The organism is Pseudocitrobacter faecalis (genome assembly GCF_965231525.1).
GTDB classification, from domain to species: Bacteria; Pseudomonadota; Gammaproteobacteria; order Enterobacterales; family Enterobacteriaceae; genus Pseudocitrobacter; species Pseudocitrobacter faecalis.
Genome location: NZ_CBDDNJ010000002.1, coordinates 2,068,405 through 2,183,747, shown reverse-complemented (window position 1 = coordinate 2,183,747; position 115,343 = coordinate 2,068,405). Strand labels below are relative to the sequence as shown.

98 protein-coding genes, 1 tRNA gene and 2 pseudogenes (1 of these 101 running past the window's edge) are annotated in these 115,343 nt (G+C 53.6%); 61 read left to right on the top strand and 40 right to left on the bottom strand.

Going from position 1 to position 115,343, the window contains the following annotated elements:
* Positions 1-129 precede the first annotated feature (129 nt).
* The 3 genes from ACOXYR_RS11040 to ACOXYR_RS11030 are packed head-to-tail and all read left to right on the top strand — an operon-like array spanning position 130 to position 3,291.
* Complete coding sequence (locus tag ACOXYR_RS11040) at positions 130-2,769, top strand: YdbH family protein (protein ID WP_421355161.1); 2,640 nt, start codon at positions 130-132, stop codon at positions 2,767-2,769.
* Complete coding sequence (locus ACOXYR_RS11035; RefSeq protein ID WP_108474135.1) at positions 2,769-2,960, top strand: YnbE family lipoprotein; 192 nt, start codon at positions 2,769-2,771, stop codon at positions 2,958-2,960. The genes ACOXYR_RS11040 and ACOXYR_RS11035 overlap by 1 nt, the downstream gene beginning before the upstream one ends.
* Before the next feature lie 10 nt (positions 2,961-2,970).
* The gene (locus ACOXYR_RS11030; protein ID WP_373300309.1) at positions 2,971-3,291 is read left to right on the top strand and encodes a YdbL family probable chaperone protein; all 321 of its coding nucleotides are present in this window, start codon (positions 2,971-2,973) and stop codon (positions 3,289-3,291) included.
* Here the strand turns inward: ACOXYR_RS11030 and feaR are convergent, their stop codons facing one another.
* Entirely contained in the window at positions 3,292-4,197 is a 906-nt protein-coding gene (feaR, locus tag ACOXYR_RS11025) for a transcriptional regulator FeaR (RefSeq protein WP_421355160.1), read from the bottom strand.
* A gap of 235 nt (positions 4,198-4,432) precedes the next feature.
* Here feaR and ACOXYR_RS11020 point away from each other — a divergent pair, with 235 nt between their 5' ends.
* Positions 4,433-5,932, top strand: a complete 1,500-nt coding sequence (locus tag ACOXYR_RS11020) for an aldehyde dehydrogenase family protein (RefSeq protein ID WP_421355159.1) — start codon at positions 4,433-4,435, stop codon at positions 5,930-5,932.
* Positions 5,933-6,128: 196 nt separating this feature from the next.
* Here the strand turns inward: ACOXYR_RS11020 and tynA are convergent, their stop codons facing one another.
* Together tynA and paaZ are read right to left on the bottom strand one after the other, a co-directional pair.
* The gene (gene tynA / locus ACOXYR_RS11015; protein ID WP_421355158.1) at positions 6,129-8,399 is read right to left on the bottom strand and encodes a primary-amine oxidase; all 2,271 of its coding nucleotides are present in this window, start codon (positions 8,397-8,399) and stop codon (positions 6,129-6,131) included.
* Positions 8,400-8,686: 287 nt separating this feature from the next.
* Positions 8,687-10,726 carry a phenylacetic acid degradation bifunctional protein PaaZ gene (gene paaZ, locus ACOXYR_RS11010; protein WP_421355157.1) on the bottom strand — a complete coding sequence of 680 codons (2,040 nt, stop codon included), beginning with the start codon at positions 10,724-10,726 and terminating at the stop codon, positions 8,687-8,689.
* A gap of 285 nt (positions 10,727-11,011) precedes the next feature.
* Between paaZ and paaA the strand changes: the two genes are divergently transcribed.
* The 15 genes and pseudogenes from paaA (at position 11,012) to ACOXYR_RS10935 (ending at position 29,801) form a co-directional block, all read left to right on the top strand.
* Positions 11,012-11,941 carry a 1,2-phenylacetyl-CoA epoxidase subunit PaaA gene (paaA, locus tag ACOXYR_RS11005; RefSeq protein ID WP_421355156.1) on the top strand — a complete coding sequence of 310 codons (930 nt, stop codon included), beginning with the start codon at positions 11,012-11,014 and terminating at the stop codon, positions 11,939-11,941.
* A gap of 11 nt (positions 11,942-11,952) precedes the next feature.
* On the top strand, positions 11,953-12,240 hold the full coding sequence (gene paaB, locus ACOXYR_RS11000) for a 1,2-phenylacetyl-CoA epoxidase subunit PaaB (RefSeq protein ID WP_015964556.1): 288 nt from the start codon (positions 11,953-11,955) through the stop codon (positions 12,238-12,240).
* Between the two features lie 8 nt (positions 12,241-12,248).
* Positions 12,249-13,004: a 1,2-phenylacetyl-CoA epoxidase subunit PaaC gene (paaC, locus tag ACOXYR_RS10995; protein ID WP_350436210.1), complete on the top strand. Its 756-nt coding sequence runs from the start codon at positions 12,249-12,251 to the stop codon at positions 13,002-13,004.
* A 13-nt stretch (positions 13,005-13,017) separates the two neighbouring features.
* Entirely contained in the window at positions 13,018-13,515 is a 498-nt protein-coding gene (paaD, locus tag ACOXYR_RS10990) for a 1,2-phenylacetyl-CoA epoxidase subunit PaaD (RefSeq protein ID WP_421355155.1), read from the top strand.
* 7 nt (positions 13,516-13,522) lie between these two features.
* Positions 13,523-14,593 (top strand): 1,2-phenylacetyl-CoA epoxidase subunit PaaE, encoded by a 1,071-nt coding sequence (paaE, locus tag ACOXYR_RS10985; protein ID WP_421355154.1) that lies wholly within the window; start codon positions 13,523-13,525, stop codon positions 14,591-14,593.
* Positions 14,590-15,357, top strand: a complete 768-nt coding sequence (paaF, locus tag ACOXYR_RS10980) for a 2,3-dehydroadipyl-CoA hydratase PaaF (RefSeq protein ID WP_421355153.1) — start codon at positions 14,590-14,592, stop codon at positions 15,355-15,357. The genes paaE and paaF overlap by 4 nt, the downstream gene beginning before the upstream one ends.
* 2 nt (positions 15,358-15,359) lie before the next feature.
* On the top strand, positions 15,360-16,148 hold the full coding sequence (gene paaG, locus ACOXYR_RS10975) for a 2-(1,2-epoxy-1,2-dihydrophenyl)acetyl-CoA isomerase PaaG (protein WP_108474146.1): 789 nt from the start codon (positions 15,360-15,362) through the stop codon (positions 16,146-16,148).
* A 3-nt stretch (positions 16,149-16,151) separates the two neighbouring features.
* Positions 16,152-17,567: a 3-hydroxyacyl-CoA dehydrogenase gene (locus ACOXYR_RS10970; protein WP_421355152.1), complete on the top strand. Its 1,416-nt coding sequence runs from the start codon at positions 16,152-16,154 to the stop codon at positions 17,565-17,567.
* Entirely contained in the window at positions 17,560-17,979 is a 420-nt protein-coding gene (paaI, locus tag ACOXYR_RS10965; RefSeq protein WP_108474148.1) for a hydroxyphenylacetyl-CoA thioesterase PaaI, read from the top strand. Before ACOXYR_RS10970 ends, paaI begins: the two co-directional genes overlap by 8 nt.
* Positions 17,979-19,184, top strand: a complete 1,206-nt coding sequence (gene pcaF / locus ACOXYR_RS10960) for a 3-oxoadipyl-CoA thiolase (RefSeq protein WP_421355151.1) — start codon at positions 17,979-17,981, stop codon at positions 19,182-19,184. The genes paaI and pcaF overlap by 1 nt, the downstream gene beginning before the upstream one ends.
* A gap of 28 nt (positions 19,185-19,212) precedes the next feature.
* On the top strand, positions 19,213-20,526 hold the full coding sequence (gene paaK, locus ACOXYR_RS10955) for a phenylacetate--CoA ligase PaaK (protein WP_189623206.1): 1,314 nt from the start codon (positions 19,213-19,215) through the stop codon (positions 20,524-20,526).
* A 354-nt stretch (positions 20,527-20,880) separates the two neighbouring features.
* Positions 20,881-21,839 (top strand): annotated as a pseudogene (gene paaX, locus ACOXYR_RS10950) (phenylacetic acid degradation operon negative regulatory protein PaaX).
* Entirely contained in the window at positions 21,812-22,408 is a 597-nt protein-coding gene (gene paaY, locus ACOXYR_RS10945; protein WP_113856819.1) for a phenylacetic acid degradation protein PaaY, read from the top strand. The pseudogene paaX and the gene paaY overlap by 28 nt, the downstream one beginning before the upstream one ends.
* Before the next feature lie 390 nt (positions 22,409-22,798).
* The gene (locus ACOXYR_RS10940; protein WP_421355150.1) at positions 22,799-28,744 is read left to right on the top strand and encodes a BigA/YdbA N-terminal beta-barrel domain-containing protein; all 5,946 of its coding nucleotides are present in this window, start codon (positions 22,799-22,801) and stop codon (positions 28,742-28,744) included.
* 184 nt (positions 28,745-28,928) lie between these two features.
* Positions 28,929-29,801, top strand: a complete 873-nt coding sequence (locus tag ACOXYR_RS10935) for an aldo/keto reductase family oxidoreductase (protein ID WP_189623203.1) — start codon at positions 28,929-28,931, stop codon at positions 29,799-29,801.
* Between the two features lie 40 nt (positions 29,802-29,841).
* Here ACOXYR_RS10935 and azoR read toward each other — a convergent pair whose 3' ends face one another.
* Complete coding sequence (gene azoR / locus ACOXYR_RS10930) at positions 29,842-30,447, bottom strand: FMN-dependent NADH-azoreductase (RefSeq protein ID WP_421355149.1); 606 nt, start codon at positions 30,445-30,447, stop codon at positions 29,842-29,844.
* Between the two features lie 238 nt (positions 30,448-30,685).
* On the opposite strand from azoR, the gene hrpA reads away from it, so the two are divergent.
* A complete protein-coding gene (gene hrpA, locus ACOXYR_RS10925; protein WP_113857303.1) occupies positions 30,686-34,588 on the top strand; it encodes an ATP-dependent RNA helicase HrpA in 3,903 nt (1,300 codons plus the stop codon).
* 63 nt (positions 34,589-34,651) lie between these two features.
* On the opposite strand, the gene ACOXYR_RS10920 is transcribed toward hrpA, so the two are convergent.
* The gene (locus tag ACOXYR_RS10920) at positions 34,652-35,971 is read right to left on the bottom strand and encodes an MFS transporter (RefSeq protein WP_108474156.1); all 1,320 of its coding nucleotides are present in this window, start codon (positions 35,969-35,971) and stop codon (positions 34,652-34,654) included.
* A gap of 397 nt (positions 35,972-36,368) precedes the next feature.
* Between ACOXYR_RS10920 and ACOXYR_RS10915 the strand changes: the two genes are divergently transcribed.
* Positions 36,369-37,169, top strand: coding sequence for a YdcF family protein (locus ACOXYR_RS10915; RefSeq protein ID WP_308434219.1), 801 nt, complete (start codon positions 36,369-36,371; stop codon positions 37,167-37,169).
* 48 nt (positions 37,170-37,217) lie between these two features.
* Here ACOXYR_RS10915 and gap read toward each other — a convergent pair whose 3' ends face one another.
* Positions 37,218-38,219: a type I glyceraldehyde-3-phosphate dehydrogenase gene (gap, locus tag ACOXYR_RS10910; protein ID WP_108474157.1), complete on the bottom strand. Its 1,002-nt coding sequence runs from the start codon at positions 38,217-38,219 to the stop codon at positions 37,218-37,220.
* 197 nt (positions 38,220-38,416) lie between these two features.
* Between gap and cybB the strand changes: the two genes are divergently transcribed.
* The 7 genes from cybB to ACOXYR_RS10875 all read left to right on the top strand — a co-directional run bounded on the left by cybB (position 38,417) and on the right by ACOXYR_RS10875 (position 44,018).
* The gene (gene cybB / locus ACOXYR_RS10905) at positions 38,417-38,947 is read left to right on the top strand and encodes a cytochrome b561 (protein ID WP_108474158.1); all 531 of its coding nucleotides are present in this window, start codon (positions 38,417-38,419) and stop codon (positions 38,945-38,947) included.
* 89 nt (positions 38,948-39,036) lie between these two features.
* Positions 39,037-39,675 (top strand): leucine efflux protein LeuE, encoded by a 639-nt coding sequence (gene leuE, locus ACOXYR_RS10900; RefSeq protein ID WP_108474159.1) that lies wholly within the window; start codon positions 39,037-39,039, stop codon positions 39,673-39,675.
* Between the two features lie 280 nt (positions 39,676-39,955).
* Positions 39,956-40,111: a Hok/Gef family protein gene (locus ACOXYR_RS10895; RefSeq protein WP_189623201.1), complete on the top strand. Its 156-nt coding sequence runs from the start codon at positions 39,956-39,958 to the stop codon at positions 40,109-40,111.
* A gap of 361 nt (positions 40,112-40,472) precedes the next feature.
* Entirely contained in the window at positions 40,473-40,628 is a 156-nt protein-coding gene (locus ACOXYR_RS10890; protein ID WP_108474161.1) for a Hok/Gef family protein, read from the top strand.
* Between the two features lie 143 nt (positions 40,629-40,771).
* On the top strand, positions 40,772-41,047 hold the full coding sequence (locus ACOXYR_RS10885) for a metal/formaldehyde-sensitive transcriptional repressor (RefSeq protein ID WP_015964534.1): 276 nt from the start codon (positions 40,772-40,774) through the stop codon (positions 41,045-41,047).
* Between the two features lie 24 nt (positions 41,048-41,071).
* Positions 41,072-42,190, top strand: a complete 1,119-nt coding sequence (locus ACOXYR_RS10880; protein WP_113856825.1) for an S-(hydroxymethyl)glutathione dehydrogenase/class III alcohol dehydrogenase — start codon at positions 41,072-41,074, stop codon at positions 42,188-42,190.
* 151 nt (positions 42,191-42,341) lie between these two features.
* The gene (locus ACOXYR_RS10875) at positions 42,342-44,018 is read left to right on the top strand and encodes a methyl-accepting chemotaxis protein (RefSeq protein WP_421355148.1); all 1,677 of its coding nucleotides are present in this window, start codon (positions 42,342-42,344) and stop codon (positions 44,016-44,018) included.
* Positions 44,019-44,056: 38 nt separating this feature from the next.
* Here the strand turns inward: ACOXYR_RS10875 and ACOXYR_RS10870 are convergent, their stop codons facing one another.
* The 4 genes from ACOXYR_RS10870 to pcaH all read right to left on the bottom strand — a co-directional run bounded on the left by ACOXYR_RS10870 (position 44,057) and on the right by pcaH (position 49,180).
* A complete protein-coding gene (locus tag ACOXYR_RS10870) occupies positions 44,057-46,435 on the bottom strand; it encodes a glucose/quinate/shikimate family membrane-bound PQQ-dependent dehydrogenase (RefSeq protein WP_421355147.1) in 2,379 nt (792 codons plus the stop codon).
* 285 nt (positions 46,436-46,720) lie between these two features.
* Positions 46,721-47,644, bottom strand: coding sequence for a LysR substrate-binding domain-containing protein (locus tag ACOXYR_RS10865; RefSeq protein WP_108474165.1), 924 nt, complete (start codon positions 47,642-47,644; stop codon positions 46,721-46,723).
* Between the two features lie 178 nt (positions 47,645-47,822).
* Positions 47,823-48,443, bottom strand: a complete 621-nt coding sequence (pcaG, locus tag ACOXYR_RS10860) for a protocatechuate 3,4-dioxygenase subunit alpha (RefSeq protein WP_015964529.1) — start codon at positions 48,441-48,443, stop codon at positions 47,823-47,825.
* Positions 48,440-49,180: a protocatechuate 3,4-dioxygenase subunit beta gene (gene pcaH / locus ACOXYR_RS10855; RefSeq protein ID WP_108474166.1), complete on the bottom strand. Its 741-nt coding sequence runs from the start codon at positions 49,178-49,180 to the stop codon at positions 48,440-48,442. The genes pcaG and pcaH overlap by 4 nt, the downstream gene beginning before the upstream one ends.
* Positions 49,181-49,395: 215 nt before the next feature.
* Between pcaH and hglS the strand changes: the two genes are divergently transcribed.
* Positions 49,396-50,739, top strand: coding sequence for a 2-oxoadipate dioxygenase/decarboxylase HglS (hglS, locus tag ACOXYR_RS10850; protein ID WP_421355146.1), 1,344 nt, complete (start codon positions 49,396-49,398; stop codon positions 50,737-50,739).
* A gap of 40 nt (positions 50,740-50,779) precedes the next feature.
* A complete protein-coding gene (locus ACOXYR_RS10845) occupies positions 50,780-52,288 on the top strand; it encodes a carboxylesterase/lipase family protein (protein ID WP_421355144.1) in 1,509 nt (502 codons plus the stop codon).
* Between the two features lie 109 nt (positions 52,289-52,397).
* Here ACOXYR_RS10845 and ACOXYR_RS10840 read toward each other — a convergent pair whose 3' ends face one another.
* Positions 52,398-52,550 carry a Hok/Gef family protein gene (locus ACOXYR_RS10840; protein WP_199538647.1) on the bottom strand — a complete coding sequence of 51 codons (153 nt, stop codon included), beginning with the start codon at positions 52,548-52,550 and terminating at the stop codon, positions 52,398-52,400.
* 521 nt (positions 52,551-53,071) lie between these two features.
* Between ACOXYR_RS10840 and ACOXYR_RS10835 the strand changes: the two genes are divergently transcribed.
* Together ACOXYR_RS10835 and rimL are read left to right on the top strand one after the other, a co-directional pair.
* Complete coding sequence (locus tag ACOXYR_RS10835) at positions 53,072-54,727, top strand: glucan biosynthesis protein D (RefSeq protein WP_189623194.1); 1,656 nt, start codon at positions 53,072-53,074, stop codon at positions 54,725-54,727.
* A gap of 57 nt (positions 54,728-54,784) precedes the next feature.
* Positions 54,785-55,336: a 50S ribosomal protein L7/L12-serine acetyltransferase gene (gene rimL, locus ACOXYR_RS10830; RefSeq protein WP_189623193.1), complete on the top strand. Its 552-nt coding sequence runs from the start codon at positions 54,785-54,787 to the stop codon at positions 55,334-55,336.
* Here rimL and ydcK read toward each other — a convergent pair.
* Positions 55,328-56,308 (bottom strand): YdcK family protein, encoded by a 981-nt coding sequence (gene ydcK / locus ACOXYR_RS10825; RefSeq protein WP_421355143.1) that lies wholly within the window; start codon positions 56,306-56,308, stop codon positions 55,328-55,330. The two genes, rimL and ydcK, sit on opposite strands and share 9 nt — an antisense overlap.
* Before the next feature lie 112 nt (positions 56,309-56,420).
* Here ydcK and tehA point away from each other — a divergent pair, with 112 nt between their 5' ends.
* From tehA to ACOXYR_RS10810, 3 genes are all read left to right on the top strand, one after another.
* Positions 56,421-57,419 (top strand): dicarboxylate transporter/tellurite-resistance protein TehA, encoded by a 999-nt coding sequence (gene tehA / locus ACOXYR_RS10820; protein WP_421355142.1) that lies wholly within the window; start codon positions 56,421-56,423, stop codon positions 57,417-57,419.
* A gap of 2 nt (positions 57,420-57,421) precedes the next feature.
* Positions 57,422-58,018, top strand: a complete 597-nt coding sequence (tehB, locus tag ACOXYR_RS10815; protein WP_421355141.1) for a tellurite resistance methyltransferase TehB — start codon at positions 57,422-57,424, stop codon at positions 58,016-58,018.
* 197 nt (positions 58,019-58,215) lie between these two features.
* On the top strand, positions 58,216-58,884 hold the full coding sequence (locus ACOXYR_RS10810) for a DUF3313 domain-containing protein (RefSeq protein WP_108474175.1): 669 nt from the start codon (positions 58,216-58,218) through the stop codon (positions 58,882-58,884).
* 33 nt (positions 58,885-58,917) lie between these two features.
* Here the strand turns inward: ACOXYR_RS10810 and ACOXYR_RS10805 are convergent, their stop codons facing one another.
* Positions 58,918-59,826 (bottom strand): DMT family transporter, encoded by a 909-nt coding sequence (locus ACOXYR_RS10805; protein WP_407732728.1) that lies wholly within the window; start codon positions 59,824-59,826, stop codon positions 58,918-58,920.
* Between the two features lie 182 nt (positions 59,827-60,008).
* Between ACOXYR_RS10805 and ACOXYR_RS10800 the strand changes: the two genes are divergently transcribed.
* Positions 60,009-60,881, top strand: a complete 873-nt coding sequence (locus ACOXYR_RS10800; protein ID WP_108474177.1) for a helix-turn-helix domain-containing protein — start codon at positions 60,009-60,011, stop codon at positions 60,879-60,881.
* Here the strand turns inward: ACOXYR_RS10800 and ACOXYR_RS10795 are convergent.
* Positions 60,861-62,027: a benzoate/H(+) symporter BenE family transporter gene (locus ACOXYR_RS10795; RefSeq protein ID WP_421355140.1), complete on the bottom strand. Its 1,167-nt coding sequence runs from the start codon at positions 62,025-62,027 to the stop codon at positions 60,861-60,863. The genes ACOXYR_RS10800 and ACOXYR_RS10795 overlap by 21 nt on opposite strands.
* 135 nt (positions 62,028-62,162) lie before the next feature.
* Between ACOXYR_RS10795 and ACOXYR_RS10790 the strand changes: the two genes are divergently transcribed.
* Together ACOXYR_RS10790 and ACOXYR_RS10785 are read left to right on the top strand one after the other, a co-directional pair.
* Positions 62,163-62,744: a helix-turn-helix domain-containing protein gene (locus ACOXYR_RS10790; RefSeq protein WP_421355139.1), complete on the top strand. Its 582-nt coding sequence runs from the start codon at positions 62,163-62,165 to the stop codon at positions 62,742-62,744.
* A gap of 189 nt (positions 62,745-62,933) precedes the next feature.
* Positions 62,934-64,892, top strand: coding sequence for a peptidase U32 family protein (locus ACOXYR_RS10785; protein ID WP_421355248.1), 1,959 nt, complete (start codon positions 62,934-62,936; stop codon positions 64,890-64,892).
* Positions 64,893-64,939: 47 nt separating this feature from the next.
* On the opposite strand, the gene ACOXYR_RS10780 is transcribed toward ACOXYR_RS10785, so the two are convergent.
* From ACOXYR_RS10780 to ACOXYR_RS10770, 3 genes are read right to left on the bottom strand one after another with little or no spacing between them, the layout of a single operon-like run.
* Complete coding sequence (locus ACOXYR_RS10780; protein WP_407732730.1) at positions 64,940-65,065, bottom strand: DUF2474 domain-containing protein; 126 nt, start codon at positions 65,063-65,065, stop codon at positions 64,940-64,942.
* On the bottom strand, positions 65,065-66,075 hold the full coding sequence (gene cydB / locus ACOXYR_RS10775; protein ID WP_407732731.1) for a cytochrome d ubiquinol oxidase subunit II: 1,011 nt from the start codon (positions 66,073-66,075) through the stop codon (positions 65,065-65,067). The genes ACOXYR_RS10780 and cydB overlap by 1 nt, the downstream gene beginning before the upstream one ends.
* On the bottom strand, positions 66,075-67,472 hold the full coding sequence (locus tag ACOXYR_RS10770; protein ID WP_421355138.1) for a cytochrome ubiquinol oxidase subunit I: 1,398 nt from the start codon (positions 67,470-67,472) through the stop codon (positions 66,075-66,077). The genes cydB and ACOXYR_RS10770 overlap by 1 nt, the downstream gene beginning before the upstream one ends.
* Before the next feature lie 249 nt (positions 67,473-67,721).
* Here ACOXYR_RS10770 and ACOXYR_RS10765 point away from each other — a divergent pair.
* Positions 67,722-67,797 (top strand) — tRNA-Glu (locus tag ACOXYR_RS10765).
* 9 nt (positions 67,798-67,806) lie between these two features.
* Here ACOXYR_RS10765 and rcnR read toward each other — a convergent pair.
* Entirely contained in the window at positions 67,807-68,079 is a 273-nt protein-coding gene (rcnR, locus tag ACOXYR_RS10760; RefSeq protein WP_108474183.1) for a Ni(II)/Co(II)-binding transcriptional repressor RcnR, read from the bottom strand.
* A 121-nt stretch (positions 68,080-68,200) separates the two neighbouring features.
* Here rcnR and ACOXYR_RS10755 point away from each other — a divergent pair, with 121 nt between their 5' ends.
* Positions 68,201-69,076 (top strand): nickel/cobalt efflux protein RcnA, encoded by an 876-nt coding sequence (locus ACOXYR_RS10755; protein WP_421355137.1) that lies wholly within the window; start codon positions 68,201-68,203, stop codon positions 69,074-69,076.
* 445 nt (positions 69,077-69,521) lie between these two features.
* Here ACOXYR_RS10755 and ACOXYR_RS10750 read toward each other — a convergent pair whose 3' ends face one another.
* Positions 69,522-69,719 carry an ECs_2282 family putative zinc-binding protein gene (locus ACOXYR_RS10750; protein WP_350437117.1) on the bottom strand — a complete coding sequence of 66 codons (198 nt, stop codon included), beginning with the start codon at positions 69,717-69,719 and terminating at the stop codon, positions 69,522-69,524.
* 328 nt (positions 69,720-70,047) lie between these two features.
* On the opposite strand from ACOXYR_RS10750, the gene ACOXYR_RS10745 reads away from it, so the two are divergent.
* The gene (locus ACOXYR_RS10745; protein ID WP_421355136.1) at positions 70,048-71,460 is read left to right on the top strand and encodes an aminotransferase-like domain-containing protein; all 1,413 of its coding nucleotides are present in this window, start codon (positions 70,048-70,050) and stop codon (positions 71,458-71,460) included.
* Between the two features lie 313 nt (positions 71,461-71,773).
* The gene (gene patD, locus ACOXYR_RS10740) at positions 71,774-73,198 is read left to right on the top strand and encodes an aminobutyraldehyde dehydrogenase (protein WP_108474187.1); all 1,425 of its coding nucleotides are present in this window, start codon (positions 71,774-71,776) and stop codon (positions 73,196-73,198) included.
* A 52-nt stretch (positions 73,199-73,250) separates the two neighbouring features.
* Here patD and ACOXYR_RS10735 read toward each other — a convergent pair whose 3' ends face one another.
* Positions 73,251-73,511, bottom strand: a complete 261-nt coding sequence (locus ACOXYR_RS10735; protein ID WP_421355135.1) for a hypothetical protein — start codon at positions 73,509-73,511, stop codon at positions 73,251-73,253.
* A gap of 548 nt (positions 73,512-74,059) precedes the next feature.
* Between ACOXYR_RS10735 and ACOXYR_RS10730 the strand changes: the two genes are divergently transcribed.
* From ACOXYR_RS10730 to ACOXYR_RS10715, 4 genes are all read left to right on the top strand, one after another.
* Positions 74,060-75,180, top strand: a protein-coding gene (locus ACOXYR_RS10730; protein WP_096147877.1) for an IS3-like element ISSen4 family transposase whose coding sequence is annotated in 2 segments (ribosomal slippage) — positions 74,060-74,318 and positions 74,318-75,180 — 1,122 coding nt in all. Because the reading frame shifts where the segments join, the coding sequence is not laid out codon by codon here.
* 324 nt (positions 75,181-75,504) lie between these two features.
* Positions 75,505-76,005: a hypothetical protein gene (locus ACOXYR_RS10725; RefSeq protein WP_146745431.1), complete on the top strand. Its 501-nt coding sequence runs from the start codon at positions 75,505-75,507 to the stop codon at positions 76,003-76,005.
* A gap of 140 nt (positions 76,006-76,145) precedes the next feature.
* Positions 76,146-76,358, top strand: coding sequence for a hypothetical protein (locus ACOXYR_RS10720; RefSeq protein WP_108474191.1), 213 nt, complete (start codon positions 76,146-76,148; stop codon positions 76,356-76,358).
* Between the two features lie 350 nt (positions 76,359-76,708).
* Complete coding sequence (locus tag ACOXYR_RS10715; protein ID WP_421356652.1) at positions 76,709-77,995, top strand: citrate synthase; 1,287 nt, start codon at positions 76,709-76,711, stop codon at positions 77,993-77,995.
* A 46-nt stretch (positions 77,996-78,041) separates the two neighbouring features.
* On the opposite strand, the gene ACOXYR_RS10710 is transcribed toward ACOXYR_RS10715, so the two are convergent.
* Complete coding sequence (locus ACOXYR_RS10710) at positions 78,042-80,024, bottom strand: alkyl/aryl-sulfatase (protein WP_421356653.1); 1,983 nt, start codon at positions 80,022-80,024, stop codon at positions 78,042-78,044.
* Positions 80,025-80,231: 207 nt separating this feature from the next.
* On the opposite strand from ACOXYR_RS10710, the gene ACOXYR_RS10705 reads away from it, so the two are divergent.
* Positions 80,232-80,861, top strand: coding sequence for a helix-turn-helix domain-containing protein (locus ACOXYR_RS10705; protein WP_108474194.1), 630 nt, complete (start codon positions 80,232-80,234; stop codon positions 80,859-80,861).
* Positions 80,862-81,008: 147 nt separating this feature from the next.
* Positions 81,009-82,052: a porin OmpA gene (ompA, locus tag ACOXYR_RS10700; protein WP_421356654.1), complete on the top strand. Its 1,044-nt coding sequence runs from the start codon at positions 81,009-81,011 to the stop codon at positions 82,050-82,052.
* A 71-nt stretch (positions 82,053-82,123) separates the two neighbouring features.
* On the opposite strand, the gene ACOXYR_RS10695 is transcribed toward ompA, so the two are convergent.
* A complete protein-coding gene (locus ACOXYR_RS10695; RefSeq protein WP_407732739.1) occupies positions 82,124-84,100 on the bottom strand; it encodes an alkyl/aryl-sulfatase in 1,977 nt (658 codons plus the stop codon).
* Between the two features lie 325 nt (positions 84,101-84,425).
* Between ACOXYR_RS10695 and ACOXYR_RS10690 the strand changes: the two genes are divergently transcribed.
* The 3 genes from ACOXYR_RS10690 to ACOXYR_RS10680 all read left to right on the top strand — a co-directional run bounded on the left by ACOXYR_RS10690 (position 84,426) and on the right by ACOXYR_RS10680 (position 87,853).
* Positions 84,426-86,039, top strand: coding sequence for a mechanosensitive ion channel family protein (locus ACOXYR_RS10690; RefSeq protein WP_421356655.1), 1,614 nt, complete (start codon positions 84,426-84,428; stop codon positions 86,037-86,039).
* Positions 86,040-86,168: 129 nt separating this feature from the next.
* Entirely contained in the window at positions 86,169-86,585 is a 417-nt protein-coding gene (gene umuD, locus ACOXYR_RS10685; protein ID WP_108474402.1) for a translesion error-prone DNA polymerase V autoproteolytic subunit, read from the top strand.
* A gap of 2 nt (positions 86,586-86,587) precedes the next feature.
* Positions 86,588-87,853: a Y-family DNA polymerase gene (locus tag ACOXYR_RS10680; RefSeq protein ID WP_421356656.1), complete on the top strand. Its 1,266-nt coding sequence runs from the start codon at positions 86,588-86,590 to the stop codon at positions 87,851-87,853.
* Here ACOXYR_RS10680 and ACOXYR_RS10675 read toward each other — a convergent pair.
* Positions 87,830-88,429, bottom strand: a complete 600-nt coding sequence (locus ACOXYR_RS10675; RefSeq protein WP_113856845.1) for a TetR family transcriptional regulator — start codon at positions 88,427-88,429, stop codon at positions 87,830-87,832. The two genes, ACOXYR_RS10680 and ACOXYR_RS10675, sit on opposite strands and share 24 nt — an antisense overlap.
* Positions 88,430-88,545: 116 nt before the next feature.
* Here ACOXYR_RS10675 and ACOXYR_RS10670 point away from each other — a divergent pair, with 116 nt between their 5' ends.
* Positions 88,546-90,033 (top strand): MFS transporter, encoded by a 1,488-nt coding sequence (locus tag ACOXYR_RS10670; RefSeq protein ID WP_421356657.1) that lies wholly within the window; start codon positions 88,546-88,548, stop codon positions 90,031-90,033.
* A 45-nt stretch (positions 90,034-90,078) separates the two neighbouring features.
* On the opposite strand, the gene ACOXYR_RS10665 is transcribed toward ACOXYR_RS10670, so the two are convergent.
* Positions 90,079-91,113: an AI-2E family transporter gene (locus ACOXYR_RS10665; protein ID WP_108474200.1), complete on the bottom strand. Its 1,035-nt coding sequence runs from the start codon at positions 91,111-91,113 to the stop codon at positions 90,079-90,081.
* 210 nt (positions 91,114-91,323) lie between these two features.
* Between ACOXYR_RS10665 and ACOXYR_RS10660 the strand changes: the two genes are divergently transcribed.
* From ACOXYR_RS10660 to mdtI, 3 genes are all read left to right on the top strand, one after another.
* On the top strand, positions 91,324-91,422 hold the full coding sequence (locus ACOXYR_RS10660) for a protein YdgV (protein ID WP_421356658.1): 99 nt from the start codon (positions 91,324-91,326) through the stop codon (positions 91,420-91,422).
* Positions 91,423-91,538: 116 nt separating this feature from the next.
* On the top strand, positions 91,539-91,901 hold the full coding sequence (gene mdtJ, locus ACOXYR_RS10655; RefSeq protein ID WP_108474201.1) for a multidrug/spermidine efflux SMR transporter subunit MdtJ: 363 nt from the start codon (positions 91,539-91,541) through the stop codon (positions 91,899-91,901).
* Positions 91,888-92,217, top strand: a complete 330-nt coding sequence (gene mdtI, locus ACOXYR_RS10650) for a multidrug/spermidine efflux SMR transporter subunit MdtI (RefSeq protein ID WP_421356659.1) — start codon at positions 91,888-91,890, stop codon at positions 92,215-92,217. The genes mdtJ and mdtI overlap by 14 nt, the downstream gene beginning before the upstream one ends.
* Positions 92,218-92,252: 35 nt before the next feature.
* Here the strand turns inward: mdtI and ACOXYR_RS10645 are convergent, their stop codons facing one another.
* From ACOXYR_RS10645 to ACOXYR_RS10625, 6 genes are all read right to left on the bottom strand, one after another.
* Complete coding sequence (locus ACOXYR_RS10645; RefSeq protein ID WP_189623174.1) at positions 92,253-93,071, bottom strand: trypsin-like serine peptidase; 819 nt, start codon at positions 93,069-93,071, stop codon at positions 92,253-92,255.
* A 102-nt stretch (positions 93,072-93,173) separates the two neighbouring features.
* The gene (gene ydgU, locus ACOXYR_RS24795; protein ID WP_462933238.1) at positions 93,174-93,257 is read right to left on the bottom strand and encodes a small membrane protein YdgU; all 84 of its coding nucleotides are present in this window, start codon (positions 93,255-93,257) and stop codon (positions 93,174-93,176) included.
* 72 nt (positions 93,258-93,329) lie between these two features.
* Entirely contained in the window at positions 93,330-93,710 is a 381-nt protein-coding gene (gene asr, locus ACOXYR_RS10640; RefSeq protein WP_108474204.1) for an acid resistance repetitive basic protein Asr, read from the bottom strand.
* A 153-nt stretch (positions 93,711-93,863) separates the two neighbouring features.
* The gene (locus tag ACOXYR_RS10635) at positions 93,864-95,348 is read right to left on the bottom strand and encodes a carboxypeptidase M32 (RefSeq protein ID WP_421356660.1); all 1,485 of its coding nucleotides are present in this window, start codon (positions 95,346-95,348) and stop codon (positions 93,864-93,866) included.
* A 433-nt stretch (positions 95,349-95,781) separates the two neighbouring features.
* On the bottom strand, positions 95,782-96,384 hold the full coding sequence (locus tag ACOXYR_RS10630) for a hypothetical protein (protein WP_421356661.1): 603 nt from the start codon (positions 96,382-96,384) through the stop codon (positions 95,782-95,784).
* A 269-nt stretch (positions 96,385-96,653) separates the two neighbouring features.
* Positions 96,654-97,904: an MFS transporter gene (locus ACOXYR_RS10625; RefSeq protein ID WP_350437132.1), complete on the bottom strand. Its 1,251-nt coding sequence runs from the start codon at positions 97,902-97,904 to the stop codon at positions 96,654-96,656.
* Positions 97,905-98,020: 116 nt separating this feature from the next.
* Between ACOXYR_RS10625 and ACOXYR_RS10620 the strand changes: the two genes are divergently transcribed.
* The 3 genes from ACOXYR_RS10620 to bioD all read left to right on the top strand — a co-directional run bounded on the left by ACOXYR_RS10620 (position 98,021) and on the right by bioD (position 101,092).
* Complete coding sequence (locus ACOXYR_RS10620; protein WP_108474208.1) at positions 98,021-98,938, top strand: LysR family transcriptional regulator; 918 nt, start codon at positions 98,021-98,023, stop codon at positions 98,936-98,938.
* A 110-nt stretch (positions 98,939-99,048) separates the two neighbouring features.
* On the top strand, positions 99,049-100,269 hold the full coding sequence (gene mlc, locus ACOXYR_RS10615; RefSeq protein ID WP_108474209.1) for a sugar metabolism global transcriptional regulator Mlc: 1,221 nt from the start codon (positions 99,049-99,051) through the stop codon (positions 100,267-100,269).
* Between the two features lie 127 nt (positions 100,270-100,396).
* Positions 100,397-101,092 carry a dethiobiotin synthase gene (gene bioD, locus ACOXYR_RS10610; RefSeq protein ID WP_108474210.1) on the top strand — a complete coding sequence of 232 codons (696 nt, stop codon included), beginning with the start codon at positions 100,397-100,399 and terminating at the stop codon, positions 101,090-101,092.
* Here the strand turns inward: bioD and clcB are convergent.
* From clcB to ACOXYR_RS10560, 10 genes and pseudogenes are all read right to left on the bottom strand, one after another.
* On the bottom strand, positions 101,045-102,337 hold the full coding sequence (gene clcB, locus ACOXYR_RS10605) for a voltage-gated ClC-type chloride channel ClcB (protein ID WP_421356662.1): 1,293 nt from the start codon (positions 102,335-102,337) through the stop codon (positions 101,045-101,047). The two genes, bioD and clcB, sit on opposite strands and share 48 nt — an antisense overlap.
* 302 nt (positions 102,338-102,639) lie before the next feature.
* Positions 102,640-103,788 (bottom strand): osmoprotectant ABC transporter ATP-binding protein OsmV, encoded by a 1,149-nt coding sequence (gene osmV, locus ACOXYR_RS10600; protein ID WP_108474212.1) that lies wholly within the window; start codon positions 103,786-103,788, stop codon positions 102,640-102,642.
* The gene (gene osmW / locus ACOXYR_RS10595) at positions 103,788-104,435 is read right to left on the bottom strand and encodes an osmoprotectant ABC transporter permease OsmW (protein ID WP_421356168.1); all 648 of its coding nucleotides are present in this window, start codon (positions 104,433-104,435) and stop codon (positions 103,788-103,790) included. Before osmW ends, osmV begins: the two co-directional genes overlap by 1 nt.
* Before the next feature lie 9 nt (positions 104,436-104,444).
* Complete coding sequence (gene osmX / locus ACOXYR_RS10590; protein WP_421356167.1) at positions 104,445-105,347, bottom strand: osmoprotectant ABC transporter substrate-binding protein OsmX; 903 nt, start codon at positions 105,345-105,347, stop codon at positions 104,445-104,447.
* 16 nt (positions 105,348-105,363) lie between these two features.
* A complete protein-coding gene (gene osmY / locus ACOXYR_RS10585) occupies positions 105,364-106,074 on the bottom strand; it encodes an osmoprotectant ABC transporter permease OsmY (protein WP_421356166.1) in 711 nt (236 codons plus the stop codon).
* 265 nt (positions 106,075-106,339) lie between these two features.
* Positions 106,340-106,954, bottom strand: coding sequence for a Tat proofreading chaperone DmsD (gene dmsD, locus ACOXYR_RS10580; RefSeq protein ID WP_113856853.1), 615 nt, complete (start codon positions 106,952-106,954; stop codon positions 106,340-106,342).
* 50 nt (positions 106,955-107,004) lie between these two features.
* Positions 107,005-107,862, bottom strand: coding sequence for a dimethyl sulfoxide reductase anchor subunit family protein (locus ACOXYR_RS10575; protein ID WP_113856854.1), 858 nt, complete (start codon positions 107,860-107,862; stop codon positions 107,005-107,007).
* A gap of 1 nt (position 107,863) precedes the next feature.
* Positions 107,864-108,481: a DMSO/selenate family reductase complex B subunit gene (locus tag ACOXYR_RS10570; protein ID WP_108474218.1), complete on the bottom strand. Its 618-nt coding sequence runs from the start codon at positions 108,479-108,481 to the stop codon at positions 107,864-107,866.
* Between the two features lie 10 nt (positions 108,482-108,491).
* Positions 108,492-110,921 (bottom strand): selenate/tellurate reductase subunit YnfF, encoded by a 2,430-nt coding sequence (gene ynfF, locus ACOXYR_RS10565; RefSeq protein WP_350437299.1) that lies wholly within the window; start codon positions 110,919-110,921, stop codon positions 108,492-108,494.
* Positions 110,922-110,987: 66 nt separating this feature from the next.
* A pseudogene (locus tag ACOXYR_RS10560) lies at positions 110,988-112,022 on the bottom strand (molybdopterin dinucleotide binding domain-containing protein); the annotation flags it as partial.
* A gap of 327 nt (positions 112,023-112,349) precedes the next feature.
* Between ACOXYR_RS10560 and ACOXYR_RS10555 the strand changes: the two are divergent.
* From ACOXYR_RS10555 to ACOXYR_RS10545, 3 genes are all read left to right on the top strand, one after another.
* Positions 112,350-113,681: a site-specific integrase gene (locus tag ACOXYR_RS10555; protein WP_008324001.1), complete on the top strand. Its 1,332-nt coding sequence runs from the start codon at positions 112,350-112,352 to the stop codon at positions 113,679-113,681.
* A gap of 331 nt (positions 113,682-114,012) precedes the next feature.
* Positions 114,013-114,513 carry a hypothetical protein gene (locus ACOXYR_RS10550; RefSeq protein ID WP_008324002.1) on the top strand — a complete coding sequence of 167 codons (501 nt, stop codon included), beginning with the start codon at positions 114,013-114,015 and terminating at the stop codon, positions 114,511-114,513.
* 694 nt (positions 114,514-115,207) lie between these two features.
* Positions 115,208-115,343, top strand: the 5' end (the start) of a protein-coding gene (locus ACOXYR_RS10545; protein ID WP_045295918.1) for a Rha family transcriptional regulator. 623 nt of this gene lie beyond the right edge of the window; 136 of the gene's 759 nt are visible here — the first part of the coding sequence; the start codon lies at positions 115,208-115,210; its stop codon lies off the right edge, out of view.

The window sequence follows — 115,343 nt, the reverse complement described above, 5'->3', positions numbered from 1 at the left end:
AAATGCTCCCGTTTCGCCAGCGCAGGCTACGCTATTAATGCACGTAAGCTTTATCTATCAGGTCTGGCATGACACAATATTGGCCATACACGGCTTTTACGCTTGATAAATCTGGATATTAATTAACCCATGAAGGGTAAATACAAAGCCGCTTTAGCGCTTCTTCTGCTTATTATTCTGCTGCCGTTAACCCTGGCGATGACGCTGGGTTACTGGGTGCCGACGCTCGTCGGGATCTGGCTACCGACCGGAACCCGTATCGCTTTTGAACAAAGCCCCAAAATTACCCGCAGCGGGCTCCAGATCCCTGACCTGAGATATTTTGCCGGTGATTGCACACTGGCGCGTCTGGAGAACGTTTCTCTGTCGCATCCCAGCCGCTGGCAGTTGCATGCCGGTAGCGTCAATATTGATTCCGCCTGCTTTAGTAAACTGCCACAGACAGATGCCGTCCCCGGCGCGCCGCGTACGCTTGCCGAGTGGCAGTCAATGCTGCCGAACACCTGGCTTACCATTGATAATCTGCGCCTGGCTCCATGGGAAAAATGGCAGGGCAAGCTTGCACTTTCTCTGACGCCGCAGCGTCAGGAAATTCATTATGACGGGCCGGACGCGAAGCTCAGTGCACGCCTTGAAGGGCAAGCCTTGACTGTCAGCCAGTTTGAAGCGCAGGTGATGGACAATGAACCGCCGCTGAAACTGGTGGGGAAATTTACCATGCCGCTGGTACCGGACGGTTTACCGGTGCAGGGACATGTTGAATCGACGTTCCAGTTGCCACAGGTCTCCCCGCTGGTGGATGCAGAACTGGACTGGAACGGTAATCAGGGCCAGTTACTGGCGATGGCGCGCGGCGAACCGGATCCGTTGCTTGATCTTCCATGGACGCTCACCGAGCAGCAACTCACCCTGAGCGATGGCCGCTGGAGCTGGCCGTTTCAGGAGGGCATTCCGCTTAGCGGGCGCGTGGGGCTGAAAATTGATGACTGGCAGAAAGGGCTGGAGCAGATGCAAATCGCCGGCCGCCTGAACATACTGACTTCAGGCGATGCGGGTAAGGGCAACGCCGTGCTGACCATTGGCCCTGGCAAACTCAGCATGGACAATAGCGATATGCCGTTGCAGCTAACGGGCGAAGCCAAGCAGGGGGATTTAATTCTTTATGCGGTGCTGCCTGCGCATCTGAAGGGTATGCTCACCGACCCGACGCTGACCTTCCTGCCCGGCGCGCTGCTGCGCTCGCGGGGCCGAATTATAGACTCTCTGAACATCGACGACATTCGCTGGCCGCTGGCGGGGGTCAAAGTTGCGCGACAGGGAGTGGATGGCCGCTTACAGGCGATTTTAAAAGCCCACGAAGACGCGGCAGGAGATTTTGTTCTGCATCTCGACGGTAAAGCCGACAACTTTTTGCCGGATAAAGGCACCTGGGCGTGGCGCTACTGGGGCGATGGACACTTTACGCCCATGCAGGCGCGCTGGGACGTGAAGGGCACCGGCATGTGGCGCGATAGCGCAATCGTGCTCAATACGCTCTCCACCGGGTTCGATAAACTGCAGTACGGCACCATGACGATGGCGAAGCCGCGTCTGGTGCTGGAGGAGCCCATCCACTGGGAGCGTGATGAACGGCACCCTTCCTTTAAAGGCGCGCTTTCACTGGATGCAGCAGAAACCACCTTTACCGGGGGCAGCGTTCTGCCGCCATCAACGTTCAAATTCAGCGTTGACGGGCGCGACCCGACATTTTTCCTGTTCAAGGGTAATCTGCGCGCGCAGGCGATTGGCCCGATACAGCTCAGTGGCCGCTGGGATGGCGAACGTCTGCGCGGTCAGGCGTGGTGGCCGAAGCAGTCGTTAACTGTCTTCCAGCCGCTCGTTCCGCCTGATCTCAAAATGGCGCTGCGCGATGGCGAGCTTTATGCGCAGGTGGCGTTTTCCGCCGCCGCCGGGCAAGGTTTTGAAGCGGGCGGACACGGCGTGCTGAAGGGCGGTAGCGCCTGGATGCCGGATAACCAGGTGAACGGCGTTGATTTTGTGCTGCCGTTCCGCTTTAAAGAGGGCGTCTGGGATTTAGGCACGCGTCACCCCGTCTCACTGCGTATCGCCGAAATCGTCAACCAGGTGACGGCGAAAAACGTCACCGCTGATTTACAGGGCACCTGGCCTTATAGCGAAGCGTCGCCGCTACAGTTAAGCAACGTCAGCGTCGATATTCTGGGCGGAAAACTCACCATGCAACAGCTTCGTATGCCGCAGCATGATCCGGCGCTGCTGCGTCTGCAAAATATCTCAACCAGCGAGCTTGTTAGCGCGGTGAACACCAAACAGTTCGCCATGTCTGGTGCGGTGAACGGCGCGCTGCCGCTGTGGCTTAATAATGACAAATGGATAATCAAAGATGGCTGGCTGAATAATCCCGGCCCGATGACGCTGCGTGTCGATAAAGACATGGCGGATGCGATTGTCGAGGATAATATCGCTGCAGGCGCGGCCATTAACTGGCTGCGCTATATGGAAATTTCCCGCTCGTGGACGAAAATCAATTTAGATAACCTCGGGATGCTGACCCTGGATGCGAGAATCAGTGGCACCAGTCGTGTCGATGGCAAAAGTAATACGGTGCATTTAAATTACACGCATCAGGAAAACGTTTTTGATTTGTGGCGAAGCCTGCGCTTTGGCGACAATCTTCAGTCATGGCTTGAGCAACACGCGACGCTTCCGGTATCGCGGTGTGACGGCGGCAAGGAATGTAAGGAGCAATAATGAAAATCACCATCGCCATGCTGAGTTTGCTGGCAACCACACTGCTGTCGGGCTGCACGCCACGCATTGAAGTGGCCGCGCCAAAAGAGCCGATAACCATCAATATGAATGTGAAAATCGAGCATGAGATCCACATTAAAGTCGATAAAGACGTGGAAAACCTACTGAAATCACGCAGCGATTTGTTCTGAGGTCAGGATGATGAAAAAACGCATATGGGCACTGCTGGCGCTGGGGCTTTTCAGCGTACAAGCGATGGCGCTGACCCTGAATGAAGCCCGCCAACAGGGGCGCGTCGGTGAGACGCAAAGCGGTTATATCGCGGCCTTAAAGCAGGATAAAGAGACGCTCACCCTGGTGCAAAACATCAATCAGGCGAGAAGCCAGAGCTATCAGCAACTGGCGGAAACCAACAATATTCCGGTCGATGAAGTGGCAAAACTGGCGGGCAAAAAGTTGATCGCCAAAGCGCAGCCCGGTGAGTATGTGCAGGGGCTGAACGGCAAGTGGATGCGTAAGTAATCAACGGCTCTTACGGCGGTATTCCCCTGGGGTTAGGCCAAAACGCTGCTTAAAGGCCGTTGAAAAATGGCTCTGGTCGGTGAAACCCCAGTTAAAACCAATTCCGGCCAGTTTTTCATCTTCCCCGGCGTGACGAATCGCCTCGGCGCAAAAATCGAGGCGACGGTTGCGAATATACTGCGCGACGACCAGCCCCTTATCGGCAAACATGCGGTACAGACTGCGCACCGACATTCCCGTCTCACCAGCGATCCATTCCGGGCGCAACGTCTCTTCACGAATATTATCGTCAATCAGCGTGACGACCTTTTGAAACTGGCGCTCGCGGCGAGGCGGAATGGATTCACGCTGATGCAGCACCGGGCGCAGCAGGCACACCATCGCCTGTAATGCGGCTTCGCTTTCACTCTCCGACATCGCCGTGTTGTTCATGCTCTCCTGCAACAGGCTGTGGCTCAACTGCACCATTGGCAGGTTTGAGGGCAAGCGCTCGGCGCAGCCGATCTTCTGATGTGGAAAATGCTGCTCCAGCAGAGGGCGCGGCAGCAGAAGTGAAATTTGTCGCGAATCCTGTTCCCAGTACAGCGAGCACGGGCGAGAGGCGTCAATCAGAGAGATATCGCCCGCGCCAATCACCACCTGACGCGCGTCCTGCTCCATCATGGCCTGGCCACTCAACTGAAACACCGTATAAAACCAGGCGTCATCACCCCCTTTAATTTCCTGCGAGGTGCGAAAAAGCGACGCGCCACGGGTGGTGACGGTGCTGAGTTTCAACCCTTTGGCATAGCTGGTTTCCAGTTTGCCGACAAAATTGTCCGCCAACGGATTCCCGGCAAAATTGCCGCATACCTGATTAATCTGGTTCAGCCACTGCTCAAATTCACGATTGACAACGGGGGTCATGGCTCTTTATCGCTCTGTTAAATGTTTTATCAGTGTTGCATTTATGTTGCGCTAAACGAAGCTAATGACGCTGACTATAGGAAAGAAGTCTCACAAGTTATAGAGGGAGAGTCGACTATTGTCGCTATTTGCGGAGCCTGTCACAGCAGACAAAGCGAATGTCACGGGGATAAAAGCGCCATTGTCACAGAGTGAGTAGACTGAAATCACGATGGGTAAGTAATAAGGAAAATCTATGTCAGAGGCAAACGTAGCGGTACTTAATAACGTACAACAATTTCTCGACCGCCAGCACGGTCTCTGGATCGATGGCCAGCAGGTGCCGTCACAGAGCGATAAACGGCTGACGATTTTTAACCCGGCGACCGGGCAGGCCATTTCCTCGACTGCCGATGCCAGCGAGGCGGATGTTGACCTCGCGGTGATGTCGGCGTGGAAAGCGTTTGTGTCGCGCTTATGGGCGGGGCGCTTACCTGCCGAGCGTGAACGCATTCTGCTGCGCTTTGCCGACCTGGTTGAGCAGCATAGCGAAGAGTTGGCACAACTGGAGACGCTGGAGCAGGGCAAATCTATCGCCATTTCCCGCGCGTTTGAAGTGGGATGCACGCTCAACTGGATGCGCTATACCGCAGGCCTGACGACGAAGATTGCCGGTAAAACACTGGATCTCTCCATTCCGTTGCCGCAGGGCGCACGCTATCAGGCGTGGACGCGTAAAGAGCCGGTGGGGGTGGTTGCGGGTGTCGTGCCGTGGAACTTCCCGCTGATGATCGGCATGTGGAAAGTGATGCCCGCGCTGGCGGCGGGCTGTTCTATCGTGATCAAACCGTCGGAAACTACGCCGCTCACCATGCTGCGCGTGGCTGAGCTGGCAGTGGAAGCGGGTATCCCGGAAGGCGTGTTTAACGTCGTGACGGGTTCCGGCGCGGTGTGTGGCGCGGCGCTGACGTCACATCCCCATGTGGCGAAAGTGAGCTTTACCGGCTCGACCGCAACGGGCAAGCAGATCGCGCGTACCGCTGCCGATCGTCTGACCCGCGTGACGTTGGAGCTGGGCGGTAAAAACCCGGCGATTGTGCTGAAAGATGCCAACCCGGAGTGGGTGATTGAAGGCCTGATGACCGGGAGTTTCCTGAACCAGGGCCAGGTGTGTGCCGCCAGTTCGCGCATTTATATCGAAGCGCCGCTGTTCGACACGCTGGTCAGCGGTTTTGAGCAGGCGGTGAAGTCGTTGCAGGTGGGGCCGGGCATGTCACCCTCGGCGCACATCAACCCGCTGGTCTCGCGTCAGCATTGCGATAAAGTGCTCTCATTCCTTGATGATGCTCAGGCGCATAATGCCGAGCTGATTCGTGGTGCAAACGGCCCGGCGGGCGACGGTTACTATGTTGCGCCGACGCTGGTGGTTAACCCGGACGCGAAGCTGCGTTTAACCCGTGAAGAAGTCTTTGGCCCGGTGGTAAACCTGGTACGCGTCGCTGATGGCGAAGAAGCGTTGCGCCTGGCGAATGACACCGAATATGGCCTGACCGCCAGCGTCTGGACGCAAAATCTGTCACAGGCGCTGGAATATGGCGACCGCTTAGAAGCTGGCACAGTATGGGTCAACAGCCACACCTTAATCGATGCCAACCTGCCGTTTGGCGGGATGAAGCAGTCGGGCACCGGACGCGACTTCGGGCCGGACTGGCTGGATGGCTGGTGTGAAACGAAATCGGTGTGTGTGCGGTATTAATAATTGATGTTGTGCCCGGAGGTGTTTGCTCCGGGCATTGGCGAGCAAAGTGTGCCGGATGCGCTACGCTTATCCGGCCTACGGGTTTTCTGCAATATTATGTAGGCCGGATAAGCGTAGCGCATCCGGCATCAACAAAGCGCACAGCGTCAACAATCAGAAACGGCGCAAAGCGCCGTTCCTGCAACTCACTCCATCACTTCTCTTTCTTCGCCCCCAGCGTGGGCGTTTCATCAAAGAAGTTCCACGGTTTCAGCAGCGTATGCACCCATTCCGTTGGCATGATCGGCCACTCTTCGGCGCGCGCGACGTGCGTGGTGCCGGTCGTCATCCACACGACCGTATCGGTGTTGTCCAGCGACTCATTGTCTTTGGTGTACTGACCGAGCCCGGTGTCGTGGGTTGAACGGTTCGGGTATTTCCCTTCCGGGAAGCGCTCGTCCGGATGATAGCGCGTCACCCACAGCTGTTTATCCATAAAGCTCAGGCGATGATAAATCCACTCGTCTGGAGAGAACTGTGCGCCTTTGGCAACCGGATGCGTGCCGCCCGCGTACGGGATTATCTGATAGGAAACCGGGTTACCCATGCGGTTTTCTTTATTTGGATTGCTCAACAGGCGAATAGTACCCGGGTCAAATTTCTGCGCGGCGTCCTTCTCATTACTGATGCCGTACTCATTAATCTGCATGGTACTGGTGCGCGGGCCGCCTGCGGTATTTGGTTTCACTACCGGATCCATTGCCACCAGGCTGTTGTTCTCACCGTCAACGTCGAGGTCGAGGCGGAAGTTGTAGATGTGCTGATGCGTGGTGCCGACAATATTATGGTCGATCAGCGTGCCGTAACGGGTATCGTCTTTCGCGCTTGGGTCGTGCATAGTTTTGGCCTTCACGCCTTTCACTGCTTCAATACCGGTGGCACCTGCATCGATACCGATGGTGCCATTTTCGTGGAAGATCCAGTCGAAAATGTAGTCATAGTTGCCTACGGTACTTATCCAGCGCACAACCAGCTCACGACGCTGGGTGCTGACGTTCGGCTGGCCCATCTCCTGGTGCTTATACTCCGGCCCGGCATAGCGTTCGAAAATAGCGATTGCGCGGGGGATCTCGGTGGGGGTGCCAGTGTAGTCGGCAATGGTCTCGTTCAGCAATACGGCGTTAGATGGCGCATCTTTGCCTCGCGTGATAGGCGAGGTGAGGGTACCCATACCGTAGTCACCGGAATCCAGGTACGCTTTGAAGTACCAGCCGATATCCGGATCGCCGTAAGGCACAATCATCCCGCCAAGCGATCCTTCGTACATCACTTTACGTTTGGTGCCGTTGTCGTTAAAGGTGACGGTCGAGATCATCGGCCCGACGCGAGAGTTCATGCTCAGATGGAAACCCCAGTTGCGCCAGTGAATCATATCGCCAGTGATGGTGTAGTTTTTACCTTCTGGTTCAATGATATCCAGCAGTTTCACCGCCGGGGAAATGCGGTCACGCCCATCATAGGCGCGCGCGGCCATCGGCACCGGGATCACAGGGCCTTCTTCCAGCTTCACAATCTTCTTCTGTTCCAGGTCAACTACCGCAACCAGGTTCTCAATCGGGTGCGCCCAGTAGTTGCCGTCGCCGACATCCAGATAACTGATCACTTTCAGCAGGCGTCCATCCTGTTTAAGGCCGTCTTTGCCGTCAAAGTAGCCCACGGTGAGCGGAGTGGTAATGGCTTTTTTCGGGTCGTTGATGCCGCGTTTTTTCAGTGCTTCAGCATATTCTGTGCTGGCGTTAATGATGTTTTGCACGCTGGCAAAGTCATCAATCAGCACCATGCCGTGCGCGTCTTTGATGGCCTGCCAGGAGAGAATCTTTTTATTTTGCAGATCAACCACGCCTTCGATGATGTGTTTGCCATCCAGCATGATGACATCCGCTTTACGCGGTTCTGTCAAGGCTTTGCCTTCCAGTGCAAAGGCCCACACGGCGGCTTTCTCAGGCGAGCGCAGTGAGATCTCGGTAAAACGGGTATTCGGTTTAAAATCTGGCGATGCTTTGACTATCTCAACGGCTTGCTTGATTTCATCCGCGCTCAGCGCGTTGAGGGGGTGAGGGGCTTTTTCTACCTGGAAGGTTTGATCCAGACCAGACTGGAATACGTCATTAATGAAGGTATCAGAAACCCAGGCTTTGTTGTCTTTCATCACTACCGGCACCTGCAGATTCAGCGTCTGGCCGTTGACGATCGCGGTTTTAGCGCCCGGTTTCACTTTAACGTACGCGCCGTCTTTAATCAGCGTGAAAACTTGTGCGTAGTCATCCCATTGCACATCAGCGCCAAAATCGGCCAGTGTTTTATCCATCGGCACCATGTGGGCTTCGCCGCCGTGGGCGAAAACCGGCGATTGCCAGGCGCAAAACAGGGCTACGGCCAGAGCCAGTGCCGTCTTGCGGGGAGAAAAAATAGAGGAGCTTCCCATTTTAAACCTCGTCTTGTTGTTGTGTTTCTCGCTCGCTACCGCTCTCTGCGGGCGGTTTTTAACGCTTTCACCCTAACAGCCTTGCTGTGAAGTGGTTTGCCTGCTCCTGCCAGGTTGTTTGGCAGTTTTGCCAGATATAAAAAATGCCTCCGGAGAGGCATGGTTGTGGGGGCTCTCCCTCACCCCGGCCCTCTCCCGCAGGGAGAGGGTGAAAACCTGCTCATTGGGAAACATGAGTGCGGTCGATACCCTCTCCCTGTGGGAGAGGGTTAGGGTGAGGGGGCGCCTTAGAAATCCCCGCTCTGCCGCGCGACCAGCGTCAGGATCGAATAGAGCGCTACCGCCTGCTGGTGCTGGTTGTAAATCTCAACCGACCATTCCACCACACCGGTAGGTGTCTCTTCCGCCGTTTTCTGTCGCTTGATAGTTTTACGCTTACAGGTCAGACGCACCTGGATGGTGTCACCCGGTTTGACCGGTTCGATAAAGCGCAGATTTTCCATGCCATAGTTGGCGATAACCGGCCCGACGCCAGGGTCAACAAACAGGCCCGCAGCGGCGGAAATCAGGAAGTAACCGTGGGCTACGCGCTCGCCAAACAGCGATTCGGCGGCGGCGAGTTTGTCCATGTGGGCGTAGAAGTGGTCGCCGCTCAGACAGGCGAAATTCACCACGTCCGCTTCAGTGACCGTGCGACGATGGGTCAGCAGGCTGTCGCCTGGCTGGATCTCTTCGAAGTATTTGCGGAACGGATGCACCCGATCTTCCGTGACTGCCGCGCCGCGTACCCACTGTTTGCCAATGGCGGCGAGCATGGTCGGGCTACCCTGAATAGCGGTACGCTGCATGTAGTGTTTTACCGAGCGTAAGCCGCCCAGTTCTTCGCCACCGCCCGCGCGCCCCGGGCCACCGTGTACCAGTTGCGGCAGGGGGGAGCCGTGGCCGGTCGATTCTTTTGAGGACTCTTCGTTGAGTACCTGAATACGCCCGTGCGCGCGTGCCGCGCCGAGAATAAACTCGCGCGCTAATGCGCCGTCGGCGGTCACCAGCGTGCCTGCCAGGCTACCTTCACCCGCCCGTGCCAGCGCCAGCGCGTGGTCACGGTTCTGATACGGCATCAGCGTCGCAACCGGGCCAAAGGCCTCAACCGAATGGACTGCGCTGATTTCATCTGGCTGCGGGCAGAGCAACAAGGTCGGCGGGAAGAATGCGCCAGCGGCTTTGTCGTCCGCTTTACCACCCAGCAGAATCTGACATCCCGCGGCCACCAGCAAGTCCACTTTTTCCTGCACATCCTGACGCTGGTCAATATTCACCAGCGCGCCCATCTTCACGCCTTCCTGCGCCGGGTCGCCGACAACGATTTTCCCCAAACGCGCAATCAGGGCGTCACTGACGGCATTGATTTGATTCTGCGGCACGATGATACGGCGAATCGCGGTACATTTTTGCCCCGCTTTGGCCGTCATCTCGCGAACAATCTCGCGAATGAACAGAGCAAATTCTGGCTGCTCTGGTGTGACATCGTCGCCCAGCACGCAGCAGTTCAGAGAGTCGGCTTCCATGGTGAACGGAATCGACTTCGCCACGATGTTGGGATGCACGCGCAGCTGTTGCCCGGTGGCTGCGGAACCGGTGAAGGTGACCACGTCCTGGCTGTCGAGCTTTTCGAGCAGGTCGCCCGCGCCACCGCAGATGACGCTTAGCGCGCCGTCAGGCACCAGACCGCTGTCGACAATCGACTTCACCATCGCCTGGGTGAGCTGGGCGCTGGCGGTGGCCGGTTTGATGATCGCCGCCATCCCGGCAAGCCAGGTCGGGGCCAGTTTTTCCAGCATGCCCCAGCAGGGGAAGTTAAAGGCGTTGATATGAACGGCTACGCCTGATTTTGAGGTCAGCACATGGCGTGCGGCAAATCCGCCCGCTTTCGAAAGAGGTATCAGTTCATCTTCCGGCCACAGCGTGTCGTCCGGCAGTTCCCGGTTGCCGAGACCTGCGTAGGTAAAGAGGGTGCCGATCCCGCCTTCGATATCCACCCAACTGTCTGCGCGCGTCGCGCCGGTTTGCGCTGACAGCGCGTAGAAATGTTCTTTTTCCGCTAACAGGTGTTTGGCCACGGCCTTCAGCATGGCGGCACGTTCAATAAAGGTCATCGCCTGGAGCGCTTTGCTGCCTTGCTCAATGGCATAACGGCGGGCCTGCGCCATATCCAGCCCTTCGCTGGTGACTTCCCACAGTGCTTCGCCGCTGATGGCATGGTGAATCGTACGGGCGCGCCCCTGGCCGGTTTGCCATGCGCCGGATAAGAAGCTGGCTAACTGCTGCATCGCTAATCTCCAAATGTTACGTGATTTACTTATACATAGTTAAATTGCGAATCATAAATCGCAAGCTGATTTTTAATGTTTTTTTAACATTGTGATCGCTGCGTATTTTGTTCTCTAAGTTAACTTGATGTTTATAAAGGTTATTGTGAAATGCTTTGCGAGTGTTGTCACATAATGCACAAACAAAATTTGTGGTTTTATTTAACTAATGTGTAACTTTTAAAAAAGAAAGTGATTCAGATGTATTAGGTTAGTGAGTGAATTTAGAATCATAAAGGTGATGACGTGACAGAAGAACAACGCTTTAACCAGCGCATCGCGCAGGAAACGGCCATCGAACCGCAGGACTGGATGCCCGACGCCTACCGTAAAACGCTGATCCGCCAGATTGGTCAGCACGCCCACTCTGAAATTGTCGGCATGTTGCCGGAAGGCAACTGGATCACCCGTGCACCAACGCTGCGTCGCAAAGCCATTCTGCTGGCGAAGGTGCAGGATGAAGCGGGGCACGGCCTCTATCTCTATAGCGCAGCAGAAACCCTCGGCTGTGCGCGTGAAGACATCTACCAGAAGATGCTCGATGGACGCATGAAGTACTCCTCCATTTTTAACTATCCCACCCTGAGCTGGGCCGATATCGGCGTCATTGGCTGGCTGGTTGACGGTGCGGCGATTGTTAACCAGGTGGCGCTGTGCCGTACCTCTTACGGCCCGTATGCCCGTGCGATGGTGAAAATCTGTAAAGAAGAGAGCTTCCATCAGCGTCAGGGCTATGAAGCCTGCATGGCGCTGGCACAGGGGAGCGAATCTCAGCGCCAGATGTTGCAGGACGCGATCAACCGTTTCTGGTGGCCGGCGCTGATGATGTTCGGGCCGAACGACGATAACTCGCCGAACAGTGCCCAGAGCCTGGAGTGGCGCATCAAGCTGTTTACCAATGACGAACTGCGTCAGCGCTTTGTTGATAACACCGTGCCGCAGGTTGAAATGCTGGGGATGACTATTCCTGATCCTGACCTTCGTTTTGATGAAGCAACCGGCCTCTACCGGTTTGGTGAAATTGACTGGAATGAGTTTAACAACGTGATCCATGGCCGAGGCATCTGTAACCACGAACGCCTGGCCGCAAAACGCAAAGCCTGGGAAGAGGGCGCGTGGGTGCGGGAAGCCGCGCTGGCGCATGCGCAAAAACAACAAACCCGCAACGCGGCATAAGGAGAAGCACGATGAGCAATGTTTACTGGCCGTTATATGAAGTTTTTGTTCGCAGCAAACAGGGGTTATCCCACCGCCATGTAGGCAGCCTTCACGCCGCCGATGACGCAATGGCACTGGAAAACGCGCGCGATGCCTACACCCGTCGCAACGAAGGCTGTTCTATCTGGGTAGTGAAAGCGAGCGAAATCGTCGCCTCGCAGCCGGAAGAACGCGGTGAATTTTTCGACCCGTCGGAAAGCAAGGTCTATCGCCATCCGACGTTTTACACCATCCCTGATGGCATCGAGCACATGTGAGGTTGGTGATGACGACACAACATTCCGTCGCGATTTATGCCCAACGTTTGGGTGACAACGGCCTGGTGCTCTCGCAGCGTCTTGGCGCCTGGTGCGGCCATGCGCCGGAGCTGGAAATTGACCTGGCGCTGGCGAACATCGGCCTCGATTTACTCGGCCAGGCCCGCAACTTCCTGAGCTATGCCGCTGAGTGTTACGGCAGCGGCGATGAAGACACACTGGCTTACGGTCGCGAAGAACGCCAGTTCAGTAATCTGCTACTGGCGGAACAACCGAATGGCAACTTTGCCGACACCATCGCCCGTCAGTTTCTGATGGACGCCTGGCACGTTGCGCTTTACAGCCGCCTGGTGCAGAGCCGCGATGCGCAAATTGCTGCCATTGCTGCCAAGTCTCTTAAAGAAGTGCGTTATCACCTGCGATTCAGCCGCGGCTGGCTGGTGCGTATGGGCGACGGCACTGCGGATTCCGCGCAGAAAATGCAGCAGGCGCTGAACAACATCTGGCGCTTTACTGGCGAACTTTTTGAAGTGGATGCCGTTGAGCAGGAACTGATTGAGCAGGGCATCGCCGTGGATGTGCGCGAGCTGAAAGACGAGTGGCAGACCACCGTGCGCAGCGCGCTTGCGGATGCCTGCCTGCAACTGCCGGAAGAAGAGGCTTTCCGCACCGGGGGCAAGCAAGGTCTGCATACCGAACATCTGGGGCCGATGCTGGCGGAAATGCAATATCTGCAACGTATCTACCCCGCGCTTCAGTGGTAACCAGGAGGTCATAGTGCAACGAATTGCCGCGATAGCACCGTCGAAAGTGCATGAGATCTGGCGCCTGTTGAGCGAGATCTCCGACCCGGAAGTCCCGGTACTCACCATCACCGATTTAGGCATGGTGCGCAGCGTCGCACCGCAGGGTGACGGCTGGGAGATCGGTTTTACGCCGACCTACTCCGGCTGCCCGGCAACCGAACATTTGTTGGGCGCTATTCGCGACGTGATGACCGAACACGGCTTCACCCCGGTCAATATCGTGCTGCAACTTGACCCTGCCTGGACCACCGACTGGATGAACGCCGATGCCCGTGAACGCTTACGCCAGTATGGCATTAGCCCGCCGCAGGCCCATGCCTGCCATGCATCGGTTCCTGAGGATGTGGTCTGCCCGCGCTGCGGCAGCACGCACACCTCGCTCATTAGCGAATTTGGTTCGACTGCCTGCAAAGCACTCTACCGCTGTGATAGCTGCCGCGAACCCTTCGACTATTTCAAATGTATTTGAGGTTGCCATGACGACGTTTCATTCGCTTACGGTGGCAAAAGTGGAACCGGAAACCCGCGATGCGGTGACCATTACTTTTGCCGTACCCGACTCGTTACGGGAGGCTTACGCTTTCCGTCCTGGCCAGCACCTGACGCTGAAAACCCGCATTGGTGGTGAAGAGTTGCGTCGTTGCTACTCCATCTGCCGTACCGGTACGCCGGGGCAAATTAGCGTTGCGGTGAAAGCCATTGAAGGCGGGCGTTTCTCCCGCTTCGCCCAGAGCGATATCAAGCAAGGTATGGCGTTTGAGGTGATGGTGCCGCAGGGCCACTTCGGCTATCAACCGCAGGCTGAGCGCACCGCCCGCTATCTGGCGATTGCCGCCGGTTCTGGCATCACGCCAATGCTGGCGATTATCGAAGCCACGCTTACCACCGAAGCCAATAGCCAGTTCACGCTGATCTACGGTAACCGCAGCAGCCAGAGCATGATGTTCCGTCAGGCGCTGGCCGACCTGAAAGACAAATACCCGCAACGCCTGCAACTGATCAATCTGTTTAGCCAGGAAACCGTGGAGAGCGAACTGCTTTCTGGCCATATCAACAGTGAAAAACTGCACGCGCTGGCCCGCAATCTGGTGCAGTTCGACCAGCTTGATGAAGCGTTTATCTGTGGCCCGGCGGCGATGATGGATGACGCGGAAATCGCGCTGCGCACGTTAGGCATGCCGGAGAAAGCGATTCACCTGGAGCGCTTCAACACACCGGGTAGCACGATTAAACGCGTTTCGACTGTACAGGCTGAAGGCCGCAGCGTAACGATTCGTCATGATGGACGTGACCGGCAGATCTCTCTGAATGCAGAGGATGACAGCATTCTCGATGCCGCACTGCGTCAGGGCGCTGACTTGCCGTATGCCTGTAAAGGTGGCGTCTGCGCCACCTGTAAATGCAAAGTGTTACGCGGCGAAGTGGAGATGGCGACCAACTATAGCCTTGAGCCAGATGAAGTGGCGGCGGGATATGTCCTGAGTTGTCAGTCATTGCCGAAAGGTGATGGTGTGGTTGTTGATTTCGACGCGAAGGGGATGGCATGAGCGAACTGATCGTTGCACGCCACGAGCGCGTGCTGCTGCTGACGCTGAATCGCCCGCAGGCGCGTAACGCCCTGAACAATGCCTTGCTGGAGCAAATCGCCAGCGAACTGGAAAAGGCCGCGCGCGAACCGGAAATTTCTGCCTGCGTCATCTTCGGCAATGACCGTTTCTTCGCCGCTGGCGCAGATCTCAACGAGATGGCGGCTAACGATATGCCCGCCACGCTCAACGATATTCGTCCGCGTTTATGGGCGCGTATCGATGCGTTCAATAAACCGCTGATTGCCGCCGTCAATGGCTATGCGCTGGGCGCAGGCTGCGAACTCGTGCTGCTGTGCGACACGGTGGTGGCCGGTGATAACGCCCGTTTCGGCTTACCGGAAATCACGCTCGGCATTATGCCGGGCGCAGGCGGTACCCAGCGTTTAATTCGCTGCGTCGGCAAGGCGCTTGCCAGCCGAATGGTGCTGACGGGTGAAGCGATTGACGTTCATCAGGCGCAGCAGGCCGGGCTGGTGAGCGACGTCTACCCGGCAGGTTTAACCCTCGAATACGCTCTGAAACTGGCAAAAACCATCGCCCGTCACTCACCACTGGCGCTACAGGCGGCAAAACAGGCGCTGCGGCAGTCGCAGGAAGTTGGGCTGCATGCGGGTCTGCAACAGGAGCGCCAGCTGTTTACGTTGCTGAGCGCAACCGAAGATCGTCAGGAAGGCATCAACGCTTTTCTGCAAAAACGCCAACCAGAATTTAAAGGACGTTAATCGTGGATGCTTTTATTTTGAGTCATGTTGAGCAGGGCGTAATGACCATTACGCTTAATCGCCCGGAACGTCTCAACAGTTTTAACGATGTGATGCATCAGCAACTTGCTGAGTGCCTGAAGCAGGCGGAACGTGACGAGACCATCCGTTGTTTGCTGATCACCGGCGCGGGGCGCGGTTTTTGCGCGGGGCAGGATCTGAACGATCGTAATGTCGATCCTAACGGCCCGGCACCGGATCTGGGCATGTCCGTAGAACGTTTTTATAACCCACTGGTGCGCCGCCTGGCAAAACTGCCGAAACCGGTGATTGCGGCCGTAAACGGTGTGGCAGCAGGTGCGGGTGCAACGCTGGCACTGGGCTGCGACATGGTGATTGCCGCGCGTTCGGCCAATTTCGTAATGGCGTTCAGCAAGCTGGGGCTGGTTCCCGATTGTGGTGGAACCTGGTTACTGCCGCGCACAGCCGGGCGCGCGCGTGCAATGGGGCTGGCGTTGCTGGGTGACAAAATGAGCGCCGAGCAGGCGCAACAGTGGGGCATGATCTGGCAGGTGGTGGATGACGCCGAACTGGCGGATACCAGCCTGACACTGGCGCGCCATTTAGCCACACAGCCTACCTACGGTTTAGGGCTTATCAAGCAGGCGTTGCTGGCATCTGAAACCCATACCCTGGATCAACAGCTGGATATGGAGCGTGATTTCCAGCGTATGGCCGGACGCAGCGATGACTATCGCGAAGGCGTCAGTGCATTTCTGGCGAAACGTCCACCACAGTTCAGCGGGAAATAAGCCATGAGCCATGAAATCAAAACGGTTGCTGTGATTGGCAGCGGCACGATGGGGGCGGGTATCGCGGAAGTGGCGGCGGCGGCGGGGCACGACGTGCTGCTGTTTGATATCAATCAGGACGCGCTCACACGCGCCATTGATGGCATTCGCCAGCGACTGGACTCCCGCGTCTCGCGCGGCAAACTGAGCGCCGAAGCGAGCGAAAAAACGCTGAAAAAAATCTTTGCGGTGGCCGATATCGCTTCGCTGGCACCGGCTAACCTGGTGATTGAAGCGGCCTCAGAACGGCTGGATGTGAAAAAAGCGCTTTTCAGCCAGTTGGCGGAAATTTGCCCGCCGCAGACGCTGCTCACCAGTAATACCTCATCCATTTCAATTACGGCCATTGCGGCAGATGTTCCTTATCCGGAACGCGTGGCGGGGCTGCACTTCTTTAACCCGGCGCCGGTGATGAAGCTGGTGGAAGTGGTGAGCGGTCTGGCGACGTCGACAGAGGTGACAGAAACGTTATGCAACTGTGTCGCTGCGTGGGGTAAAACGCCGGTGCGCTGCCGTTCAACGCCGGGCTTTATCGTTAACCGCATTGCGCGTCCGTTCTACGCCGAAGCCTGGCGTGCCCTGGAAGAACAGGTTGCATCACCAGAAGTGATTGATGCGGCGCTGCGTGAAGGCGGAGGATTCCCAATGGGGCCGCTGGCGCTGACGGACATGATTGGTCATGACGTTAACTTTGCGGTCACCAGTTCAGTATTTAATGCCTTCTGGCAGGACCGCCGTTTCTTACCGTCGCTGCTGCAACAGGAACTGGTGTTGGGCGGGCGATTGGGTAAGAAGAGCGGGCAAGGTGTGTATCGCTGGCCGGTTGAAGCCGTCTCTGACCCTTATCTGGCAGCGGTTTCAGCCGTTCCTGGCGAGATCTCAGAAAACGGTGACAGTGTCACAATTGACGATCTTCTGCTGATTGAAACCCAGGGCGAAACTGCGCTGGCACTGGCAGCCCGACATCAGCGCCCGGTGGTGGTCTTTGACCGAATCGAGAAGGACGTCGTGGTGCTGGCCGCCGCGCAGACTAACGCTCAGGTTGATACTGATAAAGCCGTGTACTACTTCCAGAAGCAGGGCAAAAAAGTGCTGCAAGTTACCGATTACCCTGGGCTTCTGGTATGGCGCACGGTCGCGATGCTGGCGAACGAAGCGCTGGATGCGGTGCAGAAACACGTTGCCAGTGAACCGGATATCGATACGGCGATGCGTCTTGGTGTTAATTACCCGAAAGGGCCGTTGCAGTGGGGCGCGGAACTTGGCTGGGCACGCGTGCTGCGCGTGCTGGAAAACCTGCAAGCCCATTACGGCGAAGAGCGCTACCGTCCATCTTCCTTACTGCGCCAGCGTGCGCTGCTGGAGAATCACCATGAGTAACGCATGGCAAAATGCCCACGCGATGTATGCGCGCGACACCTGCGCACAGGCATTGGGCATCGACATCATCGAAATGGATGAAGGGTTTGCAGTGCTCACCATGACTGTTGTGCCGAGCATGCTGAACGGCCACCAGACCTGCCACGGCGGGCAACTGTTTTCACTGGCGGATACCGCTTTTGCCTACGCCTGTAACAGTCAGGGGCTGGCGGCAGTGGCTTCAGCCTGCTCGATTGATTTCCTGCGCCCAGGATTTGCAGGCGACAAACTGACCGCCACTGCACGGGTAAAACATCAGGGGAAACAGACTGGCGTTTATGACATCGAAATTGTGAACCAACAACAAAAAACGGTAGCCCTGTTTCGCGGTAAATCCCACCGCATCGGCGGCACGGTAACAGGAGAAGCCTGATGCGTGATGCATTTATTTGTGACGGAATTCGTACCCCGATTGGCCGCTATGCAGGTGCGCTCTCAGGCGTGCGGGCTGACGATCTGGCGGCGGTTCCGCTGCGCGAACTGCTGGTGCGTAACCCAAAGCTTGATCCCACGCGTATTGATGACGTGATCCTCGGCTGCGCAAATCAGGCCGGGGAAGATAACCGTGATGTGGCGCGTATGGCGCTGCTGCTGGCGGGCTATCCGCAGGATGTTTCCGGCACCACCATCAACCGTTTATGCGGTTCTGGCCTCGATGCGATTGGCTTTGCCGCCCGCGCGATTAAAGCCGGTGACGCCGACCTGCTGGTGGCGGGTGGCGTCGAGTCGATGTCGCGCGCACCGTTTGTGATGGGCAAGGCCACCGCGCCTTTCCAGCGTCAGGCCGAACTGTTTGATACCACCATCGGCTGGCGTTTTGTGAACCCGCTCATGCAGCAATACTTTGGTACTGACAGCATGCCGGAAACGGCAGAGAATGTAGCTGAATTGTTAAATATTAGTCGCGACGATCAGGATGCTTTCGCTTATCGCAGCCAACAGCGTGCCGCGAAAGCCCAGCGCGACGGCGTGTTTGCCGAAGAAATTGTCGCTGTGCGCGTGCCGGGAAAAAAGGGCACGTTTACCGATGTGCTGGATGACGAACATTTGCGCCCGGAAACGACGCTGGAACAGCTAAGCAAACTAAAAGCGCCGTTCCGTGCGAATGGCGTCATCACCGCAGGTAACGCCTCTGGTGTCAACGATGGTGCGGCGGCTTTGATCGTTGCAAGCGAACAGCAGGCTATCGCGCAGGGCCTGACTCCACGTGCGCGTATCGTCGCGATGGCGACGGCGGGCGTTGAGCCGCGTCTGATGGGGCTGGGCCCGGTACCTGCGGTACGTAAAGTGCTGGAGCGTGCGGGTTTAAGTATCACTGATATGGATGTTATCGAGCTGAATGAAGCCTTCGCCGCGCAGGCGCTGGGCGTGCTCAGACAGTTAGGGCTGCCCGACGAGGCGCCGCATATTAACCCAAACGGAGGCGCCATCGCCTTAGGCCATCCGTTGGGCATGAGTGGCGCGAGACTGGCGCTTACCGCCAGCCTTGAGCTGCAGCGCCGTCAGGGCCGTTACGCCCTGTGTACGATGTGTGTTGGTGTGGGTCAGGGCATCGCCATGATCCTGGAGCGTGTGTGAGCTAATTTTTACCTGCGAGTACCCTATAATGACAACAAATACAAAGCTGGACCCAATCGAAAAAGCATCGCTGGACGAGCTGCAGGCACTGCAAACGCAACGCCTGAAGTGGACTCTCAATCACGCCTACGAAAATGTGCCGATGTATCGCCGCAAATTCGATGAAGCGGGCGTTCACCCGGATGACTTCAAAGAATTGAAGGACATCGAAAAATTCCCGTGCACCACCAAGCAGGATCTGCGCGATAACTATCCGTTCGGCATGTTTGCCGTACCGATGGAGCAGGTGGTGCGCGTGCATGCTTCTTCCGGTACCACCGGTAAACCAACCGTGGTCGGCTATACCCAGAATGATATCAATAACTGGGCGGATATTGTCGCGCGCTCTCTGCGTGCGGCGGGCGGCACACCGAAAGATAAAATCCACGTCGCCTACGGCTATGGCCTGTTTACGGGCGGGCTGGGGGCGCACTACGGTGCAGAACGTTTGGGGGCGACGGTTATCCCAATGTCCGGCGGCCAGACTGAAAAACAGGCGCAGCTTATCCGCGATTTTCAGCCGGATATGATTATGGTGACGCCTTCCTACTGCCTGAATCTGATTGAAGAACTGGAACGTCAAATGGGCGGCGATGCAACTCAGTGCTCACTTCGCGTTGGCGTATTTGGTGCTGAGCCGTGGACGATGGCGATGCGTAAAGAGATTGAGAGCCGTCTGGGGATTACCGCGCTGGATATCTATGGCCTGTCTGAAGTGATGGGGCCGGGGGTGGCAATGGAGTGTATTGAAACCGCCGATGGCCCAACCATCTGGGAAGATCATTTCTATCCAGAAATCGTTAACCCGAATGATGGCACAGTGCTAAATGATGGAGAACATGGCGAATTACTGTTCACGACGCTGACCAAAGAAGCGCTGCCGGTAATTCGTTATCGTACCCGCGATCTGACACGCCTGCTGCCAGGCACCGCACGCACCATGCGTCGTATGGATCGCATCAGCGGGCGCAGCGACGATATGCTGATTATTCGCGGCGTGAACGTCTTCCCGTCACAGCTGGAAGAAGAGATTGTGAAGTTTGAACATCTTTCACCACATTATCAGCTGGAAGTGAATCGTCGTGGGCATCTGGATTCCTTGTCGATTCAGGTTGAGCTGAAAGAGAGCAGTTTGTACTTGAGCCATGAACAGCGCTGTCAGGTGTGCCACCAGTTACGCCACCGCATTAAATCGATGGTCGGGATCTCTACCGATGTGACGATCGTTAACTGTGGTGCGATCCCGCGTTCGGAAGGCAAAGCGTGTCGGGTGTTTGATTTGCGTAAGATTGCCAGCGTGTAACTTTCACCCTCACCCTAACCCTCTCCCTGAGGGAGAGGGGACTGTCTGGTGCGGTTTTCTCCCTCTCCCTGAGGGAAAGGGGCCTGTCTGGTGCGGTCTTCTCCCTCTCCCTGAGGGAGAGGGGGCTGTCTGGTGCGGTCTTCTCCCTCTCCCTGAGGGAGAGGGGGCTGTCTGGTGCGGTCTTCTCCCTCTCCCTGAGGGAGAGGGGGCTGTCTGGTGCGGTCTTCGCCCTCTCCCTGAGGGAGAGGGGCTGTCTGGTGCGGTCTTCTCCCTCTCCCTTTGGGAGAGGGCCGGGGTGAGGGGAAACCTATGCTATGATTCATAAATCAAAACAATAACAACAGGATGAATCAGATGAGTAAAATTGATACCTTCATTCAGCAGGCTGTGTCATCGGTGCCCATTAGCGGCACGTCATTGATCGCCTCGCTGTACGGTGATTCTCTGTTGCATCGCGGTGGTACCGTCTGGCTGGGCAGCCTGGCGGCGATGCTTGAAGGTCTGGGATTTGGGGAACGATTTGTCCGTACCGCGCTGTTTCGTCTCAATAAAGAGGGCTGGCTGGATGTGGAACGTATCGGCCGCCGCAGCTTTTATCGCCTGAGCGATAAAGGTCAGCGCTTGACTCGCCGCGCGGAAAATAAAATCTACCGTGCGGAAACGCCCGCCTGGGATGGCACCTGGCTGCTATTACTGTCCGAAGGTCTTGATCGCGCAACGCTCTCAGACGTCAAAAAACAGCTTATCTGGCAAGGATTTGGCACGCTTGCCCCGAGCCTGATGGCGTCACCCTCGCAGAAAATGGCTGATGTGCAGTCGTTGCTGCATGAAGCGGGTGTCGCGGAAAACGTTATCTGTTTTGAAGCCCACTCGCCACTGGCTCTGTCGCGCGCAGCGTTGAGCGCACGCGTGGAAGAGTGCTGGCAACTGACCGAGCAGAATGCCATGTACGACACGTTTATCCAGTTGTTCCGCCCATTGCTGCCGTTGCTGCGAGAGGAGGATGAACTTACGCCGGAACGTGGATTCCAGATTCAACTGCTTTTGATTCACTTTTATCGACGCGTGGTGCTGAAAGACCCGCTGTTGCCGGAGGAGTTGCTTCCGGCACACTGGCTCGGTGGTTCCGCGCGTCAGCTCTGTATCAACATTTATCAACGTGTGGCTCCCGCCGCGCTGGCTTTTGTCAGCGAAAAAGGCGAAACCCCGGTCGGCGAGCTGCCTGCGCCGGGCTCGCTATTTTATCAACGATTTGGCGGGTTGCCGGTGAGTGAAGGGAGGTCTTATGCCAGTGTATCAGATTGATGGCTTAACCCCGGTAGTGCCGGACGAGAGCTATGTTCATCCGACCGCGGTATTAATTGGTGACGTCATCCTGGGTAAAGGTGTGTACGTTGGGCCAAACGCCAGTCTGCGCGGTGACTTTGGCCGTATCGTGGTAAAAGATGGCGCGAATATTCAGGATAACTGTGTGATGCACGGTTTCCCGGAGCAGGATACGGTGGTGGAAGAAGATGGCCATATCGGACATAGCGCCATACTGCATGGCTGCATTGTGCGCCGTAACGCGCTGGTTGGTATGAATGCGGTGGTGATGGATGGTGCGGTGATCGGCGAAAACAGTATTGTCGGTGCGGCGGCCTTTGTGAAAGCAAAAGCGGAGATGCCTGCGAATCATCTAATTATTGGCAGCCCGGCTAAAGCTATCCGCGAACTCAGCGAGCAGGAGATGGCGTGGAAGAAACAGGGGACGCGTGAATATCAGGTACTGGTAGAACGCTGTAAAAAAACGATGCATCAGGTTGAACCCCTACGCGCGGTGGAAGAGGGGCGAAAGCGACTGATATTTGATGAAAGTTTACGACCCAAGTCGGCGCAATGAATAAAAAAGGCAGATAATTGATATCTGCCTTTTTTATTCTGGTAAGGGTGCTATTTAAGGACGTGGGATTCAAATAACATTCACCGTTCTAATAACTTTGAACGGTGAATGTTAATGATAATTCCCTTTAACAGAGGGTGAAACTTATTGAATGAGCGAAGCTTGCACGATTTAATGCGAAATATCTTACGCTATTAAATGGTTTGATTCACGTGTATTATATATTTAGTTTTTCTTAAAAAAGCATTAAGTTGATAATTTCTATTATTATAAATAAAATTTTACAAGTTTGGCTTTCGTCAGGGTCGCGTTTGGTTTTAGAAACTTAAATGCAGCCACCTCTTTTGTTTTTATTGGTCTTTATTTTTTTCAACAAGGAAGGGAATTCTTATGCAAAAGAAGACATTACTGTCTGCCTGTATCGCTTTAGCTTTAAGCGGGCAGGGGTGGGCCGCTGATATTATTGATGCGGACAATGCCTCGGCGGAACGTAAAAACGCAAAAGTCGTTTGCCCGGGTGATACGCAAAAACTTAATCAACTCGAACGCAAAAATCTGCCTGCTGAGTGCCCTGGCGAATCACAAAATAATCTCTATCCCTGGCTCGCCGTGGGCGGTACTGCGCTTTTGACTACATTCGCCGCCATAGAACTAACAGATAACGACGGGCATCACTCCCACACAACCCAACCACCTGCGCCGCCGATCAACCCTGACGATAATGTTATTCCCCCCGATGATGGTGGAGACGATGATGTTACGCCGCCGGACGATGGCGGAGACGATGACGTGACGCCGCCGGACGATGGCGGCGACGATGACGTGACACCGCCGGACGATGGCGGCGACGATGACGTGACGCCACCTGACGATGGTGGAGACGATGATGTCACACCGCCGGATGACAAACCCGACCCGATTAAATACAACAACAACGTCACTTGGGATCAAGCTGAAAAAACGGTGCAAATCCGCAACGCAACTTTTACCTATACCGAGAATGCGGATGGAAGCTTTACCCTGACGTCAAAAGACGGTCACTCGACTATCGTCAAACAGTGGCAGGTCGATGAGGCCAGCAACACGGTTGTTTTTGGAGGTAACAATACATCGGGTGATATCACGTGGCGCTACGACGATGAGGGTAAAATTCATATCACCAAAGAAGCCGGCGTAGTGGTTGATGGCACCACGGGAGATGAGATTAAGGTCAGCGATGCCACTATTACTGATCATGGTGGCAACACGGCATTGAACGGCGGTACGGTCATGACCGTCGAAGGCGATAACGTTGTCCTCAATAACGACGGGAAAACCACCGCCATAGGAGAAGGTTCTGTCGTCGGTATCCTGACGGGCGACGATATTACTATTAATAACAATGGTGAAACGGAAGTTGACGGTGGCACTGCGGTTATTGTTAACGGAAATAGCGCAACGATTACAACCGAGGGCGACGGGACATTTATCAACGGTGGTACAGGGAGTCTGATTAACGGTGATGATGCTGTTATCGATAATAAAGGCAACATGACCGTCGATGGCGAAAACTCGGTGGCGACCAAAATTATCGGCGATGACGCACTTATCAAGCAGGAAGGCGATCTTTACGTTAGCGGCGGCGCTCACGGCATCGACGTTGCGGGTAACAGCACTATTGTAAGCAATAAAGGGAATATCACCGTAGTGGATGATAAATCCATCGGCGTATTACTGGATGGCAATGACGCCACCTTTATGAATATTGGTGATATCACGGTTGGCGAGGCGGGTCATGAGGGAAACCCGTTTGGTGTGCTGATCGACGGCAACCACGCGACCTTCGTCAACGTGGGTGATATCACTACCCACAATAGCGGTACCGGTGTAAAAGTTGCTGGCGATCAGGGCAGTATTTCGCTTTCGGGCAAGATGTCCGTCAATGATGCTACCACCGGGCTGGATGTGAGCGGTAGCGGTAATAATATCTCGCTGACGACCTATGAATTGAGTATTAATGGTGCAAACGCGACGGGGGTCAATATCTCCGGTAACAGCAATGCGCTTGAAATGTCGGGAGATATGACCATTCAGGGGGAAAGAGCGGTAGGCACTCGGGTAACCGGCGATGATGCGAGTGTGCTTCAGAAAGGCGACCTGTTTGTTAGTGGCGCTGCGCATGGCATTGATGTGAATGGTGATCGTGCAAAAATAGGTAATACGGGCAAAATCACCGTCATTGATAAGGATTCCATTGGTATCTTAATTATTGGTAACGACACGCAGTTCTCTAATGTTGGCGAAATTGATATCGCAAAAAGTGGGACGGGTGTATCTGTCGTGGGCGATCGCGCGCAGATTGATTTACTGGGTGATCTCAATGTTTCCCGCGAAAAGGATGAAAGCGGGCAGTTCCAGGGCGCAACTGGCATCAATATAACGGGCAACGACGGTGCTGTTACATTGGATGGTAATATTAATTTGACGTCCAATACAGGTGATGAATTGACTAATACGTCATCATCTATACTTGGGGCCAATATTAGTGGCGATAACAATACCGTTGATATTAATGGCAGTATAAATGTTTCCCTTGAGGGAAGTTCTAACTTCTCGCGAAATGGGGGGATGGCTGTTGGCGCTTTTTCTGAAATTGATGGGCTCATCATCTCCGGTGCCGGAAATACTATTAACCTGCAAGGAGGGATTAATGTTTCAGGAGTAAGCGGTGAAGAGACTGTTACGGGCATTGATGTTTCTGGCTCGAATAACGTTAATGTCAGCGGCCATTCCACGGTAGATGCCAGTACGCTGCGCGGTCAGGTTTCGCTTGTTTCTGCATACGATGGCGCAACGGTAACGCTAAACACTGATTCGGTGATAGATGTTTCTGGGGTGCTATTAAATACCAACTATTATTACACCAGCGCTATTCTTCTTGCTAAAGATGCGGGAACACAAATAAACAATTATGGTGCTATTAATGCGACGACATCGCAGGAGCTGATAAAGGCGCAGAATGGTGCTGCCGTCACTAATTTTGGTACTATTACGGCCCTGCCTGGTGAAGATGAGGACAGTGATTCGAAGGTTGGTCTGGTTCGTGCCAGCGGTAAAGGGTCAAGTGTGACTAACGCGGCTGGCGGTACGATTACCCTGGTATCCGCCACTACGCCAATGAGCAGTGATGGTGAGGGTGATTATGCCATCCCATGGCATAACCGAGTGTACTTTGCCTTAATGGCGGATAACTATGGGGTGGCGTCAAACGAAGCGGGAGCGACCGTTAATCTTCAAGGGGCCGGGACTTATGGTGTTGCAGTGACAAAAGGTACTGCCAGCAATGCAGGAGAAATCAACGTTGATGGTTTCATCCCAACGCTTGATGAGAACGGTACGATTATCGATAAAACCTTCTGGCAAGCAGATCAGATCTTTTTAATGGCTGGCGGTATGTTAGTGGGTTCAACAAATAGCCCGCGACAAACCTGGGGGGATGGCACGGGTCTGAATACCGGCACCATCAATGTCAACAACGAAGGTTTCGGTATGTTGGCTGCGAAGGGAGGAACGGTGACAAACCAGGGCACCATTAATCTGACCTCAGATGAAGGTATTACCGAAAAACATAACAACCAGCTGTTCGGTATGGGTGCGATTGAGGGCGGTGTCGCAATTAATGATACGACCGGCGTGATCAATATTGATACTGCACTCGGTCAGGCATTTTACAATGATGGCACAGGCACTGTTATAAACTATGGTACTATCTGTACATTTAAAGTTTGTCAAAATCCCAGTGAATATAACCCCTCAGATAATTTCGTTACGCTGATTTATACTGGCGGGGATGTTATTACTGCAGAAGGGGAAACGTTAACTCTCGATAAAAAAGCGCAGATTATTGATTCTGCGCCGGGGGTGGTGACGAACGCTGGTAAAGTTAGCGGTCAATCCATCACTATTGATGGCGGTGAACTGGATAATAAGGCTGCGGGGGAAATTAGCAGCGCGATTACGCTGACGGATGGCATACTCGATAATAAGGGGGTGATTACCTCTAAAATCACTCAAAATGGCGGTGTCGTTAATAACAGCGGTACGGTTGGTGGGCATTTTGTCGTGAACGGGGGCACTTTTAATAACCAATCAGGTGCAACGGTACAGCGGGCAGCCCAGATCAATAATGGCGCTGTGGTAAATAATAATGGTACCTGGATGCTTGGATATCAGGGGGAAAGCGGTGGATCGGGTAACCTCGATATTAACGGTAGCAGTGTATTTAATAATACCGGTGAGCTGATCCTCGATAATAGCCGAAATGGTATTAACGTTCGAGGTGCCTCCACTGTTTATAATACCGGGCATATTGCGATGACTAACGCCGGGTATAACGGCGGCTTCAGCATCAGAGACGGCTCCACGACACATATCATTAACGGCGGGAAGATAGATGCCTCGACTAAACCTTTGGCAGTGAGTTACAACGATGCCGGGAGTGCTGACGCGATCTTCTGGAACCAGGAAGAGGGTGTAATTAATTTTAATAGCGCCAATAACAGCGCCCTCAAATTTACGCACAAAAACTATGTCGTCATAAATGACGGAAAAATGAACATCAGTGGTAATAACGCCGTGGCAATGGAAGGTGGGCAGAATGCACAACTGATTAACGATGGCACTATTAACCTGGGAACCGAAGGCACCACGGAAACCGGAATGATCGCTATGCAGTTGGATGCCAGCGCCACCGCGGATGCAGTGATTGAAAACAACGGCACCATCAATATTTATGCCAATAATTCCTTTGCATTCAATGTACTCGGTACGGAAGGGCATGTGGTTAACAACGGCACGGTGGTGATCGCTGACGGTGTGACCGGTTCCGGTCTTATCAAGCAGGGCGACACGGTTAACGTCGAAGGTGTGAACGGCAACAATGGCAATTCTACCGAAGTGCATTATGGGGATTATGCACGTCCGGATGTTCCCGTGACGACCAGTGGGCAGATGATGGAAACCGGATCTTCTTCAGACGGTAGCATGAACAACCTCAACGGCTACGTGGTGGGAACCAACGCTGACGGCAGCGCCGGTAAGCTTCAGGTTAACAACGCCAGCATGAGCGGCGTAGAGATTAACACCGGCTTCACCGCTGGTACGTCAGAGACCACCGTCACCTTCGATAACGTAGTGCAGGGCAGCAACCTGACGGATGCCGACGCCATCGCCTCCACCTCCGTGGTGTGGAACGCACAGGGCAGCACCGATGCCAGCGGCAACGTCGATGTGAAGATGACGAAAAATGCTTACACCGACGTGGTGACGGATGGCAGTGTAAATGACGTGGCAAAGGCGCTGGACGCGGGCTACACCAACAACGATCTGTACACCAGTCTCAACGTTGGCACGACTGCTGAACTGAACAGCGCCCTGAAGCAAATCAGTGGCAGCCAGGCCACCACCGTGTTCCGCGAAGCGCGCGTGTTAAGCAACCGCTTCAGCATGCTGGCCGATGCGGCACCGAAGATGGGCAACGGTCTGGCTTTCAACGTCGTGGCGAAAGGTGATCCGCGTGCGGAGCTGGGCAATAACACCGAGTACGACATGCTGGCACTGCGTAAAACGCTCGATCTGAGTGAAAGCCAGAGTCTGAGCATGGAATATGGTATTGCACGTCTGGACGGCGATGGTGCTCAGAAAGCCGGCGACAATGGCGTGACAGGCGGCTATAGCCAGTTCTTCGGCCTGAAACATCAGATGTCCTTTGACAATGGTATGAGCTGGAATAACGCGCTGCGCTACGATATTCACCAGCTCGACAGCAGCCGAACCGTGGCTTACGGTGACATCAGCAAAACAGCCGATACCAACGTGAAGCAGCAGTACCTTGAATTCCGCAGCGAAGGGGCGAAAACCTTTGAACCTCGTGAAGGGCTGAAAATCACGCCATATGCTGGCATGAAACTGCGCCACACGCTGGAAGGCGGTTATCAGGAACGCAACGCCGGTGATTTTAACCTGAATATGAACAGTGGCAGCGAAACGGCGGTGGACAGCATCGTCGGGCTGAAACTGGACTACACAGGTAAAGACGGCTGGAGCGCGAACGCCACGCTGGAAGGCGGGCCGAACCTGAGCTATGCCAGGAGTCAGCGTACGGCAAGTCTTGCCGGGGCAGGTAGCCAGCACTTTAACGTCGATGATGGTCAGAAGGGCGGCGGCATTAACAGCCTGGCGAGCGTTGGCGTGAAGTACAGCAGCAAAGAAAGTTCGCTGAACCTGGATGCCTACCACTGGAAAGAGGACGGTATCAGCGATAAAGGTGTGATGCTGAACGTCAAGAAAACGTTCTAATGGTTGTTGTGCCGGATGTGGCGCGAGCGCCACATCCGGCCTACAGGCACATCACCCATAGGCCGGATAAGCGAAGCGCATCCGGCATGTTTTTTTACACATTCGCATTTATTACACATTTCCTCCCCGCACGTTCATTTCTATACTGTGGGCTCTTAATCTGCCTTATACAGGACAGGGTGTTATGAGCAACAACAGTGAAACGTTTACTCTTGGTACAAAATCGGTAAAACGACTGGGTTATGGCGCAATGCAACTGGCAGGGCCCGGCGTTTTCGGGCCACCAAAAGATCGCCATGTTGCCATTACGGTATTACGTGAAGCGCTGGCGTTGGGTGTAAACCATATCGACACCAGTGACTTTTACGGGCCGCACGTGACAAACCAGATTATCCGTGAAGCCTTGCACCCGTATCCGGATGACCTGACCATTGTCACCAAAATTGGTGCCCGTCGCGGAAAGGATGCGTCATGGCTTCCGGCATTTTCACCGGAAGAACTCAAACAGGCGGTACACGATAATCTGCGCAATCTTGGCCTTGATGTGCTGGATGTGGTTAACCTGCGCGTGATGCTCGGCGACGGTCATGGCCCGGCAGAGGGGTCTATAGAAGCCAACTTTACCGTGCTGGCTGAACTACAGCAGCAGGGGCTGGTGAAGCATATCGGCCTGAGCAACGTCACGCCGACGCAGGTTGCTGAAGCGCGTAAAATTGCGGAAATCGTCTGCGTACAGAACGAATACAACATTGCACACCGCGCCGATGACGCGTTAATCGATGCGCTGGCACAGGAGGGTATCGCTTACGTGCCGTTCTTCCCGCTCGGTGGTTTTACGCCGTTACAATCCTCAACGCTCTCTGACGTGGCAGCAAGTCTGAGCGCGACGCCAATGCAGGTGGCGCTGGCGTGGTTGTTACAGCGTTCGCCAAATATCCTGTTGATTCCAGGTACTTCTTCGGTAGGGCATTTACGGGAAAATATGGCGGCAGGGGATTTAGTGCTCTCTGAAGACGTACTGGCAACGCTGGACAGCATTGCGAAAAATGCGGGTTAAATAAAAAAGCCTCCCGTTTTCGCGGGAGGCCTCTGAATGCTTACGCTGCAACCACTTCGTCAATGGCCGCTTTTGCGTCTGCCTGCGCTTTGGCCGCCATTTCCGGGCCATATGCGATGCCTTCCGCAAAGACGAATTTCACGTCGGTCAGGCCGATAAAGCCCAGGAAGGTAGACAGATACGGGGTAACCTGGTCAGTCGGGGTATCTTTATGGATGCCGCCACGGCTGGTGATCACCACTGTTTTCTTACCGGTAACCAGGCCTTCAGGGCCTTTTTCGGTGTAACGGAAGGTCACGCCAGCACGGGCTACCAGGTCAAAATAGTTTTTCAACTGAGTCGAGATGTTGAAGTTGTACATCGGCGCCGCAATAACGATAACGTCGTGGGCTTTCAGTTCAGCAATCAGCTCGTCAGACAGGGCCAGTGCTTCCTGTTTGCGCGGCGTCAGCGGGGAGTCGCTTGGACGCAGTGCGCCAACCAGTTCACCATCCAGTACCGGGACTGGGTTAGCCGCCAGGTCACGAACGGTGATTTCGTCCGCGCTGTGTTTTTCACGCCACTGCTCAACAAAATAGTCGGACAGCTGATTAGACTGAGAATAGCCTGCCAGGATGCTGGATTTCAGAACCAATACTTTGCTCATGGGTGTTTCCTTTATACTTTGAGTGACGGGCCTTGCCCGGTTGCTTGCAGACACTTTATTCACAATCCTGCCACAGGGATAGCGCAATATATCGAATTCTCTGTTCGATTTTTTTGAATAACTGAGTTTCCTCTTTATGTCGCACACCGGGAAAACCGTTCGATGTCAGGCCAGGTGTGGTATCCTGAAGGGAACGTATGACGAGAACATTTCCGGCACACTGATGCCCGATAACGCTATGACAGAACAACAAAAACTTACCTTCGCGACGCTGAATCAGCGACTCGATACATTGACGCTGCGCGATAAACAGCGCTTTGCCCGTCGCCTGCACGGTGTGAAGAAGGTTAAAAATCCTGATGCACAACAGGCCATTTACCAGGAAATGGCGAAAGAGATTGAACAGGCAGCAGGTAAAGTCCTGCTGCGCGAAGCCGCACGCCCTGATATTACCTACCCGGATAACCTGCCGGTTAGCCAGAAAAAACAGGCTATTCTTGAGGCGGTGCGTGACAACCAGGTGGTGATTGTCGCCGGGGAAACGGGTTCCGGGAAAACCACCCAGTTGCCAAAGATTTGTATGGAACTGGGGCGCGGAATCAAAGGGCTGATTGGCCATACCCAGCCGCGTCGTCTGGCGGCGCGTACCGTGGCGAATCGTATCGCGGAAGAGCTGAAAACGGAGCCGGGCGGCTGTATCGGCTATAAAGTTCGTTTTAGCGATCATGTCAGCGACAACACCATGGTGAAGCTGATGACCGACGGTATCCTGCTGGCGGAAATCCAGCAGGATCGACTGTTGATGCAGTACGACACCATCATCATCGATGAAGCACACGAACGCAGCCTGAACATCGATTTTTTGCTCGGGTACTTAAAAGAGCTGCTGCCGCGCCGTCCCGATCTGAAAATTATCATCACGTCGGCGACCATCGATCCTGAACGCTTCTCGCGCCACTTTAATAACGCGCCAATCATCGAAGTTTCGGGGCGCACGTATCCGGTGGAAGTGCGCTATCGCCCGATTGTCGAAGAGGCGGATGACACCGAACGTGACCAGTTGCAGGCCATTTTTGACGCCGTGGATGAGCTGGGGCGTGAAAGTGCGGGTGATATTCTGATCTTTATGAGCGGCGAGCGTGAAATTCGCGATACCGCCGATGCGCTCAGCAAGCGAGATCTGCGCCATACGGAGATCCTGCCGCTGTACGCTCGACTCTCCAACAGTGAACAGAATCGCGTCTTCCAGCCGCATAGTGGGCGTCGTATTGTGCTGGCGACCAACGTTGCTGAAACCTCGCTGACCGTGCCGGGCATAAAATACGTGATTGACCCGGGCACCGCGCGTATCAGCCGCTACAGCTTCCGCACCAAAGTGCAGCGTCTGCCGATTGAACCCGTGTCCCAGGCATCCGCAAACCAGCGTAAAGGACGCTGCGGGCGCGTCTCGGAAGGGATCTGTATTCGACTCTATTCGGAAGATGATTTCCTGTCGCGCCCGGAATTTACCGACCCGGAAATTTTGCGCACCAACCTGGCATCGGTTATTTTGCAGATGACCGCGCTGGGGTTGGGGGATATTGCCGCCTTCCCGTTTGTTGAAGCGCCGGATAAACGCAATATTCAGGATGGCGTGCGTCTTCTCGAAGAGCTGGGTGCCATCACCACGGACGAACAGCACACCGCCTATAAACTGACGCCGTTGGGCCGTCAGCTCTCGCAACTGCCGGTTGACCCGCGTCTGGCCCGCATGGTGCTGGAAGCGCAGAAACATGGCTGTGTGCGCGAAGCGATGATCATCACCTCTGCGCTCTCTATTCAGGATCCGCGTGAACGCCCGATGGATAAACAGCAGGCGTCCGATGAGAAACATCGTCGCTTCCACGACAAAGAGTCTGACTTCCTGGCATTCGTGAATCTGTGGAACTATCTCGGCGAACAGCAAAAAGCGCTGTCATCGAATGCCTTCCGCCGCCAGTGCCGCACGGATTTCCTCAACTATTTGCGCGTGCGCGAATGGCAGGACATCTACACTCAGTTGCGCCAGGTGGTGAAAGAGCTGGGTATTCCTGTCAACAGCGAACCGGCTGAATATCGCGAAATCCATATTGCACTGCTCACCGGCCTGCTTTCTCATATCGGGATGAAAGACGCCGATAAACAGGAATTTACCGGCGCACGTAATGCGCGCTTTTCGATATTCCCCGGTTCCGGTTTATTCAAAAAACCGCCGAAATGGACCATGGTTGCCGAGCTGGTAGAAACCAGTCGCCTGTGGGGCCGTATCGCTGCGCGCATCGACCCGGAATGGGTGGAGCCCGTTGCCCAGCACCTGATTAAACGTTCTTATAGTGAACCCCACTGGGAGCGGGCGCAGGGTGCGGTGATGGCGACTGAAAAAGTGACCGTTTACGGGCTGCCAATTGTCGCGGCGCGTAAGGTGAACTACAGCCAGATTGACCCGGCGTTGTGTCGCGAACTCTTTATTCGCCACGCGCTGGTAGAAGGTGACTGGCAGACGCGTCATGCGTTCTTCCGCGATAACCTGAAACTGCGCAACGAAATTGAAGAACTTGAGCACAAATCGCGTCGTCGTGACATTCTGGTTGATGACGAAACGCTGTTTGAGTTCTACGACCAGCGCATCAGCCACGACGTGATCTCCGCCCGACATTTCGATAACTGGTGGAAAAAAGCCAGCCGCGAAACCCCTGACCTGCTCAATTTTGAAAAGAGTATGCTCATCAAAGAGGGCGCGGAGAAGGTCAGCAAGCTGGACTATCCGAACTTCTGGCATCAGGGCAATCTCAAACTGCGCCTGAGCTACCAGTTTGAACCGGGCGCGGATGCGGACGGTGTGACCGTACACATTCCTCTGCCGCTGCTTAACCAGGTAGAGGAGAGTGGGTTCGAGTGGCAGATACCCGGACTGCGACGTGAACTGATTATTGCGTTGATTAAATCGCTGCCGAAACCGGTGCGTCGTAACTTTGTGCCAGCGCCAAACTACGCGGAAGCGTTTTTAGGCCGCGCCACACCGCTGGAACTGCCGCTGCTTGACAGCCTGGAACGTGAACTGCGGCGCATGACCGGAGTGACCGTCGACCGCGACGCCTGGCAGTGGGATCAGGTACCCGATCACCTGAAAATCACTTTCCGGGTGGTGGATGACAAAAACAAGAAACTTCAGGAAGGTCGTTCTCTTCAGGCGCTGAAAGATACACTTAAAGGGAAAGTTCAGGAAACGCTTTCCGCCGTTGCCGACGATGGTATTGAGCAAAGCGGGCTCCATATCTGGAGCTTTGGTAATTTGCCGGATCACTACGAGCAGAAACGCGGTAATTATAAAGTGAAGGCCTGGCCGGCGTTGGTGGATGAGCGTGAAAGCGTGGCAATTAAGCTGTTTGATAACCCGCAGGAACAGCAGCAGGCAATGTGGCGTGGTTTGCGCCGCTTGCTGTTGCTGAACATTCCGTCGCCGATTAAATATCTGCACGAGAAATTGCCGAATAAAGCCAAACTGGGGCTCTACTTTAACCCGTATGGCAAAGTGCTGGATCTCATTGATGATTGCATCTCCTGCGGCGTCGATAAACTGATCGATGAAGCAGGTGGCCCGGTATGGACTGAAGAGGGCTTCACAAAGCTGCATGACAAAGTGCGTGCAGAACTGAACGAAACCGTCGTCGACATTGCCAAACAGGTCGAGCAGATCCTCACCGCGGTGTTCAATATCAACAAACGCCTGAAAGGGCGTGTGGATATGACCATGGCGCTGGGGCTGTCGGATATCAAAGCACAGATGGGCGGCCTGGTTTATCGCGGGTTTGTTACCGGCAACGGTTTCAAACGACTCGGTGACACGCTGCGCTATTTGCAGGCGATTGAGAAACGACTGGAAAAACTGGCTATCGATCCACACCGTGACCGTGCTCAGATGCTGAAAGTGGAAAGCGTGCAGCAGGCATGGCAGCAGTGGCTGAATAAACTGCCGCCTGCGCGCCGGGATGATGAGGATGTTCAGGAAATCCGCTGGATGATTGAAGAGCTGCGCGTCAGCTTCTTTGCTCAACAGTTGGGTACGCCGTATCCAATTTCCGATAAACGTGTGCTGCAGGCGATGGAGCAGATTAGCGCGTAGGTGTGATAACCGTGAGAAGTACGGCCCGATAACGCGTTGCGTATCGGGCCGCATAACGCATGACTACAACCCAGACGTCTGTGCATTCACTGCATCAATTCGACGACTACGGCTGGCAAAGAAAATAGCGATCAGCGAGATGGTGACCGTTGCGCCTAAATACCATGCAACCGGTACCCAATCCCCGTCGTATTTCGCCAGCAGACCCGTTGCGATAAGCGGGGCGGTACCCCCAGCCAGCGCGGCGCCAATCTGATAACCCAGCGTAATGCCGGTGTAGCGAACGTTAGCACTAAAAATTTCCGAACACAGTGTGCCCAGCACGGCGGTGATCGGGGCCCACAGAATACCGAACATCACGACGGTCGCCAGCATAATCGCCCAGGTGGTACCGGTGTCCAGCAACATAAACCACGGCACGATAAACAGCCCCAGCAGTGTGACGCTCCCTGCGTACATACGTTTGCGGCCAATTTTATCCGACAACAACCCCATCAGCGGAATCATCACCGTCGCCACCAGTGCGCCGAGCGTAACGGCTTCCAGCACCTGTGATTTCTGATAGGTGAGGGTGGTCGTGGCATAGCTCACGATGAAGGTCGAAAAGATGTAGAACGGCGCGGTTTCGACAACTTTCAGGCCTGCCGCGATCAACACTTCACGCCAGTGATGCGTCAACGTATCGCGCAGTGGCGCTTTTGCCACCTGGCCTGACTGTTTTACCTTCTTGAACTCTGGCGTCTCATCAATATCTTTACGGATCCACAACCCCAGCAACACCAGCACCGCACTCATCAGGAATGGAATACGCCAGCCCCAGGAGAGGAACTGCTCCTCACTGAATAGCGTCATCAGCGACACGATAAAGGTTGCCATCAGCATACCAATGGTCACGCCCGCTTGCGGAATGCTGCCGAAAAATCCTTTGCGTTTTTCTGGCGCGTATTCATAGGCCAGCAGCAACGCGCCGCCCCATTCACCGCCTATCCCCATGCCCTGAATAATACGCATCAGAATCAGGAGAATAGGTGCCCAAATGCCAATTTGATCGTAGGTCGGCAGCAGACCAATCATGACGGTTGCACCGCCCATCAACGAGAGCGTCAACACCAACGTCTTTTTGCGGCCAATACGGTCGCCAATGTGGGCAAAGAGAACGCCGCCAATCGGGCGAATAAAGAACGTCAGCGAGAAGGAGAGATAAGAGAGGATGAGTCCAATAACCGGGTCGACCATCGGGAAGAAGATTTTATTAAACACCAGCGCTGCGGCGGTGCCGTATAAAAAATAATCAAACCATTCAATGGAGCTGCCGGTTAAACTGGCAATCAGGACTCGTTTGTTTTTTTTCAGGATCGTACTGCTGCTTTCTTGCGTCGTCATGAAGGAAAACTCCCGCCACATTAAGTTAGAATCAGGTGCCACCTGAGATCTCAAAGGTGCAACCTGCAAGATGTTAAAAAGGTTGCTTGTTTGTTAAGCAACTTAGAGGCGGCTGTCATTTTTAGCAAGCGCGAACGGGATAGTTATGCGCAAAAAGCAGGCATTCTGCTGAACTAATCATTTGTTGAGTGAGTGATATGTAGTTTTATTATCTTTGTTTTGGTATTTAATAAGTGATTTATTCAGGTGCAACCGCGTGGTTTTTAGATGTTTCTGGTTATTTCAAGAATGTTACAAAGATGCAGGCCAGGTAAAAATAACGCTTTCGGAGTGATCCTCTGTCACGGAGCCTTAATCGCGTTACCCTGTGCTAACAGACTCACAGAGAGGGAGGATTATGCTAACACCATTACCACAATTACCCGATTGCACACTGGAGGCTGCCAATGTACTGGGTAGCTGGCTTGCGCAAAACGATTTTACCTCCCGGCCTCAACCCGATGATTATGAGCTGGTGGTGCTCGCGGGGAACGCCGTTATTCCGGTTATCGATGCGGCCTGTCAGCTGGCGATGGAGGAGGGGAAAACGCTCTTGATTAGCGGTGGTATCGGCCACTCAACAACCTTTCTTTATGCCGCCATAGCCCGGCACCCGCGATATAACACCTTGCGTACCACTGGGTTATCCGAAGCAGCTATCCTTGCGGAGATTGCCCATCAATTCTGGAAAATCCCCCGCGAGAATATTCTGGTTGAAGATACATCGACCAACTGCGGGGAAAATGCGCGTTTTACCCGTCGAATGTTAGATGCGCAGGGGATTACCCTTCGTAAGGGGATCGTCGTACAAGACCCCACTATGCAGCGTCGCACAATGGCGACCTTTGAACATGTCTGGCAGGATGCGGAAAATGCACCGCACTGGCAGAGTTATCCGGGATGCCAGCCGGCGCTCTTCAACAGTGAAAACGGCGTGGCGTTTAAAGGGGATGACACCGGGTTGTGGCCGGTAGAACGATATCTCTCATTAATCATCGGAGAACTGCCACGTATACGTGATGATGCTCAGGGATATGGGCCACGCGGTAAAAACTTTATTGCTCATGTGGATATACCCCTAGCGGTTGAGCAGGCCTGGAAACAGTTAACGGAAGATGCCACGCTGCGGGAAATGTCGGCCACACGCGCTCTGCGCTAAATGACCACGAATAACGCCCGGAAATGAATATTTCCGGGCGATGGCTATTTACAGTTTGGCGTATTTTTCCAGTACGCGGATCAACTGGGTCACAAACCCGTACTCGTTATCGTACCAGGCTACGGTTTTGACCAGTTGCAGGTCGCCGGCTTCGGTCACCTCGGTCTGGGTGGCGTCAAAGACCGAACCAAAGTGCGTGCCGATAATATCGGTCGATACGATGTCATCGTTGGTGTAGCCAAACGACGCATTATTTTCAGTCGCTTTCTTCAGGGCAGCATTGACTTCATCGACGGTGACTTTTTTACCCAGGATAGAAACCAGTTCAGTCACCGAACCGGTTTTCGTCGGTACGCGCTGGGCATGACCTTTCAGCTTGCCGACGAGAGCAGGGATAACGAGGCCTATCGCCTTCGCTGCGCCGGTGGTGTGCGGAATAATATTCTCTGCCGCGGCGCGAGAGGCGCGCAAATCTTTCCCACGAGGGCCATCAACCAGCGCCTGAGTGCCCGTATAGGCGTGGATGGTGGTCATGGTGCCCACTTTAATCTCGAATGCATCATTCAATGCTTTTGCCATTGGCGCCAGGCAGTTAGTGGTACATGAGGCCACCGAAATAATCGTGTCGCTGGCGTTAAGGGTGTCATCGTTCACGTTGTAAACCAGCGTTTTGATGTCGCCCGCCGGGGCAGAAATCAGCACTTTTTTTGCGCCGGCATCAATATGCGCCTGTGATTTTTCAGCCGAAGTGTAGAAGCCGGTGCATTCGACGATAATGTCAGCACCTTCTGATTTCCAGGGGATATTTTTTGCCTCTTTTTCAGCAAAGACTTTGATTGTTTTACCGTTAACAATCAGTGCATCATCATTGAAATCAACGCTCCACGGGAACGGCCCGTAGTTGGAATCGTACTTCAGCAAATATGCCAGTACTTTTGGCGACGTAAGATCGTTAATGGCGACGACTTCATTGCTGCTTGAGGTTTCCAGCAAACGGCGCAAGACCAGTCGACCAATACGCCCAAATCCGTTAATGCCAATTTTACTCATGATATTCTCCGTCAGTTCGGGGTGATACGGTTTTTTACTTATCCAGGCTTAGTCCACCATCTGTAGATGGGCAACCCCATTTTGTTAGTCACGCAGCAATCAGATGAACAGGACGTAAGTAACTGCTGAAAAGTTAATGAATTTTTAAGTAAAAGCGGCTATTTTGCTTTTTTGTTAGTTACTTATCAGGGGGCGCAATGCGCGATAAATACTCAGGCCTGCAAATAGGCATTCACTGGCTGGTCTTCTTACTGGTAATCATTGCCTATTGTGCGATGGAATTCCGTGGTTACTTTCCGCGTAGCGCGCGTCCGGTTATCAACATGGTGCACGTCTCCTGCGGCATCGCTATTTTGGTTCTGATGGTGGCGCGTCTGCTGATTCGCCTGAAACGTCCGGCTCCGCCGATTGTGCCGAAACCCAAGCCGATGATGACGGGAATGGCACATCTGGGGCACCTGGCGATTTACCTGCTGTTTATCGCCTTGCCCGTTATTGGTCTGGTGATGATGTATAACCGGGGGAATCCATGGTTTGCTTTTGGGCTAACCATGCCGCATGCGGCGGAATCAAACTTCGAAATTGTCGATATGATGAAGGAATATCATATTTTGCTGGCGAATATTGGTTACTGGCTGATCGGCCTGCACGCCCTGGCGGCCCTGGCGCATCATTATGTCTGGAAAGACAATACGCTACTGCGCATGATGCCGCGTAAACGGGGTTAATCATAAGTTAACTGAATAGTCCTTTATTGGCCATGTGGCGTGCGTTACCATAACGCCACCATGGTTAATATAGTGTAAGGAAGAGCAGGGTGTTCGCAGATTTTGGCGTACTAAATTACTGGACGTATGTGGTCGGGGCGATTTTTATTATTCTGGTGCCAGGGCCAAATACCTTCTTTGTCCTGAAAACGGGCGTGGCGCACGGTATTCGTGGCGGCTACATGGCAGCGCTGGCGGTCTTTATTGGCGACGCTGTGCTGATGTTCCTCTCTTACGCGGGCGTCGCGACGCTCATTAAAACCACGCCGGTATTGTTTAATCTGGTCCGCTATCTCGGGGCGATTTATCTGCTTTATCTGGGCGGGAAAATGCTCTACAGCACACTGAAGCGTAAAGCAGGGGAAGCTGAAACGCACGCCGAGCCGGGTCATGCTATTTTCAAACGTGCGCTGACGTTAAGCTTAACCAATCCTAAAGCGATTCTGTTTTATGTCTCTTTCTTCGTGCAGTTTATTGATGTGAAATCGGCTACGCCGGGGATGGCATTCTTTATTCTGGCGCTGACCCTTGAACTGGTGAGCTTTACCTACCTGAGTTTCCTGATTGTGTCAGGTTCGCTGGTAACGCGGTATGTGAAAACCCGTAAGAAGCTGGCGAAAATTGGCAATAGCCTGATTGGCCTGGTGTTTGTGGGTTTCGCGGCGCGACTGGCGACGCTGCAGTCCTGAGTTTCTTTAGGCCGGATACGCCCGTATCCGGCTCCTGTCCCAGGCAATCATTCCCTCTTACAAGTCCATTTCCAGACAGCTGGGTTTTACGGTGAAGGTGTAAAATCGCGGCGGGTGCTTGAGGCTATCTGTCTCAGGCAAAGACCAAAAGGCAGATGGAGAAAAGCCCCGGAAACATTGAGCGTCTTGCAGGACGCTTAACACTTACCGAGGCCCAAATCTATGCCACACAGCATTAGATTAGCCTCTTACAGACCTTCGGGTCAAGGAGAAGCTGGCTATGAAACAACAACGTTCAGGCTTAATTGCCCTGGTTATCATCTGTATCACCGTGATTTTAGCGGTGTTGGCGATGCGGCGGGATCTCTGCGAGGTTCATTTCCGGACAAACCAGACGGAGGTTACTGTTTCTACAGCGTGCGACTCTAAACAGTAAGAGACAAGGCGGGGAGCGATCCCCGCCGTTTCTGATGTTGCGGGTATCCTTTGAGCACCCTTTTTATACTTCACTCAGTCCAAACCATTTAGCTAATCACAGCCAATCTGAACGCCTTTATGAGGCAATAATCCTCTTCTTACGAGTACGTTTTCAGACAGGTGAGTTTTACTGCAGAGGTGTAAAATCGCGGTGGGTGCTTGAGGCTATCTGTCTCAGGCAAAGACCAAAAGGCAGATAGAGAAAAGCCCCGGAAACATTGAGCGTCTTGCAGGACGCTTAACACTTACCGAGGCCACATCTATGCCCAACAGCATTAGATTAGCCTCTTACAGACCCACGGGTCAAGGAGAAGCAGGCTATGAAATGGCAACGTTCAGGCTTAATTGCCCTGGTTATCATCTGTATCACCGTGATTTTCGCGGTGTTAGCGATGCGGCGGGATCTCTGCGAGGTACATTTCCGGACAAACCAGACGGAGGTTACTGTTTCTACAGCGTGCGAACCTAAACAGTAAGAGACAAGGCGGGGAGCAATCCCCGCCAATCTCAGTCGTTGTCTGGCGTCCTCAATGCACCCTTTCAATGCATTCACATGGTGATTGTTTTACATCCATGTTATATCGATGATAGTATACCCCCCTATACTAACGGAGGGCGTATGCCGCATTCCCCTGATGATAAAAAACGGGCGTTGACCCGGGTACGCCGCATTAAAGGGCAGGTTGATGCTCTTGAACGCGCGCTGGAATCCGGTGAACCGTGCCTGACTATTCTGCAACAGATCGCTTCTATTCGCGGGGCCGCCAATGGCCTGATGGGCGAACTGGTCGAAATGCATCTTAAAGACGAACTGGTCAGTGGCGAAACGACGCCCGACCAGCGCGCCGTGCGCATGGCTGAAGTCGGTCATCTGCTACGATCTTATTTAAAATAAAACATCACAAAGGAAGAGACCGCTATGAAATCACGTGCAGCTGTCGCGTTTGGCCCGGGTCAACCGTTAAAAATTGTTGAGATCGATGTCGCGCCGCCGAAAAAAGGCGAAGTGCTGGTAAAAATTACCCATACCGGGGTTTGCCATACCGATGCTTTTACCTTATCCGGTGATGATCCGGAAGGCGTGTTCCCGGCAGTGCTGGGTCATGAAGGCGGCGGCATCGTTGTAGAAGTAGGTGAAGGCGTGACCAGCCTGAAACCGGGCGACCATGTTATTCCGCTTTATACCGCCGAATGTGGCGAGTGTAAGTTCTGTAAGTCTGGCAAAACTAACCTCTGCCAGGCCGTTCGTGCGACCCAGGGCAAAGGCCTGATGCCGGATGGCACCACCCGTTTCTCCTACAACGGGGAACCGATTTATCACTATATGGGTACCAGTACGTTTAGCGAATACACCGTGTGCGCCGAGATATCACTGGCGAAAGTGAACCCCCAGGCGCCGCTGGACAAAGTTTGCCTGCTGGGCTGCGGCGTCACGACCGGTATCGGCGCGGTGCATAATACGGCGAAAGTAAAAGAGGGTGATACGGTTGCGATCTTCGGCCTGGGCGGCATTGGCCTTGCGGCAATTCAGGGCGCGGTACAGGCGAAAGCCGGGCGTATTCTGGCCATCGATACCAACCCGGATAAATTCAGGCTGGCAAAGGAAATGGGCGCGACCGATTTCATTAACCCTAAAGACCACGATAAACCGATTCAGGATGTCATTGTTGAAATGACCGACGGTGGCGTTGATTTTAGCTTCGAATGTATCGGTAATGTCGACGTCATGCGAGCGGCGCTGGAATGTTGCCATAAAGGCTGGGGCGAAAGCGTGATCATCGGCGTGGCGGGGGCGGGCCAGGAGATTAAAACCCGTCCTTTCCAGCTGGTTACCGGGCGCGTATGGCGCGGGTCTGCCTTTGGTGGCGTAAAAGGCCGTACCCAGTTGCCGGGCATGGTGGAAGACGCCATGGCGGGAAAAATTCAGCTCGATCCGTTCATTACGCACCGTCTGCCGCTGGAGCAGATTAACGATGCATTTGACCTGATGCACGAAGGTAAATCTATTCGTACCGTTATTCATTTCGGCGACGCATAATCTCAGGCGTCCTCTCCCATCGGGGGAGGACGTTTTTTATCCCAAATTGTGACCCACCTGGCGCTTTTAGCCATCATCAAATCCTCTGACTTGCCGATGACAATCTTACGGGCGTGTTTTTACGCCGCTTACCTGAAGAGAGTCGATTGGCATGGACAAGACAAAAACACAACACCCGCCCCAAAAGCTCAGTTTCCTGCACCATATCCGTTTAGTTCCGCTTTTCTCCGCTATTCTCGGCGGCATCATACTGCTCTTTGCCTTAAGCTCCGGGCTGGCGGGCTATTTCCTGTTGCAGGCGGAACAAGATCAAAAGGATGTTACCGAAGAACTGCAGGTACGGATGGGCTTATCAAACAGTTCTAACCATCTGCGTACCACGCGTATTGAACTTATCCACGCCGGTGCAGCAAGTCGGATTGCCGAGATGGAAGAGATGAAACGCAATCTTGCGTCGGCGGAATCGCGCATGCAGCAATCACAGGCAGCGTTTACCCAATATCGTGAACGTCGGGTAAAAACGGCGGCAGATAGCGCATTGGATGAACAACTTACCGCCCGCTATAGCGCTTATATTGATGGCCTGAAGCCGATGCTGAAATACGCGAAAAACGGCATGTTTGAAGCGATAATCAATCATGAAAATGAGCAGGCGAAGCCGCTGGATGACGGTTATAACGCGGTGCTGTTGAAGGTGATTCAGATTCGCACCGATCGCGCGAACCACCTTACTGCGCTTTCGCTTGAGCGTACCCGCCTGGGGTTAATGTTTATGGCGGCAGCCTTTGTGCTGGCGCTGGTGCTCACCCTTATCACCTTCGTGGTATTGCGCCGCATTATTATTAAGCCCTTACAACATGCCGGTCAGCGGATAGCACAAATCGCCAGCGGCGATCTCACTCTACCGGATGAACCTGCTGGCCGCAGTGAAATCGGTCAACTTAGGCATCATCTGCAACAGATGCAGCAGGCGCTTGTGAAGACAGTGGGTACGGTACGACAGGGAGCTGAGGAAATTTATCGCGGAACCAGCGAAATCTCGGTGGGGAATACGGATCTTTCTGCGCGGACTGAGCAACAGGCGGCGGCCATTGAACAGACCGCAGCCAGCATGGAAGAACTCACCGCAACAGTAAAACAAAATGCCGATAACGCCCATCACGCCAGCAAACTGGCGGAAGATGCCTCCGGGAAAGCGATGCGTGGCGGGCAACTGGTTACGGGCGTGGTCACAACCATGGGTAATATTTCCAGCAGTTCAAAAAAGATCTCCGAAATTACCGCGGTGATTAATAGCATTGCCTTCCAGACCAACATCCTCGCCCTGAACGCAGCGGTGGAAGCGGCGCGAGCGGGTGAACAGGGGCGTGGATTCGCGGTGGTCGCCAGTGAAGTGCGTACGCTCGCCAGCCGCAGCGCGCAGGCGGCGAAAGAGATTGAAGGGCTGATTTCTGAATCTGTCACGCTGATTGAACGTGGTTCGGATGAAGTGGTTAACGCCGGGGCCACCATGACGGAGATTGTGGATGCGGTTAAACGTGTGACGGACATCATGCTGGAAATTGCGGCGGCGTCAGATGAACAGAGTCGCGGGATTTTGCAGGTCAGCCAGGCGATCACCGAAATGGATAACGTGACGCAGCAGAATGCCTCGCTGGTGGAGGAAGCATCGGCAGCGGCGGCCTCGCTGGAGGCACAGGCGGCACGATTAACCGAAGCGGTAGGCACGTTTCGTATTGATTCACGCAGCGATGTGAAGAAAGAAAACGTCCCGGCTACCGAACCGACTTTAGCCGTGGCAGGCGGCGATAGCTGGGAAGCGTTTTAGATAGTAAGGTCGGGTGAGATATCACCCGACAATGAGGGTTACTGTTGGGTGTCCGGTAGGGCGTACGCAATGATGTAATCACCACGATCCGGTGACTGACGTGCACCGCCTGCGTTGATGATGATGTACTGTTTACCGGTTTTCGGCGACACGTACGTCATCGGGCCAGACTGGCTACCTACCGGCAGTCGGTCTTTCCAGACCTCTTTCCCGGTTGCCGTATCAAAGGCGCGCAGATAGAAATCCTGCGTACCGGCGAAGAACAGCAGACCGGATTGCGTGGTCATCGACGCGCCCAGCGTTGGCATTCCGATAGGGATCGGCATATGCATGCGGATACCCAGCGGGCCGGTGTCTTCCACCGTACCGACCGGCACCTGCCAGACGATTTTGCCTGATGTCAGATCGACCGCCGACATCGTACCAAATGGTGGTTTCTGGCACGGAATACCCAGCGGTGACAGGAAACGCTCGCGCATGGCACCATAAGGCGTACCTTCCATTGGCACAATGCCCATCTCAATACCGCTGGCATTTTTCGCCACTTTCTCGCGAGGCACCATGTAGTTCGCCAGGCCCAGACGCATATCGTTAACGAACATCAGGTGATTGTTAGGATCAACGGACACGCTGCCCCAGTTCATCCCGCCCAGTGAACCGGGATATTGCAGTGACCGATCTTCGCCCGGAGGGGTAAAGATGCCCTGATGACGCATCTCTTTAAACTGAATACGGCACAGCAGCAGGTCGATTGGCGTAGCACCCCACATATCCGATTCTTTCAGCGTTTCGTTGCCAATCATTGGCATACCGACAGAGTACGGCTGGGTAGGAGAATAACGTTCACCTTTCACATTGCCTGCCGGAACCGGGCGCTCTTCAACTTTCGCCACCGGTTCGCCGGTTTCGCGGTTAAGCATGAAGATCATCCCCTGCTTGCTGGTTTGCACCAGCACCGGCGTGGTGCCGCCTTTGCCGTCAGGCAAATCGGTCAGCAACGGCTGAGAAGGCAGGTCGAAATCCCACAGATCGTGGTGTGTGGTTTGATAATGCCAGCGCACTTTCCCGGTGGTGGCATCAACGGCAACAATCGATGAGCTGTATTTATCATCCAGCGCCGTACGTTCGCCCGCCCAGAAATCTGGCGTCGCATTACCGGTCGGTAAATAGATGAGATTGAGTTTGGCGTCATACGACATTGCGGACCACACGTTTGGCGTGCCGCGCGTGTAAGTCTGGCCTTCCGGCGGCAGCCCGGTGATATTTGGGTTACCCGGATCCCACGCCCACGCCAGTTTACCGCTATGGACGTCATAAGCACGTACCACGCCCGGCGGTTCATCGGTGGAGAAGTTATCGGCCACGCGGCCACCCAGCACCACCACGTTCCCGGCGACTAAGGGGGTTGAGGTTTGCTGATAGTAACCGGGTTTGATTTCGCCCATCCCGACGCTCAGATCGACCACGCCGTTATCACCAAAATCGGCGCACGGTTTACCGGTATCGGCGTTGATCGCAATAAGGCGCGCGTCGGTGGTCGGCAGGAACAAACGACGCGGACAGGCGGCTGGAGCGCTGTTATTTTCCGGGGCGGCGACGCTCTGTGCCTCTTCGTAATAGCCTAACCCACGGCAACGCTGCCAGTTTGGCGCGGTGGCTTTCGAATCATAACGCCATTTTTCTTTACCGCTGTCGACATCCAGCGCCAGCACTTTACTGTACGGTGTACAGACGAACAGCGTGTCGCCTACCTGGAGTGGGGTATTCTGATCTTCCGCACCGGAACCATTACTGACCGGAATATCCCCGGTGTGCGCTATCCACGCAACCTGCAGCTTATCGACGTTCTGCTTGTTGATTTGATCCAGCGCGGCAAAGCGATCGCCGTGCGTGGTGTTCCCCCAGTGCAGCCAGTTTTTCTGCTGCTCGCCTGCGCTCACCGGTTTCACCGGCACGTCTTCCTTTGCGCTTACCAGGGTATGGGTTTTGAACATTCCCCCCACACTTGCCAGCAATATCACGGCAATGATAGCCGCGACGCCAAATGCCGGGCCTTTTTTCACCGGTGGTGTTACGGACAGGAACGGCCAGACAATGGCGCAAAGGAAAGCCAGCACACCAAAGGTGAACAGGCGTGAAAAGAGTGGCCAGAAATCCCAGCCTGCGTCGCTGACAGACCAAATCAACGCGATGATAAACGCCAGCGCATACAACGCTATCCCGCTGCGGCGATGACGTGCAATCAGCGCCGCAGCGACAATCATCACCAGTCCCATCAGTGCGAAGAACCACGTTCCCCCCACGGTGGCGAGTTTAATGCCCAGCGCTCCCACGGCCAGACCGATGATAAACATCAGCCCGGCCAGAAGCCATTTAAGGATCCGGGGGAGTCCTTTAAGTGAAATGCCCGTTGCCATACTCTTCTCCTGATGACAGCCAAACCCAAGCGTGCGAACCAAATGAATCACACATAAAGGGGGTTTTGTTTTAAATGAAAGGGTAAAGCCTGTTATTCGTATTCATTCGTTACATACATGAATTGCGAATGAACCATTTGGTTAAGGTGCGGCTATAATAGATCTGTTAAATCGCATTGCGCAATTGTTAATAAATAATTTCGCATTAATTGATCTAAGGTGACGAGAAAGGGGATGAAACGCGGGTCGCCCTCTCCATGACGGAGAGGGTAGGCATACGCAACGTTAGCCTGGCATAGATTTACGAATGGCTGCCAGCAGCGTTTGCGCTCCGCTGGAAAGTGGGCTATCCACACGCGTCAGCACGCCAATGGGTTCGCCCTGGCCTTGCGTTGCGATGGGAAGAGAGGTTAACGCACCGCGTCGCAGGTCGTCTCTGACCGCACCGGAGGGCACAAACCAGACGTAGTTATAATCGACGGTTAACTGACGAGACAGCGAGGCCGACAGCGTTTCAATACAGCCCGCCGGCATTTTACAGCCCTGACTCTGCAATAGTGTTTCCGCATTTTGTCGGGGAACGGTCCCTTTCGGCGAGACAACAACAGGCCACTCCATCACGCGGCTTAAGGTGATATTTTCATGCAGCAGAGGATGGTCAGGGCGCACAACCAGTTTGAGCGACTCGAGAAACAGCAATTCGTAGGTTAAGCCCGTCATCAGCTCCGGGTCGGACATCCGGCCAATACCAAAATCAATATCCCCGGATTTCAACGCCGCCAGCAGCATGGTGTTATTCATGGTCGCGACCTGAAGCGTGACATCATGCTGTTGCTGGTGAAATTGCCCCAGCACCATCGGTAAGATCCCAAGCGCAGCAGTGGGCAGCGCGCCGATGCGCACAACATCCTGATGGCTACCCTCTTTGCGGGTTAACGCCTGGCCTGCGGTATTTAGCGCATCCAGAACTTTTACCGCGTGCGTAAGAAACTGCTCGCCAACAAGCGTCAGCTGTGCGCCAAGACGCCCACGTTCGAATAAGCGGGTGCCGGTCAGTTGCTCCAGTTCATTGAGCGTTTTGGATAACGCTGGCTGGCTGAGATTAAGGGTTTCAGCCGCGCGCCCCAGAGTGCCTTGTTGGGCGACGGCAACGAAAGTGTGCAGGTGGCGCAGTCGAATGCGCTGACTAAAGAGAGCATTTTTTTCCATACGCGATGTTAAGAACAGATCGATAAGGGTGACAAGTAATACTGTTTAAATTTGATAACTTGATAGCAAATTATTATTAACATTTGATCTAATTGAGTTACAAGAAATTTCTGGCGTTGAGAAGAACGTCAGTAAGCAGGAAAGCCCGGTAAACGGAGCGCTACCGGGCAGGAGGGCGTTAAAGGTCGAAAAAGACGGTTTCCTTATCACCCTGCAGATAGATATCAAAACGGTACACGGTCTCGTTACCGCGCGTTTCTTTCTGAGCGATTAACGTCTGACGGCGAACTTCCCACTCAATCAGGTTCAGCACCGGGTCGGTCTGATTCGCGGCCTGTTCGTCGGCAAAGTACATCCGCGTATTCAGGCCAATATTGATGCCGCGGGCGGCAATCCACAGATTGACGTGCGGTGCCATCATGCGACCGTCGCGCCCCACGACCGGGCCGGGCTTAATGGTTTCGAAGCGCCAGATGCCGCTATCAAAGTCTGAACAAGCGCGGCCCCAACCACGGAAATCGGCATCCAGCGCTTTGCCTTCCTGTCTGTCTGCCGGGTGGTTATAGCGCCCGTTGGCGTTAGCCTGCCAGATCTCCAGCAGGACATCGCGTACCGGCGTGCCTGAACCATCCAGTACACGCCCTTCAATGGTGATGCGCTCGCCCTGAGTATGGCTATTGACCAGTACCGGGCCGAAATTTTTCTCGAAAATATGAAAGCCGGCAGCGTCAGGCGCAAGGCCGATATGAACGTATGGGCCTGCGGTTTGCGAGGCCGTTTCCTGTAAATACTCTTTCATCGCGCAGCCCCCTGAGTGCGGTTTTCAAACAGCGTTGCACGTTGGCCACGCAACACCAGATCAAAACGATACGCCAGACAATCCAGCGGAATGGCAGCATGCGTGTCCAGTTCGGCAATGAGCGTACGAATGGCATCATCGTTATTGATGGTTTTGACGATAGGGCACTGCTTGATCAGCGGGTCGCCTTCAAAATACATCTGGGTCACCAGACGTTGCGCAAAGGCATCGCCTGACAATGAAAAGTGAATATGCGAAGGACGCCAGTCGCTCGCCTGATTACGCCACGGATAGGGGCCCGGTTTGATGGTTCGGAAAAAGTAGTAGCCGTTTTCGTCCGTCAGCACGCGGCCGCAGCCGCCAAAATTGGGGTCGATGGGCGCCAGATATTGATCTTTCTTATGGCGATAGCGGCCACCGGCGTTCGCCTGCCACACTTCAACGAGCGTGTTTTTCATCGGGCGACCAAACCCGTCACGCACATAACCGTGAACGATGATCCGTTCGCCAATCGGTAAACCGTCTTTGGCGTAGTTCAGGATTAAATCGTTATCCTGAGGGCCGAGATCGTCACTCGAAAACACCGGCCCGGTGATTTCGGATAGCGAGTTTTGCAGGGAAATAAGCGCATTACGCGGCGAGCGCAACACACTGGTTTTGTAGCCCGGTGCGAACGCGGGCGGGTGACTGTTGTAGTCGCGATGGATAACTTCTTGCGGTGACCATTTCGTGTTCATAGGGTGGCTCCGTGTAGGGTATATTTTTGTCGCCACAGAGAGTGTGTGTAAATTTCATGTTAATATAAAGTGAATTTAAGGTGATTATTTAATAACCGTTGGTTATGCTTATCATCCCTTCCCAGCGTCATGCCGATCACACTTTCCAAATTCTTGCCACGAAGCCCCACGAGCTTTTCTACACTGCAGAATATATTCACTGGAGACATGACATCATGGCGCAAAGCATCACGGCAGATGAGATTCGGGAAGATTTTTCGCAGGCGATGTCGGCAATGTATCAGCAGGAAGTGCCGCAGTACGGCACATTGCTGGAACTGGTCGCCGATGTGAATCTGGCAGTACTGGAAAATAACACGCGCTTGCATGAACAGATGGTGAATGCCGATGAACTGGCGCGGCTTAACGTTGAACGCCATGGCGCGATTCGCGTGGGCACCGCAGAAGAGTTATCGATGCTGCGGCGCATGTTCGCCATTATGGGGATGTATCCGGTTAGCTATTATGATCTCTCTCAGGCGGGCGTGCCGGTGCACTCTACGGCATTTCGCCCGGTGGAGGATGCGGCGCTTTCCCGCAATCCTTTCCGCGTATTTACCTCGCTTTTGCGCCTTGAATTGATTGACGATCCCGCGCTCAGGCAGCGCGCCGCTGAGATTTTACAGCAGCGTGATATTTTTACCCCTCGTTGCCGCGAACTGATTGCGCTACATGAAGAGCAGGGGGAATTCACAGCCTCGCAGGCGCAGGAGTTTGTTCAGCAAGCACTGGAAACCTTTCGCTGGCATCAGTCCGCGACAGTCGATCGCGAGACCTACCAGGCGCTGCATCAGCAGCATCGGTTAATTGCCGATGTGGTCTGTTTCCCCGGCTGTCACATCAATCATCTCACGCCACGAACGCTGGATATCGACCGTGTCCAGGCGCTGATGGCGGAATACGGCATTGAGCCGAAAGCGGTGATTGAAGGCCCGCCGCGCCGTGACGTTCCGTTGTTACTGCGTCAGACCAGTTTTAAAGCGCTGGAGGAGCCGGTGAAATTTGCTGGTGACGGACAAGGCACACACACTGCGCGATTTGGTGAGATTGAACAGCGAGGCATCGCGTTAACGCCAAAAGGACGGGCGTTGTATGACAAGCTGCTCAATGAGGCGGGCGTCGGTAGCGATAATCTGACTCATCAACTGCATTTGCAGGATGTGTTCAAGGCGTTCCCGGATAGCGAATTTTTGCTCCGTCAGCAGGGGCTCGCCTGGTTTCGTTATCGCCTGACGCCCGCCGGCGAAGCGCACCGTCAGGCATTTCATCCCGGCGACGATCCACAGCCGTTAATTGAGCGCGGTTGGCTTATTGCGCAGCCGATTATTTATGAAGATTTTCTGCCGGTCAGCGCGGCGGGGATTTTTCAATCTAATCTGGGAAACGGCAATTCGTCGCGTCAGCACGGTAATGCCAGCCGGGATGCCTTTGAGCAGGCGCTGGGTTGCCCGGTACTGGATGAATTTGCCCTTTACGAGCAGGCCGAAATTCGAAGCAAACGGCGTTGCGGTCTGCTCTGAAACAGGTAATCTTGAGGGAGATTGATAAAGGACGGAATCGATGCTCAACCCCTCAACGCCGCTGGCGGAAACCCGCCAGGGCACACTTCTTGGCCTCGTTGATGAGAATATTCACCTCTGGCGAGGCATTCCCTTTGCGCAACCGCCCGTTGGTTCGTTGCGCTGGCGCGCGCCGAGGCCCGTCCAACCGTGGTCAGGCGTGCGTCAGGCCGATACATTCTCTGCTTCCTGCTGGCAGAATATCGACTACTGTCGCGAACTGGGCGGCGGCGACCCGGGGCGCTTCTCGGAAGATTGTCTCTACCTGAATGTTTGGTCTCCGGCCGTGCGATCTGCTCCTTTGCCGGTGATGGTGTGGCTGCACGGCGGGGGATACACCATTGGCGCGGGTGGTCTACCGCCGTACGACGGTAAAGCGCTGGCTCAGCGAGATGTGGTGGTGGTGACGGTTAACTATCGGCTCGGGCATTTGGGCTTTTTTGCGCATCCGGCCCTTGAAGGAGAAGACGACGAGCCGCTGAATAATTTTGCGCTGATGGATCAAATTGCCGCGCTACGCTGGGTTCAGGAGAACATCGCGGCATTTGGCGGTGACAGCAATAATGTCACGTTATTTGGCGAGTCGGCGGGCGCGCGCAGCGTGCTGTCACTCATGACATCCCCGAAAGCGGCGGGGCTGTTTCACAAAGCAGTGATCCAAAGTGGCTATACGCTTCCCGATACTCCACGCGAAAAGGCGCTGGAGAAGGGCGTGCAGCTTGCCGCACACTTTGGTCTGGAAAATGCCAGCGCGGAGCAACTGCGCGCGATCCCTGCGGAAAAATTGTGGCCATTGGAGGCACCGCTGAATATTGGCCCAACGCCCATTGCCGGAGATGCGGTGCTGCCACAGCCCATGCTGGACGTCTTTTTTGCCGGGAAGCAACATGCCATGCCGGTGTTGATTGGTTCGAACAGCGACGAAGCCAGCGTGATGGCGGTGTTTGGTGTTGATCTTGCCGGCGAGATAGCAAAACTCAGGCGAACCCGGCGTCTGGGCTTGGGGCTCATTAAACTGCTCTATCCGGGTGTGAAGGGCGATGAGGAACTCGGGCGTCAGGTCTGCCGGGACATGGCCTTTACCACACTGGGTTATGTGGTCATGCAGGCTCAGCAGCGGGTGAATCAACCCTGCTGGCGTTACTGGTTTGATTATGTAGCCGAAGCGGAACACGCGACTTACGCCAATGGCGCGTGGCATGGCAACGAAGTGCCTTACGTTTTTGATACTCTGACACTGGCCGAACCCGCCCGATTCTACGTCAATGATCGAGACAGAGCCTTTGCGGCACAGGTAGCCGATTATTGGGTGAATTTTGCGCATCATGCCAGTGCAACCTGTACTGTGCTCAATGGCCCCACGCGCTGGCCTGCATCGCTACAGGGCCGTGACCGGTTACTGCGAATTGGCCTGAATAAGCACGCCGGTTTTAAAGTTGAAAACCGTTTTATGCGCGCGCGGCTGGCGTTGTTTAAACGGGTGATGAAGCATCATGTGACGCTGGATTGAGCGACAACAGAAAAAGGCCTGCACGAAGCGGGCCGGGTAGAAAAATTGGGTGCGCGAAGGATAAGCCGTACACATAAAGAGTGGCGGGGATCGCTCCCCGCCGGTGCTCTTACGCGGACTCGCAAGCCGTGAAAACAGCAACCTCTGTTTCGCCCGTTCGGATGTGGACTTCACAGAGATCTTTCCTCATGACCAACGCCGCCAGAAGGGCGGTTATACAGATGATGACAAGGGCGATAAGTATCGCTTTATGCTGTTTCATGGCTCTCTTTTCCTTGACCTTACGGTCTGTAAGAGGCACTCTACATGTGACTAGCATATAGGGGGCCTCGGGTTGATTGAAAAATCACTCGGGGCTTTTCTCTATCTGCCGTCCTGCAAATGCCTGAGACAGATAGCCTCAAGCACCCACGTCTATTCTACGCTTGTACACCCCGTATACTGGATTGATGAATTCCGAATTTTAGCGGTGGTTGTACTGCGCATCGATTGTTATCGCTCGCCAACCACAGTAATAGCCGCTTCTCGCAACGTTGCAGGCCTCGGGCATGTCCTTATCCGTTGAACAGGAACTCGACACACGTAATGACGCTGGCATAACGTTTTTTATACACAAATTTACACCTTATTCAGTCTCTTCTCCTCGACAGAATCTTTTTGCGCCAGTCAGAACAATTTATCGCGCCAACAATTGGATTATTAATCGATTTTGTCTAGAGTGGTCGGTTCCAACGACCTAATTGTTTACCGCATTCTTCTCAAAAAAAGGACGCTTTCTCAGGCATGAACCGCAGACACTTTCTTAAATCATCAATGGCTGTTGCCGCCGTGTGCGGGACATCCGGTGTGGCTTCCCTTTTTTCTCAGGCTGCGTTAGCGCAGGAGTCGGACATTGCGGACGGTCAAACCCGTCGTTTCGACTTTTCCGTGCTGCAGTCAATGGCGCACGATCTCTCCCGTCAGCCCTGGGGCGGCGCACCGCGTCCGCTGCCGGAAACGCTGGCGAACATGACGCCGCAGGCCTACAACAGCATTCAATATGATGCCGCGCACTCGCTGTGGAACAACGTTGAGGATCGCCAGTTAGACATCCAGTTCTTCCATGTGGGGATGGGGTTCCGTCGTCGCGTGCGGATGTTCTCCGTAGACGCCGCGACGCAGCAGGCGCGCGAAGTGCATTTCCGTCCGGAGCTGTTTAAATACACTGACACGGGCGTCGATACCAAACAGCTCGAAGGGCAGACCGATCTCGGCTTCGCCGGGTTCCGCGCGTTTAAAGCACCGGAACTGGCGCGTCGTGATATCGTTTCGTTCCTTGGCGCGAGCTACTTCCGCGCAGTCGACAGCACCTATCAGTACGGCTTGTCCGCCCGAGGGCTGGCGGTGGATACCTACACCGACAGCCTGGAAGAGTTCCCGGATTTCACCTCGTTCTGGTTTGAAACGGTGAAACCGGGGGCAACCGTCTTTACGGTTTACGCGCTGCTCGACAGCCCAAGCGTGACCGGCGCGTATAAGTTCATCATCAACTGTGCGGAAAGCCAGGTGATTATGGACGTCGAGAATCATATCTACGCACGTAAGGACATCAAACAGCTGGGTATCGCGCCGATGACCAGTATGTTCAGTTGCGGCAATAACGAACGACGCGTTTGCGATACTATCCATCCGCAAATTCATGATTCCGATCGTCTGGCGATGTGGCTGGGTAACGGCGAGTGGATTTGCCGCCCGCTGAACAACCCCCAGAAACTGCAGTTCAACGCGTATCAGGACAAAAACCCGAAAGGCTTCGGTTTGTTGCAACTTGATCGTGACTTCTCGCACTATCAGGACGTGATGGGCTGGTACAACAAGCGCCCGAGCCTGTGGGTTGAGCCGCGAAATCAGTGGGGGAAAGGCGCCGTCAGTTTGATGGAAATCCCGACCACCGGTGAAACGCTGGATAACATCGTTTGCTTCTGGCAGCCAGAAAAACCGGTGAAAGCCGGCGATACCCTGAACTTTAGCTACCGCCTCTACTGGAGCGCGATGCCGCCGGTGCGCTCACCGTTAGCGCGCGTGATGGCCACTCGCACAGGAATGGGCAGCTTCCCGGAAGGCTGGGCGCCGGGCGAGCATTACCCGGAAAAATGGTCACGTCGTTTTGCTATCGATTTCGTTGGCGGCGATCTGAAAGCTGCCGCGCCGAAAGGTATTGAGCCGGTCATTACGCTCTCCAGCGGGGAAGCCAAACAGATTGAGATCCTCTATGTGGAACCGTTTGACGGTTACCGCATTCTCTTTGACTGGTATCCAACTTCCGACTCAACCGATCCGGTTGATATGCGCATGTTCCTGCGCTGTCAGGGTGATGCCATCAGTGAAACCTGGCTGTATCAGTACTTCCCGCCCGCGCCGGATAAACGTCAGTACGTTGATGACCGCGTGATGAAATAACGCCCCTGTAGGCCGGATAAGCGACACGCCATCCGGCTTTTTTATTGAGGAAAAACCATGTCTTCGCAGGAGATTATCCCGGTTAGCTCCACGTTGAGCCTCCACGCCGTCGATGAAAGCCACGTACCGGCGCTGCATCAGTTAGTTATTAAAAACCGAGACTGGCTTTCTCAGTCAATGAACTGGCCATTATTCGTCAACAGCGAGCAGGATACACGCCAGAATGTGCAGGGCAATATGATGCTGCATCAGCGCGGCGTTGTGAAAATGTTCATGATTTTCCATCATGATGTGTTGGTGGGCGTGCTGTCCTTTAATCAGATTGAACCGACCAATAAGACCGGTTATATCGGTTACTGGCTCGATGAGTCTGAGCAAGGTAAAGGTATTCTTTCCGCCGCGTTGCAGGCCTTTATGGATGACTTCGCGCAACGCGGCGAGGTACGGCGCTTCGTCATTAAATGCCGCGTGGATAACGCGCGCAGCAATCAGGTAGCCTTACGTAACGGGTTTAGTCTGGAAGGCTGTCTGAGGCAGGCTGAATTTCTCAACGGCATTTATTACGATCAGAATATCTACGCGCGGATCATCGACAACGCGTCACAGTGATCCCAACAGCGGCGTGCGCGTAATACGTTGCTCGCCGCGAATCATCGCGCGGCCGCGCAGGAGAATGACGTCATCGCCAAAGGCTTCCACGACGGCATCGCCGTTAATCTCAACATGATGTTCGATCACCACATCGCCGCGAATACGGGCATGCCCGTAAATCAATACGTTATCATCAAGCAAAATTGGGCCTCCCTGAAGCCACGCGTGACCGCCGACGCGCACGTGATGCTTCAACAGACAATTCCCCTCAATGACCGCATTTTCAGCCACCTGTGAGCTGTAACGCAGGGTGGGGATGGCGTCTTCTCCGGCGCCGGCAACCACCCGTGCATTGCCATACACTTTCGCGCAGTCGCAGACCCAGACGTCATTTTCTGCGTTGCCTTCCAGCAGGGCGCGTTCGAAAATCTCCGCCCGGTGTTCAACAAACGCATAATTGACGATCGCTTCACCGTAAATTTGAGCCTGGTGAACAACGCGTGAGCGGCTCACCGTCGCGTGGTCGTAAATCTGAAGCACCTGGTCGTTATCAGGCGTTAGCCCCTGCGCGGCAATCACCTGGCTATGGTGCAAAATACGCGCGTTGCCAAAAAGATGGCACAATCCGCGCACGGTGGATGCCTGAATGGTGACGTTGTCACTTATTTGCGCGTGATGACTGACTTTACTGCCATCTATCCAGGCCTCACCGCGGATATGTGCGCGATGGCTGACTTCGCACGCTTGCGTCAAACGGGCGTTTCCCTCGATCCAGGCGCCTGCAAATACCACGCTATTTTCATCGTAGATCCAGCAATCACCTTGTTGACTCAGCGCATTTTCGTCGTCTACCCAACCGCCCGCGCTGCCTGCGACAACATCGGCAAAGTCACGCAGGGCGATAATCTGCCGCACAGTCACGCTGCGCTTCTCGCCATCTTCTGTAAACAGGTGCGTTCGGGTCTGCTCGCTAAGACGGTATTTTTTCATCGGTTATTCTCATCGCTTCGCACTAAGATAAACGTAGCAAATATTGCAGGTAGCGGGCGTTTAAAGATTACTTTAAAATGCATCTTAAAAATTAGTTGATAATATAAACAAAATGAAGAATTCGAAGTGTGAGAGCAAAGTGTTGAACTTACCCGCTGGCTATTTTGGCATGGTGTTGGGGACTATCGGGATGGGGTTCGCCTGGCGTTACGCCAGTACGATTTTGCCGGTAACCCGGGCGATTGGCGATGGTCTGGTCATTCTGGCCATCGTGATGTGGAGCCTGCTGGCGCTGGCGTTTGTCAGCCGCGCGATACGCTTTCCGCATAGCGTGATCGATGAAATGCGTCATCCGATTGCCAGCAGCTTTGTCAGCCTGTTTCCGGCGACGACAATGCTGGTGTCAATTGGCGTTGCGCCGTGGAACAGGACGCTCGCGCTGGTGCTGTTTTCCGTGGGAGTGACGCTGCAACTGGCTTATGCCGCCTGGCAAACGGCGGGGCTGTGGCGCGGAGAGCATCCCGAAGGCGCCACCACGCCGGGGCTCTATTTACCGACGGTGGCGAATAATTTTATCAGCACCATGGCCTGCGGCGCGCTCGGTTTTAACGATGCCGGGCTGGCGTTTCTGGGGGCGGGCGTTATTTCCTGGATCACGCTTGAACCTGCGATTCTTCAGCGCTTGCGTAGCGGTGGCGAATTGCCGGTGCCGCTACGTACCTCGTTAGGGATTCAACTTGCCCCGGCGCTGGTGGCCTGTAGCGCATGGCTGAGCGTCAACGGCGGGCAGGCTGATGTCTTCGCCAAAATGCTGTTTGGTTATGGCCTGCTGCAACTGCTGTTTATGCTGCGCCTGATGCCCTGGTATCTGCGTCAGGCCTTTAATGCGTCGTTCTGGAGCTTCTCGTTTGGTATCTCCGCGCTTGCCACAACGGCGCTGCATCTGGGTCATGCCAGTGGCGTTGGTTTCTACCATCACCTGGCATTGCCGATGTTTATCTTTACCAATTTTATTATTGGCCTGTTATTGATACGCACGCTGGTGTTACTGCTTCAGGGGAAACTGCTGGTTCGTGTGGAGCGTTCTGTTTTAGAAAAAAGTAAGGATTGATAATGACGATTTGTGACGAAAACTACTTTAGCGAAAAATATGGCCTGACCCGCACGCATTCCGAGGTGCTGGAGGCGGCGAAAGTGATTAAGCCTGGCAAAACGTTGGATCTTGGCTGCGGTAACGGCCGTAACGCGCTCTACCTTGCGGCAAACGGTTTTGACGTGACCGCATGGGATAAGAATCCGGCAAGCATCACTAACCTGGAATCCATCCGTCGTGAAGAGGGGCTGGAGAATGTGCAACCGGCGATTAAAGATCTCAACGCACTGTGCTTTGAAGGGGAGTACGATTTTATTCTCTCTACCGTTGTGATGATGTTCCTGCAACCAGAAACGATTCCTGGCTTAATTGCGAATATGCAACGTTGCACTAAGCCTGGGGGATTTAACTTGATTGTCGCAGCGATGGATACGGATGATTATCCTTGTACCGTGGGGTTCCCTTTTGCCTTTAAACCTGATGAGCTGCGCCATTACTATGCAGGCTGGAACTTACTTAAATACAACGAGAATCCAGGTGAACTGCACCGAACTGATGCCAATGGTAATCGCATTAAGCTGCGTTTTGCCACGATGCTGGCGCAAAAAACGGTGTAAGCGCTAAAAATCGCACTCTTCTATTATTTATATTTTAAATTACCGGCTAAAAATTTCGCCGGTAATTTTTTTTGTTTGCCTGCTAACTAATTATTTTTTTTCTATAAATTGCGAGCGACAACCATTTTTGCAACAACACCTCAGGCATTCCTTTGCTATAACTCTTTTGAAATCGTACCTCCACCAGGATCAAACCTATGCGTGCTCATACGTTCTTTAAAGTTGCGGCTCTTGCCGGCGTTATTGCTTTGTCTGGTTGCGCGTCGAAAGTCGCGGAACCTACGCAGTATTCTGGCTTTTTAAAAGATTATTCGAATCTACAGGAAACCACCTCCGCAACGGGTAAACCGACCCTGCGTTGGGTGGATCCTAATTACAATCCGAAAAACTATGACAGTATTGTCTATAACCCGGTGACCTATTATCCGACGCCTAAACCCAGCACCCAGATTGGTCAAAAAGCGCTGGATGATATTCGTCAATACACCGATCAGCAGATTAAACAGGCTGTCTCACAGCATAAAAAAATTGTCGCGACGCCAGGCCCACATAGCCTGATTTTCCGTGGCGCGATCACAGCGGTAGACTCGACTAACGAAGGGCTTCAGTTCTATGAAGTGGTGCCTGTGGCGCTGGTGGTTGCTGGTACCCAAATGGCGACCGGGCACCGTACCATGGACACCCATCTCTTCTTCGAAGGGGAGTTAATCGACGCGGCAACCCATAAACCGGTGGTGAAAGTGGTGCGTAAAGGCGAAGGGAAAGATCTCAATAATGAGGATACCCCGATGACGCTGCAAACCCTGAAACAGACCATCGACGATATGGCGGTGGATGCCGTTAAATTCGACCCGGCAATGAAATAAAGACAAATTGGGTGGCGTAAGCCACCCGATTTTTTACGCTCGTTTCATTTTCAGGCGCGGCTTGATAAACCCGGCAGGAACCCGTGCAAACATCACCAGATTCCCGACTAATATCAGCACCAGTCCGATAATGGCGTTGGCATGCCACTGATAACCTTCGTAAATCGTTGAGAGCGTCAGCGCAACCAGCGGAAAGAGTAACGTGCTGTACGCCGCGTTGCTGGCGCCGATTCTCCCTACCAACGTGAAGTAAGCGCCAAAGGCAATCACCGAACCAAAAATGGCGAGGTAGAACAGCGCACCGAGGTAGCTGATAGTCCACTGTGGCGTAAAGTTATCGCCGCGCAGCAGGGCGAGTGCGCCGATAATTAGCGTACCGTAGAGCATCGCCCAGCTATTGGTGGTTAGCGTTTCCAGCCCGCGTCGCTGGTGGCGGATGCTGAGCATATTTCCCAGCGAGAAGCCGTATGTGCCAAGCGCGCTGAGCAGAATTCCCGGCAACATCGTGCTGCTCAGCCCTGATACCTGAAGATCGTCCCAGAACAAGGTGATAATCCCAACCAGCCCCAGCAGTGCGGCGAGGTAAAAGCGTCCCGGTGGCGTCTGGCGAAAAAAGAGAAAGCTGTTGATGGCGTTAAATAACACCGCCATCGAAAAAATCACCGATTCCAGCCCGGTGTTGATCCAGCTTGCGGCGGTATAAAAACACCAGAAGTTAAAGCCAAACACGCAGCATCCCTGCAAGACGCAAAACAGGTGGTCGCGTAAGGCAAGGCGACGCAAACGGTGTGTCAACAGCAGGATGGTCAACATGGTGACGCTGGCTATCGCAAAGCGCCAGAAGATAGACACGGTAGCTGGCACCGGGCCTTGTTGTAAAAAGATGGCGATCCACGTTGTGCCCCAGATGGCCACAACCAGTATGTAGAGCAGTGCGTTCATGTGCGTTCCTTGATGACCCTGAAAATGACAGTTTGACGCGGCGCGGTGGAGGGCGCTTGCAGCGCCTTGCCACTGACTTGCAAATTCTTGCGGATTTTTTGTGAGGAGAGTCGAACAACTCTGGCAATCATCGGCCTCGCTACATAGACTAGGTCTATGAATCATTGTGACACTGACCGCTCATGACACATTCCTACGCGACTCTGGAACGCCTGCAAAGTCAGAACGCCGTACTGCGTGATACGGTTGTGCTTAATTCAGGTATTCAGCTTGCGGCCTGGTACAACAATTGTGACACTGTCACCGTTGAGAGCGATCACCACACGCTTAGTCTTTACGTGGCGGATGGCTATGAAAGTTATCAGAAAACGCCGCATGGCTGGAAAAATGGCGGGGGGCCGGACCGCTTCTGCCTGATGCCTCAGGCGTGTGAATCCACGTGGGATATTCGCGGCGATCTCTCTTTTGTTCATCTCTATTGCACCGACCAACATCTTAAACGTATCGGTGAGCAGATCTGGGATCGCAGCCCTGCATCCATTCAGCTTGAAGAGAAATCCTTTGCGGATGATGCCAAAATTACCGCGCTCTATCGTCAGTTCCTGTTAAGCTGCGACTGGCAGCAACCTGCAAACCAACTGACGCTAAGCAGCGCCAGCACACTGCTGTTGACGCATCTTATCCAGAATTACGCCTCCGTTAAGTGGCGGTTGCCAGCGGTGACGGGCGGCCTTGCGCCGTCGGTGCTGCGCAATGTGCTGGCGTGGATTGACGCGAATCTGTCACAACCGTTGACGCTTGCAGAACTGGCCGCCCAGGCCGCGCTCAGCGAATACCATTTTGCGCGTATGTTTCGTCAGTCAACCGGCCTTGCACCGCACCAGTATGTGATGCAACGGCGGATGGATCACGCTCAACAACTGGTGCGTCACACCGCATTACCGCTTACCGACATCGCGCTGGCCTGCGGATTTAGCTCGGCCAGTCATTTTAGCAATCGCTTCAAACGCGTGCATGGGATTACGCCATCGCAACTACGCGCGGCGCACCTTTGATAACAATGCGTAACTCGCGCCACCGAGAATCAAACCCCAGAAAGCCGATCCGACACCCGCGAGTGTCAGGCCGCTGGCGGTCACCAGAAACGTGACCATTGCGGCGTCACGCTCATTGTCCTGCTGCAGCGCCTGATACAGGCTACCGCTTAGCGTTCCCAATAGCGCCAGCCCCGCCAGCATCTCAATCCAGGCGGTGGGAAGCGATGCCATCAATGCTGTTATCGACCCGCCAAACACCCCGGCAAACAGGTAAAACACGCCAGCCGCCGCAGCGGCGCGCCAGCGTTGTGCGGCTTGCGGATGGGCATCAGGGCTTTGGCAAATAGCGGCCGTAATGGCGGCGATGCAGATGGAATATACGCCAAACGGCGCGAACAGTAATGCCAGCGCGCCGGTAAAAATAATCAGCGGAGATGCGGGAATGCGGTAGCCCGATGCCTGTAATGTGGCAAATCCCGGCGCATTTTGCGAGGCCATGGTGACCAGGAAAAAAGGGATACCGACGCTTAACAGCAGCGCGGGAGTAAAATGTGGCGGGATGAATCCCGGGGCGACGAGAGTGAAAGAGAGCGTATTGCTCTGTACCTCGCCGCCCAGCCAGGCCGCCAGACTTCCTGCTATCAGCGCTGCTACTACTGCGTAACGTGGCGCGAAGACTTTACACAGAAGCCAGGCGAGCAGCATGCTGCCGCAGAGGAGAAGGTGATTTTGCAGGCTGGAAAACGCCTGTAACCCGAAGCGCAGTAAGATCCCCGCCAGCATCGCCGCCGCCAGCGAATGGGGAACCCATTTCATCAACCGGGCAAATAACCCGGTTATGCCGCATAAGACAATCAGTGCGTTTGCGAAGATAAAAATTCCCACGGCCTCGTTAAGCGTTGCACCCTGTAAACCGCCCACCAGCAGCGCCGCGCCTGGCGTTGACCAGGCCGTTAAAATGGGCGCTTTTTTCCACAGCGTCAACGCCAGCGTGCTGATCCCCATCATGAGACCCAGAGCGGTCATCCATCCCGCAATTTGCGTGGCGTTTGCCCCCGCAGCGGCAGCAGCCTGCCAGATGATCGCGGCTGAGCTGGCGTAGCCCACCAGTACGGCGACAAAACCTGCCAACAGCGTTGGAAAGGGGCAAAAACGAGTGAACATACTGACCTCTTGTGCGTTATAACGTCCAGTGAAACTGTAGCATTGAGCGTTATAGCGCACAAGTAGTGATGTTTAACACAGGCTGGGCAGTAAACCTTTGATATAATGAAGCCGTTTCCGCACGGGAGAAGAGATATGAATATTGCACAACATCTTTCAGCCACGCTGAGATCGCTGCGCCAGCAGCGTGAATGGAGTCTGTCGCGGCTCGCGGAAGAGACGGGCGTGTCTAAAGCGATGCTGGGGCAAATCGAACGTAATGAATCCAGCCCGACGGTGGCGACGTTGTGGAAAATCGCTACCGGGTTGAATGTGCCGTTTTCGGTTTTTATCACGCCGCCGCAGGCTGATGCACCCGGGGCATTTGATCCACAACAGCAGGCCATGGTTGTCACACCGATTTTTCCGTGGGATCCGGTATTGTGCTTCGACCACTTTTCCATCGTGCTGTCGCCTGGTGCGTTAAGCGAATCGACGCCGCATGAAAAGGGCGTCATTGAGCACGTCGTTGCCATCAGCGGTACGCTGGATATGTATGTGTCGGGCGAGTGGTGCAGCCTGTCACCGGGAGAAGGGTTACGCTTTGCGGGTGACGAAGCCCATGCTTATCGCAACAGTAGCGACCAGCCGGTGCATTTTCATTCGTTGATTCACTACCCAAAAGAAAAAACCGCAAGCGAGCTTGCGGTGCGTCATAGAGACAGTAATCATCAATAACGTGACGAGGAAATCCGGAATACGCACTCACTGTAATCGCCCCGGCGTGCGCGCGGAAATAGTTAATTCTTCAATACTTTGCCGGAAAAGAGAAATTGACCGCGCAGACGTGGTGGAAAAGTGTTTGGTCTGCGCCAGGATCTGACTACAATAGCCGCCATTTTGACCCCAACGGATAACAACGACAGTATGCGCCTGCAAAACCATCATCTTGAATTACTCAGCCCGGCCAGAGATACAGCGATTGCCCGCGAAGCCATTCTTCACGGTGCGGACGCGGTTTATATCGGTGGCCCAGGCTTTGGTGCTCGCCATAATGCCAGCAACAGTCTGAGTGATATTGCCGAACTGGTGCCTTTCGCCCATCGCTACGGCGCGAAGATTTTTATCACCCTTAATACCATTCTTCATGATGATGAGCTGGAACCGGCGCAGAAGCTGATTACCGATCTCTACGAGACCGGCGTGGATGCGTTGATTGTGCAGGATATGGGCATACTTCAACTGGATATCCCGCCCATTGAGCTGCACGCCAGTACGCAGTGCGATATCCGCAGCGTTGAGAAAGCAAAATTCCTTTCTGATGTGGGCTTCAGTCAGATCGTGCTGGCGCGTGAGCTGAATCTGCAACAGATTCAGGCAATCCATGAAAACACCGATGCGACCATCGAATTCTTTATTCATGGCGCGTTGTGTGTGGCCTATTCCGGCCAGTGCAATATTTCCCATGCCCAGACCGGGCGTAGCGCTAACCGTGGCGATTGCTCGCAGGCCTGCCGTCTGCCGTATACCCTGAAGGACGATCAGGGGCGCGTGGTGGCGTTCGAAAAACATTTGCTGTCGATGAAAGATAACGATCAAACCGCCAACCTCGGCGCATTGATTGATGCGGGTGTCCGCTCCTTCAAAATTGAAGGGCGATACAAAGACATGAGCTATGTGAAAAATATCACCGCTCATTACCGCCAGATGCTCGATGCGATTATTGAAGTACGCGGCGACCTGGCGCGTGCTTCGGCGGGGCGTACGGAGCATTTCTTTATTCCCTCTACCGACAAAACGTTCCATCGTGGCAGCACCGACTATTTTGTTAACGCGCGTAAAGGTGATATCGGTGCCTTTGACTCGCCGAAGTTTGTTGGTTTACCGGTCGGTGAAGTGCTGAAAGTCAGCAAAGATCACCTGGATGTGGAAGTGACCGAACCGTTAGCCAATGGCGATGGCCTGAACGTGCTGATTAAACGCGAAGTGGTGGGCTTCCGTGCGAATACGGTCGAGAAAACCGGTGAAAACCGCTATCGCGTTTGGCCAAACGAAATGCCTGCCGATCTGCATAAAGTACGCCCGAATCATGTCCTGAACCGTAACCTTGACCATAACTGGCAGCAGGCGTTGCTGAAAACCTCCAGTGAACGACGCATCGGTGTGGATGTTGAACTGTCGGGTTGGCAGGAACAATTAGTGTTAACCATGACCAGCGAAGATGGCATCAGCGTCACCCATACGCTGGATGGCGAATTCGCCCCGGCCAACAATGCGGAGAAAGCCCTGAGCCAGTTGCAGGATGGCATCGCAAAGCTGGGTCAGACCTGTTATTACCCGCGCCGTGCCGACGTACTGTTAGCGGAAGCGTTGTTTGTGCCGAACAGCATGCTGAACCAACTGCGTCGTGAAACCGTAGATATGCTGGAAACGGCGCGCCTGGCGGCGTATCAACGTGGCAGCCGTAAACCGGTTAGTACACCTGCGCCGGTGTATCCGGAAACGCATCTTAGCTTCCTGGCAAACGTCTACAACCATAAAGCGCGCGAGTTCTATCAGACCTTTGGCGTGAAGCTTATTGATGCGGCGTTTGAAGCGCATGAAGAGAAGGGCGATGTGCCGGTGATGATCACCAAACACTGTCTGCGCTTTGCCTTTAATCTGTGCCCGAAACAGGCGAAAGGATCGATTAAGAGCTGGCGTGCCACACCGATGCAGCTCGTTCATGGTGATGAGGTACTGACGCTGAAGTTTGATTGTCGCCCGTGCGAGATGCATGTAGTTGGCAAAATCAAGAATCACATCCTGAAGATGCCGCTGCCGGGAAGCGTGGTCGGGTCGGTTAGCCCGGATGAACTGCTGAAGACGCTGCCTAAGCGCAAGTAAAATCTACCCCCTCTCCCTTCGGGAGAGGGGGTAGATAATGCCTATCGTCAGGATCTAAATCCGGCGGCGGTCATCATTAACCGAAATAAATATCCCACCACCGCCAGCGTTAATACGCTGCCGCCCCAGAGTGCGACCAGCCAGAACAGCCGCTGGAACCATGATTTTTGCATCAGTGATACCCCTCGCCATGTTGGACTTTTCCGCGGAAGACGTAGTAGCTCCAGAAGGTGTAAACCAGAATAATGGGAATAATCAGCAGGGCGCCAATCAGCATAAAGCCCTGGCTTTGTGTCGGTGCTGCCGCCTGCCACAGGGTGATATCAGGCGGAATAATATGTGGCCAGATGCTGATCCCCAGTCCACTAAAACCGAGGAAAATCAGTATCAACGTCAACACAAATGGCTGAGCATGGCATTGCGGGCGGGCAAGCGTGCGCCAGATTACCAGGCTTACGGCCATCACCAGCACGGGAACCGGTAACAGGAACCACAGATTAGGTAGCGTAAACCAGCGTTGCGCAATGGCCGGATGCGCCAGCGGCGTCCACGCACTAATCACTGCAATCACCGCCAACAGCGCCAGTAATAATCCACGAGCGTGGCGGCGCATGATTCGCTGCAAGGGATCTTCACTTTTCATCACCAACCATGTCGCGCCCAGCAGGGCGTAGGCGATGACCAGGCCCAATCCGCAGAACAGTGTGAACGGCGTCAGCCAGTCGAACGGACCACCGGCAAAAGTGCGTTCGACCACCGGGAAACCGTTCAATACCGCGCCGACAACCACGCCCTGGCTGAATGTCGCCAGAATTGAGCCGCCAAGAAAGGCTTTATCCCAGAAAGGGCGATGTGATGGCGTTGCGTTAAAGCGAAATTCAAACGCCACGCCGCGGAAAATCAGGCCGATCAGCATTAATGATAACGGGATTGTCAGCGCATCGATGATCACCGCATAGGCCAGCGGAAACGCGCCAAACAGTGCCGCGCCGCCCAGTACCAGCCAGGTTTCGTTGCCGTCCCACACCGGGGCGACGCTGTTTACCATTACGTCACGGTCGGCGGCATTGCGGGTGAAGGGAAACAGGATGCCGATCCCCAAATCAAAGCCGTCCATCACGATATACATCAGGGTGGCGAAAACGATAATAACAAACCAGATGATAGAGAGGTCGACGCCCATCAGTGTTGCTCCTGTGAATGCGAGGGGGTGATAGCGGCGGAAAGCGGACGCGCGGGCGTACCGTCAGCGGGTGGGGTGAAATCCTGCGGCCCTTTGCGGATCAGACGCACCATGTAGCTGTATCCGACACCGAAGACCGAGCTGTACACTACAAAAAAGGCCAGCAGACTGATGCTCATATGTAAATCGCCGTGTGCGGAAACCGCATCTGCTGTGCGTTGTAAGCCATACACAACCCATGGCTGGCGTCCCACTTCAGTGGTGATCCATCCGGCAAGAATGGCGATCAGGCCAGATGGCCCCATCAGCAATGCAAACCATAAGAAGGGGCGCGAAGCATAGAGACGCTGTTTTTTGCGCAGCCACAACGCGGCCACGCCCAACAGCAGCATCAGCATGCCAAGACCGGCCATAATGCGAAATGACCAGAAGACGAGGGTGGCATTCGGGCGATCCTCTTTGGCAAACTCTTTCAGCGCTGGAACTTGCTTATCGAGGCTGTGGGTGAGGATCAGGCTTCCCAGCGCGGGGATCTCCAGTCCGTAGCGGGTGCGCTCCTGCTCCATATCGGGCCAGCCAAACAGCAGCAGCGGCGTTGGCTCCCCCGGAGGATTTTCCCAATGACCCTCGATAGCGGCGATTTTTGCTGGTTGGTGTTTTAGCGTATTCAGACCGTGCATATCCCCAATCATGGCCTGAATGGGCGCGACGATAAGCGTCATCCACAGGGCCATCGAAAACATGGTGCGGATAGCGGGTGTGTTATTACCGCGCAGCAGATGGCAGGCCGCAGATGCGCCGACAAACAGGGCGCTGCTCAGGAAAGCCGCCACCGTCATATGTAACAGGCGATACGGGAATGAAGGGTTGAAGACCACCGCAAACCAGTCGACCGGTACGACCTGACCGTTAACGATCTCAAAGCCCTGAGGTGTTTGCATCCAACTGTTTGACGCAAGGATCCAGAATGTCGAGATGAGCGTTCCCAGCGCCACCATGCAGGTCGCGAAGAAGTGCAATCCTGGCCCGACTTTGTTCCAGCCAAAGAGCATCACGCCGAGGAAGCCCGCTTCGAGGAAAAAGGCGGTCAACACCTCATAGGTAAGCAGCGGGCCAGTAATACTACCAGCAAATTGCGAAAACCCGCTCCAGTTGGTGCCAAACTGATAGGCCATTACCAACCCGGAAACGACGCCCATCCCAAAGTTAACGGCAAAAATCTTCGACCAGAAATGGTAGAGCGAGCGCCAGACCGGCTGACGCGTTTTGAGCCACAATCCTTCGAGTACCGCCAGATAGCTGGCAAGCCCGATGGTGATGGCGGGAAAGATAATGTGAAAGGAGACGGTGAAGGCGAACTGTATTCGCGCCAGGTGAAACGCATCAAGACCAAACATGCAAAACTCCGCATCAATTTTTGTTCAGTCAAATTGTAAGGTGCGTAACAATCTGGTGACATGTACAGCAAAGCGATGTTTTTAGATAACAGTTGTGTTAACTGTTATACATTCGCAGGAGGATGCTCGTGCGAATGAGTGAGCGAAATGTCAGGAAAGTTAAGCTTTTTCGCTTCTGAATTTTTGTTTAACTTTCATTGAGGTAGAGGGGATTACTCTGCCGCTCGTTGTTCAGCATGACGCTACAAACCGCCATTAGCTCAACGGGAAGAGCAGACGATTTTCGATTGGAAGGGACGGGGTTCGAGGCCTCGATGGCGGTCCACTTTCTGGGTTACTTGATATAGGAATCCAGCACCTTCAATACAACGTCAAGATCTTCTTCACGCTTCAATTCTTCACCCTGATGAACGATATGTTCCGTCAGATGGCCTTTAATCACTTCGCGCATTAATCCGTTCACCGCACCACGTATCGCTGCGATTTGTTGTAGCACGGCGGCGCATTCATGAGGCTCGTCGAGCATTTTTTTGAGCGCCACGACCTGGCCCTGAATCTTGCTGGCACGGGCTTTCAGCTTCTGTTTATCTCGAATAGTATGCGACATGCTGATATCTCTCTTACCTAAAATCGATGCTGATTATAGCATTAGCATTCTACTGGGGGGTAGTATTCTGTACTGGGGGGGAGTAGAATTCGATGCCTCTCTCTAACCAATAATTACGCTTATGAACGAATTCACAACACTTCTTCAGCAAGGAAATGCCTGGTTTTTCATTCCGAGTGCCATTTTACTCGGTGCCCTCCATGGGCTGGAACCGGGACACTCGAAAACAATGATGGCGGCTTTTATTATCGCCATTAAAGGCACCGTAAGGCAGGCCGCCATGTTGGGGCTGGCGGCGACGTTATCTCATACCCTGGTGGTCTGGTTGATTGCTTTCGGCGGAATGTATATCAGCAATAAATTCACTGCCGAGTCGGCGGAACCCTGGCTGCAACTGGTGTCGGCCCTCATTATTCTGTCGACGGCATTCTGGATGTTCTGGCGAACCTGGCGCGGTGAGAAAAACTGGTTTGCGCAAATGCAGGAAGAGGGGCACCATGCCCACGACCACGACCACGACCACGACCACGACCACGACCACGACCACGACCACGACCACGACCACGACCACCACGCGCATACTGAGTTTACCGGGCTGGATGTGAACTCCCGGGAGTATCAGGATGCTCATGCTCTGGCGCATGCCTCGGATATTAAGCGTCGCTTCAGCGGTAAAGCGGTCACAAACTGGCAAATTCTGCTGTTCGGCCTGACGGGCGGGCTGATTCCGTGCCCTGCTGCCATCACCGTGCTGCTTATTTGCATTCAGCTTAAGGCGGTAACGCTTGGGGCAACTCTGGTGCTCTGCTTCAGTATCGGGCTGGCGTTGACGCTGGTCACCGTGGGCGTAGGGGCGGCGGTAAGCGTTCGACAGGTTGCCAAACGCTGGCAAGGGTTTGATATCCTGGCCCGCCGTGCGCCTTATTTCTCCAGCGCATTGATTGGTGCGGTTGGCGTCTATATGGCGATCCACGGCTATCTCGGCGTGATGAATTAACATCATTGCAGCATTGCGACGTCACAGGGAATGAGCGGATGCGGATTTACTTAACATTTTGCAATCTTTTTCCTGTGACGCGTCGCGCGAATACCAGAATTAGCAGTTTTGTTTTTACTGAATCCTGTCATATAATTTGCGCCGGTTAACCGACGCCTCATTTTCTTCGTCGGCTAATAAAACCCTTTTGATGATTACACATGTTCTTTTGCTGTTTTTTCAACCGTGTGTCGTGGGCAGTAAGAGTAGAAAGAAGTCTGGCTGATATGATCGTAGAATATACATCCTTAATGCACCTAATGATCGCCGCAGGTCAGGGCGTTTTTTTAGGTTTTATTAGCTTCATGTGCGTACTGCTTATGTTATTGAGCCGCAGTAAGAAATCCGCCCCCTCTTTATTCCGTGGGCCAATAAAGAAAAGACATACCTACTGGCGCTAAGTACTTCATTCGTGGCAGTGCAGGGCATCACGCAGCAGGTCTGCGGCGGCTTTGCGCGCCTGGTTGATGACATCTTCCGGTGTGTACGCGCGGCCACAATGTTGGCAACTACAGTTGTTTATCTCTTCTGGCGAGTAAATGACGGTGCCCGGTTTAAATATAGGTTCTTCGCACTCCGGGCATAAATAGATGTGATCCTGCATAACGCTCCTTAACGCCATATTTCCGTCCTCTATAATTCATAACGCATCAGCAGATCTTTTCCAGCCGGGATTTCATTCTTTGCTGATTCTTAATCCTTTTTACAAATTCGTACGCTTTACCACACTGTGATTGTTACTGGGGTAATTAGCCATTTCCCTTGCCAGCGAGCAGCCGAATACCTTCATAATTATTGTTTGATGTGTTTATGTCTAATACACGCTTCAGAAAAAACGCACTTTCGGACTATTCATAACAGTTACGTGAAAATGAAGTTTTTGTAAAACTGTTATAAGATGCAGGTTACTCAATCGTAAATCGGACAAAACGATGAAAAAGTACCAGCAACTTGCGCAACAGATGACGGATCAGATTGAAAACGGCGTCTGGCAACCCGGCGACAAACTGCCGTCGCTGCGCGAGCAGGTGGTGAACAGCGGCATGAGTTTTATGACCGTGAGCCATGCTTATCAGTTGCTGGAAAGCCAGGGGCGAATCATCGCCCGCCCGCAGTCTGGCTATTATGTTGCGCCACGTGCAGTGGTACTGCGCCCCAGCCGCGCGCCAGTGCAGGTTATGCGTGATGAAGCCGTTGATATCAACACCTATATCTTTGAGGTGTTGCAGGCCAGCCGCGATGCCTCTGTGCTGCCGTTTGCCTCGGCGTTTCCTGACCCGCGTCTGTTTCCCCTGCCGCAACTGAACCGTTCGTTGGCACAGGTGAGTAAAACCGCGACGGCGATGAGCGTGATTGAAAACCTGCCGCCGGGTAATGATGATCTGCGCCACGCGATTGCCCGACGCTACGCCTTGCAGGGGATGACGATTTCCCCCGATGAGATAGTGATCACCGCAGGCGCCCTCGAAGCGCTGAATCTGAGTTTGCAGGCAGTAACCGAGCCGGGAGATTGGGTGATTGTTGAGAACCCCTGTTTTTACGGCGCGTTGCAGGCGCTGGAACGGTTGAAACTGAAAGCGTTGTCGGTGGCGACGGATGTCAAAGAGGGTATCGATCTCGATGCGCTGGCACAGGCGCTCCAGAATTATCCGGTGAAAGCCTGCTGGTTGATGACCAATAGTCAGAATCCCCTGGGCTTCACGCTCTTGCCGGAAAAGAAAGCGCGGCTGGTGGCGTTGCTGACGGCGCATAATGTGACGCTGATAGAAGATGACGTGTATAGCGAGCTTTACTTTGGCCGCGATAAACCTCTTCCGGCGAAAGCATGGGACCGCCATGATATGACGCTGCACTGTAGCTCTTTTTCCAAGTGCCTGGTGCCGGGGTTTCGTATTGGCTGGGTGGCGGCTGGCAAGCATGCTCGCCGCATTCAGCATTTACAGTTAATGAGCACGCTCTCAACCAGTTCGCCGATGCAAATGGCGTTGGTGGATTATCTTGCCACCAAACGTTACGACGCCCACTTGCGGCGTCTGCGTCGACAACTGGCTGAACGTAAGCAAATGGCATGGCAGGCGTTGCTGCGCCATCTGCCGCCGGAAGTCAAAATTCACCATAACGACAGCGGTTATTTCTTATGGCTGGAATTGCCCGCCGGGATTGATGCGGGCGTGCTCAGCGCGATGGCGCTTGAACATCATATCAGCATTGCACCGGGCAAAATGTTTTCCACGACTGATAACTGGGCTTCCTTTTTCCGTTTCAATACCGCGTGGGGCTGGGGGGAGCGGGAAGACCGCGCAGTGGAAATACTCGGTAAACTCATTCGCCAGCTTCTGAATTAACTTTCGCTATGATCGGACAATGACCGTGGGTTATTTTCTTTCGCCGCGGTCATAGGAAATTTGCATAGCCGCACTACGCCCTAACTCCTTGTCTATAATCCATATTCTGAGCAGGTCATCCTTTCGTATACGCGGAATGCGTACTTTGTCACAACCTGCACAAATTTCTTCGTGCGCCCGCGAGGCCTTGAGTTACGCCATCTACTTTTAGTGAAGGAGATATTTTTACGGTACAGCTGCTGCTCTATTTCATTATCAAGACCTTCACGGCAGGCCAGCGGTGGTAAATAACTCAATCAGACAGGATATAGCGATGCAACATAACTTATTGATTAATGGTGAGCTGGTCGCGGGTGAAGGTGAGATGCAGCCCGTGTACAACCCGGCAACGGGCGCGGTATTGCTGGAGATAGCCGAAGCGTCTCCTCAGCAGGTAAACGCGGCCGTGGAGGCGGCTGACCGCGCCTTTGTTGAGTGGGGGCAGACCACGCCTAAGCACCGTGCAGAATGCCTGTTAACGCTGGCGGACACCATCGAGTCACATGCTCTAACGCTTGCTAAACTGGAGTCGTTAAACTGCGGTAAACCGTTACATTGCGTGCTTAATGATGAAATCCCGGCCATTGTTGATGTCTTTCGCTTCTTTGCCGGCGCGGCACGTTGTCTCAACGGCCTTGCGGCGGGTGAATATCTGGAAGGGCATACATCGATGATCCGTCGCGATCCGGTTGGCGTGGTCGCCTCTATCGCCCCGTGGAACTATCCGCTGATGATGGCGGCCTGGAAACTGGCTCCGGCGCTTGCGGCGGGCAACTGCGTGGTGATAAAACCGTCTGAAATCACACCGCTGACCGCGCTGGCGTTAGCCGAACTGGCGAAGGATATCTTTCCTGCTGGCGTATTGAACGTGCTGTTTGGGCGAGGCAAAACCGTCGGCGACCCGCTCACCGGACATAATAAAGTTCGCATGGTGTCGCTAACCGGTTCGATAGCCACCGGGGAGCACATCATCGCGCATACCGCATCCTCGATAAAACGGACACATATGGAGCTGGGCGGTAAAGCGCCGGTGATTGTTTTTGATGATGCGGATATTGATGCCGTAGTTGAAGGCGTGCGCACTTTTGGTTTTTACAATGCCGGGCAGGATTGTACCGCCGCCTGTCGCATTTATGCGCAGAAAGGGGTGTATGAGCGGTTGGTCGAAAAACTCGGTTCGGCGGTGGCTAGCCTGAAAATTGGCGATCCGAATGATGAGGGGACTGAACTGGGGCCGCTGAGTTCGCTTGCCCATCTTGAGCGTGTTAGCGCGGCGGTAGAGAAAGCGAAAGCGCTACCGCATGTTAAGGTGATCACCGGCGGTCAAAAGGCCGAAAGTAAAGGATATTACTACCTGCCAACCCTGCTGGCAGGCGCGCGGCAGCAGGACGACATCGTCCAGCGCGAAGTATTTGGCCCGGTGGTGAGCGTGACCGAATTTGATGATGAAGCGCAGGTGCTGGCGTGGGCAAACGACTCACAGTACGGGCTGGCCTCTTCCGTGTGGACCCGTGATGTCGGTCGCGCGCATCGCGTCAGCGCGCGGTTGCAATATGGCTGCACATGGGTCAATACCCACTTTATGCTGGTCAGTGAAATGCCGCACGGTGGACAGAAACTGTCGGGATACGGTAAAGATATGTCGCTGTACGGGCTGGAAGATTATACGGTCGTGCGGCATGTAATGGTGAAGCATTGAGGGAAGGGAAGTGGCTGATTTTACTCAGCCACTTGCTTTATCACCATTTGAATCATTGTGTTTTACCAATCAGATCCAACACTTTTTGCGTGAGTTTTTCCTCATAACCATCCTGCTCAGGGTGGTTAAACTTAACCAAAGGTGCCGAACTTTTTTCTTCCTCATACAGCGTTGTCACGTAGCCTGGATCGCCGTTCATCTTATTAATGACACTCGTTAAGACGGTGATAGCAATTCTGGAGGCCTGAAGATCAAGTCTTAGATCAGCAATCGTTTTCTCAATGGTTTCAACGCGTTCATTTAATTCAGTCATTTTATCTCCTGGTCATCAGGAAGGGCTTAACTCTAAATATTCAGTGTAGAATAATATGAGCATGTTAGCGGCGCGCGTGCGCCGGAAAAATCTGATTAGTTTGCGGGGCAGGTTAATGAGTGGCTTAATTACATTATTAATTATTTAAATTTATTAACGTGTCATCCCTGACAGATATTCCAGCCGGAAAACGCTTGCACGCAACCGTTGAGGCTGTCCGCCATTTTCCGGTGAATACCGGACGATGTCCATGAATACCTTACTACTCAGTATAAAGGCGGTTAATCCTAACTGTTAAGATAGGGCAGGCAGGCCGCGGCTTCCTGTGGATGCTCAAAGCTCATTAGCCAGTTTCTGGCTTTGACAATTGACTGTATTCGCTCATCAGTTACGCAGCCAGCTTCCATCCGGGATAACTGCATAATGAGGGTATTCAGACTGATTTCTTTCTCGCTAAGCGCAAGCGCGAGGGCTGCCTGACCTGCTCCCCGTTGATTAGTACACCCCGATGTTAGTAATGTCTTCATAAGCCACATGAGGACATCCCCATGAAGAAGCGTTTTTCCGATGAACAGATCATCAGTATTCTCCGCGAAGCCGAAGCTGGGGTACCCGCCCGTGAACTCTGCCGCAAGCATGCCATTTCCGATGCCACGTTTTACATCTGGCGTAAGAAGTATGGCGGTATGGAGGTGCCTGAAGTTAAGCGCCTGAAGTCGCTTGAGGAAGAGAACGCCAGACTCAAGAAGCTGCTTGCCGAAGCCATGCTGGATAAAGAGGCGCTTCAGGTGGCTCTTGGGCGAAAGTACTGACGACAGACCAGAAGCGGGAAGCCGTGATGTTGATGTGTGATGCGACCGGTCTGTCGCAACGTCGTGCCTGCAGGCTTACAGGTTTATCCCTGTCGACCTGCCGCTATGAGGCTCACCGTCCGGCTGCTGATGCGCATTTATCAGGGCGCATCACTGAGCTGGCACTGGAGCGCAGGCGTTTTGGCTACCGTCGTATTTGGCAGTTGCTGCGCCGTGAAGGGCTTCATGTTAATCATAAGCGCGTGTACCGGCTTTATCACCTCAGTGGCCTGGGCGTAAAACGCAGAAGACGTCGTAAAGGGCTGGCAACAGAACGTCTGCCGCTGCTCCGTCCGGCGGCGCCCAATCTGACCTGGTCGATGGATTTCGTCATGGACGCACTTTCCACCGGTCGCAGGATCAAGTGTCTTACCTGCGTCGATGATTTCACAAAGGAATGCCTGACGGTCACTGTTGCCTTTGGGATTTCAGGCGTTCAGGTCACGCGTATTCTGGACAGCATTGCACTGTTTCGAGGCTATCCGGCGACGATAAGAACTGACCAGGGGCCGGAGTTCACTTGCCGTGCACTGGATCAATGGGCCTTTGAGCATGGTGTTGAGTTGCGCTTAATCCAGCCGGGCAAGCCAACGCAGAACGGATTTATTGAGAGCTTTAACGGACGATTTCGCGATGAATGTTTGAATGAGCACTGGTTCAGCGATATCGTTCATGCCAGGAAAATTATTAATGACTGGCGGCAGGATTATAACGAATGCCGCCCGCACTCCACGCTGAATTATCAGACACCGTCTGAATTTGCAGCGGGCTGGAGAAAGGGTCATTCTGAGAATGAAGATTCCGACGTTACTAACTGAGTGTTGTATCTAATCGTGGGGGCAGGTCAATCCAGTTACGATTTTTCTGGCATAGGCTAATCCAGTTTGTAGTGATAATCAATGTTAGTAATTAATATTGGATGCTCCTGCTAAATAGCCGGAGAGCCTTAGATGGCTCATAAAGGTTATTATTTGAACATTTCAGGTGACGATTTTTTCAGTGATTTGTGTTTGTTTTTTGTAAATCTATAGTTAATTCTTTTCGGATTTTTCAATGTAAACTATAGTTAGTTAACGAAGCAGTTAGTTAACAGAGCATAGTTTTAACAACACGTCCTGCTTCCATCGACTTTAGAGGGCAGCATGAACGACCATCCCTGTGATTATGTACTTTTGGCAGCCCTCCGGGACTGCATTCATCTCAGAAAAAGCATGAATGCTCATGGGCTTAGTGATGAACATGGCGCGTTAAGTTCTGTTTCCTGTCTTCTTGATTTTCTCAGTTGCAGGCGGAAGTATGGCCTGACGAAAGTCACTGATTTAAAAAAATCGGCTACCGCGGAACGTACTATCGGTGTGACGTTATCTCTTCAGCATGGCCATGCGATCCGTGTTGAGCATATCTACACACATCGCGAGTGGGCGCTATGGTTTATAGACAAAGTAGACAGTGGTTTAAATGATTTTGAATTACTCTCATTCATTGACAGGCATTACAGACTGGTGCTGGTGACCTTAGTCCAGTCAAGGGCATTACGAAAAATAGTTCCTCCCTGTATCGGTTTTGCCCGGTTCGATTATATCAATCTGAGATTAGATAAATCTGAGGTGGTTTTTCCGGAGTTTTCGGCGCGGCTTCACTAACGGCAGACATGATAATGTTATCTCGCATTGTGACTTTTTAGAAAGATGACATATTTTGTTTCACAAGGTGATTATTCAAATGCTGGATATTTTCTCTGGGGAGACTACGTTTAGAAAGATATCCTGAATCGGGAGGGGTTATGTTAACTCACTCTGAAGCGAAACGCTGGGCTGCGGTGATGCTCAAATCAGCCTTGTGTGATGGTATGCAGACGGAAGAGATATCGCGGCAGGTGCATCTGGTATGCGACCATCATGGCAAAGAATGTCTTGAAGAACTCATTGAGGAAATTTTAAAAGAGGCGGGGCGGCTTGGGCCAAAACACAGCGCCGGCGATCTCGTCCATCACTGAATGTCGCCACCATAAACCGCCTTCGGGCGGTTTATGGTGTACGGTCAGGGTCATCATGTCTCTTTTTCATAACGTTTCCGGATACTTTTTCCAATTAAACCCGGCCATGTATAGCACAGGTCTATAGATCCGAACGGCAAAGGATCTGGGTATCTTCAATGCACCCCTTTTCTTTGAGTTTTTTGAATACGCAGCCATAAACAACCTGCGTTTATTATCCATCGCACGTTTTATCGTCGTTTTAGCCGTCTACATCAAAGAACCGTCCCATCGCTCTGGTTATGTTGGTTTTTCTGCCTGAAATATTACCTCAGGTTATGGCTTGCGTATTGCACAGGGGAAACTTACCGATGGGTGCTAAACCACTAACGCTTTCTTTGGACGGGCAGGAGCCTGTAATGCTGGATCGGGTGTCAGCAACGCTTGGGCACGATGGTATGGATATTCGTGCGCTCAATAAATCCGGGTTATACGGTTTTGATCCTGGGTTTTCTAACACCGCAGGCTGCCAGTCAGCGATCTCCTACATTGATACAGAAAACAGTATTCTGCTTCATCGGGGTTACCCGGTAGAGCAACTGGCCAGACAGTGCGATTTTCTGGAAGTGGCTTACATTTTACTGGAAGGTCAGGCGCCGGATGAATCCAGTTATCAGGCATTTCGGCAGAACATTACGCGCCACACTCTCGTGCATGAACAAATGTCTAAGATGTGTAGCGGTTTTCGTCGTGATTCGCATCCAATGGCACTAATGTGTGCGATGGTGGGGGCGCTGGCGGCGTTCTACCATGATGTGCTGGATGTGGAAAATCCCGAACATCGGGCGCTGGCGGCTACGCGGTTATTGTCGAAAATGCCGACGCTGGCGGCAATGAGCTATAAATTTACCATCGAACATCCGGCGCAGTATCCGCGTAACGATCTCTCGTATGCGGGCAATTTCCTGCATATGCTGTTTGCGATTCCGGCGGAAAAATATGAGCTTAATCCGGTGATTGAGCAGGCGATGAACCAGATTCTGGTGCTGCATGCCGATCACGGTCAGTGCGCATCAACCACGACGGTTCGCGCGGCGGGATCATCTGGCGCGAATCTGTTCGCCTGTATTGCGGCTGGGCTGGCATCCTTGTGGGGGCCAATGCACGGCGGTGCGAATGAAGCCAGCATGCGCATGCTGGAAGAGATTGAAACGGTGGAACAGGTACCGGCGTTTCTTAGTCAGGCCAAACGGGATCCGCAGGCGTTCCGCCGTTTAGGCTTCGGTAACTCCCGCTATCGCAATCTGGATCCTCGCGCGGGTATTCTACGCGATACCTGTCACCGTGTGTTGAAAGAGCAGGGGATGTCCGACAGTCTGCTGCAGGTGGCAATGGCGCTCGAGGAGAGGGCATTGACCGATCCCTGGTTTGTGGAAAATGGGCTGTCGCCGAGTGTAGATTTCTATACTGCAGTGATCCTTAAAGCGATGGGGCTGCCATCTTCCATGTTTGTGGTGGTGGCCGCTGTTGGCCGTACGCTGGGTTGGGTGGCGCACTGGAACGAAATGCATCAGTCACCGTTAACGATTTATCGTCCGCGTCAGATTTATATCGGCGAAACGCAACGGGATTATCTCTCGCGCCGAAACAGTAAATAGTACAGACAAACGCCTTCTGCCGGGGTACGACAGAAGGCGTTATATTTTATGGCGTTACAATATTGAACCAGAACTCAAATTTATCCATATAACTTAGCATCTGATCGAGTTTTGCACTGTCTCCCGTAATATTCACTTCACCCTTTGTCTGGGCTTGTTTCAGCGTTTCTTCTTGCAGAATAATTTTATTCAGCGTGGCGCGAGTAAGTGTCATCGTCGCATCAGCATTATCTGCCTGCACGTTTGCTGTATGATTCAGCACCCCGTTTTCCAGCTCCAGCTTATATTTACCGCCATCGTTTCCTAAATCGACATTGAAAATGGCTTTCGCATTGGCGGCTTTTTCACCGTTAATATGTACCGCGAGATAATCAAAGAACATCTCCGGCGACATTGCCCGCACCGTATCCGGGCTGGCGGTATTGGGCGTTGGGCCTTTCACCACGCCGTTACGCAACTCCTGCGCGCCGGTGAGGTAGAAGTTACGCCATGGGCCGGATTCGGCCTGATAGCCCAGTTGCTCCAGCGCATCGGCTTCCAGATGACGGGCCGCCTGATTATCTGGATTAGCAAAGACAATTTTGCTGGTGACCTGTGCTACCCAGCGATAATGCCCCTGCGAATAATCGGCTTTCGCTTTCTGCATAACCGCATCGGCGCCGCCCATGTACTCGACGAATTTTTTTGCCGAAGCTTCGGGCGGTAATTCGTCGAGAGTTGCCGGGTTACCATCAAACCAACCAAGATAAAATACGTAGGTGGCTTTCACATCATGGCTAACGGAACCGTAATAACCACGGCTTGCCCAGGCATTGGCTAGCCCGGAAGGGAGCTTAAAGTTATCGGCAATTTCATCGCGTGTGAGCCCTTTATTTGCCAGGCGTAAAGTCTGGTCGTTGATATAACGGTACATATCACGCTGACTTTTCATCAGATTAACGACGTTATTATTACCCCATGTCGGCCAGTGATGCTGTGCGATGATAATTTCAGCGTCACCGCCCCAGCGATTGATAACATCATTAATATATTTTGACCATGCCAGAGGATCGCGAATTTTGGCACCGCGTAAAGAGTAGGTATTATGCAGGGTATGGGTAACATCCTCCGCGGCTTCAATCATCTTTTTCTCTTTTACGTACCACAGCATTTCAGAGGGTGCTTCGGAACCGGGGGCCATCATAAAGTCATAGGTCAGGCCGTCAATATTCTCCTGTTGCCCGGTTTCGGTAATATAATTTGTCGGCTCAATCAGCGTAACCGTGCCGGCTGACGTTGTGGTGCCTAACCCGGCACCGACCTGACCTTTAATATCTGGCTTCAGAAGATTCCCATACATATAGCTGGCTCTGCGGCTCATGGCATTCCCGGCCATAATATTTTCCGATACGGCTTCTTTCATAAAACCGGCGGGCGCATAAATTTTGACTTTCCCGCTGGCGACATCGGCCTCATCGACGACGCCTCTTACACCACCATAATGGTCAACGTGGCTGTGAGTAAATATCACCGCAACCACGGGCTTTTTACCCCGTTCTTTATAGTAGAGATCGAGACCCACCTTTGCAGTTTCTGCCGAAACGAGAGGGTCGATGACGGTAATTCCGGTTTTACCCTCAATAATAGTCATATTCGAGAGATCAAGGTTACGAATCTGATATACACCATCGGTAACGTTAAATAATCCGCCGATATTAATTAACTGCGCCTGGCGCCAGAGGCTGGGATTGACCGTGTCAGGCGCTTTTGTTCCCTCTTTGATAAAATTATATTGCTGTGGATCCCACACAACGTTTCCTTTGGCACCGGTTATGACATTAGACGGTAATGCAGCAATAAAGCCTTTATGTGCGTTGGTAAAATCCGTGGTGTCTGAGAAGGGCAATTGATGATAAAGTGCTTCATTTACCCTTTTTGTGTGTTCAGTCGCAGCTTGCATATTTTCCTGTGCCTGAGCGGGAAAGGAAAATAGTGATGTTGATAGCAGGCTGGTTAAAACGATATAACCTGTTATTTTATTAATTTTCATATATCCTCAGCGAAATATTTAATGCATGTAACACGAGATTCAATATCCGTGATGATATCATTGTTACCGGGCGAGCTATAATGCAGGGTTGTTTAAAAATAAATATTCATCCACCTTCAGCGATGTAAGTGATAATGCCATTTTTAGTTCATTGCACGTAGGTCGCGGTAAGCTATACTCCAGTCATTATTATTATCAGGAACCGCAATGAATATATTACCTCCCGTTCGACCAGAAGCCAGCATACAACGTTTAACGGCTGCGCTGGCCCTCGTCGCTGAAAGCGTAAGAATTCCGCCGCGCAAACGGATGACATGGACACATAAAGGCAAGCAACAGCTCTATATTTTTATGGAGGGAGAGCTCTCTATATTACGTGCGTCAGATGGTTTGCTTATCGTTACCGTCTACGAACCGCATCTGTTTGGGATCGCGGAAATGATTCAGCCGGTTCGTGGGCATATATTTCGGGTTGAAACAGAATCGACAATGCTGCGCGTCGATGCGCAAAGGGCTACCGAAATTTTTACTCAAGAGGGGCTATGGGAAGACGTCGCCGCGTTGCTTTCCTACCATACGGCATATCTGTTTTATCGGGATGCGCTGGTCGTGCAGCAGCGAACATATTCTGTCATTCGAAGTCATTTACTGGAGATGATTTTGTTACCCGATGCTACACGGATGCGCACTTCTATCCTTGAGTATATTCAGGATCGAACGCTCTTATCGCGCAGTAGCATTTTGAACGTCATTTCTGCATTGAGTAAAGGTGAATATATCTCATTTAAAAGAGGGGGTTACCTGACAGCGATTAATCATCTCCCGGAAAAATTCTGAGTGGCTGCACCGGTAAATATGTGGGTTTACCTATGTATTGTCCAAAAATAAATAACAAATAGATTATCAGAGTGAGGGTTTGGATTTATTGTGAGCGCACTTAAACAGAAACAGCGTTAAATTCAGCAAGCTCATAACGGGATATATATGAAAAAGACTCTCCTTACTCTGATTATTGCCAATGCGTTTACGGCCACAACGGCTTTTGCAGCGGCGGACGCGGGCACCTGGTACGGTGGCACGAAATTTGGTTGGTCACACTATTTTGATGCTCATACCAATCAGGAAAGTATCGATAATGCGCACAATAGCGACCAATTTGATTTTGACCGCGATAACGTGGGCGGTGGTGTCTTCACCGGATATCAGATTACACCGTGGTTAGCGGTCGAAGGTGGATATGATTACCTGGGGAATATGCAAATTAAGGGTAATCATGGTGCATCCGGGGCGAAAATGAAAAGCCAGGGTTTACAGCTGTCGCTTAAAGCCAGTTACGGGTTAACCAATAAATGGGATATTTATGGTCGCGCCGGGGCGATGGGGTATCGTGCAGAGTCCGATATTGGTGGACACAATCGTTTTGAGACGGGGATTCGTCCTCTTGCGGCTGTCGGTACGGAATATGCGTTTAATAAAAACTGGGCAGGGCGCTTAGAGTATCAATGGGTCAGCAATGTCGGGAATGCTAATCAAATTGGCGTGAGCAGTGATGTCAGCTCGGTGACGGCAGGCATTTCATACCGTTTTGGTCAACATGATGATAACCCTGTTGTTAACGCGCCGGTGGCCGCACCGTTGCCTGCGCCTGAACCGCAGCAGTTTAATCTCAAGTCTGATGTGCTGTTTGGCTACAACTCAGCCCAGCTTTCGGCGCAAGGGAAAGCCGCAATCAATCAGCTTTCTCATGCTCCAGGCTTGCAGCCAACCAACAATAAAACAACGGTAGTGATTGGTTATAGCGATCGTATTGGCAGCGCTGATTACAACCAGCAGCTTTCTGCACGTCGTGCCCAGGCCGTTGCTGATGAACTGATTGCCCAGGGATTCCCGGCACAAAATATCTCTGCTGAAGGGCGAGGCGAAAGTGAACCGGTCACCGGCAATAGCTGCGACGGGCAGTCGGGTAATCAACTGGTGACATGTTTGTCTGCGGATCGCCGGGTGGTCATTAATATTGCCGAAAAATAGTCATCGCCACCGTTAATTCCTGTCTGAAATGACAAAACGCCCCGGCGATCGTGTCTCCGGGGCGTTGTCGGTTATGGCGTCACAATATTGAACCAGAACTCGAATTTATCCATATAGCCCAGCATTTCATCCAGTTTGGCACCGTTGCCTGAGATTTTTACCTCTCCTTTATCTTCAGCCTGTTTGAGGGTTTCCTCTTTCAGGATGATCTTATTCAGGGTTGCGCGATCGAGGGTCAGGGTGGCATCGGCATCTTTCGCTTCGGCATTGGCAGTGTGGTTTAGCACACCGTTTTCAAGTTCCAGCTTGTATTTACCACCGTCATTGCCGAGGTCGATATTAAATACCGATTTCGCATTACCCGCTTTCTCGCCATTGATGTGTACCGCCAGATAATCAAAGAACATTTCCGGCGTCATGGCGCGAACGGTATCCGGGCTGGCGGTGTTCGGCGTCGGGCCCTTCACCACGCCGTTACGCAGTTCCTGTGCGCCGGTCAGATAGAAGTTACGCCACGGGCCGGATTCAGCCTGATACCCCAGTTGCTCCAGCGCATCCGCTTCGAGGTTTTTAGCGTCCTGATTATTCGGATCGGCAAAGACCACTTTACTGACCACCTGTGCCACCCAGCGGTAATTCCCCTGATCAAAGTCGGTTTTCGCTTTTTGCAGAATGGCCTCTGCGCCACCCATATATTCCACGAATTTCTTCGCGGCTTCTTCTGGCGGCAGTTCGTCAAGCGTAGCCGGGTTGCCGTCAAACCAGCCGAGATAGAGCACATAAGTGGCTTTAACGTCATGGCTTACCGAACCGTAGTAACCGCGGTTCGCCCAGGTATGGGCCAGTGAATCCGGCAGCTTAAAGTTGGCGGCGATTTCATCACGGGTCAGGCCTTCGTTTGCCATGCGTAAGGTTTGGTCGTTGATATAACGATACAGATCACGCTGGCTTTTCAGCAGTTTAACCACGTTCTCATTGCCCCAGGTCGGCCAGTGATGCTGAGCCATCAGAATTTCCGCTTTATCACCCCAGCGGACGATCGCTTCGTTGATATATTTTGACCACGGCAGCGGCTCACGAATTTTCGCCCCACGCAGGGAGTAGGTGTTATGCAGTGTGTGGGTCACATCTTCTGCGGATTCGATGAGTTTTTTCTCTTCGATGTACCACAGCATTTCAGAAGGCGCTTCAGAGCCAGGGGCCAGCATGAAATCGTAGGTTAATCCGTCGATAACCTCTTTTTGCCCGTCTTTTTCAATGATATTGGTTGGGGCAATCAGGGTGACGGTGCCCGCTGAGGTCGTGGTTCCCAGCCCCGCGCCAACCTGGCCTTTCGCATCCGGTTTCAGCAAGTTACCGTACATGTAGCTGGCGCGTCGGCTCATGACGTTACCCGCCATGATATTCTCGGCCACGGCAGCTTCCATAAAGCCGGCGGGCGCATAAATTTTGACTTTCCCGGACTTCACATCGGCTTCATCAACCACGCCGCGCACGCCGCCATAGTGATCCACGTGGCTATGCGTATAGATGACCGCCACGACCGGTTTTTGCCCCCGGTTTTTGAAGTAGAGATCCATACCGACTTTCGCGGTTTCAGCAGAGACCAGCGGGTCGACGACGGTAACGCCTTCTTTGCCCTCGATAATAGTCATGTTAGAAAGGTCGAGGTTACGGATTTGGTACACGCCGTCAGTGACTTCAAACAGGCCGCTGATATTGATGAGCTGGGACTGACGCCACAGGCTCGGGTTGACGGTGTCTGGAGCCTTTTCACCCTCTTTGATAAAGGCGTACTGCTGCGGATCCCAGATAACGTTCCCTTGCTCACCTTTGATAACGTCTTGCGGCAGTGCGGCGATAAAGCCTTTATGGGCGTCAGTAAAATCGGTGTTATCGGAGAAGGGCAGTTGCTTGTAGAGCTGGTCATTAGCGTTCCTGGTGGACGATGTCGCATCCTTTTGGCTGATATCAGCATAGGCAGGAATAATGAACGTGGATAACAAGCCAGCCAGGGCCAATCCTCTGGCTATCGGTTTCAGTCTCATTGCGATCCTCACTCTTTTATGACTCAACGGTAGTCGGTGAACGTTCAGGAAACGTTAGCTTTAGAAAATTCTTAAATAAAATTTAACTCACTGTTTACATTAGACAAGACGGCGGGAATAACAAGGCGGTTGGCAAATAACGATCGTTTTTTTGTTAATTGTATGTTTTTAAGAATGTTTTTTTATCTGCTTTTGATTTCAGCAAGATGTTCTATTCCTGAGGCTATTGCATGGGTGGGCGGCTGGTCTATGCTGAAAAAAGACGAATAGCCGGTACGCTGGCTTTTTGAATCAAAACGATAATCCTCGCGTCCCGGTGGCAGATATGAAAAGGGTACTGCTCGCGGTATTACTCTGTTTTCTCTCCTCTCTGATGCTTTTTTCTCATGCGGCGGAGCCCCGTCAGGAACCGACGGAGCAGGAACGCGCACGGACGGTCTATATCTTCCATAAACCTATCGTCATGTTGCAGGCAAAATTTGGCCTCACCACGCCCGAAGAACGGGTGTTGCGCATCCATAACACGCTGCGAAATTTTACCCGTGCCGACGTTCAGTCGGCGTTAACGATCGTCCCTGTTGTGCGTTATAACCAGCAGGGAAGGCTTATCGTGATGAACGGCAAGCCGGTGATGCTTCTGGCGCAAGGCGATCTGGATGAAGGTGACGATCTGACGCTCGATCAGGCTGCACAGCGGGTGCTGGCGCGCATGGAAGCCCAACGTACCGCGCTGCGCGACCAGTATGACAATAGCTGGCTGGTGCTGTCGGTGGTCAAAACGATGGGCGGGTTGCTGGGGCTGATGGTGTTCTGGTATGGCGCTTATCGCTCCTGGCGCCTGGTCAGGCGTTATTATCGTCGGCGCATTATTGAGAACCGAAGCTGGCTGCCCCTGCGCTGGCGACGTTTTACCGGCGCTATCGAGACACGGCTCTATGCCATGTTGATGGTGATGTTAGGGATTGTGGCGCTGTACGCCTGGCTGCGCTGGGTTTTCAGCCTGTTTCCCTGGACGCGCGTCTGGGGGGAATCGCTGGGTGACTGGTCCGTACGCGTAGTGCGAGGGATCGCCTTGTCGATCGTCTCCGCCTTGCCGGGGCTATTGATTGTTCTGATCATTTTTGTGATGACGGCATTTATTCTGAAACTGCTGAAAATGGTGCTTAATCAGGTTGAGGCGGGGCGTTTACAGCTCCCGGGTATTCATCCCGAAACCGTCGGGGCGACCCGCAAACTGATATCGGTCGTGGTGTGGTTATTTGCGCTTTCGGCGGCATATCCCTTCCTGCCAGGGGCGAACTCGCTGGCCTTTAAGGGGATTAGCGTCTTCTTTGGATTAATGCTCACGCTGGGATCGGCGGGCGTGATGAACCATGCCATGAGCGGGTTGGTTCTGATTTATTCACGCGCTTTACGCAAAGGCGATGTCATTCGGGTCGCGGATAACGAAGGGCTGGTCAGTGAAATCGGTATGCTGGCAACAAAAATTATCACCCGTGAAAACTACGTTGTCACCGTTCCCAACGCGGTGGTGGTGAGTGGAAAAATTACGAACCTCAGCGCGCAGGGCGCGGATAGCGGTATCAACTTAACGGTGAGTGTGACGATCGGCTACGACACGCCGTGGCGTCAGGTTCATGCAATGCTGGAACTGGCGGCAAAACGGGCACAAGGGATTGACCTGACTATCGCACCACGGGTGCGCCAGTTGAGCCTGATGGACTGGTATATCGCCTATGAACTTCAGGTGCGATTGCTGGCGGATCAGTCGCTGGCCGCGGCTCGAAGCGAACTGTATAGCAATATTCAGGATGTCTTTAATGAATTCAACGTACAGATCATGTCGCCAAACTTTGTGATGCAGCCTGAAGGCGTGGTGATCGTTGCCAAAGAGAACTGGTACACGCCGCCTGCCGCTCCGCCTGAGGGTGGCAAATAGATTAGCTGCCGCAGGCAAATTAAATCCCTCTACACTTCAACGCGTTTTTCTTTCTCCGCGAAAAGTGGCTTGATCCCTTCCTGAAATCCATAATACTGTATATAAATACAGTATAAGGTGTTTACGGTCATGATGTACAAACTTGCAGAGCAACGCGAGAGCGTAATTACGCCTCTTTTCAGTGATTTAGTGCCATGCGGCTTTCCCAGCCCGGCACGCGACTATGTTGAGCGGGGCATCGATCTCAACGAATTTATGGTGGCACACCCCAGTGCGACCTATTTTGTCCGCGCGACGGGCGACTCCATGACGGAAGCGGGGATCGGCAATGGCGATTTACTGGTGGTCGACAGTGCCAGAACCGCCGGACATGGCGATATCGTTATCGCTGCGGTCGATGGCGAATTTACCGTCAAGCGGTTACAACTGCGCCCGGTGATCCAGTTAGTGCCCTGTAACCCGGCCTATTCGCCTATCCGTATTAACGAGGATGTTCCGCTGGATATCTTTGGTGTGGTGACGTTTATCGTGAAAGCGGCCTGCTGACCATGTTTGCGCTGGTGGATGTGAACAGTTTTTATGCCTCCTGTGAAACGGTATTCAGGCCGGATCTCAGAGGCAAACCGGTAGTGGTGCTGTCCAATAACGACGGCTGCGTCATTGCCCGTAGCGCAGAGGCGAAGTCACTGGTGGCGATGGGAGAACCCTATTTTAAACAGAAGGAGCAGTTTCGCCGTCACGGCGTGGTAGCGTTTAGCAGCAATTATGAACTTTACGCAGATATGTCAGAGCGTGTGATGACGACCCTGGAAGCGCTGGCGCCGAGAGTGGAAATCTACAGTATTGACGAAGCGTTTTGCGATCTCACCGGTGTCAGGAATTGTCGCGATTTAACCGATTTTGGCCGCGAAATTCGCGAAACAATCAGTAAGGGTATGCATTTGACCGTTGGCGTGGGGATCGCGCAAACCAAAACGCTCGCCAAACTGGCGAACCATGCGGCAAAGAAATGGCAGCGTCAGACGGGCGGCGTGGTCGATCTCTCGAATCTCGAACGGCAGCGTAAACTGATGGCGGCGTTTCCGGTGAGTGAAGTGTGGGGTATCGGGCGGCGGATCGGTAAAAAGCTGGAAGCGATGGGGATCCATACCGTGCTGGATCTCGCGGATACGGATATCCGTTTTATCCGCAAACATTTTAGCGTGGTACTGGAACGCACGGTGCGCGAACTGCGCGGTGAACCGTGTCTGGAACTGGAAGAGTTTGTGCCGGTGAAGCAGGACATCATTAGCTCCCGCTCGTTTGGTGCGCCGGTAACGGATTACGAAGATATGCGCCAGGCCATTTGCGAATACGCCTGCCGGGCGGCAGAGAAACTGCGTCTGGAGCATCAATACTGCCGGTTTATTTCGGCATTTATTAAAACATCGCCGTTTGCCGCCGGGCAGCCTTACTACGGCAACAGCGCTTCGGTAAAGCTGCTGACGCCCACCCAGGATAGCCGCGATATTATTCAGGCCGCGACGCGGTGTCTGGAGGTTATCTGGAAAGAAGGGCGACGCTATCAGAAAGCGGGCGTCATGCTGGGGGATTTTTTCAGCCAGGGCGTTGCGCAGTTGAATCTGTTTGATGACAACGCACCGCGCGCGGGCAGCGAAGCCTTAATGAGCGTGCTGGATGCCATTAATCACAAGAGCGGGCGCGGGACGCTCTATTTTGCCGGGCAGGGCATCGCGCAGCCGTGGCAGATGAAACGGGAACTGCTCTCGCCGCGTTATACCACGCGCATGTCAGATATTGTGTGTGCGCGGTAGTGAAAACAGTTCCAGCGCGATCGCCGCTTCCAGATGCTGGTCAAAGGCGTCGTCGTTGATATCCGTCATGCCCAGCGCGTACATGCCGTCCAGCCCGCAAACCAGCGCAATTAATCGCCAGGCGATGTGCTCGGGGCTGTCGTGCAGGGTAAACTCCTGCGCCGCGTGACCCTGACGGATAATCGCGGTGGTTGCGTCATGCCAGATATGCATGGTGAAAATGTAGGCGGCCTTGATATCGGGGTCTTTCGCAGCAATCAGCTGCGCTTCGCGCCAGAGACGAATATAGGGCTCAAATCCGCCGTCATCGCTGCCGAGCATCGAACATAAACGCTCACGCCAGGTGGCGGTTTCCGGCAACGGATTCGCATCCAGCAGGGCACGGGTTAAGCGAATAAACGCCTGGGCTTTGAGTTCACCCGCTGAAGCAAAATGGTGATGCACCTGGCCGGTAGCGACGTTGGCTTCCGTTGCGATCCGCCTGACGGTCATCGCCGGGAAACCTTCGGCCAGCGCCACGCGCATCGCCGCCTGCATAATTTCTTCCCGTCGTTCGTCCTTACTCAAATAACCCATAATTTTTCATCCTCAATCACCGCGCAACGAGTGTAACAAAAAGCTGGACAGTTGTTCAACTTTCCGTAGGATCGCGTTCTGGACGGATGTCCAACTTTAATAAATGAGGGAGAGTTATGTTTCGTCAGTGGTTAGCGTTAGTGATTATCGTGCTGGTCTATATTCCGGTCGCCATCGATGCGACGGTGCTGCATGTGGCGGCGCCGACGTTGAGTATGACGCTTGGGGCAAGCGGCAACGAGTTACTGTGGATCATTGATATCTACTCGCTGGTGATGGCAGGAATGGTACTGCCGATGGGAGCGCTGGGCGACCGTATCGGTTTTAAACGCCTGCTGTTGCTCGGCAGCGGGTTATTTGGCCTGGCGTCGCTGGCAGCCGCGATTGCGCCAGACGCCGGCTGGCTGATTGCGGCGCGCGCTGTGCTGGCGATTGGCGCGGCAATGATTGTTCCGGCGACACTTGCCGGGATCCGCACACTGTTTATTGATGCGCGCCATCGTAACATTGCGCTTGGCGTCTGGGCCGCGGTCGGTTCAGGCGGGGCAGCCTTTGGCCCATTGATTGGCGGCATGTTGCTGGAGCATTTCTACTGGGGCTCGGTGTTCCTGATTAACGTTCCTATCGTGTTGCTGGTAATGGCGCTTTCCGCGCGCTTCGTGCCGCAGCAGCCAGGCCGACGCGATCAGCCGTTGAACCTGAGTCATGCCATCATGTTGATTGTGGCGATTCTGCTGTTGGTGTATAGCGCAAAAACCGCGATGAAAGGGCTGGTTGCACCGTGGGTTATCGGCGGGGCGTTCGCGACCGGTGCGCTGTTATTAACGATGTTTGTTCGTATCCAGCTTCGCGCCGCTAAACCGATGATCGATATGCGTCTGTTCAGCCACCGTATTATTCTCAGCGGTGTAGTCATGGCGATGACGGCAATGATTGCGTTGGTCGGTTTTGAGCTGCTGATGGCGCAGGAACTGCAGTTTGTACATGGTTTCACGCCGTTCGAGGCCGGGAAATTTATGCTGCCGCTGATGGTGGCCAGTGGTTTCAGCGGCCCGATTGCCGGTGTGCTGGTCGCGCGTCTGGGCCTGCGCACTGTGGCAACAAGCGGCATGGCGCTGAGTGCACTGAGCTTCCTTGGGCTGTCGATGCTGGATTTCAGCACCCAGAAGTGGCAGGCGTGGGGACTGATGGTCTTGCTTGGCTTTAGCGCCGCCAGCGCCTTGCTGGCGTCAACGGCGGCGATTATGGCCGCAGCGCCGAAGGAAAAAGCCGCGGCTGCCGGGGCGATTGAAACCATGGCGTATGAACTGGGCGCGGGGTTAGGCATTGCCGTCTTTGGCTTACTGCTGAGCCGCAGTTTCTCGGCGTCCATTGTTCTGCCGGAAGGGCTGACGGGTGAAGTCGCGGCACGCGCCTCGTCGTCGATTGGCGAAGCGGTTAAAGCGGCGCAAACCCTGACGCCATCGCTTGCCGAGGCCACGATTAATGCTGCACGTACCGCGTTTACCTTCTCGCACAGCGTGGCGTTAAGCAGTGCCGGGATGATGCTGTTACTTCTGGCGGTTGGGATGTGGTTTAGTCTGGCAAAAGCAGGTAAATCGTAAGAGAAGAGGCTGCCGACGAGATGTCGGCAGCTTTACGTGACGCTGTCACTTATCGCTGAGATCGCTCAACAGCACGGCAATACTCCTGCCGCCGATGGTTTGCTCAAGGGCAATCTTGACCACAATGGTGAGGGGTACCGAAAGCAGCATTCCCACCGGGCCAAGCAACCATCCCCAGAAGATCAACGACAAAAAGACCACCAGCGTTGACAGCCCCAGCCCGCGTCCCATAATGCGCGGTTCGAGAATGTTACCGAAGAGCAGGTTAATCAGCAGGTATCCTGCCAGCACAATCAGCGCCTGATAAAACCCGCCAAAAACCAGCACCTGTAAAATCGGGGGGATGGCCGCCAGCACAGAACCGATATTAGGAATGTAGTTCAGTGCGAAGGCGAGCAGTCCCCAGACAAACGCGAAACGCACGCCCAGCGCTTCCAGCATGCCCCAAGCGACCAGGCCGGTTACCAGACTTATGGCTGTTTTCAGCACCAGATAATGTGACACGCTGTCGATCGCGCGCTGAATCGCCGCCATTCCTTCCGTCGGTTTGACCATCAATTGCTGGAGTTTGGCCGGAAGCTGCGGGACTTCCAGCAGCATAAACACCACGGTTAACAGCAGAAGAAAAATCGATGACATCGCGTTAGAGAGCTGTGTCAACAGGCTGGTGACAAAGGTCATCGCGGCGTTTGGGTCAATATATTTAATTAACTCATCTGCTGAGACCGTCACGCCAAAGCGCTCGAGCCAGGGCTGGATATTCTGCAGCGGCACCTGTAAAGAGGAGCGGTACTGCGGCAACGTGCGCGCCAGCTCGTTAAGCGAGGTGCCGAGTGACGCCAGCAGCAGGACGGCAACCATAATAATCAGGCAGATCAGTAAAGAGATAGCCAGCACGCGGGGAATGCGCCAGCGGGTCATCAGTTGTACCACCGGGTTAAGCACCACGGCGATAAATAGCGCCAGTACAAAGGGAACAATGATATCCGCCGCGAAGCGAATACCCGTCAAAATGATGACCAGCATGCCCAGCATGATGACAATTTTTAATCCATTAAGCGTAATGATGGGCTTGGCCATAAGGGTTCCTGAAAAAGTGTACAACAAGCCTGAATATCATAATTGCGAACAGTCTAAGAAGAAACTCACTTAGATCTAATATTTATGGTAAAGATCTGAAAATATTTTGAGTTAATCAGGCGGTTGTGCTAAAAATTAGCTGTGTTTAACTACCGAGGACAATTTTTTTCCGCAACGAAGAGAAGCAATACCGCGGATAATTGTATTTTTATGGACAATCAGTTCAAAACTTTCATTTCTACTCACACTACAGTTTTACCTACCTCTGCCTTGCTCTCCGCCGAGCAACACTGGCGCAACGCGCTTTAGTCTACGTCTTCTGCCTGAACTGACGCTCGCCGTCAGGACTCATTACAACCTGGATTTTACGGTTTGCACTTCGTTGTGAGCCGCAACGGAATATATTCTCAAGCAGGAGAAATAACATGTTTTACTGGATTCTTTTATCCCTTGCGATCGTCGCTGAAATTATCGGCACGCTGTCTATGAAATGGGCTGCTGTTGGTCACGGTTCTGCTGGCTTTATTTTGATGCTGGTAATGATTGCCATCTCTTATATTTTCCTGGCCTTCGCGGTTAAAAAAATCGCGCTGGGTGTCGCCTATGCCTTGTGGGAAGGTATCGGTATTTTGCTTATCACACTGTTCAGCGTCATGTTGTTTGATGAAGCACTGTCGGCGATGAAGATCGCCGGTCTGGCGACGCTGGTGGCGGGGATTGTGTTGATTAAATCCGGTACTCGCAAAGTGAAATCTCAGCCGGTGGAGGCTCACCATGCAACAGTTTGAGTGGATTCACGCCGCCTGGCTGGGGCTGGCAATCGTGCTGGAAATTATCGCTAATATCTTTTTGAAGTTCTCGGATGGTTTTCGCCGCAAATTCTATGGCGTGCTGTCCATCTCCGCAGTGCTGGCCGCGTTTAGCGCCTTGTCGCAGGCGGTAAAAGGAATCGATCTCTCCGTGGCCTATGCGTTATGGGGCGCCTTCGGGATTATGGCTACGCTGGCGGCGGGCTGGATCCTGTTTGGTCAACGCCTGAATAACAAAGGCTGGATGGGACTCGGCCTGCTGATAGTCGGCATGGTGCTGATTAAAATGGCCTGATACACCACGCTGCCCGCATTTGCGGGCAGCGTCATTTAATCTTTCGCCAACGCTTCCAGCTTATCGCGAAAACCGGTCACCGAAATGGCCCGGTTATCCGCGCGCCAGCGGTCTTTCGGCCCCGGAGCGGAACTCTGTACCGCAATCAATTGCCAGCCATTCTCGGTCTTTAACATTAATGGCGAACCGCTATCGCCCGGTAGCGTATCGCACTGGTGCGACAGCACCGACGTTTGCGCCCAACCGGTGACCACGCAGTCCTGATGGCTGTAAAGCGAATCAAGGTGATCTTCCGGATAACCCGATTGTGTCACTTTACGATCCGCTGCCTTTAATGCGGCGGTGAGGGCGGCTTTGTCCCCCTCAAACAGCGGCAACGGCGTAATTCCCCCCGGCGGATAACGCAAAATAATTAAGCCAAAATCCCACGGCGCGGCGGCAGACGGAACAATCCAGCCGTCGCCATCGGGTTTCAGACGTTTGCCAAGGGAGGGATCGACACGACCTTCAATACCGTGAATTTCATAGCGCCAGACGCCTTTCTGCGACACAAAACGGAGCGCGACCGCTTTATCCGGCTTACCGTTCGGTGGCGTCAGCAAACAATGTCCGGCGGTTAACGCCAGATGGGGGGAAATGAGGGTAGCGGTGCACAGGTTACCACTAACGGTTTCCAGTTGACCGATAGCGTCCCAGGGGGAATCGGTTGCATCGGCCACAAGGGTGCGATCGTCCTGACCGAAAAACAGCGTTTTGACATCTTTCGCGCTCATGCCGCTATCGCCGTCATCCGCATGTACAGCCATCGACAGCGCGCTCAACGATCCCAGTAAAACGAAAACAGCTCTACGCATATCACTCTCTGGTGGGGTAATTATGATTATAAAAAGTTAAACCCAATGTGAATACTATAGACGGGACAAATGAAAAGGGGGAGTAAAATCAGCGAACTACGCTCAGTAAAGGAAAAACCGCGTTGCGATCAGTGCGCAGACGATGAGTAAAGCCAGGATGAGCTCGAAACGATAGCGCCGCAACATCATTGCTCTCCAGGAAAAAATCGGCGCTGAAACAGCGCCGATTTGTCATCGGAACGATACGAACGGTGACGATTATGCAGCAGGCTGAGCGGCTGGTTTAGCGGCTTCGTGTTTTACGGCTTTTTTATGATGTTTTTTTGCGGCCTGTGCTTTCTGCTCAGCAGCAGCCGGTTTTGCGGCCTCATGTTTTTTGTGTTTTTTGGCGGCCTGGGCTTTCTGTTCTACCGGTTTGGTCGCTTCGGTTTTAGCGGCTTTTTTGTGGTGTTTTTTCGCAGCCTGCGCTTTTTGTTCAGCAGCGGCTTTCTGATGTTTTTTGTGATGCATAGTTTTGGCCGGTGCCGCTTTAGCGGTTGCGCTGGCAGCCGGTGCGGGAGCCGCGGTAGTTTCAGCGGCGAATGCAGCAGATGACAGACCCATAGCAGCGGCAACAACCAGAGCTAATACTTTTTTCATTCTCATACCCTCGAATTGGTTTTTTCATTCAACCCCACTGCGGGGCCGTTGAAAGAACTATATCCCTGAGTTATCAGGCTTTCCGTGAGTGATTGGTATCGGCGTGTAACGGAATGTACAACGCCGGAGGAGAGCCCTCCGGCGAGAGGAGGATTACAGATAGCGGGCGGTTAAATGTTCGCGGAAATAGCGGCTGTTCAGGTCTTCGCCGGTCGCTTGCTGAATAAGCTGCGAGGTACCAAAGCGGCTACCGTGCTGCCAGATATTCTGGCGCAGCCACTCGAACAATGTGCTGAAATCACCGCTGGCAATGCGTGATTCGAGATCCGGCATTGCATTACGCGCGGCGTGCATTAACTGTGCGGCGTACATCGCGCCCAGCGTGTAGGACGGGAAATAACCAAAGCCGCCGTCGGTCCAGTGAATATCCTGCATACAGCCATCGCGGTAGTTACCTTCCGTCGAGAGGCCCAGCCAGTGACGCATTTTTTCATCCCACAGGGCGGGAATGTCGTCCACTTCAATCTCGCCATCAATCAACGCGCGTTCAATTTCATAACGCAGGATCACATGCGCCGGGTAGCTCACTTCGTCGGCATCAATACGGATAAAGCCCGGTTTCACGCGCTGGTTCCAGGCAACAAAGTTTGACGCCTCAAAAGCAGGCTGCGTACCAAACTGTTCAACCACCGCCGGAAGCAGATGCTGAAGGAAGGCGTCGCTACGTGCCAGTTGCATCTCAAAAAAGAGACTTTGCGACTCGTGAATAGCGGTGGAACGCGCATGAGACACCGGCTGACCCAGCCAGTTACGCGGCAGATTTTGCTCATAACGTGCATGCCCGGTTTCGTGGATCACGCCGAACAGGGCGCTTAACAGGTCATGCTCATTATAGCGTGTGGTAATGCGAACATCTTCCGGTACGCCGCCGCAGAAAGGATGCGCGCTGACGTCCAGACGACCGGCGTTAAAATCAAAGCCGAGGCGCTTCATCGCTTCCAGTCCTAACTGGCGCTGATTTTCAATCGGGAACGGGCCTTGAGGGGCGATGAGCGTTTTACTGGCCTGTTTTTCTACCGCACTGGTTAACAGTCCTGGCAGCCAGGATTTGAGATCGCCAAATAGCACGTCCAGGCGAGCGCTGGTCATGTCAGGCTCAAAAATGTCCAGCAGGGCATCATAAGGCGAGCAGCCTTTGGCCTGCGCACGGATACGCGCTTCTTCCCGGCTGAGTTTAACCACGTCTTTTAAATTCTCAGCGAAGCCCTGCCAGTCATTATTCGGACGTTGCGTGCGCCAGGCGTGTTCACAGCGGCTACCCGCCAGCGACTTGGCCTCGACCAGGCTCTCCGGCAGCAGGGCGGCCTGCTGATAATGACGCGCCATTTCGCGCAGGTTTGCCTGTTCGAGGTCGTTAAGATCTTCCTGTTCCGCGTTGCGCAGCCATTCGCCGACCTGCTTATCGGTCAGAATCTGGTGCTGTAATACGCCCAGCTCAGCCAGCGCTTCGCTGCGCGCGTTGCTGCCGCCTGGTGGCATCATGGTAAACATGTCCCAGCCAGCGATGGCGGAGAGGTGTGAAAAACGGGAGAGACGCTGGAAGGTGCGGGTGAGGTGTTGGTAGTTTTTGTTTTCCATTCTTCATTCTCTACGGATTACATTCGTGGAAGAAAATCATACCGTGGTTCGCACCATTAAAACACAAGGTTATGAATTGATGAAAATGGCGTGTTATGGGAAATCTCATCTAACTGTACAGAGATTTCCCAAAGCCCCCTTATACGAAGACGCTGTAATTAACACCAGGGTTATTTCACAATAGCCAAAATAAGGATTCGTTTTAACTAAATATTAGAAAGAACAATAATGGTGGTTAAGAAATTTAGACAATCTCGGAATCAAATAAAATATAAAAAGATGTGGGTTAGATTTTAATTACCACACCAGCCTCCTTTATGGTGAGAACCTGTCCCGCCATAGGGATGTTCCCCCTTAGGGCAGGCCATAACGGAGAAAGTAATACATAAAAGCAAACCTGAAATAAAAAGTTTCATCATTGTACCTTACGTTTTTAGTGATTAGCGTGATAAATAGCAGCCCCTGCGCCAACAAGGGTAAGCATACCAACTAATGCTTTTCCTGCGGCTACATGCTGATTGTGTGTAATTTCCTGATTATGCAGATCAACTGCATTGGGATTCAGCGTCAGGGCTTTTTCAAAGTGCGAATAACATTTATCATCCACAGTGCCGACGAGATTAGCGGCCTTGACTTTGTCGTCGCTGTTATTGACCAGAACAGTAAGCGCGCACGCATGAGTCTCTATGTTTGCAGATGTAGCGCCCGCAGTATGACTAGCGCCCACACCAAAAGTTTGCACGCCACATCCGAGACAATCTGTCCCTGAGGTAGCAGAGCCGGTAGCCAGTGTATGCGTATCGAAATTACCCGATGACGTTGAGCCGTTATCAGAATTCCACTGATATGCGGTTGTGTCCTTATCGACGGAAATAGCTGAGTCCGGTATACCCCAGTCAGCAATAACAGTGGCTTTGCTTGCGCCTTCTTTTGTGTACTTAACTACGGCACCATTATATTGACTTGGTACTGTATGCGCACATCCTGAAAGGAGGAAGGCAATTAACAACTCTGGTAAAACACAATATTTTTTCATATGCACTCCGTTTTAACGGCTGCATTCTCTTTATCTGATTAATCTAAATCTAAGGTTTATGTGCTGTGAGGTTTTTTTATGCAATGAGTGAGGTGAGCAGGAGGCGTAGTGTGATTAAACGATGACCGCAACTTATAAATATCGTTAAATTCTTATGCGATATATTGTTATAAATAACGATGAATAATGAAAATATTTCGCCTTTCGTCATAGTGAATACTCATTTTTTATTAATAGGGTCAAATGGCCTATCCCTGGCCATTTAACCATCAATGTAACCGCTTATGCAGCAACGTTCCGACCAGCAACGCGGCGATCAGCAGCAGGGCGATAAACGCGCCGACGCCGTTCCAGCCGTAACGGTGCCAGAAAACGCCGCCGAGCGTTCCGGCGATGCTGGAACCCAGGTAATAACTGAAAAGATAAAGTGATGAGGCCTGACCTCTGGCGCGTCGTGCGCGAGGGCCGATCCAACTGCTGGCGACGGAGTGCGCGGCAAAGAAGCCTGCGGAAAACAGCAACATGCCGGGGAAGATAACCCACAGCGGTGAGAAGAGCGTTAGCAGCAAGCCGAGCAGCATCACGCCGGTGAAGAAGATCATCACCGGGCCACGACCGTAACGGGCGGTCATCATACCGGCTTTCGGTGAGCTCCATGTCCCCGTGAGATAGGCGACTGAGAGCAGGCCCACCACCGCCTGATTCAGCGACCAGGGGGAGAGCATCAGGCGATAGCCAATATAGTTAAACAATGTGACAAACGCCCCCATCAGCAGGAAGCCTTCGATAAAAAGGAGCGGTAAACCCCGGTCGTGCCAGTGCAAACGGAAATTGAGCAGCAGCGTTTTAGGGCGTAAGGAGGAGGGGCGGAAGTGGCGGGATTCCGGGAGAATTTTCCAGAACATCACCGCTGAGGCCAGGGCAAAAGCGCTGATCACCGCCAGGGCAATACGCCAGCCGAAGAAATCAGTGAAAACCCCGGTGAGCAGACGTCCACTCATCCCGCCAATCGAGTTACCGCTAATGTAGAGCCCCATCGAGAAGGCGACAAAACTGGGGTGGATCTCTTCGCTGAGATAGGTCATACCGACCGCCGCCACCCCGCTGAGCGATAAACCAATCAGCGCGCGCATGATCAGAATGCCGTGCCAACTGGTCATCATGGTGGAGAGCAGAGAGCAGCACGATGCCAGTAGCAGCGCCGTGACCATCACCTGTTTGCGGCCAATGGCATCGGAAAGCGGCCCGGTAAAGAGCAGCCCTATCGCCAGCATCGCCGTGGAAATCGACAAAGAAATACTGCTTCCCGCAGGCGAGATACCAAACTCATGGGAAAGCACGGGCAGAATCGGCTGAACGCAGTAGAGCAGAGCAAACGTCGCCAGTCCGGCAGAGAAGAGGGCGAGAGTAACCCGTATAAACTGAGGTGTGCCGCGAGTAATAAATTGGTTCGGCCTTGATGGAGCATTATCGCGGACATCGATAGCCGGTTCGTTGTCTGCGGTGGTTGTACGACTCACGGGAAGATCCTTGCGTAAAAACAAAAGGTAATAGAGACACAGGTCACATAATTAGAGTAGGAAATCGCGAATATTCTGTCTAATATATTAATAATCTCAATTGATATGTAACAAATATGAATATCGAGCTGCGCCATCTGCGCTACTTTATTGCGGTAGCGGAAGAGCTCCATTTTGGTCGTGCTGCTGCCCGGCTGAACATCTCGCAACCTCCACTAAGTCAGCAAATTCAGATGCTTGAACAGCAAATTGGCGCCCGTCTGTTTGCCCGCACCAACCGCAGCGTTAACCTCACGGCGGCGGGAAAGCAGTTCCTTGCTGATAGCCGTCAAATTATGCTGTTGGTTGAAGAGGCTGCCGCCCGCGCGGGGCGTTTGCATCATGGTGAAACGGGCGAGTTGAATATTGGCTTTACCTCGTCGGCTCCTTTCATTAAGGCGGTGTCTGATACGCTCTCGACCTTTCGACGTCGCTATCCCGATGTTCATATTCAGACCCGTGAGACCAATACTCGCGAGCAGATTTTGCCGCTTACCGAAGGTTCGCTGGATCTGGGTTTGATGCGTAACACGCAGCTTCCTGACACGCTGGAGTGGGAGGTTATTCTGCATGAGCCACTGCTGGCGATGATTCATCATGAGCATCCGCTAGCGAATCAACGCGCGGTGAGTCTGACTGAGCTGGCCAATGAGCCTTTTGTTTTCTTCGACCCGCACGTGGGAACAGGTCTGTATGACGATATTCTGGGCCTGCTGCGCCGTTATGGCGTGACGCCGCGAATGACGCAGGAAGTGGGCGAGGCGATGACCATTATTGGTCTGGTGGCGTCCGGGCTTGGGGTGTCGATTCTCCCGGCGTCGTTTCGTCGTGTCCAGCTTATGGAGATGCGCTGGGTGCCCATTATTGAAGAGGATGCCGTTTCGGAAATGTGGCTGGTGTGGTCTAAACATCATGAACTTAGTCAGGCTGCCCTGCGTTTTAAGCAACAGCTGCTGGCTGCGGCAAAGATAAGCATTTCTGACGAAAATGCATAAAAAAATGTGCGGCAAATCACAAGGCTAAGGAAAACGTTGGCGTACCCCATTGAAGTCCTTCACCATAGCCCTGAGATTATTTCGAAGCGCGAAAATAAAGGGAGTCTACGGTGGTAGCGGACAGTCAGCCAGGCCATATCGATCAAATAAAGCAGACCAATGCGGGCGCGGTGTATCGCCTGATTGATCAGCTTGGCCCGGTGTCGCGTATCGACCTCTCCCGGCTGGCGCAACTGGCGCCGGCCAGTATTACCAAAATTGTGCGTGAAATGCTCGAAGCGCACCTGGTGCAGGAAACTGAAATACAGGAACCTGGCAGCCGTGGGCGTCCAGCCGTCGGTTTGATGGTGGAAACGGAAGCCTGGCACTATCTGGCGCTGCGTATCAGCCGGGGAGAGATTCATCTCGCTCTGCGCGATCTTAGCAGCAAGCTGGTGGTGGAAGAACGTCTCGAACTGGCGCTCCAGGCCCCACAGCCGCTTTTGAAGCGGATTATCACGCAAATCGATCAGTTCTTTATTCGCCATCAGGGGAAGCTGGAGCGGTTAACGTCCATCGCCATTACGCTGCCTGGTATCATTGATACGGAAAGCGGGATCATTCACCGGATGCCGTTTTACGAGGATGTGAAAGATATGCCGCTTGGTGAAACGCTGGCGGCGCATACAGGCGTACCTGTTTATATTCAACATGATATCAGCGCGTGGACCATGGCCGAGGCGCTGTTTGGCGCGTCACGCGGGGCGCGGGACGTCATTCAGGTGGTGATTGATCATAACGTCGGCGCAGGGGTGATCACCGATGGGCGGCTGCTTCATGCGGGCAGCAGTAGCCTGGTGGAGATTGGCCATACGCAGGTCGACCCGTATGGTAAGCGCTGTTACTGCGGTAACCACGGTTGTCTGGAGACGATCGCGAGCGTAGAGAGCGTGCTGGAACTGGCGCAGGTGCGTATGCACCAGTCAATGAGTTCGATGCTGCATCAGCAGCCGCTGACGGTAGAGTCGCTGTGCCTCGCCGCAGTCAAGGGCGATTTGCTGGCGAAAGATATCATTACCAGCGTCGGCACCAACGTTGGGCGCATCCTGGCGATCATGGTGAATTTATTCAATCCACAAAAAATACTTATCGGTTCGCCGTTTAATCAGGCTGCCGATATCCTTTTCCCGGCGATCAGCGACTGTATTCGCCAGCAGTCGCTTCCGGCTTACAGCAAACATATTTCCGTTGAGCAGACTCAGTTTTCGAACCGTGGCACGATGGCCGGGGCGGCGTTGGTCAAAGATGCGCTCTATAACGGATCGCTGCTGATTCGACTGTTACAGGGTTAACAATTTTTCACTGTCGTGCAAAAAATTGCGCTATCTCAAGCCGGGTTTCTGGTTCATCACGTAGACTTTCACCACTTTAAATTATTTCTGGTCTGTATATTTCACCGGCATAACTGTGGAGTTAGTAATGCTTAACCGTTTCTTTATTACTGGTACTGATACTTCTGTCGGCAAGACGGTGGTTTCCCGTGCGCTACTGCAGGCGCTGGCAGCCAGCGGGAAACGAGTAGCCGGGTACAAACCTGTGGCAAAAGGCAGCAAAGAGACCCCGGAAGGGCTACGCAACAAAGATGCGCTGGTGCTGCAAAGCGTGTCATCGCTGGAACTGCCGTACGATGCGGTGAATCCTATCGCTCTGAGCGAAGAAGAGAGCAGCGTCGCGCACAGTTGTCCGATCAACTACACTTTGCTGTCAAACGGGCTCGCCAGCCTGAGCGAGAAAGTGGACAACGTTGTGGTTGAAGGGACAGGCGGCTGGCGTAGTCTGATGAATGACCTGCGGCCGCTGTCTGAATGGGTGGTTCAGGAGCAACTGCCGGTTGTGATGGTGGTGGGGATTCAGGAAGGGTGCATCAATCATGCGCTGCTGACGGCGCAGGCCATCGCTAACGACGGCCTGCCGCTGATTGGCTGGGTGGCCAACCGTATCAATCCGGGCCTTGCACATTATGCGGAAATCATTGATGTGCTCAGTAAAAAACTGCCCGCGCCGCTGATTGGTGAACTGCCCTATCTGCCGCGCGCCGAACAGCGTGAACTGAGCCAGTACATCAATTTATCCATGCTGAGCAACGTGCTCACGGTAGATAGAATCCTGGCGTAAGGTTCGCGACAGCACCGACGCCAGTACGCAGGCAATCAATAAACCGGGCAGTACGCGATATTGCCCGGTCATTTCACAAATCATCAATGTCGACATAATCGGTGCATGCGTGGTTGCCGCCAGCAGCGCCGCCATGCCGCTCATCCCCAGTAAGACGGCCATAGACGGCTGATCCGGTAGCCAAATCCCGCACAGCTGCGCAAACAACATGCCCACCGCCATCCCCAGAAACAGCGTTGGCGTAAAGACGCCGCCCGGCGCGCCGGAGCCGCTACTGGCGAGGATCGCCAAAAGTTTACAGAGGAATATCCCTGAAATCGTGGCGAGCAACGGTGGAGAAAGCAATGAAGCGTGTACCACGCTGTAGCCATTTCCCCAGACCGCAGGCGTCAGCAGCGACAGCAGGCCAACTATCAACCCGCCGAGCGCGAGTTGCCAGGGTGGAGAGAGTTTGAGCCGCAAAAAGAGATTGTGCGTGGCGTTCATTAACCCCATCAGTAGCGGGCCAAAAATACCCGCCAGCAGGCCGGTGGCGATAATCAATGCATACGCCGTTACATTGAGCGTTAGCGGCAGATTGACCGCGTAGAGTGGTTCGCTGCCGCCACCGATCAGGTGTGTGGTTAACAATGCGACAACGGCTGACACCACCACCGGGCCAAGCGAGGCAAGGATCAGCGTGCCAAAGAGAATTTCGGCGATAAACAGACTGCCTGCCAGCGGTGCATGATAGGCACTCGCCATCCCGGCGGCGGCTCCGCAGGCAATCCATAATTTCCATTCCTCACGTGCGGTAAAGCGCTGAGCAAACCACGAGGCTGCCAGTGCCGCGAGAAGGATCATTGCGCCTTCACGGCCAATAGCACTACCGCTGACCACCACCAGTAACGATGCCAGTGATTTAACCAGACTGGCACCATAATCAAATTGCCCGTCGGTGCGCAGCGCTTCCATGTAGTCCGTGGGGGCGTGAGGGCGTTGTTGATTCAATCGCTGCCAGCCCCATAAGAGCATTCCCGCCGCAAAACCCCCAAGAGCGGGCGTCAGCACGCGTCGCCAGGCGGAAAGCCCCGTCGCAGCGTTAACGAGACTGCCGGTGTCATTGCTGAGGAATAGCCACTCAAGAAACAGCATGGCATGACGAAACCCAGTCACCGCCAACGCGGCGAGAATACCGGTGATGGCGGCAAACAGCAGGCGACGCAGCATAGTGCGCAGATCGGGATAGGCGTGAAGACGTTGCATGAGTGGTTTCGCACAAAGAAGTTCAGGCGGCTATTTTGCGGGGAAAGCAGTGGAGATGCAAAAGCTGTGGGTGCGGATCCCCTCACCCTAACCCTCTCCCACAGGGAGAGGGAACCGAAAGTGCCAGTAGTTAAGTACGCGCGGTTTTCTCCCTCTGCCACAGGAAGAGGGAACCGAAAGTGCCAGTAGTTAAGTACGCGCGGTTTTCTCCCTCTCCCACAGGGAGAGGGGGCCGAAAGTGCCAGTGGTTAAGTACGCGCGGTTTTCTCCCTCTCCCTGTGGGAGAGGGTCGGGGTGAGGGATTAGTTCTCGCTATAAATATTCAGCGCCCGACGCGTACGCCCGGAGCTGAGATAATCGGCAATATAATCTTGTGAAATCTCGCCGTTATAGCGCCCGTCTTCATCGACAATCGGCATCCAGCTGGTGTTGCTCTCATAGAGTTTCGATAGCACCACGCGCAGGTTGTCTTCCGCCTTGCCGGTGACGCGGAACGGGTGAATGAGGTCGGAACATACGCCGCTCGCCTGACGGGCTTCGCGACGCTTAACAAAACCGAGCGGTTTACCTTCTTCATCCACCACGGTCAACGCGCGTATATCATTGTCATCCATAATGCCGAATGCTTCAGCAAGCGGCGTGGTGCTGCGGGCGGTGATCGTCGGTTGCTGATCGGTAACGTCGCCCGCCGAGACTAACAGCAGGCGTTTCAGCGTACGGTCCTGGCCAACAAACGAGCCGACAAATTCGTTGGCCGGTTTTGCCAGCAGTTCATCCGGGCTGGCGCACTGAACAATACGCCCCTGACGGAATACGGCAATACGATCGCCCAGTTTCAGCGCCTCATCAATATCGTGGCTCACCAGCATGACGGTTTTTTTCAGGGCACGCTGCATCTCCAGGAATTGGTTTTGAATCACTTCACGGTTAATCGGGTCAACTGCGCCGAAAGGTTCATCCATCAGCAGTACCGGGGGATCCGCCGCCAGTGCGCGGATCACACCAATACGCTGCTGCTGGCCGCCGGACATCTCTTTAGGGTAGCGATGAAGGAATTTTTTCGCATCCAGCGCCACCATTTCCATCAGTTCCTGCGCACGGGTTTTGCAGCGCGCTTTATCCCAGCCCAGCATGCGCGGCACCACGGTAATGTTCTCTTCAATAGTCATGTTGGGGAACAGGCCGATTTGCTGGATAACATAGCCAATATTGCGACGCAGCGTCACCGTGTCCATCTCATCGGTATTTTGCCCGTTGATGAGGATGGTTCCGCTGCTCGGTTTAATCAGGCGGTTGATCATTTTAAGTGTGGTGGTTTTACCGCAGCCGGAGGGCCCCAGCAGTACGCACATTTCGCCTTCTGGCACATTCAGGTTCACGTTATCGACGGCCTTCAAGGGTTGGCCGTTTTTCTGTGAAAATTGTTTAGTCAGGTTTTCCAGTTTTATCATTATCGTATCCCCTTCGGTGTCAGAGCGATTTGCAGGCGATGTAGCAGCCAGTCGAGCACAATCGCCAGTAAACTAATCATCAGCGCGCCAGCAATCAACATGCGGATATCACTTCCGCCGATGCCGTTTAGTAACAGTAATCCCAGTCCGCCCGCACCAATCACGGCGGCGATCGCCATCACGCCGATGTTCATTACTACGGCGGTGCGAATACCGCCAAAAATGACCGGTAATGCCATCGGAATTTCTACCCAGCGCAGACGCTGCCAGAACGTCATGCCGATGCCACGTCCTGCTTCCCGCAGGCCAGGCGGCAGAGCGTCCAGCGCCGTATGTGTGTTGCGCACAATCGGCAGCAGTGAATAGAGGAAAACCGCGGTGACGGCCGGCAGTACGCCAATTCCGTGACCGATCAGCGAAAACAGTGGGATCATCAGGCCAAACAGGGCGATAGACGGAATAGTTAACAGCAGCGTCGCAACGCTCAGTACCGGCGTTGCCAGCCATTTATGACGCACGATGAGAATGCCAAGCGGTACGCCAATAATTATCGCAAGACCCACCGCCAGCGCCACCAGCCACAGGTGCTGCAGGGTAAGCGTGGCAAGGTAGCCTGCGTTGTCCATCATGTAATGTAACGTGTCCATAAGCGCTCCTTACAGCATGCCTTTATCTTGCAGGAATTGACGGGCCACCTGCTGCGGGGTTTTATGGTCGATATCCACCTGTGCATTAAGCGTGGCGATCACATCGTTATTCAGCAGGGCGGAGAGAGTATCCAGCGCTTCTTCAAGCCCCGGATTGGCCTCCAGCACATCTTTACGCACCACCGGCGTCACGGCGTAGCTTGGGAAGAAACCTTTATCATCTTCCAGCACTTTCAGGTCAAAACCTTTCACGCGACCATCAGTGGTGTAGACAAGCCCGGCATCAACAAAGCCATCGCGCACCGCGTTGTAGACCAGGCCCGGGTCCATCTGGCGGATCTGCGGGCGGTCGAGCGGCATGTTGTAGGCTTCCTGCAACGGTTTCATGCCGTCGCTGCGACCGGCGAATTCAAGGTCCAGCCCCAGACGCCAGTTTTTATCCGGGTCGGTCTGGCGAATATGTTCAATCTTCTCCACCATTTGCGACATGGTGATAATGCCTTCGGCCTCCGCACGTTTACGCTGCATGGCAAAGGCATAGGTGTTGTTCATGTCCGCGGGTTTTAGCCACACCAGGCCGAGTTTGGCGTCCAGCCGTTTTACCGTGTCGTAGGACTCCTGTGGGCTCATCCGTTTGTTGATGTGGTTAAAGATAATCAGTGAGGTGCCGGTGTACTCCCACGTCATATCGATTTGTTTATTGATCATCGCGTTACGCGAGATGACGGTCGCAATATTAGTCTGTGGCTGAACCTGAAATCCTTTCTTTTGCAAATACTGCACGGTCATTGCTGACAAAATATGCTGTTCGGTAAAACTCTTGGTGGCCAGGGTAATCGGCGCGGCCTGCGCGATTCCGGCAAACAGTAACGTTGCGCTAAACCATCCCAGCAGCTGTTTTTTAAATGTCATGTCACGCTCCTTATGTTCAGGCTGTGTGGGGGCTGAGTACGCGGCCAAGCCAGGCGAGCAGAGAATCGAGGATCAGGGCAAACAGGGCGGTAGCCGTGGCGCCTAAAATGAGGGTTGGGAAATCGTTGAGATAAATCCCCGGGAAGATCAGTTCGCCATAACTGCTCGCGCCAATCAGGAAGGCAAGCGGGGCAGTACCGACGTTGATTGCGGTTGCGATACGGATCCCGGACAGCATCACCGGCCAGGAATTGGGGAGTTCGACCTGCCAGAGCCGTTGCCATTTCGTCATGCCGATTCCGTTGGCCGCTTCAATCAGCGAAGGCGGAACTGACTTCAGGCCGGAATAGGTGTTACGCACAATTGGCAGCAGTGAAGCGAGGAAAAGCGCCACGATAGCGGGAATATCACCGATCCCGATGACCACCATCGCCAGCGCCAGTACCGCCAGCGGCGGCAGCGTGTTACCGACGTTGAAAATCTGCATCACATATTCGGCGATACCTTTTGCCGCCGGGCGGCTCAACAGGATACCGCTGGGAATGCCGACCAGCAGGGCAAAAAACATGGAGATAAAGACGAGTTTAAGGTGTTGTTGACCCAGGTAGATCAGGTCAACCTGACGGGCTTTTATTGTGTCCAGTCCGATGCCCCAAGCGAGGAGCGCCAATACCAGAATAATCGCGCCAGTAAAGCCCAGAAAGCGCATAAGGGGGGAAGCTTGCATTGCTGTGTTTCTCCCTGTTATAGGTTTTATTAACGCGTCATGTTTCACAGTGACGCATTTGACCTATAGCAACGGATGAGCAGGCATTCCAGAAACAGGGCGATTTATTTTTCCAGGCTTTTCAGCGAAATCAGTAAGTTGGCTATATGGGATAACGGTTTGCGGGGGATTTGTAGAATAGTCTTAAAAATAAAAAATAAAAGTGACGTTGTCACGAATGGCCTTGGGCCGGATAACGGTTACGCCTTATCCGGCCCCCATGTTATTACCGGTATAAGGTTTTCACGGCGACAGGAATCAGTAACTGAGACTGCCATTGCGCCAGCGTCTGCTGCGCCAATTCACCTAATCCCTGGTAGAACGGATGATTAGCGTTGGCGACGAATTCTTGCAGAAAACGCGTAGACCAGGGGAAGAGATGCCAGGCCAGCAGTTGCTCACACAGGACGTGTTGGTCATTTTCCGCCAGCCAGGCGGCCAGCAGCAGCAAAGAGCCAAAATGATCTTCCGGCTCGTTTTGCTGCATATCAAACTGAATTCCGTTCTCGCGCATCCACTGGCGCAGTGCCAGGGTCGAATCACCGAACAGCACCGATTCGCGATCCAGCCAGACGGAACCCCACGGCGGAGAAGGCAAAGCATACGGCCCGACAAACAAACGCTGCCAGGCTTCAGATAACGTTTCTTCGGCTTCAGCATTGAACTTAATAGTTAATGGCTGTAAAGCCTCTTGTGGCAAGGGCCACTGAGTCAGCCATTCCGAGCCTTTCAGCGCCTCAACCAGCGGCGCGGCTTCCGGGCTTTCCGGCGGAAGATAAAACAGCGCGCCGAGTACGCGGGCGGTCATGGGAAATGCGTCGTGTTGAGTAAAATCAGTCATTCAAACCATCCTAAAAAGTGCGGGTTGCCCCGCACCAGTTGTGTCATCCGTTAACCTGCAACGGCCATACCCACGGTCATGTGCAGACCGTAGAAGAGACCACGGCCAATCAGTTCACCCGCCAGTACCATAATCAGCCCCAACAACAGGCCAGCTACTGCCGGTTCTTTACGACGCACCAGCGGGCAGATCCAGCAGCCGAGACCCGCGGCAACCAGCACGATACGCCAGACCTGCAGGCTGCCGTAGTCCGGAACCAGCGCGCTGGCCTGTTGTACGGAGCTGTGAATGCCACCGAGCGAAATGCCCTGCAAAACAATCACCGCAATACTTACCAGCAGCGCGAGAACGCTGATTGCCGCAAAGGTTGCACCGTTGAACATAACGCGTGCGGCACGCAGTAGCAGGGCGGCAAACAGCGGGCCGCTGACGAAGGCCGTCAGGAAGAAGGCCAGTGTCGTATAGCCATTATACCAGGTTGGCACCGTGTCGATTTGATAAACACGGGTCATTGCCCAGATAAATACCAGCCCCAGCACCATGCTTACCAGCAGCCAGAGTTTGCCCAGCGCTTCCGGCATTTTCCCCAGCACGGCAACCAGCCACCAGAAACCGCCGACGGCGAAGAAAATCGATCCGGCGGCAATCTCATTACTCAGCGCGGACGCGCCCACACGATTGAGGGAATTAAACGCCCGCAGAGGTGAACCGAGGTGCATAATCGACGCCAGAAAACCGATGCCCATCACGACCCATAAAAAGAACATACTGCGCACCAGACGTTGACGTGCGGCAGCATCATCTTTCATGGCAAACCAGCCGAGTCCGCTGACGATCAGCGCCCCAGCCACGCACTGGCCCAGTACGGTGAAGAGTACCAGCGGCCATTCATGCCATCCATTTCCCATTTCAGACCTCCTTTGGGTTTGCCAGATAACCGGTGGTATCGCCGGTCGGCCGCGCGTTAGCGTTAGGTTTAATTACAATGTTTGGTTTAGTGAAGTGCGCGGACGGCAGCGGTGCGACGGACGCCAGGTTACCGTGTTTTTTACGCAGCTCATCGATAGGGCCAAAGTCCAGCGCGCGTAGCGGGCAGGACTCGACGCAGATCGGTTTTTTACCGTCGGCGACGCGGTCATGACAGCCGTCGCATTTGGTCATATGGCCTTTCGCGGCGTTGTACTGCGGCGCGCCATACGGGCAGGCCATGTGGCAATAACGACAGCCGATGCAGACATCTTCATCCACCACCACGAAACCATCTTCGCGCTTATGCATCGCGCCGCTCGGGCACACTTTGGTACAGGCCGGATCGTCACAATGGTTGCAGGAGATGGAGAGGTAATAGGCGAATACATCCTGATGCCAGACACCGTTATCTTCCTGCCAGTTGCCGCCCGCGTATTCATAAATGCGGCGGAAGCTGACATCGGGGCCCAAATCTTTGTAATCCTTACACGCCAGCTCGCAGGTTTTGCAGCCTGTGCAGCGGGCGGAATCAATATAAAAGCCGTACTGGGTTGTCATCGGTTACTCCTTATACCTTTTCAACCTGAACCAGATTGCTGTGAGACGGGTTCCCTTTCGCCAGCGGCGATGGACGGTGAGAGGTGAGAATGTTGATACTGCCGCCGTGATCAAGACGATCGCCGAACATATCGGCCTTCAGCCACGCGCCTTGCCCAATGGCGGTGACGCCTGGCAGGATGCGCGGCGTGACTTTCGCCGGGATCAGCATTTGACCGTGCTGGCTGGAGACGCGAACGGTATCGCCATTGGCAATGCCACGCGGTTTTGCATCGACCGGGTTGATCCAGATCTCCTGCGGGCAGGCCTGTTGCAGGACATCGATATTGCCGTAGCTGGAGTGGGTTCGCGCTTTATAGTGGAAGCCGGTTAATTGCAGCGGATAGGTTTTGCGCGCCGGATCGCTCACGCCATCGAAACCTGGCGCATAGGCCGGAAGGGGGTGAACGATCTCATCCTCTTTCAGCTCCCAGGTTTTGGCGATTTCAGCCAGTCGTTCGGAATAAATCTCAATTTTCCCCGAGGGTGTTTTAAGCGGATTCGCTGCCGGGTTTTCACGGAAATCGCGGAAGGCAACGTAATGTTCTTCCGGGCATTTTTTCTTGAAGATGCCGAGCGTTTTCATCTCTTCATAAGACGGCATTTCCGGGTTACGCTCTTTGGTTTTGGCATGAAGATACTGGATCCATTCATGCTGAGTGCGGCCTTCGGTGAAGGTTTGATAGACATCCGGGCCCAGGCGTTTGGCGATTTCAGACAAGATTTCATAAATCGGACGGCGTTCGAACTTCCGGCTGGTGGCCGGTTGACCGAGGATGACGTACCCCATGTTCCCGGCGGATTCATGAGAAATCAGATCTTCCTGTTCGGTCGGCATGAGATCCGGCAGCAGAATGTCGCAATATTTTGCCGATGCCGTCATGAAATGCTCAATGCCGACAATCATTTCGCATTTGCTATCATCCTGCAAAATCTCATGGGTGCGGCTGATATTCCCGTTCTGGTTGATAAGCGTGTTGCTGGCATAGCACCACATGAACTTAATCGGCACGTCGAGTTTATCTTTGCCGCGCACGCCGTCGTGGATGGCGGTCATTTTCTCGCCGTGATCGATGGCGTCCGGCCAGGTGAAGACAGAAATTTGCGTTTTCACCGGGTTATCGAGCATAGAGAACCACTCTACGCCGAGATCCCAGGTGCCTTCGCGCACGCCGGAGTTACCGCCGTTGATACCAACGTTACCGGTCAGCACCGATAACATGGCGATGGCACGCGAGTTTTGTTCGCCGTTGGAGTGACGCTGCGGCCCCCAGCCCTGGCAAATATAGGCCGGTTTTGCGCTTCCGATCTCACGGGCCAGCTTAATGATTTTATCCGCCGGGATGCTGGTGATTTGCGCCGCCCATTCAGGCGTTTTCGCGATGCCATCCGGGCCATCACCGAGAATATAGGCTTTGTAGTGCGCGTTTCGCGGAGCGCTGGCAGGCAGCGTTTTTTCATCGTAGCCGACGCAGTATTTATCGAGGAACGGTTGATCGACCAGGTTTTCAGTGATTAATACCCAGGCGATCGCTGCGGCCAGTGCGCCGTCGGTGCCAGGTCGAATCGGCAGCCACTCATCTTCGCGTCCGGCCGCAGTGTCGTTATAACGCGGGTCGATAACAATCATGCGGGCATTCGAACGTTCGCGCGCCTGTTCCACATAATAGGTGACGCCGCCGCCGCTCATGCGCGTTTCTGCCGGGTTGTTGCCGAACATCACCACCAGTTTGGTGTTGGCGATATCGTCCGGGCTGTTGCCGTCATTACTGCCGAACATGTAGCTCATGGCGGCGCTGATTTGTGCGGTACTGTAACTGCCGTAACGGCTCAGGTAACCACCGCACGAATTCATCAGGCGATAAGGAACGTTAGAGTTGGTGATATTCCCGCCATCAACACCAGTTCCATAAAGCACATGTACCGCTTCGTTACCGTAATCTTTCAGAATACGTTTCAGGTTGTCGCCGATAGTATCCAGCGCTTCGTCCCACGAAATGCGTTCGAATTTGCCTTCGCCACGCTTACCGACGCGTTTCATCGGATATTTCAGACGATCCGGGTGGTTCATACGGCGGCGAATCGAGCGTCCGCGCAGACAGGCGCGAACCTGATGATTGCCGTAAATATCTTCGCCGGTGGTATCTGATTCAACCCAGTAAACAGTGTCGTCCTTGACGTGAAGCCGTAACAGGCAGCGACTACCGCAGTTAACGGTGCACGAACTCCAGACCGCTTTTTCCTCCACGGGTGCCAGTTTATCTGCCGCCTGAGCGATGCGGGTAAACGGCAGCGTGAAGGCGCTGCTGGCGGCGGCCAGGCCACCTATCGCGGAGGTTTTCACCAGATTTCGGCGGCTAATCTTCGCCGTCATAAGCGCCTCAGGCGCGATGATTTTCATAGTGACTCACTTTTTTGCTTTCCATAATTAAAACGCCCGGGCAGAGCTGCACCCGGGCAAAACGTGTTAAACCTTTTCGATTTGCACCAGATTGGTGTGCTGCGGATTGCCCTTAGCTAACGGGGAGGGGCGCTGCGTAGTGAGGGTATTGACGCAGCCACCGTGGTCGATTTTATCGCCGGCCATATTGGCGTCGTGCCACGCGCCCTGGCCCATGGCGCTGACGCCGGGGAGGATTCGCGGTGTCACTTTTGCCGGCAAGCGGACTTCGCCGCGATCGTTGAAGACGCGCACTATATCGCCGTTCGCAATGCCGCGCGGCTGCGCGTCGACCGGGTTTATCCACACTTCCTGGCGGCAGGCGGCCTGTAATACGTCCACGTTACCGTAGCTGGAGTGGGTGCGCGCTTTATAGTGGAAACCGAATAGCTGCAGCGGGAACTGGCTGCGTTTCGGGTCATCCCAGCCCTCGAAGGTGGAGGCATAAACGGGAAGTGGGCTTATCACATCGCCTTCTGGCAATTCCCAGCTTTCAGCGATTTTCGCCAGACGGCTGGAGTAAATCTCAATTTTTCCGGACGGCGTTTTCAGCGGGTTAGCGTGCGGATCGTCGCGGAAGGCTTTATAGGCGACAAAATGGCCATTTGGATCTTTGCGCTTATAAATGCCCATCTTTTTCAGCGCATTATAAGAGGGTAGCGCGGAGTCTTTGGCTTCCATTTTGGCGTAAAGATAGCGGAGCCACTCTTCCTGGGTACGGCCTTCGGTAAAGCGCTGGTGGATATCCGGGCCGAGTCGTTTTGCCACCTCGCTCATGATCCAGTAGATCGGTTTACGCTCGAATTTCGGTGTAGTCGCGGGCTGAATGAAAATCAGATAACCCATATTCCCGGCGTAATCGTTGGGAATGATATCTTCCTGTTCGACGGTCATCAGGTCGGGCAGTAGAATATCGGCGTACTTCGCCGACGAAGTCATGAAGTTCTCGATCACCACGATCATTTCGCACTTTGACTCATCCTGTAAAATGTCATGAGTGCGGTTGATATCGGAGTGCTGATTCGTGATGGTGTTACCGGCATAGTTCCAGATGGACTCCACTGTCAGACGGATGGATGGACTTGAAGTAGTTGACTCAACGCTACTTAAGGTCCTGATATGACTGACATTAACCATGGTAATACTGTATATGCATCCAGTTCTTTCTCTGGGTCTCCCTATCTGTATCAGCAAGTCTACACCTCAAGTCCTGACACAAGGCTGACACAAATCAAGGACCTTGCAGTCCCGCACTTGCTCGCAAGGCTCGCTACGCCACAGATAGTCCGTAGAGCTAACGGTCGATATACTATCCGCTTCAGACTCAAGGGACAGACCACACCGTTTCTTTCAGTATCGACCCGCAGCACAGACAGGAGAGTAGCCACAATGCGTCAGAGAGAGCTTGCAGCCACCGCTAAGGCCTTCATGTTGGATAGGCCTGAAGTCTCACTACAGGAGCTTACAGAGCATCTCCGGTCTATGGCTGAGCAGTTCCTGACAGACGCTAGTGACGATTACTGGAATGGAATTGAGGTCGCTACTCTGGTCGACGAGAAGTCCAACCTGAAGGAGCTAGCCGCTACGCAAGCATTGAGTCTGGACCAGCAGAAGGGCATAAGGTTAGCGCTTGAAGTCCTGACCGCAGCACAGCAGAGGGTAGACACTGGTGATACCTCTGGTCTGATTAAGCTGATTGATGATAATAACCTTACTGATGACTCAACTATAGGCGACTCTACGTCAATTCTGAGGATCGAGCAGGGGGTCAGCCCACAAGTATTCACGAGAGAGCGCCAACCATCTGTAGTTTTTTCAAGCCTAGTGTCCTCGCTGCTGGCTGAGAAGGTCCAGACCCTGAAGACATCCAGCTACAAGGACCTGTCGTCCTCACTCAATACTGTCTCCCGGTTCCTGCCTGAAGACATGGACCTGATGTCCCGCTCTGGGTGGCTGGCTGTCAGGGACTCTATGCTGGCTGCTGAGGTGAGACCGTCGACGATTAACAAGCTGCTGACCAAGGCGAAGATGTGTCTTGATTATGGTCTTATGAATGGGCATCTGGAGGGCCGTAACCCTATCGAACGGATGAAGCTGACCAAGGATGTTGACTCCAAGCGCAGAGCGTTCACTGACGAGGAGTTGGAGAGACTTCTGGTCCGTGTTGAGTCTGAGTATCAGTTCACACGACATACGGCTCACACGACTTCAGAGGCCCGTAGATGGGCGTCTCTGGTGTCTGTGGTCACTGGCGCTCGGTCTGCTGAGGTCTGCCACCTGACTAAACGTGACATCGTAACCTTGGACAATGGACTGGTCTGTATCGACATCAATGAAGATGGGGACGGCAAGTCAGTGAAGAACAAGCATTCAGTCCGACTTGTGCCGTTGACCGATGGTGTGCATGGATTCGACTTAGCGTCCTTCCTCTCATGGGTAGACACGCAGCCTGACGAGGGTCCTCTCTTCGGGATGACTCCGAGCGCCTACTCAAACTGGTTTAACTCAAGGGTCCTGACTGAAGCTCTGGGAGACGCTACGGATGTCTCTCTCCACAGTCTGAGGCACTGGCTAGCGACCAGAATGAAAGAGCGTGGAGTCAATCTGGTGGATGCTCAAGGCATCTTAGGTCACAGCTCGCAGTCCATCACATACGATTTGTATGGTCGGGGACACGCAGTGAAGAGACTGGCTGATGCGCTTAAAGTGGCGCTTCTTTAAGTAGGAAGACACAAGGTGGAGACCATGATTGTTCCTGATGGTTGAACCTTGTGTTACTGAAGTCAGGACTGAAGTTATGGAGGGTGATAATAATCATAATCCCTCCTGACTATAGGCCCACTGGTCCGCCTTCGGCTGTCCCACTTTAAGTCTGTCTATGTGTCTTTATTTAAACTGGTTCCCTAACTCAGGTCCTCCAAATTTTCATTGCCTTTCAGCGACTTAAATATCCCCTCACCTTAGGGTGTTTAGGGTTCAGACCCTTAACTATCACCTTAGGAGAGACGGCCCGTCCTCCACCCCAATCAAAACCTTAAGAGGAGGACCATACATGGCCATTACAATTCAGTGCTACACCGAGTCTGACAATGCGGCCTTCTTCGGTGACGATTCCGACCACCAGCAACAGCTACCAGCACCGACATATGACGAACCCAAGGCCCGCACAGGTAAGCCTCCTGTGGTCATCGACAATCGGGCTGTCCGTGCGTGGCTGATTGAGACTGGATGTCTCTCTTATTCTCAGCTTGTTGAGGCGTACCCATGGGCTGACGATGTGTTCACAGGACTCTCGCGGGCTACCAGTGGCGCTGTTGGTGCTGGACTCCCGGTATCTAAGGCGTACCTGTTCTCTGCCTTATATAGCACCAACGACATCTTCTCCCGCAACACTGCCAAGTCATACACCGCCATCACGGGTCGTTCACCGTCTCCTCGCTACCTGCGCCACGTTAATAGCGTGCTTCAGGCTACGGCTGTGAGTCTGGCTAAGGTTCTGAAGGACCGAGAGGATTACACGTGGCTGGACTACAACGATCAGTGCCTGTCCTGAGAGCCGCGCCAGCTCTGGGCTGGAATACACCCTCACTATAGGGACACCCCCCTAAACTATCACTATAGGGAGACCAACCTTGCCTCTGAGTCTGATGCGTCAGAACATGCGAGCATCTGGTCAACCGACATTAAGTATCTCTCCTAAGTAGTCAAGGTCTGTGACCGCCTCTGTCAGACCTCCTGTATGACCTCCAGCTCGTTAGCGTTCTTCAGTCATCTCATTGGCTTAAGTTTATCACCGCTCACCATCTGGAGTCCTTACAGCTCGTCTTGACATGCGGTCGCACCTTTATATGGCTGGAAGAGACCTCCTCTGTCAGACGCTATCTAACCAACCCAGAAAACGGGTTTGTTAAAAAGAGTAACATGGGTCTCCACCTTCATGAGGACCACTCCGGTAAAATTGCGGAGTGAACGGGTGGCTCTATCACAGGTCGCGAAAATGGAAACCTGCTTAACGTCCCCAAAACTGAGCAGTGCTCAAAGCTGAGGAATAGGCAGAAAATCCGCCTTATCCGAACGGAAAACTTTTCCGACCGAACCAATCACCGCAATGGTCATCGCAGACCACATCACAATTACCTCAAGTCATTCTGTTTGCGTCCTGTTGCCTGCTGGTCTCCCTTTACGTGGGGGCTTGAGTAGGTCAGTAGGGTGCGACTTCAGGGTGCAAACAAAAGGAGTACACGTAAATGTCTCAACAAGAAATCAGCATCATTAACCTCGACCAGCTTGTGTCCATGACCTCAGTTGAAATTGCGGAGCTGACAGGAAAAGAACATAAACACGTTTTACGAGATATTCGTAATATGGTCGAAGAGCTTAACG

What these genes read in the sequence shown, in the direction of transcription:
- ACOXYR_RS10735 (WP_421355135.1), bottom strand. Translation starts at nt 73,511, where the DNA reads ATGACTGAATTAAATGAACGCGTTGAAACCATTGAGAAAACGATTGCT.
- tehB (WP_421355141.1), top strand. Translation starts at nt 57,422, where the DNA reads ATGACGATTTGTGACGAAAACTACTTTAGCGAAAAATATGGCCTGACC.
- ACOXYR_RS10705 (WP_108474194.1), top strand. Translation starts at nt 80,232, where the DNA reads ATGAATATATTACCTCCCGTTCGACCAGAAGCCAGCATACAACGTTTA.
- ACOXYR_RS10570 (WP_108474218.1), bottom strand. Translation starts at nt 108,481, where the DNA reads ATGACAACCCAGTACGGCTTTTATATTGATTCCGCCCGCTGCACAGGC.
- paaC (WP_350436210.1), top strand. Translation starts at nt 12,249, where the DNA reads ATGACGACACAACATTCCGTCGCGATTTATGCCCAACGTTTGGGTGAC.
- pcaF (WP_421355151.1), top strand. Translation starts at nt 17,979, where the DNA reads ATGCGTGATGCATTTATTTGTGACGGAATTCGTACCCCGATTGGCCGC.
- pcaH (WP_108474166.1), bottom strand. Translation starts at nt 49,180, where the DNA reads ATGAACACGAAATGGTCACCGCAAGAAGTTATCCATCGCGACTACAAC.
- ACOXYR_RS10675 (WP_113856845.1), bottom strand. Translation starts at nt 88,429, where the DNA reads ATGGGTTATTTGAGTAAGGACGAACGACGGGAAGAAATTATGCAGGCG.
- ompA (WP_421356654.1), top strand. Translation starts at nt 81,009, where the DNA reads ATGAAAAAGACTCTCCTTACTCTGATTATTGCCAATGCGTTTACGGCC.
- tehA (WP_421355142.1), top strand. Translation starts at nt 56,421, where the DNA reads ATGAAGAATTCGAAGTGTGAGAGCAAAGTGTTGAACTTACCCGCTGGC.
- ACOXYR_RS11020 (WP_421355159.1), top strand. Translation starts at nt 4,433, where the DNA reads ATGTCAGAGGCAAACGTAGCGGTACTTAATAACGTACAACAATTTCTC.
- ACOXYR_RS10555 (WP_008324001.1), top strand. Translation starts at nt 112,350, where the DNA reads ATGCGTCAGAGAGAGCTTGCAGCCACCGCTAAGGCCTTCATGTTGGAT.
- ACOXYR_RS10660 (WP_421356658.1), top strand. Translation starts at nt 91,324, where the DNA reads ATGGACAATCAGTTCAAAACTTTCATTTCTACTCACACTACAGTTTTA.
- ydcK (WP_421355143.1), bottom strand. Translation starts at nt 56,308, where the DNA reads ATGAAAAAATACCGTCTTAGCGAGCAGACCCGAACGCACCTGTTTACA.
- ACOXYR_RS10880 (WP_113856825.1), top strand. Translation starts at nt 41,072, where the DNA reads ATGAAATCACGTGCAGCTGTCGCGTTTGGCCCGGGTCAACCGTTAAAA.
- ACOXYR_RS10940 (WP_421355150.1), top strand. Translation starts at nt 22,799, where the DNA reads ATGCAAAAGAAGACATTACTGTCTGCCTGTATCGCTTTAGCTTTAAGC.
- dmsD (WP_113856853.1), bottom strand. Translation starts at nt 106,954, where the DNA reads ATGACTGATTTTACTCAACACGACGCATTTCCCATGACCGCCCGCGTA.
- paaZ (WP_421355157.1), bottom strand. Translation starts at nt 10,726, where the DNA reads ATGCAGCAGTTAGCCAGCTTCTTATCCGGCGCATGGCAAACCGGCCAG.
- ACOXYR_RS10810 (WP_108474175.1), top strand. Translation starts at nt 58,216, where the DNA reads ATGCGTGCTCATACGTTCTTTAAAGTTGCGGCTCTTGCCGGCGTTATT.
- ACOXYR_RS10575 (WP_113856854.1), bottom strand. Translation starts at nt 107,862, where the DNA reads ATGGGAAATGGATGGCATGAATGGCCGCTGGTACTCTTCACCGTACTG.
- patD (WP_108474187.1), top strand. Translation starts at nt 71,774, where the DNA reads ATGCAACATAACTTATTGATTAATGGTGAGCTGGTCGCGGGTGAAGGT.
- ACOXYR_RS10670 (WP_421356657.1), top strand. Translation starts at nt 88,546, where the DNA reads ATGTTTCGTCAGTGGTTAGCGTTAGTGATTATCGTGCTGGTCTATATT.
- paaB (WP_015964556.1), top strand. Translation starts at nt 11,953, where the DNA reads ATGAGCAATGTTTACTGGCCGTTATATGAAGTTTTTGTTCGCAGCAAA.
- ACOXYR_RS10665 (WP_108474200.1), bottom strand. Translation starts at nt 91,113, where the DNA reads ATGGCCAAGCCCATCATTACGCTTAATGGATTAAAAATTGTCATCATG.
- ACOXYR_RS10875 (WP_421355148.1), top strand. Translation starts at nt 42,342, where the DNA reads ATGGACAAGACAAAAACACAACACCCGCCCCAAAAGCTCAGTTTCCTG.
- ACOXYR_RS10890 (WP_108474161.1), top strand. Translation starts at nt 40,473, where the DNA reads ATGAAATGGCAACGTTCAGGCTTAATTGCCCTGGTTATCATCTGTATC.
- ACOXYR_RS10805 (WP_407732728.1), bottom strand. Translation starts at nt 59,826, where the DNA reads ATGAACGCACTGCTCTACATACTGGTTGTGGCCATCTGGGGCACAACG.
- clcB (WP_421356662.1), bottom strand. Translation starts at nt 102,337, where the DNA reads ATGCAACGTCTTCACGCCTATCCCGATCTGCGCACTATGCTGCGTCGC.
- ACOXYR_RS10885 (WP_015964534.1), top strand. Translation starts at nt 40,772, where the DNA reads ATGCCGCATTCCCCTGATGATAAAAAACGGGCGTTGACCCGGGTACGC.
- ACOXYR_RS10795 (WP_421355140.1), bottom strand. Translation starts at nt 62,027, where the DNA reads ATGTTCACTCGTTTTTGCCCCTTTCCAACGCTGTTGGCAGGTTTTGTC.
- ACOXYR_RS10785 (WP_421355248.1), top strand. Translation starts at nt 62,934, where the DNA reads ATGCGCCTGCAAAACCATCATCTTGAATTACTCAGCCCGGCCAGAGAT.
- ACOXYR_RS10845 (WP_421355144.1), top strand. Translation starts at nt 50,780, where the DNA reads ATGCTCAACCCCTCAACGCCGCTGGCGGAAACCCGCCAGGGCACACTT.
- ynfF (WP_350437299.1), bottom strand. Translation starts at nt 110,921, where the DNA reads ATGAAAATCATCGCGCCTGAGGCGCTTATGACGGCGAAGATTAGCCGC.
- paaE (WP_421355154.1), top strand. Translation starts at nt 13,523, where the DNA reads ATGACGACGTTTCATTCGCTTACGGTGGCAAAAGTGGAACCGGAAACC.
- mdtJ (WP_108474201.1), top strand. Translation starts at nt 91,539, where the DNA reads ATGTTTTACTGGATTCTTTTATCCCTTGCGATCGTCGCTGAAATTATC.
- ACOXYR_RS10865 (WP_108474165.1), bottom strand. Translation starts at nt 47,644, where the DNA reads ATGGAAAAAAATGCTCTCTTTAGTCAGCGCATTCGACTGCGCCACCTG.
- ACOXYR_RS10550 (WP_008324002.1), top strand. Translation starts at nt 114,013, where the DNA reads ATGGCCATTACAATTCAGTGCTACACCGAGTCTGACAATGCGGCCTTC.
- ACOXYR_RS10895 (WP_189623201.1), top strand. Translation starts at nt 39,956, where the DNA reads ATGAAACAACAACGTTCAGGCTTAATTGCCCTGGTTATCATCTGTATC.
- ACOXYR_RS10915 (WP_308434219.1), top strand. Translation starts at nt 36,369, where the DNA reads ATGCTAACACCATTACCACAATTACCCGATTGCACACTGGAGGCTGCC.
- umuD (WP_108474402.1), top strand. Translation starts at nt 86,169, where the DNA reads ATGATGTACAAACTTGCAGAGCAACGCGAGAGCGTAATTACGCCTCTT.
- ACOXYR_RS10745 (WP_421355136.1), top strand. Translation starts at nt 70,048, where the DNA reads ATGAAAAAGTACCAGCAACTTGCGCAACAGATGACGGATCAGATTGAA.
- ACOXYR_RS10935 (WP_189623203.1), top strand. Translation starts at nt 28,929, where the DNA reads ATGAGCAACAACAGTGAAACGTTTACTCTTGGTACAAAATCGGTAAAA.
- asr (WP_108474204.1), bottom strand. Translation starts at nt 93,710, where the DNA reads ATGAAAAAAGTATTAGCTCTGGTTGTTGCCGCTGCTATGGGTCTGTCA.
- ACOXYR_RS10630 (WP_421356661.1), bottom strand. Translation starts at nt 96,384, where the DNA reads ATGAAAAAATATTGTGTTTTACCAGAGTTGTTAATTGCCTTCCTCCTT.
- paaI (WP_108474148.1), top strand. Translation starts at nt 17,560, where the DNA reads ATGAGTAACGCATGGCAAAATGCCCACGCGATGTATGCGCGCGACACC.
- ACOXYR_RS10725 (WP_146745431.1), top strand. Translation starts at nt 75,505, where the DNA reads ATGAACGACCATCCCTGTGATTATGTACTTTTGGCAGCCCTCCGGGAC.
- ACOXYR_RS10750 (WP_350437117.1), bottom strand. Translation starts at nt 69,719, where the DNA reads ATGCAGGATCACATCTATTTATGCCCGGAGTGCGAAGAACCTATATTT.
- paaK (WP_189623206.1), top strand. Translation starts at nt 19,213, where the DNA reads ATGACAACAAATACAAAGCTGGACCCAATCGAAAAAGCATCGCTGGAC.
- ACOXYR_RS10635 (WP_421356660.1), bottom strand. Translation starts at nt 95,348, where the DNA reads ATGGAAAACAAAAACTACCAACACCTCACCCGCACCTTCCAGCGTCTC.
- ACOXYR_RS10720 (WP_108474191.1), top strand. Translation starts at nt 76,146, where the DNA reads ATGTTAACTCACTCTGAAGCGAAACGCTGGGCTGCGGTGATGCTCAAA.
- ACOXYR_RS10770 (WP_421355138.1), bottom strand. Translation starts at nt 67,472, where the DNA reads ATGTTTGGTCTTGATGCGTTTCACCTGGCGCGAATACAGTTCGCCTTC.
- ACOXYR_RS10645 (WP_189623174.1), bottom strand. Translation starts at nt 93,071, where the DNA reads ATGCGTAGAGCTGTTTTCGTTTTACTGGGATCGTTGAGCGCGCTGTCG.
- ACOXYR_RS10870 (WP_421355147.1), bottom strand. Translation starts at nt 46,435, where the DNA reads ATGGCAACGGGCATTTCACTTAAAGGACTCCCCCGGATCCTTAAATGG.
- feaR (WP_421355160.1), bottom strand. Translation starts at nt 4,197, where the DNA reads ATGACCCCCGTTGTCAATCGTGAATTTGAGCAGTGGCTGAACCAGATT.
- osmY (WP_421356166.1), bottom strand. Translation starts at nt 106,074, where the DNA reads ATGCAAGCTTCCCCCCTTATGCGCTTTCTGGGCTTTACTGGCGCGATT.
- osmX (WP_421356167.1), bottom strand. Translation starts at nt 105,347, where the DNA reads ATGACATTTAAAAAACAGCTGCTGGGATGGTTTAGCGCAACGTTACTG.
- cybB (WP_108474158.1), top strand. Translation starts at nt 38,417, where the DNA reads ATGCGCGATAAATACTCAGGCCTGCAAATAGGCATTCACTGGCTGGTC.
- ACOXYR_RS10835 (WP_189623194.1), top strand. Translation starts at nt 53,072, where the DNA reads ATGAACCGCAGACACTTTCTTAAATCATCAATGGCTGTTGCCGCCGTG.
- paaY (WP_113856819.1), top strand. Translation starts at nt 21,812, where the DNA reads ATGCCAGTGTATCAGATTGATGGCTTAACCCCGGTAGTGCCGGACGAG.
- ACOXYR_RS10780 (WP_407732730.1), bottom strand. Translation starts at nt 65,065, where the DNA reads ATGCAAAAATCATGGTTCCAGCGGCTGTTCTGGCTGGTCGCACTCTGG.
- rcnR (WP_108474183.1), bottom strand. Translation starts at nt 68,079, where the DNA reads ATGTCGCATACTATTCGAGATAAACAGAAGCTGAAAGCCCGTGCCAGC.
- osmW (WP_421356168.1), bottom strand. Translation starts at nt 104,435, where the DNA reads ATGGACACGTTACATTACATGATGGACAACGCAGGCTACCTTGCCACG.
- ACOXYR_RS10695 (WP_407732739.1), bottom strand. Translation starts at nt 84,100, where the DNA reads ATGAGACTGAAACCGATAGCCAGAGGATTGGCCCTGGCTGGCTTGTTA.
- bioD (WP_108474210.1), top strand. Translation starts at nt 100,397, where the DNA reads ATGCTTAACCGTTTCTTTATTACTGGTACTGATACTTCTGTCGGCAAG.
- ACOXYR_RS10970 (WP_421355152.1), top strand. Translation starts at nt 16,152, where the DNA reads ATGAGCCATGAAATCAAAACGGTTGCTGTGATTGGCAGCGGCACGATG.
- tynA (WP_421355158.1), bottom strand. Translation starts at nt 8,399, where the DNA reads ATGGGAAGCTCCTCTATTTTTTCTCCCCGCAAGACGGCACTGGCTCTG.
- pcaG (WP_015964529.1), bottom strand. Translation starts at nt 48,443, where the DNA reads ATGAAAGAGTATTTACAGGAAACGGCCTCGCAAACCGCAGGCCCATAC.
- ACOXYR_RS11030 (WP_373300309.1), top strand. Translation starts at nt 2,971, where the DNA reads ATGAAAAAACGCATATGGGCACTGCTGGCGCTGGGGCTTTTCAGCGTA.
- gap (WP_108474157.1), bottom strand. Translation starts at nt 38,219, where the DNA reads ATGAGTAAAATTGGCATTAACGGATTTGGGCGTATTGGTCGACTGGTC.
- ACOXYR_RS10755 (WP_421355137.1), top strand. Translation starts at nt 68,201, where the DNA reads ATGAACGAATTCACAACACTTCTTCAGCAAGGAAATGCCTGGTTTTTC.
- hglS (WP_421355146.1), top strand. Translation starts at nt 49,396, where the DNA reads ATGGCGCAAAGCATCACGGCAGATGAGATTCGGGAAGATTTTTCGCAG.
- ACOXYR_RS10840 (WP_199538647.1), bottom strand. Translation starts at nt 52,550, where the DNA reads ATGAAACAGCATAAAGCGATACTTATCGCCCTTGTCATCATCTGTATA.
- ACOXYR_RS10680 (WP_421356656.1), top strand. Translation starts at nt 86,588, where the DNA reads ATGTTTGCGCTGGTGGATGTGAACAGTTTTTATGCCTCCTGTGAAACG.
- ACOXYR_RS10920 (WP_108474156.1), bottom strand. Translation starts at nt 35,971, where the DNA reads ATGACGACGCAAGAAAGCAGCAGTACGATCCTGAAAAAAAACAAACGA.
- ACOXYR_RS11035 (WP_108474135.1), top strand. Translation starts at nt 2,769, where the DNA reads ATGAAAATCACCATCGCCATGCTGAGTTTGCTGGCAACCACACTGCTG.
- ACOXYR_RS11040 (WP_421355161.1), top strand. Translation starts at nt 130, where the DNA reads ATGAAGGGTAAATACAAAGCCGCTTTAGCGCTTCTTCTGCTTATTATT.
- ACOXYR_RS10710 (WP_421356653.1), bottom strand. Translation starts at nt 80,024, where the DNA reads ATGAAAATTAATAAAATAACAGGTTATATCGTTTTAACCAGCCTGCTA.
- rimL (WP_189623193.1), top strand. Translation starts at nt 54,785, where the DNA reads ATGTCTTCGCAGGAGATTATCCCGGTTAGCTCCACGTTGAGCCTCCAC.
- paaF (WP_421355153.1), top strand. Translation starts at nt 14,590, where the DNA reads ATGAGCGAACTGATCGTTGCACGCCACGAGCGCGTGCTGCTGCTGACG.
- cydB (WP_407732731.1), bottom strand. Translation starts at nt 66,075, where the DNA reads ATGGGCGTCGACCTCTCTATCATCTGGTTTGTTATTATCGTTTTCGCC.
- ACOXYR_RS10715 (WP_421356652.1), top strand. Translation starts at nt 76,709, where the DNA reads ATGGGTGCTAAACCACTAACGCTTTCTTTGGACGGGCAGGAGCCTGTA.
- ACOXYR_RS10690 (WP_421356655.1), top strand. Translation starts at nt 84,426, where the DNA reads ATGAAAAGGGTACTGCTCGCGGTATTACTCTGTTTTCTCTCCTCTCTG.
- ACOXYR_RS10800 (WP_108474177.1), top strand. Translation starts at nt 60,009, where the DNA reads ATGACACATTCCTACGCGACTCTGGAACGCCTGCAAAGTCAGAACGCC.
- azoR (WP_421355149.1), bottom strand. Translation starts at nt 30,447, where the DNA reads ATGAGCAAAGTATTGGTTCTGAAATCCAGCATCCTGGCAGGCTATTCT.
- ydgU (WP_462933238.1), bottom strand. Translation starts at nt 93,257, where the DNA reads ATGTTGCGGCGCTATCGTTTCGAGCTCATCCTGGCTTTACTCATCGTC.
- mdtI (WP_421356659.1), top strand. Translation starts at nt 91,888, where the DNA reads ATGCAACAGTTTGAGTGGATTCACGCCGCCTGGCTGGGGCTGGCAATC.
- ACOXYR_RS10790 (WP_421355139.1), top strand. Translation starts at nt 62,163, where the DNA reads ATGAATATTGCACAACATCTTTCAGCCACGCTGAGATCGCTGCGCCAG.
- hrpA (WP_113857303.1), top strand. Translation starts at nt 30,686, where the DNA reads ATGACAGAACAACAAAAACTTACCTTCGCGACGCTGAATCAGCGACTC.
- ACOXYR_RS10620 (WP_108474208.1), top strand. Translation starts at nt 98,021, where the DNA reads ATGAATATCGAGCTGCGCCATCTGCGCTACTTTATTGCGGTAGCGGAA.
- osmV (WP_108474212.1), bottom strand. Translation starts at nt 103,788, where the DNA reads ATGATAAAACTGGAAAACCTGACTAAACAATTTTCACAGAAAAACGGC.